The organism is Fibrobacter sp. UWB13 (assembly GCF_900177805.1).
In the GTDB taxonomy this organism is placed as follows: Bacteria; Fibrobacterota; Fibrobacteria; order Fibrobacterales; family Fibrobacteraceae; genus Fibrobacter.
Map to the genome: position 1 here is coordinate 57,268 of NZ_FXAX01000001.1, position 115,017 is coordinate 172,284.

The 115,017-nt window shown below is 49.1% G+C and carries 102 protein-coding genes, 2 tRNA genes and 1 pseudogene (2 of these 105 cut by a window edge); 54 read left to right on the top strand and 51 right to left on the bottom strand.

Features of this window, described 5'->3' with window-relative positions; all coding sequences use genetic code 11:
- A protein-coding gene (locus B9Y77_RS00255; RefSeq protein WP_085490034.1) for a PDDEXK nuclease domain-containing protein crosses the window boundary here: on the top strand, window positions 1-68 show its final stretch. Its footprint begins 1,018 nt before the window's first position; 68 of the gene's 1,086 nt are visible here — the last part of the coding sequence; its start codon lies beyond the left edge, outside the window; it ends in the stop codon at window positions 66-68.
- 4 nt (window positions 69-72) lie between these two features.
- Here B9Y77_RS00255 and B9Y77_RS00260 read toward each other — a convergent pair whose 3' ends face one another.
- On the bottom strand, window positions 73-642 hold the full coding sequence (locus B9Y77_RS00260) for a GNAT family N-acetyltransferase (RefSeq protein ID WP_085490035.1): 570 nt from the start codon (window positions 640-642) through the stop codon (window positions 73-75).
- An 81-nt stretch (window positions 643-723) separates the two neighbouring features.
- Here B9Y77_RS00260 and B9Y77_RS00265 point away from each other — a divergent pair, with 81 nt between their 5' ends.
- Window positions 724-1,650 (top strand): MBL fold metallo-hydrolase, encoded by a 927-nt coding sequence (locus B9Y77_RS00265; protein ID WP_085490036.1) that lies wholly within the window; start codon window positions 724-726, stop codon window positions 1,648-1,650.
- Between the two features lie 3 nt (window positions 1,651-1,653).
- Here the strand turns inward: B9Y77_RS00265 and B9Y77_RS00270 are convergent, their stop codons facing one another.
- Together B9Y77_RS00270 and B9Y77_RS00275 are read right to left on the bottom strand one after the other, a co-directional pair.
- Complete coding sequence (locus B9Y77_RS00270) at window positions 1,654-1,932, bottom strand: hypothetical protein (RefSeq protein ID WP_139829227.1); 279 nt, start codon at window positions 1,930-1,932, stop codon at window positions 1,654-1,656.
- Complete coding sequence (locus tag B9Y77_RS00275; RefSeq protein WP_085490038.1) at window positions 1,913-2,209, bottom strand: BrnT family toxin; 297 nt, start codon at window positions 2,207-2,209, stop codon at window positions 1,913-1,915. The genes B9Y77_RS00270 and B9Y77_RS00275 overlap by 20 nt, the downstream gene beginning before the upstream one ends.
- A gap of 276 nt (window positions 2,210-2,485) precedes the next feature.
- Here B9Y77_RS00275 and B9Y77_RS00280 point away from each other — a divergent pair, with 276 nt between their 5' ends.
- On the top strand, window positions 2,486-3,196 hold the full coding sequence (locus tag B9Y77_RS00280) for an SDR family oxidoreductase (protein WP_085490039.1): 711 nt from the start codon (window positions 2,486-2,488) through the stop codon (window positions 3,194-3,196).
- Between the two features lie 30 nt (window positions 3,197-3,226).
- Here the strand turns inward: B9Y77_RS00280 and B9Y77_RS00285 are convergent, their stop codons facing one another.
- Window positions 3,227-4,000 (bottom strand): ribonuclease domain-containing protein, encoded by a 774-nt coding sequence (locus B9Y77_RS00285; RefSeq protein ID WP_085490040.1) that lies wholly within the window; start codon window positions 3,998-4,000, stop codon window positions 3,227-3,229.
- Window positions 4,001-4,256: 256 nt separating this feature from the next.
- Between B9Y77_RS00285 and ilvC the strand changes: the two genes are divergently transcribed.
- On the top strand, window positions 4,257-5,735 hold the full coding sequence (gene ilvC, locus B9Y77_RS00290) for a ketol-acid reductoisomerase (RefSeq protein WP_012820155.1): 1,479 nt from the start codon (window positions 4,257-4,259) through the stop codon (window positions 5,733-5,735).
- Window positions 5,736-5,872: 137 nt separating this feature from the next.
- On the opposite strand, the gene B9Y77_RS00295 is transcribed toward ilvC, so the two are convergent.
- Window positions 5,873-6,160 (bottom strand): DUF4423 domain-containing protein, encoded by a 288-nt coding sequence (locus B9Y77_RS00295; RefSeq protein WP_254899865.1) that lies wholly within the window; start codon window positions 6,158-6,160, stop codon window positions 5,873-5,875.
- Window positions 6,161-6,272: 112 nt separating this feature from the next.
- Here B9Y77_RS00295 and B9Y77_RS00300 point away from each other — a divergent pair, with 112 nt between their 5' ends.
- Entirely contained in the window at window positions 6,273-6,926 is a 654-nt protein-coding gene (locus B9Y77_RS00300; protein WP_085490041.1) for an Ig-like domain-containing protein, read from the top strand.
- Window positions 6,927-7,191: 265 nt separating this feature from the next.
- Window positions 7,192-7,617, top strand: coding sequence for a hypothetical protein (locus B9Y77_RS15740; protein ID WP_139829229.1), 426 nt, complete (start codon window positions 7,192-7,194; stop codon window positions 7,615-7,617).
- A gap of 15 nt (window positions 7,618-7,632) precedes the next feature.
- Here B9Y77_RS15740 and B9Y77_RS00315 read toward each other — a convergent pair whose 3' ends face one another.
- The 7 genes from B9Y77_RS00315 to B9Y77_RS00350 all read right to left on the bottom strand — a co-directional run bounded on the left by B9Y77_RS00315 (window position 7,633) and on the right by B9Y77_RS00350 (window position 15,186).
- Entirely contained in the window at window positions 7,633-8,070 is a 438-nt protein-coding gene (locus B9Y77_RS00315; RefSeq protein WP_085490044.1) for a hypothetical protein, read from the bottom strand.
- 36 nt (window positions 8,071-8,106) lie between these two features.
- Complete coding sequence (locus B9Y77_RS00320) at window positions 8,107-9,009, bottom strand: BspA family leucine-rich repeat surface protein (protein ID WP_085490045.1); 903 nt, start codon at window positions 9,007-9,009, stop codon at window positions 8,107-8,109.
- 20 nt (window positions 9,010-9,029) lie between these two features.
- The gene (locus B9Y77_RS00325) at window positions 9,030-10,088 is read right to left on the bottom strand and encodes an FISUMP domain-containing protein (protein WP_085490046.1); all 1,059 of its coding nucleotides are present in this window, start codon (window positions 10,086-10,088) and stop codon (window positions 9,030-9,032) included.
- Window positions 10,089-10,138: 50 nt separating this feature from the next.
- The gene (locus B9Y77_RS00330) at window positions 10,139-10,468 is read right to left on the bottom strand and encodes a hypothetical protein (protein ID WP_085490047.1); all 330 of its coding nucleotides are present in this window, start codon (window positions 10,466-10,468) and stop codon (window positions 10,139-10,141) included.
- Between the two features lie 20 nt (window positions 10,469-10,488).
- Window positions 10,489-10,674: a hypothetical protein gene (locus B9Y77_RS00335; RefSeq protein ID WP_085490048.1), complete on the bottom strand. Its 186-nt coding sequence runs from the start codon at window positions 10,672-10,674 to the stop codon at window positions 10,489-10,491.
- 712 nt (window positions 10,675-11,386) lie between these two features.
- Window positions 11,387-13,993: a YfhO family protein gene (locus B9Y77_RS00345; protein WP_085490050.1), complete on the bottom strand. Its 2,607-nt coding sequence runs from the start codon at window positions 13,991-13,993 to the stop codon at window positions 11,387-11,389.
- Between the two features lie 239 nt (window positions 13,994-14,232).
- The gene (locus tag B9Y77_RS00350; RefSeq protein ID WP_235002810.1) at window positions 14,233-15,186 is read right to left on the bottom strand and encodes an ArsR/SmtB family transcription factor; all 954 of its coding nucleotides are present in this window, start codon (window positions 15,184-15,186) and stop codon (window positions 14,233-14,235) included.
- 85 nt (window positions 15,187-15,271) lie between these two features.
- Here B9Y77_RS00350 and B9Y77_RS00355 point away from each other — a divergent pair, with 85 nt between their 5' ends.
- Together B9Y77_RS00355 and B9Y77_RS00360 are read left to right on the top strand one after the other, a co-directional pair.
- Window positions 15,272-16,114 carry a phosphatase PAP2 family protein gene (locus tag B9Y77_RS00355; protein ID WP_176221692.1) on the top strand — a complete coding sequence of 281 codons (843 nt, stop codon included), beginning with the start codon at window positions 15,272-15,274 and terminating at the stop codon, window positions 16,112-16,114.
- 87 nt (window positions 16,115-16,201) lie between these two features.
- Window positions 16,202-17,209, top strand: a complete 1,008-nt coding sequence (locus B9Y77_RS00360) for an FISUMP domain-containing protein (protein ID WP_073424603.1) — start codon at window positions 16,202-16,204, stop codon at window positions 17,207-17,209.
- A gap of 244 nt (window positions 17,210-17,453) precedes the next feature.
- Here B9Y77_RS00360 and B9Y77_RS00365 read toward each other — a convergent pair whose 3' ends face one another.
- Complete coding sequence (locus B9Y77_RS00365; protein ID WP_073424602.1) at window positions 17,454-17,699, bottom strand: hypothetical protein; 246 nt, start codon at window positions 17,697-17,699, stop codon at window positions 17,454-17,456.
- Window positions 17,700-17,797: 98 nt separating this feature from the next.
- Between B9Y77_RS00365 and B9Y77_RS00370 the strand changes: the two genes are divergently transcribed.
- The gene (locus B9Y77_RS00370) at window positions 17,798-19,105 is read left to right on the top strand and encodes a tetratricopeptide repeat protein (RefSeq protein ID WP_254899866.1); all 1,308 of its coding nucleotides are present in this window, start codon (window positions 17,798-17,800) and stop codon (window positions 19,103-19,105) included.
- A 168-nt stretch (window positions 19,106-19,273) separates the two neighbouring features.
- On the opposite strand, the gene B9Y77_RS00375 is transcribed toward B9Y77_RS00370, so the two are convergent.
- Window positions 19,274-20,806, bottom strand: coding sequence for a xylulokinase (locus B9Y77_RS00375; RefSeq protein ID WP_085490052.1), 1,533 nt, complete (start codon window positions 20,804-20,806; stop codon window positions 19,274-19,276).
- Between the two features lie 115 nt (window positions 20,807-20,921).
- A complete protein-coding gene (locus B9Y77_RS00380) occupies window positions 20,922-22,124 on the bottom strand; it encodes a class I SAM-dependent rRNA methyltransferase (RefSeq protein WP_085490053.1) in 1,203 nt (400 codons plus the stop codon).
- Window positions 22,125-22,278: 154 nt separating this feature from the next.
- Between B9Y77_RS00380 and B9Y77_RS00385 the strand changes: the two genes are divergently transcribed.
- Both B9Y77_RS00385 and B9Y77_RS00390 read left to right on the top strand, forming a co-directional pair.
- Window positions 22,279-23,826 carry a FecR family protein gene (locus B9Y77_RS00385; RefSeq protein WP_254899867.1) on the top strand — a complete coding sequence of 516 codons (1,548 nt, stop codon included), beginning with the start codon at window positions 22,279-22,281 and terminating at the stop codon, window positions 23,824-23,826.
- Between the two features lie 26 nt (window positions 23,827-23,852).
- On the top strand, window positions 23,853-24,260 hold the full coding sequence (locus tag B9Y77_RS00390; RefSeq protein ID WP_085490055.1) for a VanZ family protein: 408 nt from the start codon (window positions 23,853-23,855) through the stop codon (window positions 24,258-24,260).
- 9 nt (window positions 24,261-24,269) lie between these two features.
- Here the strand turns inward: B9Y77_RS00390 and murB are convergent, their stop codons facing one another.
- On the bottom strand, window positions 24,270-25,235 hold the full coding sequence (gene murB, locus B9Y77_RS00395) for a UDP-N-acetylmuramate dehydrogenase (protein WP_085490056.1): 966 nt from the start codon (window positions 25,233-25,235) through the stop codon (window positions 24,270-24,272).
- Between the two features lie 27 nt (window positions 25,236-25,262).
- Between murB and B9Y77_RS00400 the strand changes: the two genes are divergently transcribed.
- On the top strand, window positions 25,263-26,435 hold the full coding sequence (locus B9Y77_RS00400; RefSeq protein ID WP_085490057.1) for a toprim domain-containing protein: 1,173 nt from the start codon (window positions 25,263-25,265) through the stop codon (window positions 26,433-26,435).
- On the opposite strand, the gene B9Y77_RS00405 is transcribed toward B9Y77_RS00400, so the two are convergent.
- From B9Y77_RS00405 to dnaX, 6 genes are all read right to left on the bottom strand, one after another.
- Complete coding sequence (locus B9Y77_RS00405) at window positions 26,407-27,717, bottom strand: GspE/PulE family protein (protein WP_085491405.1); 1,311 nt, start codon at window positions 27,715-27,717, stop codon at window positions 26,407-26,409. The genes B9Y77_RS00400 and B9Y77_RS00405 overlap by 29 nt on opposite strands.
- Window positions 27,718-27,950: 233 nt before the next feature.
- Window positions 27,951-31,115, bottom strand: coding sequence for an efflux RND transporter permease subunit (locus tag B9Y77_RS00410; protein ID WP_085490058.1), 3,165 nt, complete (start codon window positions 31,113-31,115; stop codon window positions 27,951-27,953).
- 20 nt (window positions 31,116-31,135) lie between these two features.
- Complete coding sequence (locus tag B9Y77_RS00415) at window positions 31,136-32,185, bottom strand: efflux RND transporter periplasmic adaptor subunit (RefSeq protein WP_073424593.1); 1,050 nt, start codon at window positions 32,183-32,185, stop codon at window positions 31,136-31,138.
- 20 nt (window positions 32,186-32,205) lie between these two features.
- Complete coding sequence (locus tag B9Y77_RS00420; RefSeq protein WP_073424592.1) at window positions 32,206-33,597, bottom strand: TolC family protein; 1,392 nt, start codon at window positions 33,595-33,597, stop codon at window positions 32,206-32,208.
- A 144-nt stretch (window positions 33,598-33,741) separates the two neighbouring features.
- Window positions 33,742-34,044, bottom strand: coding sequence for a YbaB/EbfC family nucleoid-associated protein (locus B9Y77_RS00425; protein ID WP_198953213.1), 303 nt, complete (start codon window positions 34,042-34,044; stop codon window positions 33,742-33,744).
- A gap of 200 nt (window positions 34,045-34,244) precedes the next feature.
- Complete coding sequence (gene dnaX / locus B9Y77_RS00430) at window positions 34,245-35,972, bottom strand: DNA polymerase III subunit gamma/tau (RefSeq protein ID WP_085490059.1); 1,728 nt, start codon at window positions 35,970-35,972, stop codon at window positions 34,245-34,247.
- Window positions 35,973-36,064: 92 nt separating this feature from the next.
- Here dnaX and B9Y77_RS00435 point away from each other — a divergent pair, with 92 nt between their 5' ends.
- Window positions 36,065-36,448 (top strand): hypothetical protein, encoded by a 384-nt coding sequence (locus B9Y77_RS00435; RefSeq protein ID WP_073424590.1) that lies wholly within the window; start codon window positions 36,065-36,067, stop codon window positions 36,446-36,448.
- A gap of 97 nt (window positions 36,449-36,545) precedes the next feature.
- Here B9Y77_RS00435 and pheT read toward each other — a convergent pair whose 3' ends face one another.
- The gene (pheT, locus tag B9Y77_RS00440; RefSeq protein WP_085490060.1) at window positions 36,546-38,981 is read right to left on the bottom strand and encodes a phenylalanine--tRNA ligase subunit beta; all 2,436 of its coding nucleotides are present in this window, start codon (window positions 38,979-38,981) and stop codon (window positions 36,546-36,548) included.
- Between the two features lie 47 nt (window positions 38,982-39,028).
- Window positions 39,029-39,763, bottom strand: coding sequence for a 2-C-methyl-D-erythritol 4-phosphate cytidylyltransferase (ispD, locus tag B9Y77_RS00445; protein WP_085490061.1), 735 nt, complete (start codon window positions 39,761-39,763; stop codon window positions 39,029-39,031).
- A gap of 70 nt (window positions 39,764-39,833) precedes the next feature.
- Between ispD and B9Y77_RS00450 the strand changes: the two genes are divergently transcribed.
- Window positions 39,834-40,220 carry a hypothetical protein gene (locus tag B9Y77_RS00450; RefSeq protein ID WP_254899868.1) on the top strand — a complete coding sequence of 129 codons (387 nt, stop codon included), beginning with the start codon at window positions 39,834-39,836 and terminating at the stop codon, window positions 40,218-40,220.
- Window positions 40,221-40,297: 77 nt separating this feature from the next.
- Here the strand turns inward: B9Y77_RS00450 and B9Y77_RS00455 are convergent, their stop codons facing one another.
- Window positions 40,298-41,284, bottom strand: a complete 987-nt coding sequence (locus tag B9Y77_RS00455) for a hypothetical protein (RefSeq protein ID WP_085490062.1) — start codon at window positions 41,282-41,284, stop codon at window positions 40,298-40,300.
- Window positions 41,285-41,487: 203 nt separating this feature from the next.
- On the opposite strand from B9Y77_RS00455, the gene B9Y77_RS00460 reads away from it, so the two are divergent.
- On the top strand, window positions 41,488-43,899 hold the full coding sequence (locus tag B9Y77_RS00460) for an ATP-dependent helicase (RefSeq protein WP_085490063.1): 2,412 nt from the start codon (window positions 41,488-41,490) through the stop codon (window positions 43,897-43,899).
- Window positions 43,900-43,949: 50 nt separating this feature from the next.
- Here B9Y77_RS00460 and B9Y77_RS00465 read toward each other — a convergent pair whose 3' ends face one another.
- Both B9Y77_RS00465 and B9Y77_RS00470 read right to left on the bottom strand, forming a co-directional pair.
- Entirely contained in the window at window positions 43,950-45,080 is a 1,131-nt protein-coding gene (locus B9Y77_RS00465) for an RluA family pseudouridine synthase (RefSeq protein WP_085490064.1), read from the bottom strand.
- Between the two features lie 21 nt (window positions 45,081-45,101).
- Window positions 45,102-46,754, bottom strand: a complete 1,653-nt coding sequence (locus tag B9Y77_RS00470; protein ID WP_085490065.1) for an NAD(P)/FAD-dependent oxidoreductase — start codon at window positions 46,752-46,754, stop codon at window positions 45,102-45,104.
- A gap of 105 nt (window positions 46,755-46,859) precedes the next feature.
- On the opposite strand from B9Y77_RS00470, the gene B9Y77_RS00475 reads away from it, so the two are divergent.
- From B9Y77_RS00475 to B9Y77_RS00495, 5 genes are all read left to right on the top strand, one after another.
- Window positions 46,860-48,344 carry a DUF1846 domain-containing protein gene (locus B9Y77_RS00475; protein WP_085490066.1) on the top strand — a complete coding sequence of 495 codons (1,485 nt, stop codon included), beginning with the start codon at window positions 46,860-46,862 and terminating at the stop codon, window positions 48,342-48,344.
- A gap of 121 nt (window positions 48,345-48,465) precedes the next feature.
- On the top strand, window positions 48,466-48,864 hold the full coding sequence (locus B9Y77_RS00480) for a YkvA family protein (protein WP_085490067.1): 399 nt from the start codon (window positions 48,466-48,468) through the stop codon (window positions 48,862-48,864).
- Window positions 48,865-49,062: 198 nt separating this feature from the next.
- A complete protein-coding gene (locus B9Y77_RS00485) occupies window positions 49,063-49,485 on the top strand; it encodes a T9SS type A sorting domain-containing protein (protein ID WP_073424582.1) in 423 nt (140 codons plus the stop codon).
- A 9-nt stretch (window positions 49,486-49,494) separates the two neighbouring features.
- Window positions 49,495-52,641 (top strand): thrombospondin type 3 repeat-containing protein, encoded by a 3,147-nt coding sequence (locus B9Y77_RS00490; RefSeq protein WP_073424581.1) that lies wholly within the window; start codon window positions 49,495-49,497, stop codon window positions 52,639-52,641.
- 63 nt (window positions 52,642-52,704) lie between these two features.
- Window positions 52,705-54,624: a C1 family peptidase gene (locus B9Y77_RS00495; RefSeq protein WP_085490068.1), complete on the top strand. Its 1,920-nt coding sequence runs from the start codon at window positions 52,705-52,707 to the stop codon at window positions 54,622-54,624.
- A gap of 50 nt (window positions 54,625-54,674) precedes the next feature.
- Here B9Y77_RS00495 and pdxT read toward each other — a convergent pair whose 3' ends face one another.
- Window positions 54,675-55,268, bottom strand: a complete 594-nt coding sequence (gene pdxT / locus B9Y77_RS00500; protein WP_170861530.1) for a pyridoxal 5'-phosphate synthase glutaminase subunit PdxT — start codon at window positions 55,266-55,268, stop codon at window positions 54,675-54,677.
- Between the two features lie 27 nt (window positions 55,269-55,295).
- A complete protein-coding gene (pdxS, locus tag B9Y77_RS00505) occupies window positions 55,296-56,174 on the bottom strand; it encodes a pyridoxal 5'-phosphate synthase lyase subunit PdxS (protein ID WP_073424578.1) in 879 nt (292 codons plus the stop codon).
- Between the two features lie 398 nt (window positions 56,175-56,572).
- Here pdxS and B9Y77_RS00515 point away from each other — a divergent pair, with 398 nt between their 5' ends.
- Together B9Y77_RS00515 and B9Y77_RS00520 are read left to right on the top strand one after the other, a co-directional pair.
- Entirely contained in the window at window positions 56,573-57,988 is a 1,416-nt protein-coding gene (locus B9Y77_RS00515; protein ID WP_085490069.1) for a MocR-like pyridoxine biosynthesis transcription factor PdxR, read from the top strand.
- A gap of 231 nt (window positions 57,989-58,219) precedes the next feature.
- Window positions 58,220-60,451 (top strand): fibrobacter succinogenes major paralogous domain-containing protein, encoded by a 2,232-nt coding sequence (locus tag B9Y77_RS00520; protein WP_085491406.1) that lies wholly within the window; start codon window positions 58,220-58,222, stop codon window positions 60,449-60,451.
- 199 nt (window positions 60,452-60,650) lie between these two features.
- Here B9Y77_RS00520 and htpG read toward each other — a convergent pair whose 3' ends face one another.
- Window positions 60,651-62,540, bottom strand: a complete 1,890-nt coding sequence (gene htpG, locus B9Y77_RS00525) for a molecular chaperone HtpG (RefSeq protein WP_085490070.1) — start codon at window positions 62,538-62,540, stop codon at window positions 60,651-60,653.
- A 1,022-nt stretch (window positions 62,541-63,562) separates the two neighbouring features.
- Between htpG and B9Y77_RS00535 the strand changes: the two genes are divergently transcribed.
- The gene (locus B9Y77_RS00535; RefSeq protein ID WP_254899869.1) at window positions 63,563-63,841 is read left to right on the top strand and encodes a hypothetical protein; all 279 of its coding nucleotides are present in this window, start codon (window positions 63,563-63,565) and stop codon (window positions 63,839-63,841) included.
- 95 nt (window positions 63,842-63,936) lie between these two features.
- On the opposite strand, the gene B9Y77_RS00540 is transcribed toward B9Y77_RS00535, so the two are convergent.
- On the bottom strand, window positions 63,937-64,785 hold the full coding sequence (locus B9Y77_RS00540; protein WP_073424574.1) for an undecaprenyl-diphosphate phosphatase: 849 nt from the start codon (window positions 64,783-64,785) through the stop codon (window positions 63,937-63,939).
- A gap of 53 nt (window positions 64,786-64,838) precedes the next feature.
- Between B9Y77_RS00540 and B9Y77_RS00545 the strand changes: the two genes are divergently transcribed.
- Window positions 64,839-65,564, top strand: coding sequence for a polysaccharide deacetylase family protein (locus tag B9Y77_RS00545; RefSeq protein WP_085490072.1), 726 nt, complete (start codon window positions 64,839-64,841; stop codon window positions 65,562-65,564).
- On the opposite strand, the gene B9Y77_RS00550 is transcribed toward B9Y77_RS00545, so the two are convergent.
- The 3 genes from B9Y77_RS00550 to B9Y77_RS00560 all read right to left on the bottom strand — a co-directional run bounded on the left by B9Y77_RS00550 (window position 65,561) and on the right by B9Y77_RS00560 (window position 68,451).
- Entirely contained in the window at window positions 65,561-67,573 is a 2,013-nt protein-coding gene (locus tag B9Y77_RS00550) for a M23 family metallopeptidase (RefSeq protein ID WP_085490073.1), read from the bottom strand. The genes B9Y77_RS00545 and B9Y77_RS00550 overlap by 4 nt on opposite strands.
- Before the next feature lie 160 nt (window positions 67,574-67,733).
- A tRNA-Ala gene (locus B9Y77_RS00555) sits at window positions 67,734-67,806 on the bottom strand.
- Window positions 67,807-67,902: 96 nt separating this feature from the next.
- Window positions 67,903-68,451: a peptidylprolyl isomerase gene (locus B9Y77_RS00560; RefSeq protein ID WP_073424571.1), complete on the bottom strand. Its 549-nt coding sequence runs from the start codon at window positions 68,449-68,451 to the stop codon at window positions 67,903-67,905.
- Window positions 68,452-68,614: 163 nt separating this feature from the next.
- Between B9Y77_RS00560 and pyrR the strand changes: the two genes are divergently transcribed.
- From pyrR to pilQ, 9 genes are all read left to right on the top strand, one after another.
- The gene (gene pyrR / locus B9Y77_RS00565; RefSeq protein WP_073424570.1) at window positions 68,615-69,172 is read left to right on the top strand and encodes a bifunctional pyr operon transcriptional regulator/uracil phosphoribosyltransferase PyrR; all 558 of its coding nucleotides are present in this window, start codon (window positions 68,615-68,617) and stop codon (window positions 69,170-69,172) included.
- Window position 69,173: 1 nt separating this feature from the next.
- Window positions 69,174-70,115 carry an aspartate carbamoyltransferase catalytic subunit gene (locus tag B9Y77_RS00570; RefSeq protein WP_085490074.1) on the top strand — a complete coding sequence of 314 codons (942 nt, stop codon included), beginning with the start codon at window positions 69,174-69,176 and terminating at the stop codon, window positions 70,113-70,115.
- Window positions 70,102-71,361, top strand: coding sequence for an amidohydrolase family protein (locus B9Y77_RS00575; RefSeq protein ID WP_085490075.1), 1,260 nt, complete (start codon window positions 70,102-70,104; stop codon window positions 71,359-71,361). Before B9Y77_RS00570 ends, B9Y77_RS00575 begins: the two co-directional genes overlap by 14 nt.
- A gap of 9 nt (window positions 71,362-71,370) precedes the next feature.
- The gene (locus B9Y77_RS00580; protein ID WP_073424568.1) at window positions 71,371-72,402 is read left to right on the top strand and encodes a PilZ domain-containing protein; all 1,032 of its coding nucleotides are present in this window, start codon (window positions 71,371-71,373) and stop codon (window positions 72,400-72,402) included.
- A gap of 90 nt (window positions 72,403-72,492) precedes the next feature.
- Window positions 72,493-73,641 carry a pilus assembly protein PilM gene (pilM, locus tag B9Y77_RS00585; RefSeq protein WP_073424567.1) on the top strand — a complete coding sequence of 383 codons (1,149 nt, stop codon included), beginning with the start codon at window positions 72,493-72,495 and terminating at the stop codon, window positions 73,639-73,641.
- Entirely contained in the window at window positions 73,641-74,252 is a 612-nt protein-coding gene (locus B9Y77_RS00590; protein WP_085490076.1) for a PilN domain-containing protein, read from the top strand. Before pilM ends, B9Y77_RS00590 begins: the two co-directional genes overlap by 1 nt.
- Before the next feature lies 1 nt (window position 74,253).
- Window positions 74,254-74,859 (top strand): type IV pilus inner membrane component PilO, encoded by a 606-nt coding sequence (locus tag B9Y77_RS00595; RefSeq protein ID WP_073424565.1) that lies wholly within the window; start codon window positions 74,254-74,256, stop codon window positions 74,857-74,859.
- Entirely contained in the window at window positions 74,859-76,604 is a 1,746-nt protein-coding gene (locus B9Y77_RS00600; protein ID WP_085490077.1) for a hypothetical protein, read from the top strand. Before B9Y77_RS00595 ends, B9Y77_RS00600 begins: the two co-directional genes overlap by 1 nt.
- On the top strand, window positions 76,601-78,064 hold the full coding sequence (gene pilQ, locus B9Y77_RS00605; protein ID WP_073424563.1) for a type IV pilus secretin PilQ: 1,464 nt from the start codon (window positions 76,601-76,603) through the stop codon (window positions 78,062-78,064). The genes B9Y77_RS00600 and pilQ overlap by 4 nt, the downstream gene beginning before the upstream one ends.
- A gap of 118 nt (window positions 78,065-78,182) precedes the next feature.
- Here pilQ and holA read toward each other — a convergent pair whose 3' ends face one another.
- Both holA and greA read right to left on the bottom strand, forming a co-directional pair.
- Window positions 78,183-79,151, bottom strand: coding sequence for a DNA polymerase III subunit delta (holA, locus tag B9Y77_RS00610; RefSeq protein ID WP_085490078.1), 969 nt, complete (start codon window positions 79,149-79,151; stop codon window positions 78,183-78,185).
- 3 nt (window positions 79,152-79,154) lie between these two features.
- Window positions 79,155-79,622 carry a transcription elongation factor GreA gene (gene greA / locus B9Y77_RS00615; RefSeq protein ID WP_072827204.1) on the bottom strand — a complete coding sequence of 156 codons (468 nt, stop codon included), beginning with the start codon at window positions 79,620-79,622 and terminating at the stop codon, window positions 79,155-79,157.
- Between the two features lie 74 nt (window positions 79,623-79,696).
- On the opposite strand from greA, the gene argJ reads away from it, so the two are divergent.
- The 3 genes from argJ to B9Y77_RS00630 all read left to right on the top strand — a co-directional run bounded on the left by argJ (window position 79,697) and on the right by B9Y77_RS00630 (window position 83,137).
- Window positions 79,697-80,914, top strand: coding sequence for a bifunctional glutamate N-acetyltransferase/amino-acid acetyltransferase ArgJ (gene argJ, locus B9Y77_RS00620; RefSeq protein WP_012820087.1), 1,218 nt, complete (start codon window positions 79,697-79,699; stop codon window positions 80,912-80,914).
- 208 nt (window positions 80,915-81,122) lie between these two features.
- Complete coding sequence (locus B9Y77_RS00625) at window positions 81,123-81,869, top strand: hypothetical protein (protein ID WP_085490079.1); 747 nt, start codon at window positions 81,123-81,125, stop codon at window positions 81,867-81,869.
- A 92-nt stretch (window positions 81,870-81,961) separates the two neighbouring features.
- Entirely contained in the window at window positions 81,962-83,137 is a 1,176-nt protein-coding gene (locus tag B9Y77_RS00630; RefSeq protein WP_085490080.1) for an iron-containing alcohol dehydrogenase, read from the top strand.
- Window positions 83,138-83,409: 272 nt separating this feature from the next.
- On the opposite strand, the gene B9Y77_RS00635 is transcribed toward B9Y77_RS00630, so the two are convergent.
- Window positions 83,410-84,324, bottom strand: a complete 915-nt coding sequence (locus B9Y77_RS00635; RefSeq protein ID WP_085490081.1) for an FISUMP domain-containing protein — start codon at window positions 84,322-84,324, stop codon at window positions 83,410-83,412.
- Window positions 84,325-84,334: 10 nt separating this feature from the next.
- Window positions 84,335-85,450 (bottom strand): glycosyl hydrolase family 8, encoded by a 1,116-nt coding sequence (locus tag B9Y77_RS00640; protein WP_085490082.1) that lies wholly within the window; start codon window positions 85,448-85,450, stop codon window positions 84,335-84,337.
- A 75-nt stretch (window positions 85,451-85,525) separates the two neighbouring features.
- Here B9Y77_RS00640 and B9Y77_RS00645 point away from each other — a divergent pair, with 75 nt between their 5' ends.
- Together B9Y77_RS00645 and B9Y77_RS00650 are read left to right on the top strand one after the other, a co-directional pair.
- A complete protein-coding gene (locus tag B9Y77_RS00645; protein ID WP_085490083.1) occupies window positions 85,526-86,392 on the top strand; it encodes an NAD(P)/FAD-dependent oxidoreductase in 867 nt (288 codons plus the stop codon).
- A 105-nt stretch (window positions 86,393-86,497) separates the two neighbouring features.
- Window positions 86,498-87,283 (top strand): radical SAM protein, encoded by a 786-nt coding sequence (locus B9Y77_RS00650; protein ID WP_139829230.1) that lies wholly within the window; start codon window positions 86,498-86,500, stop codon window positions 87,281-87,283.
- A gap of 193 nt (window positions 87,284-87,476) precedes the next feature.
- Here B9Y77_RS00650 and B9Y77_RS00655 read toward each other — a convergent pair.
- From B9Y77_RS00655 to mraY, 5 genes are all read right to left on the bottom strand, one after another.
- A tRNA-Pro gene (locus B9Y77_RS00655) sits at window positions 87,477-87,550 on the bottom strand.
- A 63-nt stretch (window positions 87,551-87,613) separates the two neighbouring features.
- Entirely contained in the window at window positions 87,614-88,108 is a 495-nt protein-coding gene (locus tag B9Y77_RS00660) for a Smr/MutS family protein (protein ID WP_085490085.1), read from the bottom strand.
- A 105-nt stretch (window positions 88,109-88,213) separates the two neighbouring features.
- Window positions 88,214-89,074 (bottom strand): LpxL/LpxP family acyltransferase, encoded by an 861-nt coding sequence (locus tag B9Y77_RS00665; RefSeq protein WP_254899870.1) that lies wholly within the window; start codon window positions 89,072-89,074, stop codon window positions 88,214-88,216.
- A 205-nt stretch (window positions 89,075-89,279) separates the two neighbouring features.
- A complete protein-coding gene (locus B9Y77_RS00670) occupies window positions 89,280-90,617 on the bottom strand; it encodes a UTP--glucose-1-phosphate uridylyltransferase (RefSeq protein WP_085490087.1) in 1,338 nt (445 codons plus the stop codon).
- A gap of 71 nt (window positions 90,618-90,688) precedes the next feature.
- On the bottom strand, window positions 90,689-91,837 hold the full coding sequence (mraY, locus tag B9Y77_RS00675; protein ID WP_073424552.1) for a phospho-N-acetylmuramoyl-pentapeptide-transferase: 1,149 nt from the start codon (window positions 91,835-91,837) through the stop codon (window positions 90,689-90,691).
- A gap of 135 nt (window positions 91,838-91,972) precedes the next feature.
- Here mraY and B9Y77_RS00680 point away from each other — a divergent pair, with 135 nt between their 5' ends.
- Both B9Y77_RS00680 and B9Y77_RS00685 read left to right on the top strand, forming a co-directional pair.
- Complete coding sequence (locus B9Y77_RS00680; protein WP_073424551.1) at window positions 91,973-92,353, top strand: zinc ribbon domain-containing protein; 381 nt, start codon at window positions 91,973-91,975, stop codon at window positions 92,351-92,353.
- Window positions 92,353-92,973: a LysE family translocator gene (locus B9Y77_RS00685; protein WP_085490088.1), complete on the top strand. Its 621-nt coding sequence runs from the start codon at window positions 92,353-92,355 to the stop codon at window positions 92,971-92,973. Before B9Y77_RS00680 ends, B9Y77_RS00685 begins: the two co-directional genes overlap by 1 nt.
- 29 nt (window positions 92,974-93,002) lie before the next feature.
- Here B9Y77_RS00685 and B9Y77_RS00690 read toward each other — a convergent pair whose 3' ends face one another.
- Complete coding sequence (locus tag B9Y77_RS00690) at window positions 93,003-93,953, bottom strand: DHH family phosphoesterase (protein WP_085490089.1); 951 nt, start codon at window positions 93,951-93,953, stop codon at window positions 93,003-93,005.
- Between the two features lie 76 nt (window positions 93,954-94,029).
- On the opposite strand from B9Y77_RS00690, the gene B9Y77_RS00695 reads away from it, so the two are divergent.
- Window positions 94,030-94,875 carry a Cof-type HAD-IIB family hydrolase gene (locus B9Y77_RS00695; RefSeq protein ID WP_073424548.1) on the top strand — a complete coding sequence of 282 codons (846 nt, stop codon included), beginning with the start codon at window positions 94,030-94,032 and terminating at the stop codon, window positions 94,873-94,875.
- A gap of 112 nt (window positions 94,876-94,987) precedes the next feature.
- On the opposite strand, the gene B9Y77_RS00700 is transcribed toward B9Y77_RS00695, so the two are convergent.
- A complete protein-coding gene (locus B9Y77_RS00700; RefSeq protein WP_085490090.1) occupies window positions 94,988-96,073 on the bottom strand; it encodes a DegT/DnrJ/EryC1/StrS family aminotransferase in 1,086 nt (361 codons plus the stop codon).
- Window positions 96,074-96,173: 100 nt separating this feature from the next.
- On the opposite strand from B9Y77_RS00700, the gene rpsT reads away from it, so the two are divergent.
- The 6 genes and pseudogenes from rpsT (at window position 96,174) to B9Y77_RS00730 (ending at window position 102,831) form a co-directional block, all read left to right on the top strand.
- Window positions 96,174-96,434 carry a 30S ribosomal protein S20 gene (gene rpsT, locus B9Y77_RS00705; RefSeq protein WP_012820070.1) on the top strand — a complete coding sequence of 87 codons (261 nt, stop codon included), beginning with the start codon at window positions 96,174-96,176 and terminating at the stop codon, window positions 96,432-96,434.
- A gap of 233 nt (window positions 96,435-96,667) precedes the next feature.
- A pseudogene (locus B9Y77_RS16310) lies at window positions 96,668-97,258 on the top strand (ATP/GTP-binding protein); the annotation flags it as partial.
- Between the two features lie 366 nt (window positions 97,259-97,624).
- Window positions 97,625-98,050, top strand: coding sequence for a roadblock/LC7 domain-containing protein (locus tag B9Y77_RS00715; protein ID WP_073424545.1), 426 nt, complete (start codon window positions 97,625-97,627; stop codon window positions 98,048-98,050).
- A gap of 9 nt (window positions 98,051-98,059) precedes the next feature.
- The gene (locus tag B9Y77_RS00720) at window positions 98,060-98,527 is read left to right on the top strand and encodes a hypothetical protein (protein WP_073424544.1); all 468 of its coding nucleotides are present in this window, start codon (window positions 98,060-98,062) and stop codon (window positions 98,525-98,527) included.
- Window positions 98,528-98,533: 6 nt separating this feature from the next.
- Window positions 98,534-101,431, top strand: coding sequence for a hypothetical protein (locus B9Y77_RS00725; RefSeq protein ID WP_085490091.1), 2,898 nt, complete (start codon window positions 98,534-98,536; stop codon window positions 101,429-101,431).
- The gene (locus tag B9Y77_RS00730) at window positions 101,431-102,831 is read left to right on the top strand and encodes a BamA/TamA family outer membrane protein (RefSeq protein ID WP_085490092.1); all 1,401 of its coding nucleotides are present in this window, start codon (window positions 101,431-101,433) and stop codon (window positions 102,829-102,831) included. The genes B9Y77_RS00725 and B9Y77_RS00730 overlap by 1 nt, the downstream gene beginning before the upstream one ends.
- A gap of 267 nt (window positions 102,832-103,098) precedes the next feature.
- On the opposite strand, the gene B9Y77_RS00735 is transcribed toward B9Y77_RS00730, so the two are convergent.
- A complete protein-coding gene (locus B9Y77_RS00735) occupies window positions 103,099-103,683 on the bottom strand; it encodes a hypothetical protein (RefSeq protein WP_085490093.1) in 585 nt (194 codons plus the stop codon).
- A gap of 98 nt (window positions 103,684-103,781) precedes the next feature.
- Between B9Y77_RS00735 and B9Y77_RS00740 the strand changes: the two genes are divergently transcribed.
- Together B9Y77_RS00740 and B9Y77_RS00745 are read left to right on the top strand one after the other, a co-directional pair.
- Entirely contained in the window at window positions 103,782-104,090 is a 309-nt protein-coding gene (locus tag B9Y77_RS00740) for a type B 50S ribosomal protein L31 (protein ID WP_073424540.1), read from the top strand.
- Window positions 104,091-104,157: 67 nt separating this feature from the next.
- Complete coding sequence (locus B9Y77_RS00745; RefSeq protein ID WP_085490094.1) at window positions 104,158-105,063, top strand: hypothetical protein; 906 nt, start codon at window positions 104,158-104,160, stop codon at window positions 105,061-105,063.
- 93 nt (window positions 105,064-105,156) lie between these two features.
- Here the strand turns inward: B9Y77_RS00745 and B9Y77_RS00750 are convergent, their stop codons facing one another.
- Genes B9Y77_RS00750 through B9Y77_RS00765 form a run of 4 tightly spaced genes read right to left on the bottom strand, consistent with a single transcriptional unit; the run spans window position 105,157 to window position 108,017 of the window.
- Window positions 105,157-106,233: a TIGR04133 family radical SAM/SPASM protein gene (locus B9Y77_RS00750; RefSeq protein WP_085490095.1), complete on the bottom strand. Its 1,077-nt coding sequence runs from the start codon at window positions 106,231-106,233 to the stop codon at window positions 105,157-105,159.
- Window positions 106,234-106,238: 5 nt separating this feature from the next.
- The gene (locus B9Y77_RS00755; RefSeq protein ID WP_085490096.1) at window positions 106,239-107,180 is read right to left on the bottom strand and encodes a hypothetical protein; all 942 of its coding nucleotides are present in this window, start codon (window positions 107,178-107,180) and stop codon (window positions 106,239-106,241) included.
- Window positions 107,177-107,542 carry a hypothetical protein gene (locus B9Y77_RS00760; protein ID WP_085490097.1) on the bottom strand — a complete coding sequence of 122 codons (366 nt, stop codon included), beginning with the start codon at window positions 107,540-107,542 and terminating at the stop codon, window positions 107,177-107,179. Before B9Y77_RS00760 ends, B9Y77_RS00755 begins: the two co-directional genes overlap by 4 nt.
- 4 nt (window positions 107,543-107,546) lie before the next feature.
- Window positions 107,547-108,017 (bottom strand): hypothetical protein, encoded by a 471-nt coding sequence (locus B9Y77_RS00765; protein WP_254899871.1) that lies wholly within the window; start codon window positions 108,015-108,017, stop codon window positions 107,547-107,549.
- Between the two features lie 205 nt (window positions 108,018-108,222).
- Between B9Y77_RS00765 and B9Y77_RS00770 the strand changes: the two genes are divergently transcribed.
- The 4 genes from B9Y77_RS00770 to B9Y77_RS00785 are packed head-to-tail and all read left to right on the top strand — an operon-like array spanning window position 108,223 to window position 113,520.
- Window positions 108,223-110,763 (top strand): NPCBM/NEW2 domain-containing protein, encoded by a 2,541-nt coding sequence (locus B9Y77_RS00770; RefSeq protein ID WP_085490098.1) that lies wholly within the window; start codon window positions 108,223-108,225, stop codon window positions 110,761-110,763.
- Entirely contained in the window at window positions 110,760-112,001 is a 1,242-nt protein-coding gene (locus B9Y77_RS00775; protein WP_085490099.1) for a glycosyltransferase, read from the top strand. The genes B9Y77_RS00770 and B9Y77_RS00775 overlap by 4 nt, the downstream gene beginning before the upstream one ends.
- Window positions 111,998-112,684, top strand: coding sequence for a hypothetical protein (locus B9Y77_RS00780; protein ID WP_085490100.1), 687 nt, complete (start codon window positions 111,998-112,000; stop codon window positions 112,682-112,684). The genes B9Y77_RS00775 and B9Y77_RS00780 overlap by 4 nt, the downstream gene beginning before the upstream one ends.
- 26 nt (window positions 112,685-112,710) lie before the next feature.
- On the top strand, window positions 112,711-113,520 hold the full coding sequence (locus B9Y77_RS00785) for a tyrosine-protein phosphatase (RefSeq protein ID WP_085490101.1): 810 nt from the start codon (window positions 112,711-112,713) through the stop codon (window positions 113,518-113,520).
- A 59-nt stretch (window positions 113,521-113,579) separates the two neighbouring features.
- Here B9Y77_RS00785 and B9Y77_RS00790 read toward each other — a convergent pair whose 3' ends face one another.
- Window positions 113,580-114,464 carry a phosphoribosylaminoimidazolesuccinocarboxamide synthase gene (locus tag B9Y77_RS00790; RefSeq protein WP_012820053.1) on the bottom strand — a complete coding sequence of 295 codons (885 nt, stop codon included), beginning with the start codon at window positions 114,462-114,464 and terminating at the stop codon, window positions 113,580-113,582.
- 226 nt (window positions 114,465-114,690) lie between these two features.
- Here B9Y77_RS00790 and B9Y77_RS00795 point away from each other — a divergent pair, with 226 nt between their 5' ends.
- Window positions 114,691-115,017 carry the 5' portion of a hypothetical protein gene (locus tag B9Y77_RS00795; RefSeq protein ID WP_085490102.1) on the top strand. The gene runs 717 nt beyond the window's last position, so 327 of the gene's 1,044 nt are visible here — the first part of the coding sequence; it begins with the start codon at window positions 114,691-114,693; its stop codon lies beyond the right edge, outside the window.

Consider the following 115,017-nt stretch of genomic DNA (forward strand, 5'->3'; position numbering starts at 1 on the left):
AAAAGGTTGAAGGCACAATGCCCTCTATTGAGGAAATTGAGAAAAGATTGTGCGAAGTGCCGCTGTAAAATCTTACGGGTACTTCGCTCCGGGAATATCCTTCAAAATTTCTTTCCAAAAATCGCGGAATTCCTTTTCGGTGACGGTGCCGCCTGCGGTGAGTAGGCGATAGTGCTCGCCTTGCCAGACGTAATCAAAGGGGGAGGAGTCAAAGCCGTTGCGCTGGTAAAAGTCGCGGCGGCGGTTCCTGCGTTCAAGTTCTTCGGCGTCCTTGGAATCTTCTTCGACTTCGATATCGACGACGATGCGTGTGTCGGGGTGTTGTTCGCGAATGACTTGCAGAATTTGTGAGCCGTATCCGCGACTGCGCAGTTCTGGCATAACCGCAAAATAGACGATGTTCGTGATGTCGCCGTGTGAAATGGAATTTGAGAACCCGCAGAACCTGGGAGCCGCGGTATTTTCGGCCGCGCCACCTTCGCCATCTTCCTTGTTAAAAAATGCCCAAAATTCTCGCTTGATTTTATCGTCGAGCAAATGCTTTATTGGAATGCGTTCGTTAGCCGGGAACGCTGATTCGTACAGCGCCTTGACCTGCGGAAACCAGGGGGCATCTCTTGTGACATCGAAAAACTGGAGCATTTGCAGAAAGAATAGGATAATGAGTCTTGTGTGTCAAGTTTGCGAATGTAATCCTGCGTCTTTTGGTATATATTTATTCTTATGAAACTGTTTGAAAATAAATTTATCCCTTTTGTCGCTGCTCTTGCTTTTGCTGTTGCTGGCTGCAATGAATCGAAAAATTCCACGAAAGAATCTGCGGAAAGTAAGTCTGCGGTAAATCTTGAAACTTCTGCAAAAGTGACGATGCCTTCTGCTACGGTGAACACGCCTGCTGTCGAGGGGACGAAAACCATTGCGCTTGCGAACGGAGCTTCGGTCACTTGGATTCAGGACAACGAGGGCAAAAAACTGATGCCTCGCGAACTTTTCAGCGATGCAAGCGATTCACTTTACGAAAGTTTGAATATGCCGGCAGGGCTCCCTGCTTCTGTCAGCACGTTCTTGGTAAAAACGGATGGTAAGTACATTTTGTTTGATGCTGGTCTTGGCGCGTGGGGCGGACAGCTTTTAAAGCGTCTTGATGCTTTGAAAGTGAATCCGGATTCCATTGGTCTTGTCTACTTGACGCATTTTCATGCAGACCACATTGCGGGCCTTGTGAAAAACGGTAGCGCCGGGAAGATGGAAAAGGTCTTTAAAAATGCCGCCGTTTATGCGGGCAAGGTGGAATATGATGCGTGGATGAACGATATCCCGAAAAATGACTTGCAAAAGAACATCATGTCGCTTTATAAAGATAGCCTTCATTTGTTTGCGTTCAGCGATAGCTTACCGCATGGAGTGCTTGCGATGGATGCCGTGGGACATACGCCGGGGCATACCGCCTTCCAGTTTTCAAATTTACTCGTGATTGGCGACTTGATGCATGGTTATGCTTTGCAAAAGTTCCATCCTGAAATCAATTCCAATTACGACATGGATAAGGAAAAATCCGCTGCAAGCCGCAAACGCATTATGCAATACGCTCGCGAAAACAAACTCCTAATGGCGGGAATGCATTTGCCGCCTCCGGGATTCGTGAAGTAAAGGCTAAAAAGATTCTTTGATGATTACACCTCCGTTGAGATAACGGTGTATAAGGCTGTTAATGAGTGTCTGGTAGCTTGTACCAAGACGTGCGGCCTTAGCCTTCATACCTTCGATATCGGCGTCTTTCATTCGGATGGTTATGTTGTGAGCCGACCCGCGGATTGATGCTTTAATGCGGTCCACTTCTTCTTTGGGAAGAGGTTCTGTATCGCCTCGTTCAATGGCTTCCATGAGGAGTCTTTCTTCTTCATCCATCGGATCAAATTCTGAGTTCGCCATTTTCGTACCTCCGCTGATAGACTCGGTTTGGAAAAGCCGTTTTTAGAAAGAATGTCCCGTCTTTTTCTTCCACAAACGGAACGCAGATGACGTAACCCTTGATAATGACAAGAAACATCCGCTGGCCTTCGTGGTCCCGCTGGTTTCTCACCAATTCGGGCTTAAAACGTTCGGCAAGAATTTCTTGCCTGACATCTTCCATGACGACTCCGTGTTTTTCGAGTACCTTTTGGGCTTTTTCCTCATCAAATCGTACTTTTATATCTGTAATATACATATATTATGTTGAAAAGTCAATATCTTGTCAAAGTCGTCTCTATCTACAGAAGCTCTTGATGTATTTAATGAGGGTGTTTTTCAAATTGATTAAATGAATGAGCGTTATGAACATTTAGGACCTCTTTTAGGGGGGGGAGGGAAAAGCTAAAAAGAAAATTCGCAAAAAACGATGAATCCCTAAATTTTGCAACCAACCGTTTGCAAAAAGCTCGATTTTGTCGCTTATGGTTGTCAGTCGTTCGCTTGAAAAGAACAGGAATGTATATTTATCCCTATGAAATTGTTTGAAAATAAAGTGGTCGTGGTGACGGGCGGGGCGCATGGTATTGGCGCTTCTATTGTGAGTGAATTTGAAAAAGAGGGAGCGAAAGTCGCGTATATCGATATCCGCGAAAATTCTTGTTTTGTTGGGGATCTTTCAAAGAAAGAGACTTTGGAAAAGTTTGCGCAGTTTGTTATCGAAAAATACGGGCATGTGGATGTGCTGGTAAATAACGCACTCCCGCTGATGAAGGGTATTGACGAATGTAGTTACGAAGAATTCTGCTATGCGCTTGCTGTCGGCGTGACCGCTCCGTTTTATCTTGCAAAACTTTTCGCGCCGCATTTTGCAAAGGGCGCTAGCATTATAAATATCTCATCGTCTCGCGACCGTATGAGCCAACCGCAAACCGAAAGCTATACGGCGGCAAAGGGCGGGATTGCTGCCCTCACGCATGCGCTTGCTGTGAGTTTTGCAGGCCGTGTGCGCGTGAATTCGATTTCACCGGGCTGGATTGATACGGATTTCAAGGTTTACGATGGTCCCGATGCCACTCAGCAACCCGCAGGTCGCGTCGGCAATCCGCTCGACATCGCGAATATGGTGCTTTACCTCGCGAGCGACAAAGCTGGCTTTATTACCGGCGAAAACATCTGCATTGACGGAGGTATGACTCGCCAGATGATTTACCACAACGACTGCGGCTGGAAATTGGAAGGGTAGCGGAATTTTCTAAAACGCACAAATTTTAATTCAAGGTTGTTTCTCAAACACTATTTTGCTGAATGTTTTGTAGTGGTCGGTGGTGTAATAGATGTTACAGCCGCTACTATAGACGAGGCGGTTTGTGCCGCGATTGTTTCCGAAGTAATCGACATCGGCTTCGTAGTAATACGCTGTCGGGAGCTTTCCTTCGCGGTTGTCGAAGTAGTCGCCGCCAATCATCACGCCGAGCGTTGTATGCGGATTGAAATTCCATTTCACAAATGTTTTGCCGGTCTTTTGTTCGTAAAGCTTTTTACCCTCGCTTTTGGTTACATAATAGGAGGGCAGGCGGTCGTTGTCGCAGATGTACTTTGCAACATGGAGTCTTGAGGTGTATTCCTTTTCGGCGGGATTTTCTTTTAGCAGGCAGACTTTTTTGTTGCGGGGAGCATCATCGGGGGTTGTGTAAACTACGTATATGTCGAATGCGAATGCCAACGCGATGCATATCGCGACTATCACAGCAATCTTGGATTTTTTCGCCTTGCGATAATTTTTGCGCACCGGGGAGGACGCGGCTTGTTCTTCTCGCGAGGCTACACCTTCAAGAATTCCTTTTTCGATTCTTGCACCTTTCTCGTTTTTGCCGAAACTGCAAATGATGATTGTATCACCGACTTTTGGCGGTCTCACGGGATGCCCTAAAGCAGAAATATGGACAAAGTACTTGGTCCCATTTGCTGTGGCGAAACCGAATCCTTTTTCTTCGTTCCATTGCGTGACGGTAGCTTTATTTGTAATGGGCATAGGGAAACCTTTCATTGTAGGTAATTGCTTGTTAAATGTAAAAAGAAACTCTTGTAGCTGAAGCCGGGGCGTTGCGGGGCGGCGACTGAGCGCCCGCAGTAGGGGTGATGGAAGACCCGGCGTGCCGGGGCTGCAATCAGGGGGAGGCTTCCCCCTCCAGTCCCGTTTTTTTACGTTTTCTAGTAATTAGTGGCTGGAAACTAGTAACTTTTTCCACTTTACTTTGCTATCTTTCCGCTTGGAACATTTTACTTAACAGAGGTTCAAAAAAATGAATTATTTCAACTCAATCCCTATGCGTCGCCAACTCGAAGAAATTGGCCACTGCCGTTTCATGGAACATTCTGAATTCAGCCGTGGTGTTGAAGCCCTCAAGGGTAAGAAGATTGTGTTCGTCGGTTGCGGTGCTCAGGGTCTCCATCAGGGTCTCGACCTTCGCGATAGCGGTTTGGATGTTTCCTACACGCTCCGCAAGGAAGCCATCGAACAGAAGCGCCAGTCCTGGAAGAACGCTACTGAAAACGGCTTCAAGGTCGGTACTTATGAAGAAATGATTCCGGATGCAGACCTCGTTTGCAACCTCACACCGGATAAGCAGCACCACAACGTGATCCCGGCTATCATGAAGCTCATGAAGAAGGGCGCAGCACTCTCTTACAGCCATGGCTTCAACATCGTCGAAGAAGGTCAGGAAATCCGCAAGGACATCACTGTGATCATGGTCGCTCCGAAGGGACCTGGTTCCGAAGTTCGTTCTGAATACCTCCGTGGTTTCGGCATGCCGTGCCTTATCGCTGTCCACCCGGAAAACGACCCTGAAGGCAAGGGCTGGGACTATGCTAAGGCTTACGCCGCTGGTCTCCACGCTGACCGTCCGGGCGTTCTCGAAAGCTCTTTTGTCGCCGAAGTGAAGTCCGACCTCATGGGCGAACAGACCATCCTTTGCGGTATGCTCCAGACCGGTACGATCCTTTGCTACGACAAGATGGTGAAGGAATTCGGTATCGACAAGGCTTACGCTGTGAAGCTCCTCCAGTACGGCTGGGAAACGATTTCCGAAGCCCTCAAGCATGGTGGCATCACGAACATGATGGACCGTCTCTCCAACCCGGCTAAGATCCGCGCAACGGAACTTGCTGAAAAGATGAAGAAGATCATGAAGCCGCTCTATCAGGAACATCAGGACAACATCATCTCTGGCAAGTTCTCCAGCACGATGATGGTCGACTGGGAAGCTGGCGACAAGGACCTCCTCAAGTGGCGAGGCGAAACCGGCGAACTCGAATTCGAAAAGGTTGCCGCAACTGACAAGCAGATCACCGAACAGGAATACTTCGACCGTGGCGTTCTCATGACCGCTATGATCAAGGCCGGTGTGGAACTCGCATTCGAAACCATGTGCTCTGTGGGCATCAAGCCGATGAGCGCTTACTACGAATCCCTCCACGAAACTCCGCTCATTGCAAACCTCATCGCTCGTAAGAAGCTGTTCGAAATGAACCGCGTCATCAGCGATACTGCAGAATACGGCTGCTACCTGTTTGCTAACAAGTGCGTTCCTCTCCTCGCAGACTTCATGAAGAACGAAGTCAAGAAGGGCGACATTGGCGATATCTTCAACGAAGGCAATACCAACGCTGTCGATAACGAAGAACTCATCAAGGTGAACAAGAACATCCGTCAGCATCCGGTGGAAGAAGTCGGGGCATGGCTCCGCGACCGCATGTCTGGCATGACCCGCGTCGTCTAAGCTTCGTTCTTTAGTGAACAACATCAAAGGCCCGCCGAAAGGCGGGCTTTGTGCGTTTTTACGGTATTGTGGCGGTTTGTCGTCGCGTTTGTGCCGGTCGTTCGCGGTCGCGATCGAACTGCGCCTGACTTGCGTTTTTACTTCCCGCCGACGGGGAACATTGCGAACTCTAGCTGAAAGACTTTGTCGCTGTTTCGGTCTTCTTCGGCGATGAGCGCGATTTCTTTGCGGAAGGCGTTGATGCGTTCCACGATGCGTTCGTAGCCTTCTTGGCTGATGCCGAGCGTGAGTCCCGAAATGTGGCGGCTGCCGGGCGGGTCGCGGTCGATGGAATCGGCGGCGAGCTTTAGGCAATGCTGGTGGTAGCCGCGGAGTGCGAGTTTCGACGTGCGGTCTCCCGTGGTGATGGAATTCTCCGTCAGCACATACTTTCCGCTTTTATCCTTTTAATCAGTTCGCATTCTTCGAGCAACTGCACTGACTTTTTCGCTTCTTCGACGGTGATGTGCGGGCGCACTCGTAAAAAGCGTTGCCGACATGGGCATCAAAACGAACAACGGCTGGGGCGAAGTGATTGCTGGGACTGCCGCGAAGGATTCCGATAAGGACGGCATGCCCGATTACTTTGAAGAAGCTATGGGCTACGATATCAATAAAGATGACGCAATGACCAAGGAAAGCGATGGTTATGTGCGTATCGAAAAGTACATCAACTGGCTCGGGGCTTCGCATATGCACATTACGGACGAATCTTCACGCAATTTTGACTTGCGTACTATTACGAGTGGATTCCAGTCGGTCAAACCGACTTACAGCGTATCAGCTGCAGAGAATGGAATGGTTGAATTGCTTGCAGATGGCTACACGGCTCGCTTTACGCCGAAGGAAAATTTTAAAGGTATGGCGTCATTCAAGTACATCGTCAAAGGCAACGATAAAACTGAATATACGGGCCGCGTTGAAGTGCTTGTGGAAAAAGCGGAAAGCGCTGTGGATTCGTCGGCTCAAGATTCAAGTACAACGCGGATTGTCGAAAAATTCCGCTTGCGTGGAAATTCTGAGACCGTGAAAATTTTCGATATGAATGGCAATTATATGGGAACTTCGACGTCTAATTTACCGCAGGGGCACTATATCGTTCGCCAAAATATTCAGGGCAGAGTCGTGAATTTCTTGTATAATAAAAATTGATTGTTATTTTTGGTGTAGTTTTATTATTGGAGTGTGTTGGAATGTTTTCTTTTAAAAGCTTTGCGACTGTAGCGGTCGCATGCGGTATGGGGCTTGCTTATGGCATTACCCCGAACAAGCTTGTTTCTGGCGGAATCCCGGCGCATACGGAATCTACAACGACGGATTACTTGACCGATGGCTATTTGACGAACTGGAAAAGTAGCAATGCCAAGGAAATTGCGTTGATGGTGGGCGAAGGCCCTAAAAAGCTCTTGACAATAAATTGCCGAAGGGCCCTGACTTTTATAGCTATTACCGCGAACATCAGGAACTCCTCGGAAGTGATGGTGTTCACCCTAATGCTGATGGCGGTGGCCAGGCGATGCATCACCTGTGGGCGGAGGCTTTGGCTCCGCTGTATGCGGCGGGCGATACGGCTAAACCGGGCGAATCTACAGAAAAATTACGCACGGGCTCTGTAAGCCGGTTTGCGTTACCGACCATCTCTATGCAGAACCGCCAAATCGTTGTGCAGGGCGTTCCCGTCAATGCAGAAGTCAGCCTTGTTTCTGCGATTGGAACCGTTGTCGAAAAAATCCATACAACATCAAATACGGTTCGCTTTTCAACAGGTGTCCATGCAGGGCATTACCTAGTTGTTGTGCGTAACGCGGGGCATTATGGCGTTGCGAACGTTGTCGTGAAATAGGTGTGCGACAAGGCGTTATTCGTCCGAATCGAAACCATATTGGAATTTTCCGTTTTTGACTTTGCCGGTTCCGCTTTCCCAACTTTCTCTTATAAAGTCTGTTTCGAACTTTAGGTCGTCTGCCGCCATTTTTTCGAGTACTTTGGCGGGTGGCGTGTCGCTGGTTTGAAAACTTGCTTTACCACTTAGAATTTCTCGCAAGTCAAGACCTTCATCCTTTATGCCTATCGCTTCGGTGACTGTTCCCCAGTTTTCTGTTCGCCACTTGGCTCGCATACAGGTGTTTTCGAGCCTGTCAGGACAGTCTCCGCTGAACATCTCGTTAGTCCATTCCTTTGGTTCGGGAATAACGAGCGACAGCGAGAATATGCCGTTGTCTTCGCCGTAGAGGTTGATGAATTTATGGACGTTCTCTTCGTTCATCCAGATGGTAGTGGTGACTGTGGTGGTCATGGGAAATAATTTTACCGATGCTTAAACAATGCTTTCTTATTCAAACAAGGCGTTGATTTCTTCGCTAGTGAATTTTGAGTCAACAAACATATCTGTGATATCGGTTCCGGATTTCCATTTTTTTGTGAAATTCCAATTTTTGAGATCTCCATGGAAGTTTGAATAGCGAAACATATCTTTCATGTTCGTTACTTTGGAAACATCCCATTTGCTTATATCCCCGTTGAATTGGCTGCGTGTATTGCCAAAAGGATTGTCGTTGTCACCTGAAAACATTCCTTCCATGTTTGTTACATTAGATACATCCCATTGATTGATGTCTCCGTTGAATAGAGATTCACGGAACATGCATTTCATATTTGTCACATTGGAGACATTCCATTTGCTGATATTCCCAGTAAATATGGAACCAAAAAACATATCTTTCATGTTCGTTACTTTGGAAACATTCCACTTGCTTATTTCTCCGTTGAATTTTGATAAATAGAACATGTTATGCATGTCGGTTACATTAGATACATTCCATTTACTGATATCTCCATTGAATTTAGACATTTCGAACATACTGTGCATATTAATTACATTAGACACATCCCAGCCGCTAATGTCTCCATTGAAATCGCTGATGTCTATGTTGTCGTTATCGAGGAATGGAGAACCAGAGAATAACTCATGCATATCTGTAATACAAGAAACATCAATGAAATTTAGATCGCAGTTTGGACCATTTTTCTCAATAGTTTCTTTGATTAGCTTCTGAAGTTCTGTTTTGTTTTTGGGCTGAATCCTAGAATTCTTTGTTTCTGTACTCGTGGGGGGGACAATTGGATTGCTCAAGACTTCCGGCTTCATCTCATTTTTTGGAGATGCTTTTGAAATGATTGAATCAAAATCATCTTCGTTAGTCTTGTTGTTGAATAATTTGCTAAAAAATGACATGATCGCATTCTCCCTGTGGTTTATTGCTTTTTATATTTTCTTTCTAGTTTAGCTTGCTTTTTTATAAAATCCCGTCCTATTGTGTTCTGACAACCATAACACATTCTTTTGATGATGTCCTTCTTTTGTATGGGGCTTCCGTCAATATACTCTTGTTCAAAGGTTTTTATGGGATTCTTACTTGCATTGAATGTTTTTTTGCAAAAATCGCATTGTATTTCTATCGGAGCGTCTTTGATGCAACGGATGGAACATGCGTAATATTGCCGAAACTGATTATCATTAAAAGTGTATTCTTCGTTATCATTTATGTACTGCACAATATCGTTTTGTGGTATATATACTCTTTCACTATCAATGCGTAGAACATTTATTTCAGCATTAATCCAAAATACGGCACTATTGCCTAGAAAAACAAATTTTCTATAATCTTCTCTAAATTCATCAACACTGGAATAAAGATCATCTTTCCATCCGCGAAATCCCGAAGGAATAGCATTAAAACCATATGAGTCTATACCATCGTCCCAATCTTCGGAGTGTAAAGCGTCTGATCCGTTATAATTTTTTTCGATAAACGCTATCATTTTCTTGGTTTCTTCTTCTGAAGGAAGGTGCCATCCCGGTGGAACCGCTTCCTTAACACATTCCCATTCGTATAATCGTCCGTATTTTTCAACATAATCTTTATTCTTATCATAAGGGTAAGAACCGCCTTTGGGTGGCCGGTATCTCAAGTTCTCAGCCATCCAAATCTGGTTGCCAATCTTGCAGGTTCTATAAACTTCGCCGTCGCGCGGGTCGGTGAACGTTTCTTCGGTGCTGCTAGATTTGTTTTTGCCAACAATGTTTTCTTCTGAATCACTGCTTTCGCCAGCATTATTCTTAGGCTCCGCTTTCTCTGCGATTGGCGTGGCTACATCCTGTGGTGCACCGCAGCTAAAACAGAACTTTGCGTTATTTGGTAGTTCTGCTCCGCATTTGACGCATTTTTTATTTTGCGAAACAGGAGTCCCGCATTCCATACAGAATTTTGCAGCCTCGTCAAGTTCGGCTCCGCATTTAGAACATACTGGCATATAAATATCCTTGAGAATATGGTTTGGTTTTTGTTGTGGATAACTGTTTTCTAAACAAAATCATTCTGCAAGTCCAAAAGCTCTCTTTCTTCTTGAAGTTTTTTATAGTCCGAAATTTTATCCAGAATCTCTTTTTTATGTTCGGCTTTGATGTAATCGAGATAACCGTTTAATAAAGTTGGAGGAATGCTGTAGTGACCCTTTGGTATATTGCAATCAGAATGTTGACCATTTTTGGTAAATCTGATTATGTATCCCGGTTCTTGCGTCACGTAGACATCGTCATCCGCAATGGACCTAAGATTGGCTAATGTGTATTCCATTGTCTTCATTTGTTCGTCAAATGAAGCCACACCTTTTCTAATATCATTCTGAGTCATAATATCTCTGTTTTACTAGTTTACTTAATGCTGTTGCAGGATTTCTGCGAGCCTTTTTCATCAAAGGTATAGGCGAAGTTCCCCCTTTTTACGGTAACTGTTGTCGATGTGTATCCCATAAGTTCGCCTGTGATGCAAGCTGTCTGGGAATTCTTTTCGTTCTTCACGTAAACGAAGTTGCCTTTTTGGATTGCGACTGAAATCATAATGGACCTCTTAAGGTTTATTGTTTTGCTCCGTTTTGTTGAATGTGCCGGATGGAACGTGTCTGGCACATTTTTGAAAATCTTACTTGTACCAAGATGGTCGGGTGTCACCCCAGCCAAAGTAATTGATGTATTTGATATTTGGGTATTTTGACCGCAAAATTTTTTCGGCTGCAGTTCGGTTAAGACCGCCCAGTTCAATGCAATCGAGTGCATATCCAGGAATGTGTTCGATACAAAAGTGAAACCAGTGCTTCAAGATACACTCCTTGTATGGTAAATGTTGAAAAAACACCCCATGCGAATACGGGCGTCAAACACGCCTTGGATGGCGTTGCCTTGTATAAATTTTGTGAGTAAACTAAAATTTACTGGGGGGGGTGACGGGTTTAACGGCTCCTTAAGGTCGGATGCCGTTTTGGAAAGTGTTTCCTTGTTACCAAAAACTTTCATACGGGAGAAATATAAATCATTTACTGGCTCAGTGGGGTTGAAAACTTTCGAAAATCTTTTTTTTGGAAAAAAAAGGTGGCCTTTCGACCGCTTTTGAGTATCTTGGAAATTTAGAATTTCAGACCGTTATTTCTGCGCCAGGGCGAACTGCGAATTTTCCGGAACCGGAACGGGACATAAAAAGAGACCGTTCGTAGAGAACGGTCTTTTGTGAATTTTTGAAATTTGAAAAATTGAATGCTTTAAGTTACGTTTAAGATTAAGTTGTTGCTTTCTTGTTCTTCACGAACACATACACGCCGAAGGCAATCAGCAAGATGGCGGCGAGCAGGCTAACCTTGATGCAGGCGTGGAACGGCTTAGAGCGATATTCCATGCGGACTTCGGATTTGCCCTTCGGAATTTCGACAGCGCGGAGATCGCCGAATGCCTTGTAAACCTTGGCTTCCTTGCCGTTGACCGTTGCTTTCCAGTAGGGGTGGTAGTTGCCTGCGACAACCATGAATCCTGCACGGTCGCTTTCGACTTGGAATACTTGCGTGTCCATCTTGGGGCTTGCGACAAGCTTTGCCTTGCCCTGTGCGACTCCGCCTTCGCCCTTGTTTTGCGGTTCTTCGGAGAGGATGACTTTTTCGCGGTATTCAAAGCCGTTCTTGAGCGCGTCAATGGCTTTGGCATCATCCATCGTGGTGGATTCCCCGTAGATGTAGGCTTCGCCCATGGCGGTTGTGATCGGCATGTAGCTTGTTCCGCGCTGCGTGTCGAAGATGATGGCGTTGATGTTCATCAAGTCAAGGAACGGGTGCGGTGCGCTTTGGTCGTTGATGTTCAAGAGGTAGTTCGCATTGCCCTGACCGCCACGGAATTCACGATAGCTCGAAAGCTCGTTGTCGTGGAAACCGTCGGCGTTGCGCATGTGGTACTGCGGGAAAATGTTTGCGCCGAAAGCCTTATTGCGGGAGAGCGAAAGTACGCGCGGCTGGTTGATCGGGTCGGCTTTGTATGGTGCCTTGAGGGCTGCAACAACGCCGTTATTCGGCTGCAAGTATTCGCTGGCGGGAACGTTTTGGATAAATGCGCCATTGATGGTCAAAAGCTCGATGCCAGCGACAAGGGCGAGGATTCCGACCTTGGCAGGCGTGCTCCCTTTCCATTTGAACACGGCGAGGCTTGTGCCAATGACGACGAGAATCAGGATGAAGCTCGGGATAATTTTCGAGGCAGTCATGTTCATCACGACTTCGTTCAGCGGCTTGAAGTACGGAGCTGTAACCGGATCGTTCAGGAGTTTTTGTCCGCTCATGAGGAAAATGCCGATGACTGCAAATCCGATAACGACGGCAGCCTGGACACCTCTCGATGTTCCCGGAAGTTTTGCCTTGAATGCGTCCATAAAATTCTTGACGTTAATTGCTTTGCCTTGATCGTCGAGGCTCATCACACCGAGGCATGCGACTGCGTAGGCGAGGCAAACGACGAATCCGAACGGGCTGATAAAGAGTGTCCAGTTGAAACGAGCAATCACGACGAGCAAAAGTAGAATGACGAACATCGTTGTTCCGTGCAACAGTGCGCGATGGTTCTTGGCGGCATCTTCGCTTTCATCAGAGATGGCCTTGAGTACAGGACCAGCCATCATCACGAGCAAGAGCGGGAGCCAGAAGAGAGCCATGCCCGGAGCGCGGAAGTTCTTGACGCCCGGCAGAATATTGTACCAGAGCTTGAAGAGCGGGGAATGGTCGCCCATGCCGTAGCTCAAAGCAACGACAGCACCGAGTCCCCAGAAACTTGCCCAACGGCGCTTGCCCGGGAGGAACAAGCAGAGGAATCCGAGGAACGTGAGGAGTGCGCCAGCGTTGTTGTGGTCGAGTTTGAAGCTGTTATGGCCCCAGTAGAACGGGCTGCCTTGACTGCCTGCTTCTGCCATCTTGCGGTATTCGTCCATCGTCACATCGACAAAGGAACTGCCCTTGAACGAATTGGACTTTTCATCTTGCTCGTAGACGTCGACACCGATAAATCCCGGAATGAGCATCTGTGCCATTTCTTCCTGGTGGAAGGACCAGCTCACGGCGTGACCGTAATTGGTGTGTTCTCCTTCACCGCGAACGGACTGTGTTGTAGTGTAGAGGTAAGGCGGGATAATCTGGAAGCAGCTGAGGGCAAGTCCAAAGGCGAGTGCTGCGGCTGCAAGCCCGACGCGTTTACCGCGTACAGCAAGCGTGTTGCAATGGAATGCGGCTTCGTAGAGCGTGTAAAGCCCTGCACCCCACAAGAAGAGATACGTGAGCTGCAAGTGGCTTCCGAGAATCATCCATGTGATGCTCAGTGCAAAGACGATGAGGTAGGGGAGGCTACCGTCGCGGACAATTTTGCGGATGGCAAGGAGAGCTAACGGAGCGATGGCGAAAACCATCATCTTTCCATCGTGGCCGCCGTAAATGTAAGTGAAGTATTCCGGCGAAAATGCGTAAAGGAACCCGAGGAGTGAACCCCACCACTTGTTGCCGGTTAAGTTCCAGGCGAGGAGCATGGCGCTCATGAAGGCAACCCACACGGTCAAGATGAACTTGAAACCGACGGCGCGTGCCGGATCCATGATGAACTGCGTCCACACGAGCGGGTGGTAAGCGTCGGCAAAGAGCGCGTCAATCGTCGGGACACCGCCAAGGCGGCTATCGTCCCATTCCGTGAGGATGACGTCGAACGTGCGCAAAATGCGGCTGCCAATGCCGTTCAGCTGGTCGCTGTTGAGCATGAGTTGACTGGAATCGAATGCGAAATCGCGGAAGACAAACAGCAAAATCGCAAAGAAAACTGTGGCCATTGCCACAAAGAATGCGGGTTTCTTATTGAGAAAATTCATGTCAGGAAATATAAAAATACCGCAGAGGTGTCCCACTACGGTTTGTTAAATTGTTTGCTTTTGAACGAATTTGCTATCGAGATTATTCGAGCGTGTTTTCGTCGGTCTTGGCGGTCTTGACGAGACTGTAGATGCCGAATGCAGAAATAATGCACACTGCGGCGATGACGACGTACTTAATCAATTTTCCCATAAGGTTTCTCCTTGGCTTATTTTTAATAAAGATATTAGTAATTTTTTTACTCTTTCGTGATGATCATGCAAATCACGGGGAGCTTTTTGTCGACTTCGTTTTCACTCGGGATGATTTCGCTCTCGACCACCTTGCAGTTGAGCTCCTTCACAAAGAATTCAAGCTGGCTGCGTTCAAAACCAAGCCAAATGTGGCCGTGTGTCGTGCGGAACGATTCTTCCTTGTGCTGGGCGAGGTCCAAAAGCGCGAGCATTCCACCCGGTTTCAAAATGCGGGTCGCTTCCTTGAGCGCGAGGCGCGGGTCGGTCGCGTGGTGCAGAACCTGGCTCATCAAGACGAGGTCTGCGTAGTTGGACGGGAGGCCCGTCTGCGTCATGTCGGCGACTTTCGGCGTCACGTTTTCGATGCCTTTCTGGCGCAAAATCTGCTGGAAACCGCTAATGATTTTTGGATCGTAGTCGAGTGCGGTCACGTTTTTGCAACGGCTTGCGAGCATAAGCGAGAGGTCTCCGCCTTCGCCGCAACCAATGTCCACGGCGTTTTCGAACGGTACCATGAGCTTGCTGAACAGGCTGATTTGAGCCTTGAGGCTACCGCCTGCCTGGTCGAGCTTGTGAATTTGTCCCTTGGTCTTGTCGGTGCGTTCTTCGAGCGCTTGTGCGGCGCGGCACTTGAGAATATCCTTGTCCTGCAGTTCGTCGTAGGCTTCACGGATAATCTGCAACAGGCGGCTGCTCATGTAAAGTTCTTCGCTTAGGCGGTAATAAGCCTTGATGCCATCGCGACGGTCTTTTACGAGCCCGCATTGCGAAAGCTTTGCCAAATGGCGGCTGGCGTTACTCTGGTGGATATCCAGAATGTCCTTGATTTCGTTGACTGTAAATTCGGACTGGTCCAGTAGGAGCAGTATCTTGAGGCGCATTTCGTCGGAAATGGCTCCAAAAAGTTCCATGTTCGGGATGATGGGTTCTCGGTTCTGGTTTAAATTCGAATTTGTCACGTGGTCCGCCAATACTTTTTTATGTTTGTCTTTGTGAATATAAATTTTTAATGGACTTTTGATGTTTTCTGGGCGATTTAAAAGCTTGTTTCGAGCGCTTTTTGCGGTGTTGTGTTCTGCAACGCTTGTCTTGGGTACGCCCGACGCATCTCGGAACATGTCCGGCGCATTCCCCGTAGAAAATCCCGCACCTCGCCATTACGAAGTTTCTGTCCGCTTAGATGTCCCACTTTCGCTTGGAATCGTTATGACTTCGGTGCTGGGCGTTTATCAGTATTACGGGATGTCGCGCATCTCTTCGAGCGACTTGAAACCAAAATCGGAGCTATTGCCGTGGGACCGACCGTTTGCGGGGCGTTACAGCGGGTGGGCGACTACAGTGAGTCATTATTCGGGAGTCTTGGCGGTTGCTCCTTTGGCTTTGGCGGGGTACTCCTGGTACAAGGGCGATGCTGACGGTCATGACTTTGGTGCCTTTACGCTCATGTTTGTGGAAGCGGTTGCCTTGCAGAATGCCTTGAATCAGCTTGTCCGTTCATCGCAGTTGTGGTCGCGTCCTTTCGTTTACTCCGAACGTGGTGAAGGCCGCAGAAAGGCGGAGTCCGCGCGTGGGGAGGCTTACGGCTCGTTCTATTCGGGGCATGCTTCGGCCGCGTTTACGGTGGCTGTGTTTACGGGCGAATGGTTCTCTGAAATTTACCCGAACTCCCAGTACAAAAGTCTCGTCTGGGCGTCGTCTTTGACTCTTGCAGCGGCTGTTGGTGCCTTGCGTGTTGTTGCTGGTAAACATTATCCTACTGATGTGGTAGTTGGATCGCTTATGGGGACGGGTGTGAGCTTGGGAATCCTCAAATTGCATGAGATTTGTAAAAAGAATATTGCTTTTTGGGCATTTCCGGGCAATATTGGCGCAATTTTTTACTTTTGACAATTTTTTATAGCATTTTTTGCGAAAAAGCGTATATATATTGTGTAGGCTTACTTCGTAAGTCGACTATGTTTGTGAGGTTTTTTGATGTTGGATGAGGTGTGGCATCGTTTGTGTGCCGTAGCAATTTTGACCGTGTCTGTGGTCAGCCATAATTACGCAGCAGAGTTTAAGGATTATAGAGATGGGCGCGTTTATCGCGGAATTCCATCAGGGTCGTTAAACTGGTTTAAGCAAAGTCTTAAGTACAGCAAGACCTCACATTTTACCGACGAAAACGGAATCCCTTTTTATCGTAGCGAAAGCTGGCAGGCGTCATGCCCGGAAGGTTCGCAAATCCCGGATGAAACGGATTGGGATGAACTCATCGAAGATAAGTTTTCTGGTTCCGACAAAATGCAGAATATGAGTGATTTTGTTGGGAATTCTTCACGTGGATTTTACAAGTTTGAAGAAGATGAAGTGGTAAATGCTAGAAAGGGCTTCGTCTATTTTGCAGTGCGTGGTCCGGCGAATCATGCTATAAGGCTTGAAACCAAACGTGGAACCACAAAGTACGTGGATATCGAAGAAGCTGATGCTGTCCAGATTCGTTGCGTTTTCCCTCGCGACCAGTTTGCCGAAAAGAATATCTCTCCGAAGGATATGATTTTTACAGATAAACGCGATAACAAAAAGTACAAGGTTGGCGTTCGCGGTGGTAAAATCTGGATGATGAAAAATCTTGCATTCAGTGTGACCTCTGCAAAGCAGTGTTATGTTGAAGATAAGTCTTTCTGCGAAAAATTCGGGCGCTATTACACTTACGAAGATGCGCTCAAGGCTTGCCCTCCGGGTTGGCATTTGCCAGATGACGGCGAATGGCGTGATTTCCAGAAAGACCGTGCGACGCTGGATTGGGATAATCTAGGGCAGGGTGGTTGCCAGGATTGGGACAATTTCTGCGATGGATTTAATTCCGGACATTACTGGTCCAAGAGCTCTGTCCAGGAAAATACCGCCCGTTCGTGGGAATTCAATCGCTCTGACAAGGATATCGAACGAACCGATGTCAGCGTTTACAAGGGACTTTATGTCCGCTGCGTTGCGGATTGATGCTTCGCTCGTCTATTAATCGGCAACAGCAAAAAAAGCGTACAGTATAGAAAATACGGTCGCAGAGACAAAACTCCCCGAGAGGTAAACGAAAAGCCCGAAGACGATTACGGTTAAGGAAAGAAGAAAAATTTTGCTCGGGCTAAGAGGATAGTGCGTATTGAACATGTGTGACCTTTAATGTTTATCTTTAACTGTCTAAAAATTAGATAAAGATTGTGTCATTAAATGTCACTTTGTAATTTTACAGTTCATCCTCGCTTTCGGACACGTCTCCGAAATGGCTCCCGTAATCATCAAAATTGACTTCTTCGGCAATGTCGTCGTTGTCTAGGTCTTCGTTGTCGAGCCCAAGTCCAAGTCGCGCACAGATGCGGTCAAGGAGGATGAGATCCACATCTTCGGTGTCGCCACCCTCACGTTCGTAGGCTTCGATGATGAGCTCCTGTTCATCGGCTTTATATTTATCGACGGCTTCAGTGATTTTCATTTTTTCTCCTTTGCTGATAATTAAAATTATCCGCGTCTCTGCTAGTAATATCGTCAATCTGTGTCGTAATGTCAATGCTTTTTACTAAATTTTTCGACATGAACAAGAAATTGTCTTTTATTGCGCTTGCGTTGTTGGTTGGTTTGTCTCAAGCTTGGGCTGTGGACCCCCGTATTGAACAGGGTGCCCGCTTTGAGGCCAAGGGTCAATATGATAAGGCTCTTGGTGAATACCGAGCCATGTTGGCTGAAAATAAGAAGAATACTGAAGCTTATATGGCGGCAGGCAAGGTTCGCATGAAGATGAAGGACTATAAGGGGGCTGTGGCTAACTTCCGCCTCGCTTATGGTTATGATCCGAGTTTGACGGAAGCGTACGAAGGTGCCGCTAAGGCTTACGAAGCTATGGGCCAGCAGGCAAAGGCTGATGCTGAACGTGCTAAGATGAAGGGCGGCAAGGCTGCTGCAAAGACAGAAACGGCAAAGGCAGAACCTGCAAAGACTGCTCAGCCTGCGCAAACAGCTCCTGTTGCAAAAACGGAACCGGCAAAGACGGCTGCCTCTGCAAAGGTCGAAACTCCGAAGGCTGCTCAAACGGCGCCTGCAACGGCTACCGCTTCTGAAGATCCGTTTGAAAAGGGCAAGGCTCTGCTTGCCGAAGGCCGCTATGCTGAAGCCGCTCCGCTTTGGAGAACAGTTCTTTCGAAGAAGCCTGGCGACGCCGGTGCGTACTTCTATGCGGGCTTAACCCGTTATGAGATGGGAGAATACGACAAGGCCGAGTTCAACTTGAAGAAGGGACTTTCGTACAAGGAACGCGGTAACGACGCTAACTACTATTTGGCAAAGATTAACCAGAAGAGCAAGCGTACCGATCAAGAAAAGAAGTACCTTGCTGCATACTTGAAGAAGGCTGCTCCGGACGCCAAGTTCCGCAAGTCTGCCGAAGACCGTTTGGCTGAAATTAACGCTGTCGCTAGTGCCGCTGCCGAAGAAAAGGCAATGCAAGAAGCCGAAGCCAAAGCTTTGAAGGAAGCCAAGAAGAGCGGGAACGACAAGTCGAAGTCTGTTGACGTTGCACCGCAGAGGGAAGACGTTGCTCCGACCGCTTCGAATTCCATTGCCAATGCCAATGCTCTTTATGCAGATGGCTATCACGAAGCTGCTCTCCAGATGTACAAGGCTTTGCTCGAAAACGAAATCACTCCGGATGAACGTTATTTTGCGATGCTCCAGATGGGTAACATCTACCGCGAAATGCGTGACTTCCACAGTGCTGTAACGCGCTATCGTGATGTTGTTCGTGAATTCCCGGATTCTGACTGGGCAACCGAAGCTGAACGCGCTCTCGAAGACGCTGTATGGCTTGAAAAGCATGCTAGCGAACTCCCGCGCAACAAACGCTAATTGACCATTAGTCAATGGTCTATAGTTTTTAGTTACAACTGAAAAATTTTGAACAATGTTATGCCGGGCTTGTCCCGGCTTCATTGTTTTTAAGATGTCATGCCCGCTCAGGTCCCTGAGTTTGTCGAAGGGCGGGCATCGCCTTTTTTGAAAAATTTTTGAGAAAAATTATCCTTTCACAAGCTTTCGATCGCTCTTGACTTTATCCAAGAATTTCTTGTAGAGCTTGTTGTAAATCTCGTGATTCTCAGGATTTGGCGTGTACGTGTTCGTGATTTCGATGTAGCTGTGGATGTCTTCGAACTTCATTTGTCCAAGCCCGATTGCAGCAACGGCTGCGGCGCCGAGCGCTCCCACGTACTGCGGATGCTTGACCGTTTCAATCGTATGCCCGGTCACATCGGCAAGAATCTGGTTCATGATGTTGATTCTCGCAAGCCCACCCGCAAAGCGGATCGTGTCCGAAATCTTGCACTTCTTGGCTTGACATTCCAAGAGCCAGCGGAAGTGGAAACATATGCCTTCGATAACAGCGCGGAGCAAATCGCCACGAGTAGTTTCTAAGCTAATGCCTGAAAGTGAACTGCGGATATCTCCGTCTTCAAACGGCGTCTTGCAACCGTTCATGAACGGCGTGAACATAAGTCCATGCGCGCCGGGTTTCGCTTTCGAAACGAGCGAAGCGCATTCTTCGTAGCTGTATTGCGAATTGTCGAGCTTGCCGATAAGTTCTCGAGCCCAGGCGAAGCACTTGCCTGCGGTTTCAAGTTCGCCGTACAAGTATTTTTGCTTGGGATCCGGTCCCTTGACCGCGATCATCATGATGTCTGCAAACTGGATAATTCTATCAACGACAGTACAGACAGAACCTGATGTTCCGCAGTAAATGCTAGTTTGGTTATTTTGAATATTGCCACAGCCAACAGCGACCATGGCGACATCTCCACCACCTGCAATGACTGGAGTTCCTTTTTCCAGACCCATCTGTTCGGCTGCGGTTGCTGTGATTCGACCAACGATGTCGGTACTCTGCACAATTTCGGGCAAGTGCTTTTCTTTGATGCCGTAAGCGTTCGCCATCGTATGGCTCCAGCCAGAATGCCCTTTACGGCAATCGTTGAGTGCGGTGCAGAATGCGGAGTCTTCTGTGCGGACGAATCTGCCTGTGGTCTTGTACAAGAGGTAATCGCCGACATCTAGAAATTTATCGACTCGTGCAAAATTCTCGGGCTCGTTGTTTTGTACCCACTTGTATTTCCAGATGGGGCTGTAAGCTCCGACTGGCACCATGCATGTGTGTCGCATCGCCTTGATGAGCTTCCATATGTTCAATCCGTGAATTTTCAATCCGTGATTGAAGTAGTCCTTAAATTCTTTGTCGGCGCGCCTGTCGAGGAACGTCATGGGCGGTCGGACTGTATTGCCGTTTTCATCAACGAGTACGGTGGCGTTCATCTGGGAGCAGAAACTGATGCCCTTGATCTGGTCGCTTGAAATCCCGTAATTTTTGAGGAGTTCTTTTGTGCTGCGGCAGATGGAATCCCACCATTGCTCGGTGCTCTGTTCGACACCTTTTCCGCCAAGCGTTGTTGTGCTGTGGGTATTGACTACCGTTGCTCCCACAAACTCAATTGAATTAGCAATTTTTGTGAGCGTTGCTTTTATAAAGGAGTTGCCGATGTCGTAAGTGACTAGATACATTTGTGACCTCTATAAAACCGTCCACATATACCTTTTTCTTCTGCTGAAATTATAAAAAAACTACACAGGCTTTGTCACCTGTGTAGTAAGTTTTTTGAAAGCTTTTATGTTCTTTTTACACGACCTGGACTAGGAGCCCCTTGAGGTACTGTCCTTCGGGGAAGGCTGTGTTCACGGGGTGGTCGGCGGGCTGTCCAAAACGCTCGATAATCTGCACGTGACGGTGGGCGTCGGCTGCGGCATCGGCGATAATCTTCTGGAACAAGTCCATTTCCATAAGGCCGGAGCAGCTGAACGTGGCGAGCATGCCGCCTTCGGCAAGGAGCTTCATTGCAAGTAAATTAATATCCTTGTAACCGCGGGCGCCTTTCTGCAAGTTGTCCTTGCTTTCGACGAACTTCGGTGGGTCAAGCACGATGAAGTCGAACGTCTCTGCCTTGTCACGGCACTTGCGCAAGTACTGGAACACATCGGCTTCAACATGGGTTGCATGAGCCGTGCTTAGTTTGTTGCGCATGATGCCTTCCTTGGCGAGCTTGAGCGCGTCCTTGGATACATCTACCTGGTAAACTTTTTCGCAACCGCCACGGAGGGCGTACAGACCAAAGCCGCCGGTGTAGCAGAAGCAGTTGAGCATCTTCTTGCCGCGAGCGAGTTCGCCCACGCGGCGTCTTGCATCGCGCTGGTCGAGGTAATAGCCCGTCTTGTGTCCGTTCTTCACGTCAATCGGGAACAAAATTCCGTTTTCGTTGATGATGACCGGCTCGTCCGGAACTTCGCCAAACACGACGCCCGTGCGGAGGGGGAGACCTTCCTTTTTGCGGACTTCGGAATCGCAGCGCTCGTAAATGCCACGGCAACCCGTCTTTTCGGCGAGCAATTCGTAAATGATCTGGCGGTTGACTTCGGCGCCTGCAGCGAGGATTTCGACGGAGTAAATGTCGGCGTACTTGTCGATGATGCAGCCTGGAATGCCGTCATTTTCTGCGTTCACAAGGCGGAATGCACATTCCTTGTCGTGGATGTCGAACCCACGGCTCTTGCGGGAGGCGATGGCGCGGTCCAAAATGTCGCTAAAGAATTCGCGATCAATTTTGATGTTCTTTCCTTCGTTCCCGAATGTCCAGAAACGGCCTCGGATCTGGGATTTCGGGGAGTAGGCTGCAAGGCCCAGAAAATCGCTATGGTAGCTATAAACTTCGACAACGTCACCAAGAGCGGGGTCGCCAACAACTTCATCAATGGCGCCGCTAAAAATCCACGGGTGGTAACGGAGGGCTGATTTATCACGCCCGGCTTTCAATGTAATTGCTTTCATAGGTGAAAATTTAGAATTTTTAGTTATATTTATTTTGTCACGCATTTGTGTGGTTCATAAAACGTGTGACGGTGCGCAAATTATTGTTTTTAATCGAGGGGGAAAAGTGATTGTAAATTTCTTTTTTGAAATTTTAATTACTAGATTAAAAAACATGGTAGGAAAGACTCAAGCAAAGATTTTTAGGGTTGGACTTTTGGGCTTGGCCCTCGTTTTTGCTGTATCTTTTTCTGCCTGTGGCGATTCTGAATCCTCCAAAAAAGAATCGTTAAATGCGGTTCCCGAAAAGCCTTTGTTTAATGGCGTTGTCCAGAGTGTTTTGGGTGATGCCCATGTGAAGACCGCTGATAGCCATGCTAAGTCGTTGAAGGTTGGCTTATCCGTTCATGAAAAATCATCGATTGTGACTGAGGCGGGTTCTTCGGTTGTTATTTCTGTTGATGACGGTTCTGCGCTCAAGACCGATGGCCGGTCTGAGATGGCTATTGAAGTCACTAAAGCGGATGAACTGAAAACAAGAATGACCGTTGCGCTTCGCCATGGAAAGTTGTTGTTTGATGTGCAGAAACAGGCGGTCAAGGACGAGTTTGAAATTCGTACAGAAAATGTTTCGTCTGTAGTTCGTGGAACGGCGGGCTTTATTGAAAATGTTGATGGGTTGGAAATCTCGTCGCTTAAGGAAGGTCGTCTTGACGTGTCGGTAAGTAACGATACGGCTCAGCCAATTAAGAGTGGACAGACTTTGATTGCCAATACGAATGGCGTGAAAATTTTATCGCTTGCAAGTTCGGGTACGCTTATTTTAGCTCGTGCTCTTGATTCTATTGCAACGGGAGCTGCTACTGAACTTGGTGTGCGCGCTGCAAGGTTGAATCTCGACAAACTCGAAACGATGCTGTTGGAATTTGATGAAGCCTACAAGAAAAAATCGGAAGCATTCATAAAGAGCTCGCAGATTGAGTTTAAGCCGAAGGTCTTGAATGAATACATTGGCAAGCCGAGTGTAGCGCTTGAAGCGTTGTTTATCCCAGGAAGCTTAGTTTCTGTGCTTGGAATTGTCGATACGATTCCTGAAAGCGGACTCTACAGGCGTACGTTTGAATGGGCTGATTCTACAGCGTTTGGTCCGAAGCATTTTGTTGTGAATTGCAGCAATGGCGAGGTGGAATACATTTGCCATACCTGGCATACGAACTTTGTTTCGGCGAAGATGGCGGAAGTCTTGACGAAGGCTAATGAACGCAAGTCTACGGCTGCTAAGGATACGGTCCAGCCAAAAAAACTCAAGCCTTCGATTGTCATAGAAGGTTCTGGTCGCGAACGCATCCACGTGTTGCCCGAAGAACGCGATATCCCGGCGACGCTTCGCTTTAGTGTTGCTGGACTGATGGGCTCGGACTTGAGTCAGATTAAGAAGATTATCGTGAAGCGCAAGGGCGTTGTGGTAAAAACTTTTGTAGACGATGAATTGACGACAAATTCATTTAGAGTGCCAATCCGCCTTAAGCAAAATCGAATTGCCCATTTCGAAATAGACGTCTTCTTTGTGAATGGCAAGAAGATTAAGGCAAGGAAAGTTTATGAGACGTACTGCTTCTTCGAAAATTACGAAGATGGCAAAAAGAGCAACCGAATCAACGACATGACGGCTGAAGAAGAATACAAAAACGTCGTCTCTAAGCGCCTGCTCAAGAATGAATAGCTTTTACAAAAGCTAAATTTGGGCGCATGTTTGAATCGCTCTTTGACAAGTACCCATTTTTCAGAAAAGTCCCTGCCATCCTCTGCATGGCTATCATTTTCAAGATTTCTTCGATGACATCCTATGAACTCGAAGGATTCCCGCATGTGTGGGATAAGCTTGCGCATACTTGTGAATATGCCACTTTGGCGGGATGCTTTTGCATGTGGTGGGCGCGCGGACAGTGGTCTATAAAGCCGTGGCTCAAGGTGCTGATTATTATGGCTGTTGCGCTTGCTTACGGTTGCACGGACGAATACCACCAGAGCTTTGTGGAAGGTCGTGACTGTAGCGGTTATGACTTGATTGCTGATGCACTCGGCGGTATGATCGGTGGACTTGTCTATTGGCTCATCGTTAAAATCTTGAACAAGTACGATCCGCTGTCAAAGTAGACTGTCTTTTTAGAATTCTCCGAGCAGAATCACTTCTCTGTGAAGCTGAATGCCAAACTTTTCGGCGACGACTTTTTGAACGTATTCGCTGAGTGTTTTGATGTCTGCTGCGGTGGCGTTGCCTGCGTTGACGATAAAGTTCGCGTGCACACGGCTCACTTCGGCGCCGCCTATGCGGTAGCCTTTTAAACCCGCCTGTTCGATGTAATAACCTGGTGCGATTTGTGTTGGCGTTTCGGCGGCACCTGCATCTAGACGCTTGAAGGTGCTACCCGCATTGGGCATGGAAAGCGGTTGCGAATTGCGACGCTTTGTCATGCATTCTTGCATTTCGCTTTCGAGATCCTTGGCTGTCTTGCCAAGTCCTGTTGCGGGCGTAAGCTGAAATGTGGCAGAAAGAATTGTTTCTGAAAGAAAATTGCTTAGCCCCCCTTCGGCAGGCTCAGGGACCTTGGGCTCGCATTTTGCAAGTTCTTGAAAAATGCTATGGCGGTAACCGAATTTGCAGTCTGCTGCGGTTCGCGTGTGCAAATTGCCGGCAGAATTGATGCTTTCGACTTCAACGCAAGTCTGCGAAACGTCTTGACCGTAAGCACCAGCGTTCATATAAATCGCCCCGCCGAGGCTTCCTGGAATGCCGGCGAGCTTGTGGATGCCCGCGAGTCCTTCGTTAATTGTGTAGCGGGCGAGGCGAGCAAGCGGCGTGGCGCCTTTGGCGCAAATCTTTCCATTGCCAAGATTTGAAATTTCCGAGAAAAATTTACCGAGCTGGATGATGACGCCGTTGTATCCGCTATCAGAAACGAGCAAGTTTGTGCCCTTGCCGAGAATGTAGCTCGGGAGTGCGTGCTCGTTTGCAAATGCGATAGCTTCCTTAATATCGCTTACGGATTCTGCCTTGACGAAATATCGTGCGGGACCGCCTACTTTAAAGGACGTGTGCTCGCTCATCGGTACATTTTCTTGAATAATCATGACGAAAATATATATATTCTTGGAGCAATGACAGAAGAGGAACTCAAACAATTTAAGGCTGCGCTCTCGATTACGACGGTTGCTATGGATTTAGGCCTCCCGGTGGTGCGTGGCCGTTGTCGTTGCTTTTTCCCGACACGCCATGCGCATGGCGATAGAACTCCGTCTGTATCATTCTCCGAAGAACGCGGAACATTCCGCTGCTGGGTCTGCGATGACGTTCGCGGCGATGTGATTTCGCTTGTGCAGTTTGTCAAGAATTGCTCGTTCCTGGAAGCTCTGAATTGGCTCAAGGAAACGTATGGATTCCTGTTGCGTGGGGCAAAGCCTCAGGCGCAAAATCGCGTATCAACGACGAATTTCGCCTCTGCATCAACGATGCCGAATCGAGCTCCTGCTTCGAATGTGTCGCCTGAACAAAGTGCCGCACTTGTTGCGAAAACGGCAGTCCGTGATGCCGCTCTTGAATATCGCTCTCCCGAGCCTGCAAAAGAGCTTGTGAGTGAAGATGAACGCAAGAAGATTATCCTCTCGTTCTTGAAAATGTTGAGTCCTGTCGACAAGACGCCCGCGGCTGCATACCTTGCTCGCCGTCGCATTTACAAGCCGATTTGGGACAAAATGCTTTTGCGCACGATTACGGATTATGGTGCGCTGAACAACAAGCTCAAGGAAACTTACGATTTGGAAGTCCTCAAGTACGTGGGGCTTTTCAGTGAAAAAGGGAACTTGAGGTATTACAAGCATCCGCTATTTTTCCCGTATCTCGATACCAAGCGTCGATCGTTTTATTTTCAGGCACGCGCAATCGATAGCACGGTTGTGCCGAAGGAACTGAACTTGCGCGGAACGGTGCCGTTCCCGTACAATGTTTCAGCGCTTGATGAAAGGCCAGGGTGGGTTTACCTTTGCGAAGGCGTGGTTGATACGCTCACGTTCTTGGGCCAACGCATTGCGGCAATTGGAATCCCGGGCGTGCGTTCTTTCAAGACAGAATGGCTTCCGCTCTTTAAAAATAAGAGCGTTGTGCTTTGTTTAGATAAGGACGAGGCGGGGCGTAGTGGCACGGAGTATTTGCAGACTGTCTTTGCTCAGGCGGGAATCCGCACGGTTGTGCTCGGTGATGGCGTGGATCAATTCGGCAAATTGTCGATGAAAGAAGGCGAAGACATCAACGATTGGTTTGGTGGGAAAAAGTAGTCCCTAACACTCTATCGACTTCTTCTTCGGTGGTGATTCCTTGTTGGATGAGGTGGGTGGCGTTTTCTTGCATGGTGCCGTCGGCGTAGGTGTTGTTGGGGAGTAGTAATTCACAGACAACGGTTCTGCCTTTGTATTGTGGTGTGGAATCGCAAGAAGTTGTTTTATCAAGTTTCCTTACGAGGCGTTGGGCAAAAACTCCAAGTAAAGCTTCGTCCAAGATACTCTTTTGAACGCCTAGATCGAGAAGTCTCATCGCCGCTGCTTTTGCGCTGTTTGTGTGCACTGTACTCAATACGAGATGTCCCGTCTGTGCTGCTTGCAATGCAATTTGTGCGGTCTCTGCATCGCGGATTTCTCCGATGAGAATCACGTCTGGATCCTGGCGCAAAATAGAACGCAATGCAACGGCGAACGTGAATCCGCATTTATCGTTGACGGGAACTTGATTCGCTCCGCGGAGTTCGTATTCCACTGGATCTTCAATGGTTGTGACATTGATTTTTCGCTGGATGATCTCTCGGAGGCCTGCATAAAGCGTTGTCGTCTTGCCGCTCCCGGTGGGGCCTGTAACGAGGAACAGCCCTTGCGGAGCGCTGAAAATTTTCCGAATTGCCTGGAGTGTCGTTTCGTTAAAATCAAGGCTGTCGAGCGTTTGTGCGGAGTCGTTAGCGGGGAGTAATCGCAGTACGCATTTCTCGCCGTTGTTGACGGGAATGGTACTGACGCGAACGTTCACTTTTTCGTGAAAATCCTCAAACGCAAAACTCCCGTCGTGCGGCAAACGGCGCTCCGTGATATCGACATTTGCCATGACCTTGAGGCGAATCAGTACAGGCTCGGCGAGCCATTGCGGGAATGTTCTGTATTCTGTTAAAAGCCCGTCGATGCGGAATCGCACGCGGAGTGAATCTGCCAACGGTTCGAGGTGAATGTCGGTCGCTTTTTTCTGTAACGCTTTGACGATAAGGCTATCGACGAGGTTTATAATCGGTTCTGATTCCCAAGAAGAATTTCGCGAAATCTCGAGATGATTGAGATGCTGGAGTAAATCTTCGTCATCGATTGATTCGGCATGGCTGTGCATGAGCCTGATTTCGGCTGGGGAGTGCTGTTCAGGTATAATGCGTTGCTGTGTGACAAAGCGGATTTTTTCGAGAAGGAATTCATCGTTTGCGTTCTGCACGGCGACTTTCATGGGCTCGGCGCATTCCTCTGTGCTTTCAACAACCGCAATCCCGTTTTTCTGACACCATTTTTTGGACAAGTTTTTTGTATTCATCCCCGTAAAATACAAACAAAAATCACGAAAAAACATATCCATGCAAATTTTGCAACCAACTGTTTGCAAAGTAGTTAATGGTCGATGGTCATTAGTTGTTTGTTAAAGTTTGGCGGCGAAGCCGCGATTATAAAAAACAATGGCTAAATACTATTGACTAATAGCCAATGGCTATAAATGCAAAAAAGTCCCCCGGAGTGGGGGACTTTGCGGAGTTGTCTAATGAAACTCGATTAAGCCTTGCTCATTTTTGCCTTGACTTTGCGAGCGCCTTTCTTTGCCTTGCCAAAGAGGGCGTTCGGGAGCCAGAAGAATGTCGGCACAAGGAACATGGTAAGCACTGCGGACACAATCAAACCACCCACAGAAGCAATACCCATCGGCTGCGTCATGGCAGCGACGTTACCACCGAGAGCGAATGCAAGCGGGAGCTGTGCAATCACGGAGGCAAGCGTAGCAAGCATAATCGGCTGGAATTTGGCTTTTGCGGCCGTAAGCACTGCCGAGCGGCGGCCCATGCTTCCACTACGCAACAAGCGGTTTGCTTCGTCGAGCAAAAGAATAGCGTTATTCACCACCACTCCAATCAACATAACGATAGCCATGAGAGCGATCATGGAGAGTGCCTTGCCGGTAAAGATAAGGGCGAGGAGCACGCCGATTGCACCCATCGGGATGGTCGTCATGATAATGAACGGCTGGGCAAAGCTTTCGAGAAGAGCGACGAGCAAAATGTAGGTGAGGATAATAGCCATCACGATTGCCGTCATGAATTCCTTCTGCATGTCGTTCTGCATGTCGGCGTTACCACCGAAGCTGAACGTGATGCCTTCTGGGAGTTCGTCCTTCATGCTGTTTGTAAGTTCCGTGAGTTTGCCCATGATTTCACCGGTCGTGTGGCCAGGGAGCAAGTTCATCGAAACGTCAACACGTCTCATCTTGCGCTTACGGTCAATACGTGTCGGACCAGCACCATCTTCGATGTGGAAGAGTTCGCTAGCACTTACGTAGCCCTTCGGTGTCTTGACAGGCAGGTCTTCGATGTCGGCATGGCTCTGCCTATCCTTTTCCATCAAGCGTACGTAAACGTCGTATTCTTCACCGTCTTCGGTGTACTGGCCTGCTTCGAAACCGTTCACTGCAATGTAGTTGTAGTTTGCGACTGTTTCAAGCGTTACGCCATAGTCGGCCATGGCGGCGCGGTTCGGGATCAAACGGATTTCAGGCTTACCGGCTTCATAGCTCGTCTTGATATCCACGATGCCGTCAATCTTTTGCTGGACTCGGTCAAGGACGATTTGTGATGCCTTGATGACGGAGTCTGCATGGAGACCGCTCACTTCGAGCACCACATCGCCAGCGGAGTTGTTCTGCATTTCAGAGGCGGAGGTGGACTTTACGGAAATGTAGGCGTCTGGAATATTGGCGAGGTACGGACGGATGGAGTCGACGATTTCGTCCGTACTGCGATGTCTGCCCTTCCAGTTGGGATTGTTCTTCTTTTCCCAGTCCTTCAAGAGTCTAACACGCATGGTGGCCTGGTTTACGGTCGTAAAGCCGTTGGAACCACCCACGTTCATACTGTAGTGAACAATTTCAGGAATATCCTTGACGCGGGATTCAATAATACGAGCCACGCTATCGGTTGTCTCGATGTTTGTACCCACAGGCATTTCGAGCTTGATGCTCATCATGCCCTGGTCCTGTCTCGGGGTAAGTTCAACAGTCAAGTTGTTCTTGGCGAGGGTTCCGACAAAATAAAGTGTTGCAGCGAGAGCGAGAACCTGGAAAATCACACCTGGGATAGAGAGGCAGAAACCGAGAGCCTTCAAGTAAACGAAGCGGAATCCGTTCAAAATCTTCGGGAAAATTCCAAGAGCGGATTCGATAATGCCCGGCTTTTCTTCGATGATATTGCCGTTTTCATCTTTCTTCTTGCCCTTGAACAAGTAGGCTGCCATGAGCGGTGTGAGCGTGAATGTCACGAGGAGTGACACGAACGTTGCAAACACCATGGTCATACCGAATGTTCTAAAGAAGATACCGACGATGGACTTCATGAATGCGATCGGCACGAACACGGCAACGTTTGTAAGCGTTGATGCCATGATGGCGATCATGATTTCTGAGGTGCCTTTGTATGCAGCTTCCTTCGGATCAAGACCTTGCAAAAGCTTGTTGTTGATGTTTTCGAGCACCACGATGGAGTTCGTCACCAACAGACCCACGGAACTTGAAAGAGCCATGAGGGACATCATGTTGATGCCAAAGCCTGCAAAGTACATGAGCGTAAATGCGCCAATCACGGAAATCGGCATCGTGAGAGCCGCGATAATCATCGTCGAGAACTTGCCGAGGAACAGGAGCAGGAGGCCTGCGGTAAGCGCAATTGCGATAATGATGTTCTGGATAACGTTATCGATAGATTCGTTCACGGCTTCGGACTTGTCGTAAATGAGCGTGAGCTTGAAGCCTTCCGGGAGAGTCTTGTTGACTTCTGCCATGCGCTTGAGCACGCCTCTGGAAACTTCCACGACGTTTGCATCGGAGCGTTTCTTGATATCGAGAGCGACTGAGTTGATGCCGTTAAAGCGGGAAGTCGATGTAATTGTTTCGATGGTATCTTTCACGACGGCAATTTCAGAGAGCTTGACGACTCCCTTTTCCGTCGGAATTTCCATGTTGCGCATTTCATCGAGGTTCTTGAACTTACCTGCGGTACGCACAGACGTGTTCTTGTGCTTGCCGATAACTTCACCAATCGGGAGGTTAACGTTGGACATGCCGTAAAGGCCCATCATGGTGCCGATATCGACACCGCGGTCCATCATTTTTTCCTTGTCGACTTCGATGGCGATCTGGCGGGTTGTACCACCGAAAATGTCGACGCTAGCAACACCGGAAACAGAAGTGAAGAGCGGTTCGATTTCGTCTTCGACTTTCTGGCGGAGTTCTGTAGAGTTTAGAGGACCGGTGAACGAGATTGCCATGATGGCAGCACCGTTAATATCGACCTTCGAAATAATCGGCGCCTGTACTGCATCCGGAAAGTCCGCAGAGGCGAGGTCCACCTTGGAACGCACGTCATTTGCGGCAACGTCCACGTTCACGCCCATGTTGAACATGGCGACGATAATGCCGTAGTTTTCCAAGCAGATGGACTGCACGTAATCGATACCGTCCACGAGTTCCACCTGTTCTTCAATCGGCTTGATAATTGTGGTTTCGATTTCTTCAGGGTTTGCGCCCTTGTAAATGATGGTGGCCGTAACCACGGGGACTTCGAATTTCGGCATCAAGTCCACCACCATCATGGAATAGGTATAAAGACCGAACACCACCACGGTCAAGATGACCATGAGCATGGTGATTGGTTTGTAAATACTGGCTTTAATCATTGACTATACTCCAGTGTCGATTATTCGACGATCAGCACCTTGTCGCCATCGTTCATGCGGTTCTGGCCTTCGACCATCACGACGTCGCCTTCGCTAAGGCCATCCTTGATTTGGATGTCGGTCTTGGTTTGCACTCCGAGTTGCACGATTTTGCGCTTGGCCTTGCCTTCGCTATCGACTGTCCAGACCGAGTTCACGCCGTTGCTATAGACAATGGCTTCGACAGGGACGGTAACGCCGGTGACTTCGCGGGCGTCAATCTTTGTGGTGAGGTACATGCCTGGGAGGAGCTTACGGTTCTTGTTCTTGAAGGTCACTTCGACCGGGAAGAAGCGGGTTATCGGGTTTGCTGCAAGCGGGATGAGGCTTACTTCGCCCTGAAGCTTTTCGCCGTTGAGTTCGATTGTTGCCTTGGCGCCCTTCTTGAAGAAACCGATTTCGGAACTTGTGACGTTGAGCTTGAGAATCACCTTGTCGAGGTTTGCGATGGTGAACATGGCACCACCGACACCCGGAACTTCGCCAGCCTTAAACTTGACTTCGGTGATTGTTCCCGAAGACGGGGCGAGCACGAGCGTTGCACGACGGGCTGCTTCCAATTGCATCTTGGATATGCTAATCTGGGTTTCGAGCTGGTCAACGGTGCTCTGAGTGACACCGCCCTTTGCCTGCACTTCCTTGGTGCGGGCGAGGGTCTTTTCGTTCAGTTCCATGGCTGCTTTTGCTTGCTGGTAAGCCGTGTTGTCGCCCGTAAAGACGAATTCCGCGAGAACCTGGTCTTTCTTGACCTTGGAACCAACGCGGACGTTGATCTTGGCAATCGGGTCACCGAGCTTGGCGGTTGCGGTCGTCTGCTGGCTACCTTCGATGGTGCCGCTGAAGGCGCGGACGTCTGTGAGCTTGACTGTTGCAGCCTTCACGACGCGGGCTGGCTTGCCATTGACCTTCTGGATTTCTTCGATGGTCGAAACTTTTTTCTCGGACTTGGCGTCTTTCTTAGCGTCGCCGCATCCAGCGAGGAGGAGCGACAGGGCAGAAATAGTAATGATTGATTTTGTAATGGTCTTCATGATTGTCTTCCTCTTAAATCTTAGTATTCACCTGTGGCTTGGAGCAGTGCGTTATAAGCGGTGTTCCAGTTGAGAATTCCCTGCAAGTAGTTGAGTTTTGCCTTGCGGAGGTCCATGTTGGCGGTAAGCAGGTTGAGCTGCGTTTCCATGCCGTTTCTGAAAGCCGCGTCGGTCATGTCGTAGATGCGTTGGGCCAGGTCAATGTTATTTTTCAAAACTTCAAGATTGCGTTCTGCGGAGGCGAGTGTCTGTGCGCAGCTTTCGATTTGCACGCGGAAGCCGCGTTCTGCGGTTTCTTTCTGGATCTGGGTGCTGCGGAGGCTGGATTTAGCTTGGACCACTGCTTCCTTGGTCTGCATGCCATTGAAAAGGTTCATCGACAAGTTCAAAGAAACGTATTTATTGAGCTTGTCCCATTTCGGTGCGTCCCATTCGGTAATCTTGTTTTGGTTGTTTGCGTACTTGAGACCACCAACCAATGCGATTGTCGGCTTGTAGCCACCTTCTTCGATTTCGATGTTCTTTTCTTTCATCGTTTCGGTAGCTTGGAGCATCACCAATTCTCTACGACGCTGTTTGACGCTTGCCATGGAGGTGTCCGGGTACGGGAGGTTGGATTCCGGGCTACGGAGTTCTCCGTTGAATTGAACGTCGTTGTCCCAGTCAAGACCCATGGTGTTGAGGAGTGCGTTCTTGGCAAGGAGGCGCTTGTCTTCGAGTGTCTTTCTGTCTACCTTGAGGGCTTCCATGGCGAGCTGGACTCTAGCGAAATCAAGTTCTGTGGCAAGTCCGCTCTTGACGCCTTGTTCCACAAAGTCAATGTTGTCTTGTGTAATCTTCATGCTTTCGTCAACAATGGCGATGGAGGAATCCAAGTAAATGAGCTGGTCAAAAGCGTTATCGACTTCGTAGCGGACATTCGACTTCGTATTTTCGAGGTTGACCTCTTGCAAGTGCTTATAAGCCTTGGCGATATCGATAGCGGTACCAACCTTGCCTGCGGCGTAGAGCACCTGGGTTAGCGTGAGGCCCACGCTGGACTGCCAGCGGTAACCTTGTGTGCTCATACCATTGATCATCTTGTCTAGAGCAGGAGCGACACGTTCTTTATCGAACTTGTTGGCGCCCAAAGTGGAATCCTTGGCGGCGTCGGCCATGGGGGTGCCAAGCTTGACGTCATCAAGCCCGAAAATACGGGTTACATTGGCGCTAAGGTCAATGGACGGGTAGGCGTTACCATACCCAGCGTCTACTTGGGAATTTGCAGAAACGAGATCTTCTTCGGCGCTCTTGATGTCCGAAGAATTTTCCATGGCGGTCTTGATCGCCTCATCTCGAGTGTAGACTTTTGCCGAGGCCGGTACCATCAGCCCTAAAGCGAGGGCAGAAAGGACTAAAAATTTCCTTGACATTCGTTCTCCTAATATATTAAGCTAGCCAAATGTAAAAAAAAAGCACCCTTTTCATAAGGGGGCTTTTTTCTGTTTTTGATGAAACGCAAATATTGGGGATGAAGTGCATCCGAATTTGCGAATTTTTGCGAAATTTGGCGAAAATTACATCAAACCGGGGATTTTCATGCCGCCAGTGATGTCCGAAATGCTTGCCTGCTGGGCGTCGTCTTTCTTCTTGACGGCTGAGTTCACGGCAGCCATAATGAGGTCTTCGAGAGCTTCTACATCGTCCTTGTCGACGGCATCCGGATTGATCTTCACCATCGTGAGTACGCCCTTTCCGTTCATGGCGACCTTCACCATTCCGCCGCCGGCTTCGGCGTCAAAGCTCTGTGCCTTGAGGTCGTTTTGTGCCTTAAGCATCTTGCTCTGCATTTTCTGAAGGTCCTTAAGCATCTTGCTCATGTCCATGAATATATCCTCGCTTTTTGAGTGTATTAAAGGTTATTGGATCCTTCCACTTGCGTGTCAGGATGACTGTTTTCCATTCGTAATTATAGAATTTTTATTTGGTTGGATCCTATCACTACACTACGTTTCGTTCCAGGATGACGTTTTAATTGTCACCCTGGAGGGAGCTTGCGACCGATAGGGTCCATGATAATCTATGCGTCGCAATCCTCGTCGTCGCATTGTGAAACGATGGCCGCTTTCTTGAGTTTCTTGGTGAAAACGAGTTCCGTTGCAAACATCTGCTGGAGTTTTGAAAGTCCCGGTTCCTTTTCCAGGTCGAGTTCATACGGGCTCATCTTGGCGGCGCGCTGCTCGGCAAGTTCGCTCTCGGTGAAGGCGCGCGTGCGGATGGAAAGCGCAATCTTTGTTTGTAGGCGGTCTTCCAAAATGCGTGTCACGCGTTCGACGTATTCGGGATGCTCCGTCATCTGGCGGTAGCCCCAGTTTTCGGCATTCTCAGTCGTGCCCGCGTAGGTGAGCGCAATCGGGAACGGGTTCTGTTCGGGGTCGCCTGTTTCAAGCGTTGTGCCTGCAATGGCGGCGGAGAACACGTAGTCGCCGTCGTTAGCGATGTTGGAGAGGATGGATGGCCATGCGGCGGCAATCTCGTAACGTGAAAATGCCTGCACGCCACCTTGATCGTAGCCTGCAAATGGGTCATCATAAGACGCCTGGACTTCTTCCTGGGCGTCTATCATGGCGCTGACTTCAGTTACTTTTTTTTTTACCGCGTCGTTTTCGGCGCTTTTAGGATCGTTAATCGCTGCAAGAGCTTTTCGCAAATCGACCAGTCGGTCGAGCCAAGCCATTCGGGCGAACGTCGTTTCGACGAGGAGGCGCGGGTTCGTGCTGTAGCGGAGCGTACCCTGCAAGTCGATAAGCATCTTGCTTATGCGGAGAATGTCGCCGTTCGTAAGACTTTGTGCGCAGCTCTTGTACTTGGTGTAAAGTTCTTCGGTGATGTTGAGTGCATCCGGCGTGAAGGCGTCGAGGCGGGCGTAGAGCAAATTGCGGAGGAACTTGCCAAAGCCGTCGAGCAGCGGGATGAACTCGATACCGATTTTCACAGCGTCATCCACCATGCGGAAGCAACCCTTGATGTCGTGGTTTTCGATGGACTGGATGAGCGAGAAGAAAAGTTCTACAGGTGGGATGCCGAGGACGGAGCGGACGGATTCCGCGGTCATCTCGTTTCCGGTAAAGGCGTATGCCTGGTCAAAGTAGGTGAGACCGTCACGCATGGAACCGTCGGCCTTTTCGGCAAAGATGTCGAGGGCTTCGTCGGTAGCCTTGATGCCTTCCTGTTCGCAAATGTAGCGGAGGCGGCTGCGGATCTGGTCTACGGTCAGGCGCTTGAAGTCAAAACGCTGCACACGGCTCAAAATCGTTTGCGGAACCTTGTTGACTTCGGTCGTTGCAAAGATGAAAATCACGTGGGACGGCGGTTCTTCGAGCGTCTTGAGGAGAGCGTTGAAGGCGCCTGTCGAGAGCATGTGGACTTCGTCGATGATGAAGATCTTGTACTTGCCGATGACGGGCGGGTACTGCACACGTTCAATCACATCGCGGATGTTGTCGACGCTGGTGTTAGAGGCCGCATCTATTTCATAGACGTCCATCGGGTTTCCGCCGGCGATATCCTTGCAGCTGTCGCACTGCCCACACGGGTGCAGCGGGTCATTGCCCTTGCAGTTGAGCGTGCGGGCGAGGATGCGAGCGCTAGTAGTCTTGCCCACACCACGGGTGCCGGTAAAAAGGAATGCATGATGGAGACGACCGCCCTGAATGGCGTTCTCAAGAGTCTTTGCGATATGTTCCTGACCGACCATATCGCTGAATGATTGCGGGCGCCACTTACGCGCCATTGCGATGTATGCCATGACTAAAGTATAGTAAAGTGGTTCGTGGTTGGTGATTCGTGGTTTGGATTTTTCGTATCTTTATAAATGTAATTAGTCAAATAGAGGTACTTATGAATTTTGATATGGCGCTTTTGATTTTGTGCTGGCAGACAGCCTGCCTTTCGCATAACCACGAAAATGAACAGCTTTTGCCGGGTGCTGCCTCGGCTACGGAAGCGGAAAGTGCAGAACTCGACAAGATTCATGACGAAGTGACTCCTAACGCCAGTTGGGACGAATTCAACAACCTTTATGCAAGCTTCAAGTCGGCAAGCGACCGTACTAAGGCTTGCGTCAAGGCGCTTCAGTCGCAGTCCCGTGATTCAAAGGTTCTCGTGATAAACTGCATGGTCCGTATTGCGAATGCTTCGCACGAAGACTACAACAGGACTAATATATCGCCCGAAGAATATGAATTTATTAAGAATGTCCGTGAACAGCTTGGCTTGAATTAAACCCTTTGTCGGGTACAAAATTTTAGATAAAGTAATAAAAAGGAAACGCTCCCATCGGGAGCGTTTCTTGTAATTATTAGTTGTGGCGCAGTCGCTACTAGCGGAGAACGATGTCGCCGTTTGCGACGAGCTTGTCGCGAAGCTTGTTGTGAGCCTTGTTGACTTCTTCGTCCGTGAGCGTGCGGTCCATAGCCTGGTAGGTGAGGCTGTAAACCATGTTCTTCTTGCCGGCTTCAATCTTTTCACCTTCGTAGATGCTCTTGAGAGTAATCTTTGCGAGGTTCTTCGGGTTGAGAGCCTTGATGCGGGCGAGCACATCTTCGTGAGTCATCGACTTTGCAACTTCGATAGAGATGTCGCGGGTCGAAGGCACTTGGCGGCTGAACGGCTGGAACACAATCTTCTTGTGGCTTTCGTGTTCCATCTTGTCCATGTCGGCTTCCATCACGTAAGTCTCGTAGCTGATTTCGTTAGCCTTGAGGCAGTTCGGGTGGAGTTCGCCCATCGTTCCAAGAACCGTGCCGTTGCAGACGATTTCAGCCTGCTTGCCCGGGTGGAGGAAGAGTTCCGGCTTTGCGGCGGCGCGGAATTCCACGACGAGACCGAGACGCTTGAAGAAGCTCTGGACAAAGCCCTTGAAGGCGGCAAAGTCAATCTGCTTCGGCTTGTCGTTGAGCGGATCGGTATCAAAGTTTCCAGCGATGGTAAGGGCGACGAGGTTGGATTCGTCAAAGCCCGGATCGCGTTCGTCCTTGCGAGCGCGCTTGAACTGTCCCTTGGCAACTTCGAACAGACGAACAGAACCCGGACGGTTCTTTTCGTTTTCGGCAACAGCCTTGAGCAAATTCGGGAGGAGGCTTGTCGGCACAGCACCGAGTTCTTCGGAAAGCGGATTCAAGAGGAGAGCCGGCTTGCTGCGACGGTCGTCACTTTCAGGGCCAAAGAGGGCTTCGGTGCGTGCCTTGCTTGTGAAGCGGAGGCTCAAGCATTCGTGGAGACCCATGGCAGAAAGCGTCTTGCGGATCTTGCGGTTCAAAACTTCGATAGCCGGGAGTTCGTTCGGCTGCATCGTGAACTTCGGCAAGCTGTACGGAATGTTGTCAAAGCCGATGAGGCGAGCGATTTCTTCGATGAGGTCGACTTCGCGTTCGAGGTCCGGGCGGAAGCTCGGAATCTTGAACGTGAGAGATTCGGCGTCCTTCTTCACGACTTCGAGAGCGATACCCGTGAGGAACTTTTCAATCTGTTCGGCGGAAACTTCCATGCCGATGACCTTGGCGGCGCGAGCGACGCGGAGCGTGACCTGGTTGTTTTCCTTCTTGTGGTCTTCGCCGGTGTATTCGACGGAACCCTTGAGGATGCGGCCACCAGCGACTTCCTGGATCATGGCGCAAGCGTACTTGCTGTATTCGTCCTGCGTTGCAAAGTCAATTTCGCGTTCGAAGCGGTAGCTGGAGTCCGTAGAAATGCAGAGGCGCTTGGCCTGCTTGCGGATAACGGTCGGGTTGAACCATGCGCTTTCGAGGAACACGTTCTTAGTAGCGTCGACGATTTCGGATTCGACACCGCCCATCACGCCAGCGACGCAAGCCGGACGGTCACCATCGCAAATCACGAGGTCGTTTTCGATGAGTTCGTGTGCGGTGTGGTCGATCGTTTCAATATGCTCGCCCTTGACGGCGCGGCGGACCTTGATCTTGTTGCCGTGGAGCTGGTCCATGTCAAAGCTGTGGAGCGGCTGACCGACGTCCATCAAGATGAAGTTCGTGATATCGACGACGTTGTTGATGCTGTTCATGCCGACAGCGTGCAAAAGCTTAGCAAGCCATGCCGGGGACTTTTCAACCTTCACGTCCTTGATGACGCGACCCACATAGCGGGAGCAACCGCAGCCCGGAACGACTTCGAGGCTGATAGCAGCGCTTGCGTCTTCGGAATCTTCCTTGAAGTTGTAAGCGAGCGGCTTGAGCGGACGGTTAAACTTGGCGGCGAGTTCGCGTGCGACACCGCGGTGGCTGAGCGCATCCGGGCGGTTCGGCGTGACGTTCAGTTCGAAGCAGACATCGTACATGCCGAGGCTTACGAACGGCGTACCAGCCGGGATGGAATCGTCGAGAACCATGATTCCACCGTGGTCGTCAGAAAGACCGATTTCGTCTTCGGCGCAAATCATGCCGAAGCTTTCGACACCGCGAATCTTAGATTTCTTCATCTTGAGCTTGGTGCCATCAGGGAGCGGGAGTTCTGCGCCAATCGGGGCGAGCACAACCGTCTGACCTGCTGCGACGTTCGGGGCTCCGCAAACAACCTGGATGGTGTTCGTGCCGTCGTTCACGGTAGTGATGTGCAAGTGATCGCTATCCGGGTGCGGATCGCAAGTGAGAACCTTTGCAACGAGCAACTTGTCATAGACCTTGCCCGGTTCTTCCATGCCTTCAACTTCGAGACCGATGGAGGTGAGCGCCTTTGCGACATCTTCCGCAGATTCCGGAAGGTCAACGTGACGTCTAAGCCAATTCAAAGAAACTTTCATTTTAATACCCTTTAAATTTTTCGGCGGTAAATATAGAAAAAACGACTCTATTTGCTCGCGCGGTTCACGAAGATTTCGAAGTCTTCGGGGGTGGTGAGCTTGTCGTTTGCAGATTCGCCTTTCACGATATAGACGGGCTCGCCAAAGAATTCGAGGATGCTTGCTTCGTCGGTCGGCGTGAAGTTCAGCGGTTCCTTTTCGATGCGGGCGTAGAGGCTCTTGAGCAAATCGATGCGGGCCGCTTGTGGAGTCTGTGCGAGCCAGACCTTATTGCGGTCGATTGTGCTTTCGACGCGGCCATCGCTTGCAATCTTGATGGTATCGATGGCGGGTTTGGCTACAAGGCAACTGCCTTTGTTGATAAGTGTTTCGCAGACATCGCGGATGATCTTTTCGCTGATGAACGGGCGTGCGACATCGTGGACTAGGACGTATTCAGCGCCGCTAGTGAGCGCGTTCACTCCGTTTTGCACGGATTGCCAGCGTTCTTTCCCACCAACGACAATCCTTAGTTTGTTTAAAATATTCCCATATCCGGTTCCAAATGCGGGACTCAAGCGGCTAAAAATATCTTTTTCAAAGTAGTCTTTCCAATCGGCAGGAACCGCAATAACGACTTCTGCGATTTCATCCATGTTGAGGAAAGTCTCAAGGCTGTATTGGTAAACAGGCTTATTGCCGAGATTCATCAATTGCTTGGGAATTGTCCCGCCCATGCGCTTGCCAAGACCGCCTGCGGGGAGAACGGCAGCAAATTTTCCAAAAAGTAATGAATTAGACATATTTATAAAATAGAAATATTTGTGATGTAAGTCACCGTGTTTAAAAAGTAAGAAGTAAAAAGTTTTTTGAATGATGAGAAAGTTTTTACCTTTGGCATCGAGTGTGTATATGGGAGACAAAATGGACTTTAGTGAATTGAAACCTCGCAACCGAACTCAAATGGCAATCGTTGCTTGCTTGGGCGGATTTGTCGGGGCGCATAACTTCTTGCTTGCTAATAGTGTTTCGGGAAGCATTAAAATTTATTTGACCCTTGTTGCTATTATTGCTCCGCATCATGTAGGCTTGAGCTTGGCTGCTGTAAACCTTGCGTGGGTTTTGTTTGATTTATGGCAAATCTGTTTTGTAAGTACGCTACCTGAAATCCGTTTGGAAGGTAGCCGTAAAAAGGCAGCCCTTTTTGTATTTACCTATATGGCTTTTGCGGCAACGCTTGCTGTTATCTGCCTCAGATAGATCCTTGTAAAACGTAAAACCCCTGCACTTTCTTTCAAGTGCAGGGGAGGGGTCTTTTTGAGGAGATGTTTTATGAATTAGAAAGCGAAGAAAATTCCGATATGAGGGGTGAGATTAATTCCCGAGAATATGTATTTCATCTGGGTGACTTTTGATGTCTTGGAAATCTCTCTAGAATAGCCGCCTATACCAAAAGCGTTCGTGGTAACATCAATGCCCGCAAGAATTCCTGCCGATTCAAAAAATTGATACCCGAGGGTAAAATCACCACCAATTATTGCATCTACGAATACGGTAAAGGGGTTGATTTTCTTATCGTCTACAGTGATTCTACCGTTGAGCATTTTTAAGTTAACTCCACCAATGAGGTAGAATGCTACGATAAAATCGTTTGATATAGGCGCAAAACCTAAGCCAGACTTCATATTGAGATCGATACCGTTAAATCTGATTTTCCCATCAAAATATTTGTCGTTTAGTTTGCCTGTAACAAACCCGGCGCCAAGGTCGAGTAATGTCGAAAAGCCGTTTTCCTGCATTTTATAGCGAGTCCAGTGGAACTGGAAACTTAAAGAATTCCATTCATGCTTTTGGGATTTGATTTCCCATTTCTCAGATTCGATAGGAAGATAGAAGTTGTAGCTTTGGAGAGTTTTGTTTGTACGGAATTTGCTCTTCGAGGCTGGAGAACTTGCGTTCGTCGAATCTTTTGTGGCAACGTCCACTTTTTCTTCCTGTGTCGCCTGTCTTTCGGTAACTTGGACTTTGGAAGAGTCAGCCACGTTTATGATTTCGGCTTTTGGTTCTTCAATAGGTGCCTTAATTTCAACAGAATCCTTAATAATAGGTTCCTTAATAGAATCCTTAACGGATTCCTTAATGCTTGAGACCGTGTCCACTTTGGGTGTAACTATGTAACTGGATGCGTTGTCATCGAAATCTGGGACTATTGGGAGCAACTGGGGATGGATCGTTGCTGAGTCTTTAACAGCGCTATTTTGTGCAAACAACGCCGTACTACACACAATAGCGACCCCCACTATTTTGGAAAGCGTAGTAAACATGTTTCTCCCCTTTGCTGAAAACGAGGTTTATCATTGCTCCGTCTCTAAATATATTTCGATACTTACGAAAAACTTAAGAAAAGTTTATAGCTATATTCCAAGATAGAATGATTGAACCAAAATTATGTAAAACTTGACGGATTTCTATAAATAGATTACTTTTTGTGCAGTAAAACAGATGTTCACTACAAGGCGGTGCGCGTATGGAAAAAAGCCCGAAAAGCGAAAATGTTGAAAACTCCCTCGAATGGGAGCGTTCCCGCCTGGACAAGGAGCAGCTTGAGGCGGTTGAGACAACTGAGGGCTACGTGCGCGTGGTGGCTGGGGCGGGGTCGGGTAAAACTCGGACGCTCACGCACCGCTATCTGTATCTCGTGAAGGAAATGGGCATTTCGCCTGCGAATATTCTCTGCGTGACGTTCACGAACAAGGCTGCTGCCGAAATGAAAAAGCGCATCCGCTCGATTCTGGGCGGTGACGATAGCGGCTACATTTCGACGTTCCACGGCTTTTGCGTGCAGTTCTTGCGCGAAGAAATCCACGTGCTGAATTACCCGAAGGAATTCATGATTCTGGACGAGGACGACCAGAAGTCGCTTTTGCGCAAGGCGTATGCGGATTTGGGGTTCTCGCTCAAGGATTTGAAAATTAGCAGTGTCCTTGATTTTGTGGGTGGCCGCAAGGCGAATGATATTAATTATGTGTCGCTGTTTGCTGAACACTTGGCGGATGAGGAGAATGTATCGGCTGCCGGGAATGCGCCGGCGGTTGAAAACGAGAAGCGCGAGCATCTGGTAGAGCTTGCGGACGAGGCTCCGGACAAGTGGATGGCGGTTTATTACCGCTATCTGTACGAGCAAAAGAAAAATTACGCGCTCGATTTTGACGATTTGATTCTGGTGACGCTATATATTTTGGAGAATTTTCCGGAAAAGCTCGACAAGTGGCGCAAGCGCATGATGTACGTGATGGTCGATGAATACCAAGATATTGACGGACAACAGTACCGCTTGGCGGATTTGCTTTCGAGTTACCACAAGAACCTGTTTGTGGTGGGCGATCCGGACCAGACGATTTATGGCTGGCGCGGTGCCGATATCAATCGAATTTTGGAATTTGACCAGTTCCATAAAGGCACGAAGACGATTCTGTTGCAGAACAATTACCGCTCGACGCCGAGCATTTTGAAGGTGCCGGATGCGGTCATCAAGAACAACAAGTACCGAATCGAGAAAGTCTTGAGACCGGTCCGTGCGGGTGGCAAGACGCCTGTGTTTTACCATGCAAAAAATACTCGCGAAGAAGCGAAATGGATTGTAGAACGCATCCAGAATGCGGTACAGAATTCTGTGAAAAATGGCGCGGGTGGTGTGCATTACAAGGATATTGCGGTTTTGTACCGTATGCATTCGCAGTCGCGCTCTGTCGAAGAGGCTCTGATGTCGGAGTCTATCCCTTACAAGGTCTATAGCGGGGTTGGCTTTTACCAGCGCAAGGAAATCAAGGATATCATTTGCTATTTGCGAATGCTCGTGTATGCCGACGACTTGTCGTTTATCCGGACGGTGAATACGCCCAAGCGCCAGTTCGGGCCGAAGAAAATGGCAATTTTGCAGGCTTTTGCTGATACGCGCAAGGTCGGGCTTTACGAGGCTCTGCTTGAAATTGTGTATGAGGCGGGGCGCTTGAACGATGTGGCGCCTGATGTTACGACGCAGGCGGAACTTTCGTCGGTTGGCAATGACCATCGGAAAATTGATTTTGACTGCAAGGAATTCTTGTCGAGAAGCAACGTCGTTGAATACGTGAAGTTGATTGAAAAGTACCGTTCGCGTTATAAGGATATGCGCGTCTCGGAATTGCTTTCGAAGATGCTTCGCGAGACGAAGTACGAGGAAATGCTTCGCCTAGATGGTGATGAAGACCGCTTGGACAATCTCGCAGAACTCAAGCAGGGAATTCTCGAATTTGAGAATTACTACGAAGAAGATGCTTCGCTGGATGAGTATTTGCAAAACATCGTGCTGTTCACGAATGCCGATGAAGATTCGCAGGAAAAGGACCGTGTGCAGCTCATGACGATCCACAATGCGAAGGGCTTGGAATTTCCGTACGTTTTTGTGTGCGGCTTGAATGAAGGCTTTTTCCCGGTGAAGCGTGTGCAGAACAAGATTCAGCTCGAAGAAGAGCGCAGGCTTGCGTATGTGGCGTTCACGCGTGCTGAAAATGTGCTTTGCCTGAGCGATGCCGAGGATGGCGTGGCGGGCGAGAGCGGGTCACGCTATCCGTCGAGATTCTTGCTCGAGATGGACATGGGCGAGCTTGATGTGGCGCGTGGATTCTCGGACGATTTGCTTTTGGCGGCACGGGCTTTTATTGCAGAAGCGGACCGCAATCGCGATTTGATGGGCGATTTTGATGAAGACGAGAGTCTTGGCGCGGTAAAGAAAGCGCCTACGGCAGAATTTGCGGTAGGCGATCGTGTGGTACACAAGATTTTTGGAATCGGGACCGTCAGCGGTGTCGATAAAAAGAATTTCTGCTACGAAATTACTTTTGACAAGTTCGCGACTCCGCGCTCGATTCAGTTCGATTTCCCGCTATCGAAAGTGTAGAGGATAAATGTCGGCCCCGTAACAAGTACGGGGTGACAGGCATCGCCATTTTATCGTCTGCTTCTTTGGAAGTTGTTTTCAGGACGCTCGTAACGCATCGGCTTGAGCTGCTTGATGACATCGCGGAGTTCCTTGGGGAGTGGGCAATCGAAAACTTTGTGTTCTCCTTGCCAATCGAATTCCAGGCGGCAGCTGTGCAAGAATAAGCGGTTCAGTCCGAACTGCTTTTTGACTTCGCGGTTGAGCGCGAAGTCGCCGTAACGCGTATCGCCGAGAAGCGGATGCCCGATGCTTGCGAAGTGGGCGCGAATCTGGTGCATGCGGCCTGTTTCGAGCTTGATTTTCACAAGATCGTAGCCTTCGTAATGCTGCTTGACGCGGTAATGCGTGATGGCTTTCTGCGCGTTTTCGTCATCTTGGCCGACGAGCATTTTGCTGCCCTTAGCGCTGTCTGTGCGCAGGAGCGATTCGCTGATGGTGCCGCGGTCTTTCTTGAGGTTGCCTTTGACGAGTGCAAAGTAGAACTTGTCTACGACATGTTCGCGAATCATGCGGGTGAAGTCGCGGAGCGTGTCGCCGTGGAGAGCTGCAATGATGAGGCCGGAAGTTTCTTGGTCGAGGCGGTGGGCGATGGTCGGCTTGAAATCGAGACCTTCGTTACGTCCCCATTCCCAGAGGTATTCCACGAGGCTTTCGCCTGGGCGTGTGCCGCTGCCCGGCTGGCTGGCGAGTCCCGAGGGCTTGTTCACAATCACGTAATCTTCGGTTTGCACGACGAGGTCGAGCTCGTGAGCGCCCCAGTGCGCCTGCTTTTCGGCACCTGTGAGGTGGCGGCCCCAGGTGGACTTGTTCTTGGCGAAACCTGTTGCGCTTTTGGCATCGGGGCGTTGCGGGGTGTCCCCGCTCGAAGGGGTAGCGGGAGCCGCTTCGGCGGCGGAAGCGAGGGGAAGGCTTTCCCCCTTTTTGTCGTCTTCGCTTACGGATTTGAAGTTCTCGTAAATGTTGACCACGTCGCCTTCGACGAGCATCTGGTTAGCCTTGCCGACAACGCCGTTTACACGGACTTTCTTTTTGCGGATGACAGCGAAGAACACCGAGAGCGATTCTTCGGGGAATGCCTTGCGGAGGAAACGGTCAAGGCGCATGTTTGCAAAATTGCGATCGATAGTACGTGTAATCATTTTTAGTTACTAGTTAATGGTTTACTTGCATTTTTTGGCGTAGTGTGCAAGTCGTACGCCGTCTGCAGCACTGGTGACGATTCCGCCTGCGTAGCCGGCTCCTTCGCCGAGGACGAAGAGCCCTTGGGTGTTTACGCTTTCGAGCGTTTCGTTGTTGCGCGTGATGCGGAGCGGCGAACTGGTGCGCGTTTCGGGGGCGACAATCAGGCCTTCGTTGATGAATCCCGGAATTTTGCGGTCAAAATTTTGGAAGCCTTCGGCGAGACTTTGGCAAATAGTTTTGTCCATCCAATCCCATAGATTGCTTGGCACGAGCCCGCAAGGGTAGGTGGTTTTGGGGAGCGTTTTGTCTTCGCGGTGGGCGAGGAAGTTCTTGATCGTTTGCGCGGGAGCGGCGTAAACTTTTCCGCCGACGTTGTAGGCGTCGGTTTCGATTTTTCGTTGCAAGTCGAGACCGCCAAAAAGCGAACCGCTTGAAGGAATGTCAAAGCCTTCGGCGCCTGCAGTAATCGGGACGGCGATAGCGCCGTTGGCGAACGCTCCATTGCGGCGGCTATAGCTCATGCCGTTTGTCGCAAGTGTTCCCGGTTCTGAGGCACATGGCACAAGGACTCCGCCGGGGCACATGCAAAAGCTGTAGGCGCTCGAAGTCTTGTTGATGGTCGGCGTGGCGAGGAAATATTCGGCGGCTCCGGTGAGTCTTGTATCGACGTTAAGCCCGAGCTGTCGCATGTTGATGAGCGATTGTGGGTGTTCGACGCGGACGCCCATGGCGAACGCTTTGCTTTCGAGAGTCACGCCGCGAGCGTGGAGCATCTCGTAAACGCTACGAGCGGAATGCCCAACTGCAAGAACTAGCGCTTCGCATGGTTGCCAATGAGAAATCGCGGCGCTTGTATTGAATTGCTTCGCTTCGCTCGCAATGACGTTCTTTAGCTTGATCGCGCAGATTCGACCATCCTTAATTTCAATATCTTCAAGGCTCGTGTTGAAATGGATATGCCCGCCGAGGCGGACAATCTCGGCGCGGACTTGACGCAACATGAGTACGAGTTTGTCTGTGCCGATGTGCGGCTTTGCAAACGTGACGACGCTTTCGTCAACGCCGAAGTCCACCATGTCCTTGAGTACGGTTTCGCTGAACAGGTTGCGGCTACGGGTGTTGAGCTTGCCATCGCTGAATGCACCAGCTCCACCTTCGCCAAATAGCACGTTGCTGTAGGCGTTGAACTTGCGGTCTACAAAGAATTTGCGGATGTCGCGAAAACGTTCTTCGACTTGCTTACCTTGTTCGTAAATGTCGACGGCGAACCCTTTGCGCAAAAGATGTAGCGCAGCCCAAAGACCGCTAGGCCCTGCTCCAATGACATCCACGTGGCTAGCCATCGCTACAGTGTCTTTTAACGGTTCAGCATCGAGGCTGCGAATCTCGCGTTTAGATTCGATGAGCCCACGGGCGTTGTTCCCCGAGGCTCGGACTTTGCGCTTTAGGTCGAAAACGACATTGTAGGACCAGTGCAAGTCGCCTTTGCGTCGGGAGTCCAGCGAAAAACGTTCGACTTCGAGATTGAAGATTTCTTCGGGGTTCACTCGGAGCGTCTTGGCGAGCGCAAGACGGACTTCGCCTTTTTTTTCAAGGGCGACAGCGAGTTCTCTGTAGCGATATGTAAACATGTATGCCACAAATTTAGAAATATGGCAAAAAAATAGTTTTTTGGACTTGAGATAGTGGTTTACATTTTTTTATAATTGTGAAAACCCTAAAAATGGTAGTGATATATGTTTAAAGTTGGTTTTGATAACGATGCTTATCTAAAAACTCAATCTGAAAAAATTCAAGAACGTATCTCTAAATTTGGTGGAAAACTTTATCTTGAATTTGGTGGAAAACTTTTTGATGACCATCATGCAAGCCGCGTTTTGCCGGGCTTTGCTCCTGACTCCAAAATTCGCATGCTCGAAAAGCTCAAGGATAAGGCCGAAGTCATCATCGCCATCAATGCTGGCGACATCGAAAAGAACAAGGTTCGTGGCGACCTCGGGATTACTTACGATCAAGACGTTCTTCGCCTGATTGACGCTTTCCGCGGTTATGGCCTTTATGTGAGCAGTGTGGTGTTGACTCGCTGGCAAGAACAGCCGAGCGCAGTCGCTTACCAGAAAAAGCTCGAAAGCCTCGGACTCAAGGTCTATCGCCATTATCCGATTGCCGGTTATCCGAGCAACATCCCGCTCGTGGTGAGCGATGATGGTTATGGCAAGAATGAATTTGTTGAAACTTCTCGCGAACTTGTGGTGGTGACCGCTCCGGGTCCGGGTAGTGGAAAGATGGCCGTTTGCCTCTCGCAAATTTATCATGAAAACAAGCGCGGTGTCAAGGCTGGCTATGCCAAGTTTGAAACGTTCCCGATTTGGAACATCCCGCTCAAGCACCCGGTCAACCTCGCTTACGAAGCTGCAACGGCTGACTTGAACGACGTGAACATGATTGACCCGTTCCACTTGGAAGCTTACGGCAAGACGACGATTAACTACAACCGCGACGTCGAAATTTTCCCGGTGTTGAACGCTCTCTTTACGCGCATCCTCGGTGAATCTCCGTACAAGAGCCCGACGGACATGGGCGTGAACATGGCTGGCAACTGCATTGTTGACGACGCTGCTGTTTGTGAAGCCGCCAATGCCGAAATCATCCGCCGCTACTACAATACTTTGTGCCAAGTCCGCAAGGGCAATGCCGAAAAGGATCAAGTCTACAAGCTTGAACTTGTGATGGAACAGGCTCACATCAGCGCTAAGGACCGCAAGGTTGCTGTCGCCGCTGTGGCAAAGGCTGAAGAAACGAACGGTCCGGCAGTCGCTATTGAACTGAACGACGGTACGATTATTACGGGCAAGACTTCTTCGCTTCTCGGTGCATCTTCTGCTATGTTGCTCGATTCTCTCAAGCACTTGGCTGGCATTCCGGACGAAGTCCGCCTGCTCTCTCCGATGGTGATTGAACCGATTCAGAACCTCAAGACGAAACAGCTCGGCCACAAGAACCCGCGCTTGCACATGGACGAAGTTCTCGTGGCTCTCTCCGTTTGCGCTCTGACGGATTACAATGCAAAGATTGCGCTCGAAAAACTCCCGGAACTCCGCCATTGCGAAGTCCACTCCAGCGTGATTCTGTCGCAGGTTGACGTTGGTGTGTTCCGCCGCCTCGGTGTGAACCTCACGTCTGAACCGAATTACCAGACAAGTAAATTATATCATGGCTAGGAACGTCCGCTAATCGGCGCAAATAGCAGATACTTTTAGAAAAAGATTATCGAGAAATCGGTAGTCTTTTTCTTTTTGTTTGTATATTTAAAAAGTAATTTGATTAGAAGGATGGGTTTGAATGGCTAATGGTAAAGTTTACGATGATGTTGAAGTTCACGATATGAACGATGGATTTAAAAGCTCAAATCGCGCAAATGTAAGTATGGGAGATGAACAGAATGGCGCTCCCGTTGTCTGGAAAGCGCTTTCTGTAATTATCGCTATGCTTGCGGTGGTTTACGATTTATCTCCGATTGATGCGGTCCCGGATACGATTCCGCTGTTTGGCTGGCTTGATGATGTGGGCTTTACTGTAATGGCCGCTCTCAACGCTTATCAGCAATTTGCCAAAGATCAGAATTCCATGGTCGTTCGTCTGGCGAAGTATGTCAAATGGATGATGGTTGCCTTTATTGTGCTTGCTGGTGTCGCGGTGGGAGGCCTTATAACTGCGATTGTAGCCCTTGTAATGCACTAAATCTTTCTGCATCTGCGCTAAAAAATCTCCAAAAAATTATCCTCGTTGCTGACGGGGATGATTTTTTTTCGCCTTTTTAAGTTTTTTTGGGGCGAAAATAACCCCTAAAATAACCCTAGGATTAGCCCATTTGGGCTATTTTTTTTTGTTTGATTTTTTTTTACCTTGCTCCGCCGAACATTAAAAATGGAGACAAAAATGAAAAAACTAGTGCTTCTAGCAATCGTTTTGACAGCCTTCGCCTTGGCTGAAAAAACGCATCTTATCAAAGTCACTAAGGCCGACGGTACCACCGAGCGATTCTGGGTGGAAACAGTGTCGAAAATAACGTTTGTGGCCGACAAGAACGATTCGGCTAAGACCGTTTCGATTCCTCTGTCGATTCAGAAGCTTGATGCGTCGGTTTCATGGAATCGTCAAACCTCAAGCTTGTCCGTGGTCGTTCCTGAAGCTCGTTCGTCAGTTCAGATTTTTGATGTCTTGGGTAATTGCGTTTACCGTAACGCAAGTCTCGTGAAGGGCGCAAACGAAGTTCGTCCCGGTCTTAAGGCTGGCTTCTATGCCGTGCGCGTTCAATCGGGTGTCCGTCAGACAATTCTCAACATCAACGTGAAGGAGTAAGGGAAAATTATGAAAACGATTCAAACAGTTTCCGCCCTTCTTGCTGCATCGGCAACGCTTAGCATGGCTGGTGTCCTCAATGTTTATACAGAAGATGCCAAGAAAGCCTCGACAAGTCTTAACCTCACGACTATTGATAGCTTGACTTTCTCTGGAAAAGCCGAAAAGAAAGAGATGGAATTCTCGGGAAAGGCAAAGCAGAGCGCTATCAAGCTTTCGGATATGGATCACATTGATTTCACGCTCAAGGACAAGAGCAAGGAAACGATGACTGTCGTGGTGGGTGATGGTATCTTTGCGGGTAAGCATACATTCAAGCTTTCCGAAATCAAGAACATCGAAATTGTCGAAGTGGATTCCGATGAGGACAAGGATGGCGACGGCCTTACCGACCTTAGCGAGATTTACAAATACGACACGAACCCGAATTCTGCCGATACGGATGGTGACGGCTGGAGCGACGGTGAAGAACTTGCTGACGGCATGTATTCGCCCACGAACCCGACCAAGTTCAACCCGCGTATTGCTGATGTGCCGGGACTTAGGGTAACGCTCAAAAAATCGCCCCGCATTAACCTCAATGTTTCGGTTTCGGAAGGTGTAACAGAAAGCGTTTCTGTCACGGAAGGCAAGGAAATTACCAAGACGAATTCTGTGAGCTATGAACAGACACGCAGTGCAGACCTCATGAATTCTTGGGAACTTTCAACGACTCAAGGTTGGGAACTCGGCGGGAGTGTTGCAGATGGCTTTGAAGGTAAATATACGGGAAGTGTGACTGTAGGTTATAACGGCAGCTACACAACTTCCACAGGTATGAGCTGGAGTAGCACCGAAGAAAAAAGCGTTGCTGAAAACTACGAAAAAGCCGTTTCCAATGAAAAGTCTAAAGGCCGTGAAGTGAACGGAGCGACTCTCTGCATGCAGGTGGAACTCAAAAACACATCGGATATTGCGTTTACCATTGAGGCGTTAAAACTGTCTGCCTCTACTTACGACATTAAGGATACGAGTTCCTTGAAAATCTTGGCCGAATTGACCCGAGAAGGCGAATGGAGCGATGTCACTCTCAAGCCGGCGGAATCGGTTGATGCGAATTTCTGCAACGACAATGTGAAGGTTGAACTCATTGAAAATATGATTTACAATACGAGTTCCATCGTTCTTGGAGCTTCATCGCAAAAGGTAACTTTTGATGGTGGCTCCTCCGATTTTACTGTCGCTTACACGAAGGTTGCCGCCAAGACTGCCGATATCACCATTGATTACGGTCCCGGTTCTGCAGGTAACCCGTCGGCACGTTATCAGGTTGCAACAAATTACCGCTACAATGTCGACCACAAGGGTTCCGACGATATGTATGCGCAGACGACTCTTGCAGAACTTTTGCGCAATGCCCATGTAGATTTCGAACAGGATTCTGTTGTAGGCCCTTCAAAGAAGAAGCTTTATGGGCTGGCTTCTATTGAAGGATTCAAGTTTAGCTTGGCCGATAGCGCCATGTGGTATGTCACCATCCAGCGTGCAGCAAACCTCAAAAAAGGTATCAACACGATGGATTTGTACTCGTTCGCCTGTGCCTCCTACGATATGGAAAAGATTTTCATAGGTGCGGGTGATGCCGTGCATATCTTCTACAGCAAGGACCAAGACCACGATGGTGTGCCTCTCCCGACAGAACACCTGTTTGGAACGGATGACACCAAGGTGGATACGGATGGCGATGGTATTTCGGATTACGATGAAATCTCTGGTTGGACCAAGGGGGAATCGACTGTCAAGATTTATACAAGTCCAGTCGAAGCTGATACGGATGGCGATGGTATGAATGACAAGGAAGACCCGGAACCGACCAAGCGCCCGTTGTTTACGGATGCAAGCCTTTCCTTGCTCCAGGTGTTTCCTTCGCTAGAAGTGATCTCCTCGTCGCCGGCGAAAGATTCCGTTAAGTTGGATTTGGATTCCGCGGCTCTCGCTAAAGACAGCAATTTCTCTGTTTCTATTCAAGCGCCGATTGCTTTTATCAAGGTTGTGCCAAATGCAAAAAAGGTTACTTATGTGAAGTTTATAACGGATAGTAACGAGCAATGTGTACAAGGGAATGAAGTAAATGGCAAGAAAGTTTACACATTCAACACCCCGACACTTACGGTATTGAAGCCGACAAGTGTCAAGATTGAAGTGAATTCTGAAGATGAAAAAACGGTCAAAACATACACTTTGTCGATTTCTTCGTCTTTGAAACCTCCGACCAATTTGAAACTCAAAAAAAGCGAAAATCGAGATAATATTATAGTGACCTTTGATCGTTCTAAGGATTCTCGTGTAAATGGATATGTCGTTTTGCGAGCCCTCAAAGGAACCAATATACCGGATAGTATTTTGAACAAAACAAAAATCTTACATAAAGGTACTTATCAAAATATCAACACCTATGTAGATGATGACGGCGATGGAAGCTATACCGATGATGTTGGCGGTGGTTCTCCTTATTATTCTTATCGAGTTTTCGCCTATGCCAAGGAAGGAAACGACATGGTGTTCTCTAAAGGTACAGATCTGCATTCACGTAGTGTAGGCCGAATTCAGGTAACCTATAAGATGACTGACTTTGGTGGTGAACACTATATGTATGGCCTTAAGGGGCGAGCATTTATTGAAGCAAATGTTACTCTCTATGCAGGTGATGGTACCGGTGGAAGAAAGCTTTCTCATTGGTATGGGTATGATTGGAAGGCTGGAGACAATGATAATAAGGATGCTGTGTTTTTCTTGTCTAAATCAAAAGATACAAAAGACGTCATGCCTAGTACCGCTGAGCATACTGATACCATTGGCTCTGAGGGATTATATTTGGACTTCGATGTTTTGTCTAAGTCTTGCGAAGATGCTGCTGAAAAATGTAATGCTACTACTACCGCAAAACAGTCTATCACTTGGTCGTATGCTGAGATGGCAAAAGTTCTGAAGAATGATATAAAGGGGGATGGTAAAGTCGCTCCTTACAAGGGCTCGTTTAAATACCTTATGGGTTCGAGTGGATTCGATTTTAATCCAACAACAGATATATGCACTTCAGCTTGTGGTAATGAACCTCATACGGGTTATAAGTTCAAATTCGACTATGAATGGGTGGACGACAAGGACACTTATTAATCCATCCTAATAAATTCACAAAGCTCTCCTTATGCTCTGGGGGAGCTTTTTTTTGAGGTCATAATGAACCATTTTCGTTTAATTTTGGGATTGTCTTTGGGGCTGCTTAACGGCTTCGCATTAGCGTCTGATTTGCCTTCGTCAGTTGACAATTCGCAAACTCCATATTTTTTCCGCGGTTACGACCAGAGTGAATCGGGTGCGTGTGCCTCTGTTTCACGCATTACGATGTCGCTAGGCTATGAACGTAACGCCTATTACAGGGTTCCTGCGGATTCTTCGAACCTTTTGCCTGCGTTTTTCACATGGCAGGTCGTGGCATCCGGACATGCGTCCGAAGCTTTGCTTGCTCAAAAGGTGGGCATTCCCGATGCCGCCACTTACGGAGGAATTCTCTATTCTAACACTTACGGAAAACTCTCCGGCAATGTGGAAGAGGACTACGGCTGGATGCAGGGGTACTCGCGTTGGCATGATGCTATGCACAACAGAATCGACAGCGTGACTTTTGTTTCACTTGCAACTCCCGAAGGTAGGGATTCGCTCAAGGGTTGGCTCTACAATCATTGGGGCGATACGACTTTTGCCGCAGGTGGAGTAGCCGCCGCCAGTTTTGATATTGATTCCTGGACGCTGGATACCATTAAAGTCAAGGATGAATCCTGGGTTGTTGCAACATCGCTCCCGGGGGCGACAAATCATTCGATAACGATTGCGGGTTACAACGATAGCATTTGCATCGGTGAAGATTGCGGCGTGTGGATTGTGCAGAACAGCTGGGGTCTTTCCTTCGGAAATGAAGGCCGATTCCTTGTGCCCTACAGCGTCTATGCGGAGAGCCGTTCTCCTGTCGTTGAAGTCTTCCATTTGCGCAAGGATTATGCCCCCAAGCGCACCGTGAAAGTCCGCATGTCGTATGGAAATCGCTCAAAGATTCGGTTATCTGTAGGTGTTTCGCAGGATACGTCTTCGGAGGTTCCATCGAAAACGGAATATCTTTACCATTTCCGCAATGACGGCTTCAAGGGCCCAATGCTAGGCAAGTGGAAAGACGGCGTGCATACGGAGGAGATGGAATTCGGTTACGACCTTACGGATATTTCGTCGGGTTTCGATTTGAGAAAGCCGTTGAAGTATTTCTTTACCATTCAGCGAGATGATTACGAGGATGAAGGAACGCTCTCGTTTCTGAGCATCAAGGACTATGTCCGCGATAGCTTGGTGCAAGAGCTTGTCGTCAACGACGATACCGTAAAACTTTCGGATCAGGGGCGTTATGAATGGGCTTTTGTCATGCCTGGTAATCCGAATGCCGTTGTAGATTACGTCTTGAGTGGTAAATACACTTTCGAAAATATTCCAACTACAGATTCCAAGAGTTCTGTGCAAAACCTTCGAGACTGGAATCCTTCTACGGTTTGGAAATCTGCAAACTTGAACAAATTCCCTGTTGAATTTGCGATATCGACCGAAAAGGAAACTTTGGGGCTCATGTACCAAGGTGACGAAATGTCGGAAGGTTACTTGCGTAGCTTTACCATTTCGGGAACTACCGATGGTGAAGAATATCAAGTGCTTGCCACTGGAACGTTCAAGGAAGATGAAAACCCTCAGTATGTATTTTGGAAAAAGGGAAAATACACCCAAATCAAAATGGAAATCGATGACTTGTGGCCTTCAGAAGACAATTCAGCACATATTGCAGAACTGATGTTGATCGTGCCGCCGGATTCCGCAACATTTGAAACGGTTGAAGTGGAAGGGCTTGTTGCAGGCGGCCTCCCGGATGCGGATTATCCGCTGTTACCTTTTGGAAGCGACAGCTCCGATTCAACGGAAGAGAATAGTTTGCCCATTGCTGATTTTGGGGGATATCGCAACGGTCAAAGCGCAAGGCATGCACCTGCAAAAGTGCTTATTCGTAACCATGAAGTCCTGATTCTCAAGAATGGCGAGGTTTTCCGCATCAACGGTGCGCGGTAAGTAAAAGCGGAAATGCAAAAAAGACCACGAGTGGATCGTGGTCTTTCTGTTTATGCACTGATAGAATACTGAGTCCTTGCCTGAACGATTGATTCCAGGAAGTACCTGTGGATTCTCAGGTCGTTGTTCAGTTCCGGATGGAACGAAATGGCGAGTTGATTCTTGTACCGCACGGCGACGATTTGGTTTTGGACGGTCGCTAGAACTTGTACGTCTTTGCTTGCGCGCTGTATGAGCGGGGCTCGGATGAACGTCATCGGGATTTTTCCGATTCCTTCGAAAATTTCTTCAGTGTAGAAACTTCCGAGCTGCCTGCCGTAAGCGTTGCGTTCTACAGTAACGGGCGTTGTCGCAAAGTACGTGTGACCGTCGTTGCTCAATTTTTCGGCGAGCAATATGAGTCCTGCGCAAGTTCCAAAAGTCGGGAGTCCGCTTTCGATGCGTTCGCGTAAAGGCTCGAAAAGTCCGAGGTCGTGCAAAAGTTTTCCTTGCACGGTGCTTTCGCCGCCGGGTAAAATGAGTCCGTCGAAATCTTGTTCCAAGTCGCGCAACTGGCGGATTTCAAACGTCTCGACCCCAAGCTTTTCAAGCATCGTTCGGTGTTCTGCAAACGCTCCCTGTACGGCGAGTACGCCGATTTTGATGTGGTTGTTTGTTTTGTTTTCGCTCATTTACTTGCCTCGTTCAGCCATTAAAAGTGCAATTTCGTTTTCGTTGATGCCGACCATCGCTTCGCCCAAATCTTCGGAGAGCTTGGCGATGAGCTTGGCGTCCGTGTAGTTTGTGACTGCTTGTACAATGGCGGCGGCACGCTTGGCTGGATTGCCGGACTTGAAAATGCCCGAACCGACGAACACGCCTTCGGCGCCGAGTTGCATCATGAGTGCTGCGTCGGCGGGTGTGGCAACGCCTCCTGCGGCAAAGTTCACGACGGGGAGTCGCTTGTGGTCGTGAACGTACTTTACGAGTTCGTACGAGACTTGCAATTCCTTGGCGCGGTTGAAAAGCTCATCTTCGCGCATGGACGAGATGCGTGCGATTTCCTGATTCATGAGGCGAATGTGACGGACTGCCTGTACGATGTCGCCGGTTCCTGGTTCGCCTTTGGTGCGGATCATGGAAGCGCCTTCTTCGATGCGGCGGAGGGCTTCGCCGAGGTCGCGGGCACCGCAGACGAACGGCACTTTGAATTCGTGCTTGTTGATATGGAATACGTCATCGGCGGGGGAGAGTACTTCGCTTTCGTCGATATAGTCAATTTCGATGGCTTCGAGGAGTTGTGCTTCGACAAAGTGACCGATACGGCACTTGGCCATCACGGGGATGGAAACGGCATCTTGAATTCCCTTGATCATCTTGGGATCGCTCATGCGTGAGACTCCGCCTGCGGCGCGGATATCGGCGGGGATGCGTTCGAGGGCCATGACGGCGGCTGCACCGGCTGCTTCTGCTATTTTTGCCTGTTCCGGGGTAGTCACATCCATAATGACTCCGCCTTTAAGCATTTGGGCGAGATTCTTGTTGAGTTCGTAGCGATTTTCTGTAGACATTTGGGGGCTCCTTGTTTTGCGTGTCATCCTGAGCGTGGTTCGACAGGCTTACCAACCTTAAAAGATCCCTGAGCTTGCCGAAGGGCTGCGTTAATGACTCTAGTGTTTTCTTGTTTTCGAGGCATAATTTAGGCTTTTTGTTGACTTTATCAAATGTTCAAATTTCTATTATTTTAATAGGTTCAGTTTAATGCCAGTTTGTGGTCAGTTTTTTCAAATGGAATGCTTGATAATGCAAGAACTTCGCATTGTAAAAACACTCGAAACGGTCCTCGCTCGCTTCACTCGCTGCGAATTGTTTCTCGCACGTTTTTACGACGCTCGTTTACGAGAATTTCAGTATTTCTTAATGAAAAAACTTGAGTTTGTTCCCGTTTTGCTAGAAGGAGTTCGCACAAATGCTTTCATATGATATCTCAAAGGCGGGGGATGATACTCTTTATCATTTCTTGTATCGTTCTATCAAGGACGATATTCTGTCGGGGCGTCTTGAAGCGGATGCGAAGCTTCCGTCGAAGCGTCCGTTTGCAAATGCGCTGGGCGTGAGCGTCGTGACCGTTGAAAATGCGTACGAGCAGCTTTTAGCCGAAGGCTTTATTTACTCGCTTCCGCGCAAGGGCTTTTTCGTTGCGGTGATTCAATCAAAAAATCCGCAGATTCTTCCCAAGCCTGTTCCGACCAAGCAATCCCGTGAGTCGCAACGCGTTGAAACGCCTAAGGCTCTACATTACATTGCAGACTTTGTCAATAATCAAGTAGATGCTTCGACATTCCCGTTCTCGACGTGGGCGAAGATTACGCGAAAAGTCCTTTGTGAACAGCAAAATGAACTGCTGACTCGTTCGCCAAATTCAGGAGTCCTTGCTCTCCGAAAAGCGATTGCTAAAATGCTTCTGGATTTTCGCGGAATGCGTGTGGATCCGGAACAGATTGTCGTTGGCGCTGGGACGGATTGCCTTTACACTTGGCTTGTGCAACTATTGGGCTTTGATAAAAAGTACGGCGTCGAAGACCCCGGCTACAGCAAGATTTCTAAAATTTACCAAAAGCTAAATGTTGTTTGCAATTTTATCCCGCTTGATGAGCATGGCATTCGCATAGACCAGCTTGAAGAAACTTGCACGGACGTTGTCCATCTTTCGCCATCGCACCATTTCCCGACAGGGAAGGTAATGCCCGTGAGCCGTCGCTATGAACTCTTGAGTTGGGCTTCAAAATCGAGCAACCGCTACATTGTCGAAGATGAATACGATAGCGAATTCCGCATGGTGGGCCGCCCGATACCTGCGTTGCAAAACATTGACGTGCAAGACAAGACGGTTTATATAAATTCATTTTCTAAAACGCTTGCTTCTACGGTGCGCGTGGGCTACATGATTCTCCCGAAACCGCTTGCGCAAAAATTTCACAAAGAATTTTCATTTTACACTTGCACTGTATCGAACCTTGAACAGTACGTACTCGCAAAATTCATCAGCGGCGGTCATTACGAAAAGCACATCAACCGTATGCGCAATTTTTACCGTCACCGTCGCGATACTCTGCTTGATATCATCCGTCGCAGCTCGCTTCACGACCGCGTTGAAATCGCTGAACAAGATGCCGGCTTGCACTTTATTCTAAAAGTGAAGACCACGCTTTCCGACGAAGAATTTTGCAATCGGGCTCTCGAAAAAGGCGTACGCATCGGAGCACTTTCGGATTATTACACGATGGACGAACCTTCGCAACACGAATTTGTCATCAACTATTCATCTGTACCCGAAAAACAGATGAAAAAGGCTATTTCGCTGCTTGAAAAAATTGTGGAGTGAGATTTTCTTGCTTTGTCACCCCGGATTTATTCTCTTTGACCACTTAGAACTTTGACGCTTTGCGTCAGCATCTTCGGCTCAATCATGACAGTCTGCAAGCAGCCTGTCGCGACACTCGCCTTGAATGCAACTAGCACTTATGTGGTCATGATCCGCGAATGGGGACGGGGTCGCCTTTTTCAATCCCCAAATTTCTTATATTTCCTTCAAATGTATGGGGAGGAGATGTTTATGAAAATGTTTGCAAAGTTTGTGCCGTTTATGCTTGTGACAGCTATGTCTGTCTTTACCGCCTGTGGTGGCGATTCTGGCAGCAATGCTGATTCCGAAGAACCTGTGTCTAGCAGTGCTGTGAAAAAATCCAGCAGCAGCAAGGCGAAGTCAAGCTCTTCAACAAAAAATTCCTCCTCAAGCACAAAATCTTCTTCGTCTTCGAAAACGCCCTCAAGTGCGAGCAGTGCTAAGGCTATATACGACGAAAAAAACAACACCATGAAGGACCCTCGCGACAACAAGACCTACAAGACCGTGAAAATCGGCGATCAGGTTTGGATGGCGGAAAACTTGAATTATAATTCGTGCTTTAGCTATTGCTATGGTGAAGAACCTTCATACATGCAAAATAGTAACCCTGGCTTATGCAATAAGTACGGTCGTCTTTACAAGTGGGAAGCTGCAACGGAGGCTTGCCCTGGCGGTTGGCACTTGCCCTCTAAGGATGAATTTGAAACCTTGATCCAAACAGTCGGCGGAAGCGATAATGCGGGGATAAAGCTCAAGTCTGTTGACGGCTGGAAATTTGAGAAAAAAGAAACGGTCGGAACGGATGAGTATGGCTTTTCTGCCCTCCCTGGAGGCTACAGAATGGAATATGATTTTAGTGGTTATGTCTCTCAGAATGTTAAATCGTACGATTTTATTGGTGACAAGACTGCGGCGTATTTCTGGAGTTCTACGGAAGATATTGAATCGTCGACTAGGCTGGATGGCAATAGGATTCTGGTTGATCACGCGATCAGCATGTCTTTGGATAATCGTTACGCATCGGCTGATATTGGGGGCGAGCCGATGGATAATGCATTGTCCGTCCGCTGCGTTTTGGATTCCAGAACTTCGTCTAATGAAAAGTCTAGCAGTAGCAAGGCAAAGTCTTCGTCTAGTGCAAAGTCTTCTTCATCTGCGAAGTCCTCTTCATCTGCGAAATCGGAGAGCTCTGTGGCTGTGCCAAAAGGCTGCAAAACTTCAACCGAAGATAATTGCGAGTATGGCGAGCTGGTGGATGACCGCGACGGACAAACTTACAAGACTGTGAAAATCGGTGACCAGTGGTGGATGGCCCAGAATCTGAATTACAGAAGAGAGGCAAAATACAAAAACGATTATTGCTATTGTTACAATAATTCAAAAGATAATTGCGATAAGTTTGGGCGCTTATATGTATGGGATGCAGCTGCGGACGCTTGTCCCAAGGGATGGCATCTGCCTTCCACAGCGGAATGGAAAACCTTGATTGACTCAGTGGGGGGCGAAAAAGTCGCTGGCATAACACTCAAGACGAGTGACTGGATCTCCAGTGGCGAGGCGACGGATGCTTTCGGTTTTTCCGTGCTTCCTGCAGGTTTCAGGGACTGGGTCTCAAACTATTATTGGGAGGTGGGTTATCAAGCGTTCTTTTGGACCTCTGATGAATATGAAAACAGTAGTGGATGCGTGTATTTTCAGGGTCAGTATGATAACGCGGATATCCGCTCCAGAGACGCAGACTACGGTTATTCTGTCCGTTGCGTGATGGATGTCGAGCCAAAGCCTTCGGTTACAGAGCCTACGGCGAAAGCCTGCAAAACTGAAACTAAAGATGAATGTGAATATGGCACGCTAACGGACTCCCGCGACAAACAAACTTACAAGACCGTGAAAATTGATAAGCAATGGTGGATGGCTGAAAATCTGAACTTTGATGCGGAAGGCAGTCTTTGCTTTAATAACGATCCTAGCAAGTGTGCAAAACATGGCCGCTTCTACTTTTGGTCTGCTGCTATGGATAGTGTAGGCGAGTGGAGCTCGAATGGCAAGGATTGCGGCATGGGCAATATATGTACGCCGACTTACCCTGTACGTGGGGTATGCCCCGAAGGGTGGCATTTGCCGACCAGTGAAGAATATGAAATTTTATTTGCGGCAGTCGGAGGCGAGTTGATGGGTGGCAAGGTGCTGAAATCAACAAGTGGCTGGTATGATAATGATTATGATGCAAAACCGGGAACGGATGACTACGCGTTCTCGGTTTTGCCCACCGAATCTAGATATGACACGGAAGATGATTTGTGGACATACATTTGGACATCTACAGGGCTTTATGAATCTGCTGCGACGACCATAATATTCGTATATGATAGAGATGATGTGTTAATGACCGACATGGTCAAGGACTTTGCGTATCCAGTCCGTTGCGTAAAAAATTAGCGAGCCGAGTGTCGCAGAAATGCAAAAAAGACCGCGTGCAATCGCGGTCTTTTTGTATGAAAAGTGTTACTGGATCCTTCGCCTTCGCTCAGGATGACGCCGAAGGCGTCACTTCACGCTTGCAGTCAGCAACTTGGTTGTGAGTTGCAAGCGCCCGGTATTAACCGGGCGTGGCAACGAGAGCGAGGCCCGGTAGGATTTACTTACCAGCAGCTTGGCCGAGCAGTCGTGTGACCGCAGCGACATATTCTGCCGGGTTCGGAAGCGGAGAACCTTCGGCAAGCAAAGCCTGACCGTAGAGGGCCTTCGGCCAATCGCCAAGATCTTCGTTCGCTTCGGCTTTCTTCTTGAGCATTTCGCAAATCGGGTGCGTCGGGTTGATTTCCAGAATACGCTTGCTCTTAGGCAAGTTCTTCTGGCCCATCGCCTTCATCATGCGTTCCATCTGAGCGCTCATCGCATCTTCGCTTGTCACGAGGCAGCAAGGGCTGTCTTTGAGGCGGCTAGACACGCGGACTTCTTTGATGTTTTCGTCCAAGACCTTCTGCAAGTTTTCGCAGAGACCCTTGAAAATGCCCTTGTTCTCTTCTTCGGCCTTCTTTTCTTCTTCGGTCTTTTCGAAGTCCACATCGCCACGGGAAATGTCGTGGAACTTCTTGTCGCCGAATTCCGTGAGGCTAGACATCATGAATTCATCAATGCCGTCGCTCATGAGCAACACTTCGTAGCCCTTGGCCTTGAAGGCTTCGAGCATCGGGTTCGACTTGATGGCGTTCTTGTCGCCCACGAGGTAGTAGATTTCCTTCTGACCTTCCGGCATGCGCTTTACGTATTCGTCGAGGCTAACGAGAGCGTCGCCTTCGGTCTTGGTGCTTTCGAAACGGAGCAACTTCTTGAGTTCATCAAGATGTTCCCAGTTCATGTAGAAGCCTTCCTTCAAGACCATGCCGAGTTCACGCCACCAGGCGTTGTACTTAGCGACATCCTTGTCAGCCATGTTCTGCAAGGCGTCGAGCACCTTCTTAATCACATGCTTGCGGATGTTCGTGATAATCTTGTTGTTCTGCAAGATTTCACGGGACACGTTCAACGGCAAGTCTTCGCTATCCACCACACCGCGCACAAAGCGGAGCCACGGCGGCAGCAGGTCCTTGCAGTCGTCCATGATAAAGACTTTTTTCACGTAGAGCTTGAGGCCGTGCAGAGCGTCGTTGTGCCAAATGTTGAACGGAGCCTTTGACGGAATGTACACAAGGCTCCAGAATTCCTGGGAACCTTCGGCGTGGCTGTGGCTCCAAGCGGCCGGTTCGTCGGCTTCGTGGCTGATGACGTTGTAGAAATCCTTGTACTGTTCTTCGGTGACTTCCTTTTCGCTCTGGCGCCACAAAGCGGTCTTGTCGTTCAAACGTTCTTCGGGCTTTTCTTCAAGTTCGCCCTTGTCGTTCTTCGTTGCTTCCGGATGGAAGTAAATGCCGTAGCTCACGAAACCGCTATACTTTTGGACGATGTCCTTGATCTTCCATTCGCTCGCGAAATCTTCGGCGTCTTCGTCGTCCTTGAGGTAAAGCGTAATCTTGGTGCCCACCTTGTCGAGCGGTGCTTCAGAAATTTCGAAATCGCCCGTGCCTTCGGAGCTCCACAGGTAACCCTGCGTTTCGCCAGCCTTGAGCGTCAAGACTTCGACCTTCTTGGCGACCATGAACACGGAGTAGAAACCCACACCGAACTGACCGATGAGATCGACGCTGCCCTTGTCGGCATCTTTCAAGTTCTTGATGAAGTTCTTGGTGCCGCTACGTGCAATCGTGCCCAAGCAGTTGATCAAGTCTTCCTTGTTCATGCCGATACCGTTGTCTTCGACAACGAGGCGCTTGCCTTCCTTGTTCACCGAAATATCGATGCGCAACTGCGTGCCCACCGGGAGGAGGCTGGAGTTCGAAAGCGAGAGGAAACGACGCTTGTCGAGTGCATCTGCTGCGTTAGAAACCAATTCGCGGAGGAAAATTTCCTTGTTGCTGTAAAGAGAATTGATCATCAAGTTCAGCATGTCGCGAACTTCGGTCTGGAACTCCATCTTTTCTGTTGCCATTTTAATCTCCTGTTAAATTTTTAAGCAATCCCGCAATTTTAATGTTTCAAATTGAAACCAAAGGGCGGTTTTGTTTTGTTTCCGCGCTAGTATATGCAAGAACCGTGCCAATGATTTGAAAAGTTCCCATGAAAAAAGAGGGGGAACTCCCCTCGGAAAAAGATTAATTATTTATATGAATCAGAAAGGAAGGTATTATGCAGTAAACATCGACATTATCATATATAATGCAGTATTTTCAACTTTAACCAATATGTACCAACAAAAGATGAAAAGCAATGTTTTCGTGAACCAATGTTTGCAATTTGATGCTTTTATTACTTTTTTACATATTGCAATGTTGGCTATGATTGCAATGATGATAAGCGGTATCCAAAGAATATTCATATATTAATCTCTTGCTTATGTTTGGTTTTCACTTCGCTCAAAAAGAGCCTCTATAAGACCTACTTTTGAATATACCTTATTTTATGAGTCTTTGTAAGCTCATGTAATTCAATAGTTGACAAAATAAACGATTTTGCTAATGGTTGATTGCAGAACAACCAATCGCCTCGGTCATGACAACTTTTGCGAGCAAAGTTGTCGCGACTCTCGGCTTAAAGTTGTTTGCAAAATTTGCAAAGTTTCACTTTTTGAGAAATCGCTGTTGTAGATTAGAACCTCCAAACTTAATGGAGGTATATATATGAACATAAAGGCGTCCGTTATGATGTCTATGCTCGTGAGACAAATGAAAATGGAGAAGCAATCCGTTCTTTTGATTTGGAATAGCATCCAAGGCGAATGTCGCGGCAGACCGCTTGCGGGCTGACATGACTGAGCCGCAGATGCAGACACCGAGGGCGTCAAATGCAGATAGTCAATCCACTAAGTAATCGTACTTTCAAAAATTTTTGAGCTTCGCTCCAAATCCGCTGCGGCTCGGAAATGCCCAACAAGTTGGTCACTTCTCTCGCCTTGCAAGATTTATTATTTTTAATAAGTACGAGGAGTTCTCTAATCCCGTCGTGAAGGCTTACATGAAGTATTTTGCGACTAGGAACGCAGATTCTTGTGAAACAGAAACAATCAACGACCAAGTGTCTTTTTACAAAGCCGACACTCTCATAAGGAACAAGTATATGACTTACGAATTTGACCTTCATGAAAGCAAGGATGAAGGAAGGGCTGAAGGCATTGCTCAGGCAAAACTCGAAATGGTCGACGCGATGCTGGCTAATGATATTCCTATTGAAAAGATTGCAATTATTTCTGGTATTCCACAAGAAGAAATTCTAAAGCGTAGCGCTCAGCACTGATGTCACTAAAAGAATGACGATTATCTAAAAACTTTCTAAAAAAGAAAAACGCCCGTTCACTATCCTGTGAACGGGCGCTTTGCGTATAAAGTCTATTACAGCAAAATCAATCCGAGAATGCCGACCGCCCAGACGTACCAGGCGAAGTGCTGGAACTTGCCCTTTTGGACAAAGTTCATGAGCCACTTGAGGGCGATGACGCCGAAGATGAATGCGACGATCATGCCGACCAAAAGTTCTGGGGTGAAATTACCTGCTTCGGCGCACTTGGCTGCTTTTTCGGGATTTTCCAAAGCCATCTGGGCGACCTTTTCAACGTTCTGGCACTTGAACCACTTGATGCAATCGAGGAGTGCTGCACCGCCAACGGCCGGAATGCTCATGAGGAAGCTGAATTCACCGGCGTACTTGCGGTTCACGCCCATGAACATCATGGCGCTGATGGTTGAGCCGCTACGGCTGATGCCCGGGATGCAGGCGATGCCCTGTACGGTGCCGGTCACGAGTGCGCGCCACCAGTTCATCTTGACGCCTTCGTTATCCGGGTGCTTGGCGCCGGTCGGGCCCCACTGCGATGTGAAAAGCAAAAGACCGGTGAAAAGTTCTGCAACGCAGACGGCGCGCGGGTTTTCGAACAGGCTTTCAAGCGCATCCTTGAAGCCGAGGCCGATCATTGCAGTCGGGATGCTCGCGAGAATGATGTAGCCCGCTTCGCGGAGCTGGTCGCGATCGCGACGGAGGCAACCGACGATGATATCTGTAATCTTCTTGTGGAACACCACGAAGATCGAAAGCAGCGTGCCTGCGTGGAGCATGATGTCAAAGAACATGCCCGCTTCGTTCATGTTTAAAAGTTCGTGCCCGAGCACTAAATGGCCGGAGCTGGAGATGGGGAGGAATTCGGCGAGGCCCTGCAAAAGGCCGAGAATGATAGATTCGAACATAGTAAGCTAAATGTAGTAAATTAGTTGGCGGAACTATTACTATCTTCATTGCCATGAGCAAGCGTTTTCTCCTTTGTTTTCACGATTTTAGCGTCTGGAACTACCAGAAAGTGACCCCGATTCTTGATGAACTCAAGGAATTAGTCGGTGGGCCTTTTAGCTTACTCGTGATTCCCGATACGGAGAACGCAACGCCTGAAGCCGTTGAAAATTTCCGCACAACTCTCGCCAAGCTCAAGTCCGAAGGATTTGAACTTGCACTGCATGGCTTTAAGCACAAAGCAGAATTCAGCCAGGGCCGCAGTTATGCGGGGCTTGTGGGTATGAACCTCACGGGTGGCGAGGCTGAATTTGCGGGGCTTTCCGAGTACGAATCGAGCCGCCTTTTGCAAGCGGCTCTAGATTCTTGGAAAAAGTTATTTGCCGATGAAAACGGAAATGCTGAAGCTCCTGTTGCGTTTGTCCCGCCGACGTGGTTTAGCAACAAGTTCTTGCCAGGGCAAGTCCGTGCAGAAAAAATGTTGTACGAAGACCGCTTTTCTTTGACTACCACTGAAGGTGTCCGCTATGCATCGCCGGTGGCGAGTTTTGCGGGCATTCCAAAATCAACGGAAAAGGCTGCTTTTGTCTATGCCGAAGGAATCTTAAAAATCCCGTTCGGCGTTCCTCGTATTGCCGTCCATCCTGTGGATTTCCCGCGTCTGAACGACAAGATTCGTGACCTTATTCGATTAGCGCTTGGCAGAAAGCGCTGCCTCACGCTTTATCGCGATCTTTAAAATCCAGGAATCGTAATTTCCTTTTTGGTCTTGCGCTTAGAATCGTCGGTGATTTCGATAGAGATTGTTTCACCTGCATCGGGGAGTGCATCGCCGAGGAGGATGATTTCGCGCGGTTCTGAATCGTATTCCGCTGCAATCCACTTGTTGCCGTACTTGACCGTAATGGCGTTTCCGTCTGGAATTCCTGCATATCTAGCATAAAGCGGAATCTTGAGTGCCGATTGGTACATCCCTCCGACGAGCGTTTCTGCCCAGTAGGGGAATCCGAGCGAGAATCCGTCTTCGTCAGAAATGTTGGCGAGGTCTCTAAGTTCATTTGTTGATGCGCAACGGTTCTTGGAGCCGGTTTGCTTTTCGAAATAGAACCAACGGCGGGTTGTTTCGCCAAGCCAGTAAAGCGGTGCCGGATTGTCTTCGTTTTCAATGCAGACATTCCACTTGCCATAGAATTGCAATCCCTTCGGATGGAATTCATAGAAGTCTACGCTGTCGGTCTGGTTGCGCGTAACGGCGAGAACGCGCTGCGAAGTATCGCCAACAACCGGAATCCCCGAAATCTTCTGCGAAATTTTAACGTTGCCTACTTTAGTATACCAGTTGATGCTTGTCTTGTATTTGCCATATGGGTAAATCGAAATGAGTTCGTTCACTCCGCGACCGGTGCCCGTGGCTGCGGCATCAGCGCTGTATTGAATGAATCTTGTTTCTGGGAACGTCTCGACGATTTTTCCAATCGGGAGCGGCTTGTTGTGGTCAAATATTTTGCAGAGGTCGTTGTTGATCACTTGCTCATCTTTATTCAGGGCTGTGAATTTGTATCCAGATTCGCAACGATAAATGTCAAGCATGCTCTTGCTCAAGAAAGTGTATAGCGGAGTGTTCTGGTATTGCGTGAGGATGATTTTCCCGTTATCCTTGCAGGACTGATGGAAGTTGAATTCGCGCTTGATGATGTGTCCGCTAAAGTCTTCGATTTCGAGCCTGTATGTGGAGATGGGACCAAGCTTTGCGTTGATGTAATGCCAGTCGCCTGCGGTGTCCGCTTCTTCAGCCCAAAGGAGCTCGTTGCGGATGTCGAGCATCTTTTTGTAGCTGAGCGTGTCCATGACTTTGCTGTAGATTTTGTCGTCGTAACGCCACAATTCAAGACGGCGGATTGCCATCGGATTTTCTTTGGGTTCGCGGCTGTAATCTGCAATCTTTATTGCCATGGACAAGTTAAATTCGTTCTTGACGGGGGTTTCTGCACAACCGTTGCGGAGCGCTTCGTCAGTTGTAAGGGCGAGTTCGTTCCCTTGCCATACGGCGATTCCAAAAATCTGCGGTGCTATGGTGTCGAGGCATTTGACGCCGAGTTGACAAGGCGATGTGACGTCGTCCTTGTTCAAACGGACTTCAAGATGCAAATGCGGATTGCCGATTCCGGTACTCCCGGCGAATGTGAGTGTGTCACCCTTGCGGAATCGAATGTTAGGCTTGATGGAAATGTCGTTACTCTTGGTGGCGTACTGCTTTTGCTTGATCAGATCTTCTACGGCTGGAGTGAAGCTGCTCTGGTGTGCGAAAACCCAGGTCTTTCCGCTGTTGCCTTCATAGAACATGACTTTGCCGTAGCCGAACGGGGACGTCTTGATTTCTTTGATGAATCCGTTTTCTGGGGCGTAGATGGGCCAACCTTCTTCCATTTGAGTGGAGTAGTCTATGCCAGCGTGGTAGCGGGTGCCACGGTTTTCGCCGAATGAAGATGTAAGGTAGGCGTCGCGGTTGAACGGATCGTATTTAAAAGGCTCAACGTACGATTCCGAAATCAATTCGGCTGGTGGGGCGTTTCTTTCGGAAAAGTCCGTGTTGTCGAGCTTGGCGCCTCTTTGTGTGGCGATGCAGTCTTCGTATGCAAAGGCATCCATCTTGGATGCGTCGCAGACAATGTTTGGATTTGTGCCGGCAAAGCTTAATGCGCATCCGGCGGAGAGTAAGAGTGACGAAATTTTTGTAAGCCTGACCATAGTGTTGAATAAAATACAAAAATATTATTTTATAATAACGACGTTGTTGGAAAAGTAGTGCCTTTTTCCCTATAATTATCGTGGGAGTTGTTTATTTTGTAAACAGGACAATAAATTGTTGCAAAAAAGAAAAGACCCGCTTTTTAGCGAGTCTTTCTAGTGGAGCTAAGGAGAGTCGAACTCCTGACCTCCTGCATGCCATGCAGGCGCTCTACCAACTGAGCTATAACCCCGAGGACGCGCACAAATATAGAATGAATAGATGTACGTGTCAAGGGTGGATGTCGAAAAAAATGAAATTTTTTTCGACACTGCCTACTGTTTACTTCTTAAGCCTTTTCGATTGTGACGGATTCAATGATCACGTCGTCGTACGGGCGGTCCATACGGTCGGTATCGACACCGGCGATCTTGTCGAGCACTTCGAAACCTTCATAGAGCTGACCGAATACGGAGTAGCCGTCAGCCGGACCCGGACCGCACTGTTCGTGGTCGAGGAAGTGGACGTTGTTGCCGTGAACGATGAAGAACTGGCTGCCGATGCTGTGCGGCATGGAAGTCTTTGCCCAGCTGAGAGCGCCGCGGACGTGGGTGAGACGGCTGTCGTACTTGTCGCCGATGGTAGAGCCTGGACCCTTGGCGGCGTGGCCACCGGTGCCGTTTCTACGGGTGAAGTCGCCACCCTGGATCATGAAGTCCTTGATGATGCGGTGGAACGGAGCGCCATCGTACTTGCCTTGCTTTGCAAGTTCAATGAAGTTTGTGGCACATTCGCCGACGATTTCTTCGAAAAGGCGGAGTTTCATGGTGCCGTGGTTGGTTTTCATGATGGCGATGGTTTCGCCTGCCTGCGGTTTGTCTAACTGATTAAATGCCATTTGGGGCTCCTGTAACTAGTGTTTTTTTGCCTATATATATAAAATTAAGGGGGTGTTTTACAACTGGCTGAGGCAAATAGCCCCTAAAAAAACTACATTCACTTAAAAATATGGTCAGGAAATTATAGACTGAAGATTAACGATTAATAACTAAGACTGTTTTATGAACGATAACTGCAAAAAAGTAAGCGAGCTTCTGACAGCGCAGACGATGGAATTTGCGTTGGACGAGATGGCGGCGAAGATTGCGAAGATGCATCCGTCCGCAGACAACATGATTGTGCTCGGCATGGCTAGCCGCGGTATTCCGCTGGCAAAAAAGCTCACCGAGCGTCTTTCTCAGAAATTTGGCAAGCCTATCGAAATGGGTAGCCTCGATGCCACGTACTACCGTGACGACTTCCACTACCGCAAGAAGGTGGCGACTGAAATGCGCTTTACCGAAATGCCTGCTTCTGTGGAAGGCAAGACGGTTATCCTCGTGGATGACGTGCTCTACACGGGTCGTTCGGCTTTGGCTGCCATGCGTTCCATCTTGGACCTTGGTCGTCCGGCGGCTATCCGCCTTTGCGTGCTCGTGGACCGCGGACATCGTGAACTTCCGATTGCTCCGGATTGTGTGGGTCTTACGGTCGAAACGGCAAGGAACCAGGAAGTCCGCGTGGCGATTGAACCTATTGATAAAGAAAATTCCGTTTATCTCGTAGAAGTGGAGGCGTAAAGTGAGCGCTTTGGAAATTAAACACCTGTTTGGACTTCGTGGAGTGTCCAAGCATGATATCCGTCTGATTCTGGACCATGCAAAACAGTTCCGCGAAATTCTCGAACGCCCGGTCAAAAAGGTGCCGAGCCTCCGGGGCATGACGGTCGTGAACTTGTTCTTCGAGAACAGCACCCGTACGCGCACCAGCTTTGAACTTGCCGAAAAGCGCCTCTCTGCCGATACGGTGAACTTCGCAAGCTCGAATTCCAGCGTCAAGAAGGGCGAAACGCTCGTCGATACGCTTCGCAATATCGAAGCCATGAAGATTGACATCGTGGTCGTCCGTCATAAGGGGACGGGTGTGCCGAAGTTCCTTGCCGATAACAGCAAGGCAATCATCGTGAACGCTGGCGACGGTGCCCATGAACACCCGACGCAGGCACTCCTCGACATGCTGACAATCGAAGAAAAGCTCGGAACGCTCGAAGGCAAGAACGTCACGATTATTGGCGATATCCGCCATAGCCGTGTCGCTCGCAGTAACCTCTGGGGCATGTCCACGATGGGCGCTCACGTGACGCTTTGCGGACCTTCGACGCTTGTGCCGCGCAATACGGACCTCATGAACCACGTGACGTGGGAACCTGACGTGAAGAAGGCGGTTGCCAATGCCGACGCTATCATCGCTCTCCGTTTGCAGAAAGAACGCATGGACGACGCCCTCCTCCCGAGCATGCGCGAATACCGCAATACGTTCGGCATCACGGAAGAACTCCTTGAATGCGCTAAGGACAAGGTCATCATCATGCACCCGGGTCCAATCAACCGCGGCGTGGAACTCGATTCCGACATCGCCGATGGCGAACATTCTGTTATTCTTGATCAGGTGACCAACGGTGTCGCCGTCCGTATGGCCGTTCTCTTCCTTTTGGCTGGAGGTCGCAACAATGAAAATGCGTAAACCTTGTAAAGGTCGTCTTGTGAATGTCGTTCTGAAAAATGCAAAGTTCTGGAACGGCAAGTCTTTTGAACTTCAGAACGAAGTTCGCCTGAACGCTTGCGAAACGTCCGAAACGGTTGAATTTGACTGCAATGGCGCGCTTGTGATGCCGGCCCTCTTTGGCCTTGGCATTGACTTTATGGAACCGCTTCGCGATGACGTCTATACGTTTGCCGATGGCTTTGATGCCTTGCGCAAGGGTGGTTTCTACGGTGGCCTTTACGAAAGTGCCGCAAACCCGATTGACGATGCCGACAAGTTCACGGCGATGGTGAACCGCTTCAAGTCCGAAGAACGCGGCGAAGATGCTTTCGATATCAAGTTCCTCGGCGCTTACAGCAAGGGCTTTGGCACGGACAGCTTGGCCGAAATGGTCGAACTTGCCGAAGCCGGTGTCGCTGGCTTTGGCGATGGTAATGGCGTAATCCCGCACTCTCGATTCCTCCGCTTGGCGATGGAATACGGCAAGATGACGGGCAAGCGCTTCTTCTTCCAGCCGATGGACAAGACGCTCCGCCACAGCGGTTGCGTTCACGAAGGCGCCTACTCCGACATGCTCGGCATGAAGGGCATTCCTCGCATTGCCGAAACGATTGCCGCCTATACAGTTCTTGAAACGGCTCGATTCCTCCAGGTGCCGGTGCACTTCAAGCAGGTCACTTGCGGTGAAACTCTTGAACTCGTCCGTAACGCCCGCAAGAACGGTATCGATGTCACTTGCGATGTGAACTTGTACCACTTGCTGCTCGACGATTCTTGCCTCGAAACGCTTGACTCCGCATACCATATCCTCCCGCCGATCCGCTCGGCTGCAGACCGCGAGGCCTTGTGGCAGGGAATTGTCGATGGAACGGTCAATGCCATCAGCGTGAACCACACGCCGGTGCTCCGTCAGGATACGGTTGTGAACTTCGAAGATTCTGTGCCGGGCGCACTTTCCCTGGAAGTTGCTCTCCCTGCTATTTGGAACAAACTTGTGGCCAGTGTCGGCGAAGCTCGTGCTATCGAACTCCTTTCGACTGCTCCTGCTCGTTTGGCGGGTGCTGAATCCGCCGGCGATAGTGTGGTGGTGCTCGCTCCGGAAAAGACGCACAAGGTTCTCGAAAGCGACTTCGCAGGCCACGTCTGCAATTCTCCGCTCACGGGCAAAGAGCTCCCATCCTCCATCCTCGCTAGCTACATCAACGGTGTTTGGACGGAGCTGTAGTGAGGTCTGATGACTAGCGAGCTTCAAGAAGTCTGGAAATTTTTCCAGTCCTACATTCTTCCGGTTCTTCCGTTTGTAGCGCTTGTGCTGATTGAAATGCAGCTCATGTACAAACGTCGCGAAAATGAAGTGATGTTTGGTACAGAAGCGTTCGACGAGAAGATTAAGGCGTTTGATTTTACGCCAAAGGAAATAGAGACTCTGGATGAGTTGGTGCGTTCCTCCAAGTTCGAAAACAAGGATGCCGTGCTGAATTCTTCAGGACTCTTTGAAGCCGCTGTCTCGGAATTTTATCGCATTCGTAATGTATTTTCTGTTCCAGAAGAAACGCTCGATGCGATTGCCGGCCTCAGGCGCAAGATGGAATTTTCTGGCTCCAATCCTTTGTCCATGGTCTGTTCGACAAGGCAGTTCAATGTCGGCGATAAAGTGGACTTGGAATTGGAAAACGGACAAATTTTCAGACGAGTGCCTATTCTGGAACGTTCGGAAAAAACATGGAGCGTTCAGATTGAAGGTTCACATTCTTTAGCCAAGATGATACAAGGTTCTCATGCGCTCATCCGCTGGACTCGAATGAACGATGCCGTTTATTCTAAAAGAATGATTGTGTTTTCGGCGACTCCCGAAAAAGTTGTTTTTACCCACTGCGACCAGCTCGACAAGGAGCAGTTGCGTAAGTGGGTCCGTGAAGTTGTCGATTTCCCTGTGAAGGCGATGTTCCCGAACGGCGAGGTGCACATGGGGCGCCTTTACGACCTTTCTGCTGGTGGTATTCTTCTGGGACTGGAAGAAGACTGCAAACCAAATCAGCAAATTTCTATTTCGTTTAACTTGCCGACGTTTGGAGTTCAGAACGTGGATGTCAAGATTTTGAACAATCTTGGTCATCGGAACCCGGCTTATCCACAGTACAATTCCATCTCGGCGGTATTCACAGGTGCCTATGCCTGGACGCAAGAACGAGTCCTTCAGTACATTTTTGAGGTCACTCGTAAAACAAAGTCGAAGAAAAACGGGGGAAATAGCGAAATAACTTAGATTTATGTGTTTTTGTGATGATTTTTCGCTTGACATTCGATGTTTATGAAAGTAAAATTTACATAGTATTGTTTCCTATCGGAGTTTATTTTGGCTTTAGGGTTGATTGCTAGAATTCGTGGAGAGCGCGAAACTGTTGGCATAGATGTTGGCCACTACAGCATCAAGTACGTTAAGGTCTATCATGATGCTAACGGTAAAAGAATTGTGCGCGAAGTGGATTTGGAACCTGTACCTGCAGGCTCCATCATCAATGGTCTTATCCAAAGACGTGATTCCGACGATTTGACTACAGATAAAGGGGCGAAGAAAGAGAAGGACGGCTTCGACAAGTTGGGCGAAGCTTTCTCCAAGCTTATGCTTCGTCACCCGATTGATGAGACTGTGGATGTCGTTGCTTCCGTGAACTGCGGAGCCGGTGAAGGTGGTGTTCTTGTGGACCGCCTCTCGATCAAGGTTCCGAAGAACGGAAACGAAGAAGCCATTATCGTTCAGACCGCCCAGTCCCGTCCGCCGTTTGATGACCAGGACAACGTTCTGGACTACGAGGTTGTTTCTCGTGAAGGCGACGATGTCAAGGTCAATGTGGTCGCTGCAAAAAGCTCCATGCTCGATTCCTGGGCTCAGTTCTTTACCCGCAAGGGTATTCGACTGTCTGCGCTGGATGTCGATATCTTTGGCTTGTTGAATTCATTTGTCATGACAGCTTCTGATGAAGAACGCAAGAAGACAACCGCTATCTTCAATATCGGCGATAACAAGATGAGCGTGGGCTTCATTCAGGATGGCGCTTTCCACTCTGTGCGATCCATGAATGGCGGTTCGTTGAATGTTATTATAAACAAACTTTCTTCAAGTCTTGACATTACTGCCGAAAAGTGTCATGAGATGTTCGAAAAGAACGACTTGAAGGTTATCGACAATGTGGCTATATCCGTTCTTGAAGACGCCATGAAGGTTGCTTTCGAAGAACTGATGTCTCAGATTACATTTGGTATCCGCTATCATTCTTCCGCAGAAGACTCCCGTCCGCTCGAAAGAATTTTGATCGGTGGCGGTGGGGCCGCAGTTCCTGGGCTTTTGCAGTATATCGCTGAAAAGACTGGGATCGAAACGGCGACGGTCAACCCCTTCCGCTCTGTGGAATGCGACTCCAGCGTGGTCGACAAGGATGGCATGTCTATCGCCCTCTCTAACATTTACGCCCCGGCTTTGGGACTTGCAATGAGGAAGTTCTAATGGCTACGAAAAAGAATAAGGGTGCCAACAAGGCGCTTGCAATTAATATCAACCTTTTGCCGGGTGAACACCGCAAAAAGCAAAAGGACTTGACATGGCTTACCGACCGCCGTGTTGTTTGGCCGACTGTTATTTTCATTGTTTCCATTTTTGCGGCTCTGTTCGTTTATGCCTACACGCTGGAATCTATTTCTAGCCTGGAAGCTGAACTCCAGTCTGTGCGTGCTGCCGTTGAACGCGAACGCCCGCTGCTCAAGAAGATAAGCGAACTTGAAAAGAACCAGTCCATTATCAATACAAAGATCAATGCGCTCAAGTCTATCCAGATCAGCAAAAAGCGCTGGGTGGTGCTGTTTGAAAACATATCTTCTGTATTGCCGCCTAACATGTGGCTCTTGAGTCTTTCCCAGGTCAGCGAGTTCAATCTCGAAATGAAGGGAACGACGTTTGACTTTTCCGAGGTTGCCGAATACATGGTCAAGCTCGAAAAGCAGATGAGTGTAGAGAAAGTCTCGCTTGTCTCTATCTCCACGACAAAGGTTGATGGCGACGAAGCCTACAGCTTTACACTCAAGGTCGAACTCAAGAAAGACCTTGGAGAGGAGGGGTGATATGGGCAACCTTAATATAGACTTTAAGGACAAAAAGAATATATACTGCATTGTGATGATTGTAATCATCCTTTTGGCAGGGTATTCTGTCTATACGTATATTTGGGATCCGTTCGTTCTCGAAGAAGAAAATCTTCAGAGCCAGTTGCAATCGGCTCAGAAAGAATTGGACAAGATTAATTCCAAGAAACACCGTGTGGCAGAACTCGAAATGCAGCTCGCGCAGGCAGAAAAGGACTTCCAAAAGCTGAAGGAGATGTTCCCGGAAGAAGAAAAGGTGCCGCTCCGTTTGCAGGACCTTTACTCCGTGCTTCGCAGCTCTGGTGTGCAAATCCAGAAGTTCAATCCGGAAGGACGTTCCGAAAGGGAACACTACGTCGAGAACCGTTATTCCATTGCGGTTAACTCCGGTTACCACATGCTCGGTTACCTGTTTGCTGAAATTGCAAACTTCAATTACCCGACAGCTATTACGAACTTGAGACTTTCTCGCTATTCAGGTATTGCAGCTGAAGTGCAGAAAGCTGAAACTCACGGTTGGACTCCGATTACCATGTCGGTGAACTTCAACTTGACCACTTATACATCCAAGAAGGTTGGCAAATAATGAAATGCAAGTTCCTTCTTATGCTTTTGTCTAGTGCCGTTGCTTTGCAGGCGGCACTGATTAAGGATGTCCGCTTTGATTGTTCAAAGAATTGCCAGATGGTATTCCAGTTTGCCTCTGACAAGAATTTGCCGACATTCTTCCAGAAATACGATAATACCTCCAAGACTTTGACGGTTGGTTTTTCTGAATCGGACTTTGCTCTTGGTTCAGGTGATTACGATGTCGATGGTTCTTCGCCGTTTATTCGTTCCATGAGCGTTTCTAAGGAACTGTATCGCGGCATGAACTTCTTGATGATCCGTATGCCGGTGGGCGCGTCCGTCAATTCGGACAAGAACGCCATTGCTCTCGACAAGTCTCGTTTCCTTTTGAAGTTTGCTGGCAAGAACGGCAAATCCTGGACGCTTTCGAAGCTTTATGCAAGCAAGAAGGCTGCTGCCGAAAAGGCTGCCCGCGAAGAGGAAAAGCGCCTTGCTGCAGAACGTAAGGCTGCTGAAAAACAGGCTCTCTTAGACCGCAAGGCTGCCGAAAAGCAGGCTGCTCTTGACCGTAAGGCCGCCCGTGAAGAAGAAAAACGTTTGGCTGCAGAACGTAAGGCTGCCGAAAAGGCCGCCCGTGAAAATCTCGCTCAGGCAGCAGCTGCTCCGGCTGTAGGTGCATCCGCCTTGCTTCCGGGACTTAAGGAAATGACGGTGCTTATCGGCTCTGGCATGGAACAGTTCCGACTGGTTGCCGATTCCCATCTCAAGATTAGCCAGGTTTCTGCACCGAATGCTTCCTTTGTGATTAAGGTGGCAATTGATGGTCCTGAACGCTCTCCGGTGTTCAAGGTAAGCGCAGGTTCTCTCGTGAAGTCCGTGTTCTGGGATATGGACGGTCTCAATATCCAGCTTTCCGCTGAAGCTCGCCCTGCCGTCTTGGTGCAGGAGGGTGCCTTGATTTTGCAGACTTCCGAAAATGCGGTTCGCCGTGATGGCTTTGTTTTCTGGAGCGCTCGTCCGAATGGTATTTATGTCCGTGATTGGATGAAGTCTCCGGATGCCGTTCCTGAATTCTCGGACTTTGTCAAGGCTTACGAAAAGGATAGCAAGAAGGTTGTCTCTAGTACGCAGACGTTCCATTTGCGCCCTGTCCTGCGCGAATTGATTGTCGTTGCTGACGAAACGGAATTCTATGCGGCTCCGAGCGAAAAGGCTCAAGTCATGCAGCGTGTGGTCTTTGGCGACCGCCTTGTGAATATGGACTTGAACGGACTCTATCGCAAGGTTCAGGTGGGCAATAAGATTGGTTACGTGAACCGCCGTGCGGTAAGCTTTACGGATGAACTTTCTGCCGTGCAGATGGAACGCTTGAAGAAGGTGGATCAGGAACGCGGCGATATGCTGACGCAGGGCATGAAACCTGCTGGAAGCGCTCTTGATGAACTTTACGAAGATCGCGTGACTTACAGCTCTTTCGGTCGTCGTGACCCGTTTGTTGAAATCAAGGGCTTGGTCGAAGAAGGTATCAACATCGACCAGGTTGAATTGGTGGGTATCATTTGGGAAGCCGAGGAGCCGGTGGCTATCCTCGTCGAATCCAAAAATCCGAGTGTATCTTACACGCTTAAGGAAGGCGATAAGATCATGAACGGAAAAGTTCTTAAAATTACACAAACTGATGTGCTCTTCTTGATTCAAGAATTCGGGGTGAGCCGTCGCTACTCTATGGGTCTTCCCGATAAATTTGGGGGTCAAAAGTGAAAAAGCTGACTAAAATTCTGACGATTCTTATCATGGTGGCAAGCTTTGCTACTGCGTGGGCTGCTCCTGCCGAAGGCTCTGTTGCCCCGAATAAGAAACTATATGACTTTAACTTCGTCAACATGGACTACGAAGCTATTTTCCGCTCCGTATCGGTCATTGCTGGCGTGGACATCTTGATTGCTCCGGATGTCAAGGGCAAAATCAGCTTACGCGTGACCAAGAAGACCTGGCAAGAAACGTTGGACATTATTTGTAACATGAATGACCTCACGTGGGTGATTCAGGACAAGTATATTTCCATCCAGCGCTTGAGCACTTACCAGGCAAAGCAGAAAAAGCTTGCTGACGAAGAAAATCAGGCTGAACAGAATGCTCCTCTTGTTCGTAAGAACTTCCAGGTGCATCATGCCAAGGCTGATGAACTTGTCAAGGTGCTTGAAAGCATGAAGTCCAACCGCGGCAAGATTTCTGTCGTGGAACGCACGAACTCCATCATCGTTTACGATACCGAAAGCAAGATCGAGCAGATGGGCAATGCGCTTACGGAACTTGACGTCGAAACGCTTCAGATCATGATTACGGCTAAGCTTGTGGTCGTGAACAGCGAACTTGCCCGTGAACTTGGTGTTGACTGGACCGCAGCAGTTGGTTCTGCAACGCTTACTCCGGGGACCGCTTCTCTCGCCAGTGGGGCTACGGCTGGTTCTAGCCGAATCAGTGGCGCCATCCAGTCTTTCCCGAACGGAACTTCTCCGGCTGTGTCCAAGGCTAATACCGCCATTACGGCAAGCCTCCTCGACAACAACCTCCAGATTGCTATTTCGAACTTGATGGGTGACGCTTCTACGGAAGTGCTTGCTTCTCCGCAGGTTTCTACGCTCGACAACACCGAAGCTCAGGTGTTCATGGGTGACAAGGTCTCCATCCGCGTGATTGACGATAGCGGTGAATCTTCGACCAAGATGGTGGAAACGGGTATCAAGCTCACGGTAACGCCGCATGTTTCTGGCGACAACCGCATTTTGCTCGACCTCCATCCGGAAAACAACTCCTATGGCTATGACGAAAAGGGCGAAGTCGTGATTTCGACTCAGGAAGCAAAGACCAAGGTGGTTGTGGCTGACGGTGAAACGGTCGTGATTGGTGGTCTTACCCGTAACGAAAACACCGAAAGCGAAAGCGGTATCCCGTTCCTCAAGGACATTCCGCTCTTGGGCAACCTCTTCAAGTATAGCCGTAAATCTATTACGAAGAAGGACCTCGTGATTTTCGTGACGCCGCGTATTATCCGCAATTACATCGGCAATGTCGAAATCTCTGAACCGTCCGAAGAAACTTCTGGTTCTGCTCCGGAACTCAAGCCGGTGGACCCGGCGATTGCGAACTCTCCAATCGCCACGGGCGAAACTCCGGAAGCTCCGGTTCCAGAAAACTCTCACGACGATAGCTGGAATTAGTAATTAGCATGTGCCGGACTTAGGTCCGGCTTTTTGCTTTATAAAAGCGAAAACCCTGGCTCAGCCAGGGCTTTTTAGTCTTTGTTCTAGAGTCGCGTTGCGACGTTCTGTATTCTAATTACCGCACGACGAGTGCGGCGAGGGCGAGTTCCTGGCTCATGCGAGTTGGGCACTTGCCACTCTTGATTTCGTAATTGAGGTCGGCGAGGCGGCGCAACACACGCACGAGGAGCGGCTTACGCCAACGGCGGCAGCATTCGGCGGCTTGGCCTTTTTTCACGAACATGTAGTAGTTCTTGCCGATCTTTTTGGCGGCTTCTTCGGGCGAGATTCCCTTTGCGGTAAGCGAGCCGTAGTTCAAAAGCGAGAGCGCGTAGTTGTACAGCGTGTTCGAAATGCGGATAGCGTCGACGCCGCTGTTCAATAGTTCGTTCAGCTTCTGGACGTAAGCCTGGGCATTCTGCATGCCGAAGAATCCTTCAATCTCGTAGGTCGGGATGTCGCGCTGCGAGACGACCATCGTTTTCACGAGGTCGAGCGTAATCTTTTTGCAGTCCGGAGCGTAGAGGAGGATTTTTTCGACTTCTTCGCTCACGAGCTTGGTGTCGTTGCCGAGCGCTTCGGCGAGGTACTGCGATGCCGTAGGCTCAATCGCTTTGTTGAAGTGCGTCGGGACGATGGCTGAAATCCATTCGGCCATTTCGTATTGCTTCGGGACGTCGAACTTTTCGACCTTGCCAACCTTTGCAAGCGCCTTGTAGAGCTCGCTGGAGGCGAGGAGCGTTTCAAAATCGAAGAGCAGCTTGCCGCTTGCCGCGTGGGGGAGCCACTTGGCGAGCGCCTTCATGTCGTCGGTCTTGAGGGCTTCCGCCTTGCGTACGACGATGACCTGTTCAGGCGAGAACATCGACACGGAATCGCACGCTTCGATGATGACATCGGAGATGGAGGCGATGTTTGTGTCGGTGGCGTATAGCACCTGCTTAGCCATCGGATCTGAAATCCGGTCGCCAAGAGTCTCGGACAGGAATTTTTCAATCCGCTTGTCCTTGCTGAACTGGTCTTTGCCGATGAGCGTTACGAACATGGATTACTTGAAATCGATGATTTCGAACTGGTTCTTGCCCTTGGGCGTTACGACTTCGACCGTATCGCCGCGCTTTTTGCCCATGAGGGCTGCACCAATCGGGCTCTTGAAGCTAATCTTACCGTTGAGGGCGTCGGCTTCTTCGGGGGAGACTAGCTGGTAGACGATTTCGCGCTTGGTCTTCAAGTTCTTGGCCGTGATGGTGGCGCCGAACTTGATGGTGTCGGAGTTCGCATCAAATGCAATCACCTGGGCGCGGGCGAGCTGGTCCTGGAGCTTCGGCATTTCGATGTTATCGATAGCGGCCAGGCGCTCCTTGGCGGCATGGTATTCAGCGTTTTCGCTCAAATCGCCTTGTGCACGGGCATCAACTAATTCTTGAAGTACGCGGGGACGTTCAACATTTTTTAAATTTTCAAGGTCCTTAACGAGCTTGTCGTAAGCCTCTTGTGTAAACATGATCTTTTCCATGCTCCATAAGGTAAAAATTTTAACGGGCTTTGCGAGCCCAGAATCGCAAAGAAAGCTTCTTTTTAGGAGATACTATGTACACTGTGTTGGAAAAAGGCGGCGTTTGCTCCCCCAAGGGCTTTACCGCATCTGGAATTTGCGCCGGAATCAAGGCCAGCGGCAATGCCGATATGGCTCTTCTCAAGAGCGAAAAGGCTGCCCGCTGCTTCGCCGTTTTTACCACCAATAAGGTGAAGGCTGCCCCGGTCCTTTATGACAAGGCCGCTTTGGAACATGCCCACTTTGCATCTGCTGTGATCGTGAACAGCGGTAACGCTAACGCTTGCACGGGCGAAAAGGGTTATGCCGATGCTGAACGCATGGCTGTGCTTACCGAAGAAGCTCTCAAGCTCACGCCGAAGAGCGTGCTTGTTTGCAGCACGGGCGTGATTGGCCACCTGATGCCGATGGACAAGATCGAAGCTGGTATCCCGAAGCTTGTGGAAAAGCTCCATGAAGATGCTTCCGAAGAATTCGGCCGCGCTATCCTCACGACGGACCTTGCTCTCAAGAGCCACGCTGTGGAAATCAAGACCGAAAAGGGTGTGGTGACTATCGGTGGCGCCTGCAAGGGTTCTGGTATGATCCACCCGAACATGGCTACGATGCTCGCTTTCATCACGACTGACCTTGCTTTGCCGATTGACTTCTTTGCTGAATTCCGTGCCAACATCGCAGACTCCTTCAACGCAATTACGGTTGATGGTGACACCAGCACGAACGACACTTGCATCATGCTTGCTAACGGCATGAGCGGCATCAAGTACGAAGACCTCTCTCTCAGCGAACAGGGCGAATTCCGTGCTGCATTGACGCTCGTGATGCAGAGCCTCGCCAAGGACATTGTCCGCGACGGTGAAGGTGCAACGAAGCTCATCGAACTCCGCATTGAAAAGGCTGAAAGCCACGAAGAAGCTCTCCGAATGGCTCGCTTCATCGGTACGTCTAACCTCGCCAAGTGCGCCATGTTCGGTGAAGACCCGAACTGGGGCCGCATCCTCAGCAGTGCTGGTTCTAGCGGCTGCAACATGGTTGCCGAACACACGGACCTCTATTTCGGTGAAGTGAAGGTTCTCGAAGGTGGCCGTCCGGTACAGCTGGACGAAAAGCAGACGGCTGCACTGCATGCCGTGGTTCGTCAGCGTGAATACAAAGTAACACTCGTGTTGAACATTGGCCAGGCTTCTGCAAGCGCATTCACTTGCGACTTGAGCTATGGCTACGTGAAGATCAACGCAGAGTATACAACGTAGTAGTTATTAGTCAATAGTCATTGGTCATTGGAGTTGTCATCCTGAGCCCCAAAGGGGGGGAAGGATCCAGTGATTGTTTAAAACTTCTCGGGTATGCTCCGGGAAGTTTTTTTTCGTCATTCAGAGAATTTTTTGATTTTGAAGAATCCAAAGATGTTTTTGATTAAAATATATTTATCTTTTCGTATAAATTTTGATGGAGAATGGAATGTCCAAATTGGTAAAAATTGCGCTTGTTGCCGTGATGCTCTTGGCTTTAACGTCTTTTGCTCAGAGTGAAGGAATACAGAAGAAAAATATTGTTTTCCATATATTTAGTATTGCGCTTCCGATGGATTGGGGCGGAACGTGGGAACAGTCTAGCAATTTAAAATACGAAAATATATTTACTCGTGATCGTGATTTAAAAATGGATATGACCATGGGACTTCAATTGAAGTGGATGCGTGATCTGGTTTATCAAAGTGGTTTGTCTTTTGAGGTCGGCGCGGGAATAGGTTTTATTAATTTCCCTGTGAATGAATCCAAAAAATATTCTTATTTTGATCCGTATGACCATATGAATCAGATTGATTCTCGTTTTGATTTGAATGCAAAAGTTGGATTGGGCTATGCTCCGTTTGTAAATGATTTCATATTAGCGGTACATGCTATTTTGGGTGGTGACATGAAATACTTGGGGAAATCTTATCAGATGGAGGATTTCACTGAAGAATATTCAACGTTGCTGTTTAATTTTGTTGGTGGTGGCGATATTGTTTTGGGGTATCGAATTACAGAAAAGCTAGGAATTAATGCGGGTGTAGATGTGACTGTGAATTTGTTCGGTTTTGGAAATAGAACGAAAGAATTTAATTATCGCAACGATAATTTTGAAACAATTGATTATAAACTCAATCATGTCTTTTCTGGGTTTCAGATTGTTCCGTGTGTAGGTGTTTCGCTTAAATTTTAGTAGATGTTTCCTCTAGAGAACAGAAAATTTGGTAAAATCCTGCCGCTGGGTGGGATTTTCTTGTATTTTTAATTGAAACACAAGGATGGAATATGGACAATTTTAATTTCTACAGCCCCACGGAATTTGTATTTGGTAAGGACCGCGAAAACGAATGCGGTGAACTCGTCAAAAAGTATGGCGGCACGAAGGTGCTGATTCATTACGGTGGTGGCTCTGCGGTGCGCTCCGGCTTGATTGACCGCGTTAAGGCGTCGCTCAATGCTGCGGGCGTTTCATTTGTGGAGCTCGGTGGCGTGAAGCCGAATCCGCGTGATACCTTGATTTACAAGGGCATCGAAATGGTGCGTGCAAACGATGTTGATTTCATCCTTGCTGTGGGCGGTGGCTCCGTCATTGATAGCTCGAAGGGCATTGCCGTAGGAGCTCTTTACGATGGCGATTTTTGGGACTTTTATGCGAAAAAGTTGCCGGTCACGAAGGCACTCCCGATTGGCGTGGTGCAGACGATTGCTGCCGCTGGTTCCGAAGGCAGTGGCGATTCCGTCGTGACAAAGGAAGAGGGAATGCTTAAGCGCGATATTGGTGCTGATGTGATTCGCCCGAGATTTGCGGTGCAGAATCCGGCTTTGCTTTGCACGTTGCCTCCTTATCAGACGGCTTGCGGCATTACCGACATCATGGCTCATGTGTTTGAACGCTACTTCACGAATACTTTGGAAGTCGAAACGACCGACCGCCTTTGCGAAGCTTTGCTCATTACGATGCTTAAGGAAGGTCCGCGCGCCATGGCCGAACCCGCCAATTACGAGGTTCGTGCGAACATTATGTGGGCGGGTACGGTAGCCCACAATGGCCTTGTGGGCTGCGGGCGCAGTCAGGACTGGAATAGCCATGCAATTGAACATGAACTCTCAGGACTCTATGACTGCGCCCATGGCGCGGGGCTAGCAGTTATTATGCCGGCGTGGATGGAGTATGTAGTTGACCATAACGTGATGCGATTTGCGCAGATGGCAACACGCGTTTTTGGTTGCCAAATGAATTTCGAAAATCCGAAAGCTACTGCGCTCGAAGGTATCAAGGCTTTCCGAAGATTCTTGCTTTCCATCGGCATGCCGATTAACTTTGCCGAACTTGGCGCGAAAGAAGAAGATATCCCGACGCTTGTCGAAAAGCTGAATCCGGGTGATGGTTGGGGATTCGTGCCGCTCAAGGCAAAGGACGTGACTGCGATTTACAAGATCGCAGCACACGCGATGCTTTAGTTTTTTTCAAATTGATAACCCCCAAAAATCAAAAATATGCTACTAAATGTTGAAAAATCTCAATTTAGTAGCATGATTTTTGGATAAATTAGACGAAAATGGCTTAAAATATGAGTTTGTCTGTTCTTTTCGTGCTACTAAAACCGTTAAAATGCTAATTTTGTAGCACAAAAAAGAGACTCTTGCACGAAATGACTGCGGATAAAGTAAAAATATGCTACAAAAAAAACTAAAAATTGATTTTAGTAGCATAAAATCGCGAAAAAAGCTCTTTAGTCTTTCAAGCAGCGGAGGCTTGCACCGAATTCTGGATTGAACTTTTCGAACTTGGCGATATCCTTGTCGTGGAAGAATACGAGGACTTCGCCTTCGCTTGTCCAGAAGTATGCTTTTTTACCCGCTTCGTCAAACTTGCGGTCCTTTATAGCGACGTCGCTCTTGGCAAAGTGTGCGCCGCCAGCCTTTGCGCCAAATCCGAGTTCATCCTTGCCGTTTCCGAAGATCGGTGATTCCGGCTTGATCGGATCCCAACCGTAGCCGGCCTTGAGGGCGACACCCGGCTTTTTGCCGGCGACTTTCAGGAGCTTTTGCCATTCGGCCTTGCTCGGCATGTGGAAACCTTCGAGGCAAGCCTTTTGTGCGTTTTGGAAATCGTAGAGGCGTCCCCAGTGGTTACATTGTGAACAAATTGCACCGGAAGCGGTAGCGAAGTTCATGTTTTCTGCAGTCCAGAGCTGGTCGCCAATGACAATCCATTCATAGGAGATGCCGTCACGTGGGTCTTTGTAGCTTCCGCTTGTAGCGGGGCTTCCGTCTTCGTTATATGTTTCGCCGAAGGCAACTTGTTTATTTTGCTTGTATTCTGCCTTTGTCGCAACCTTGCCGTTCTTGTGGTAACGGATGACGGTTCCTTCGACGTAGCCGTTCACGTACGGGAGCTCCGTCTGGAGCGTGCCGTCCTTATAATATTCCTTGGTCACACCCTCGCGGCGGTCATTCACGTAATTGGATTCTCGCTTGAGCGTACCGTCATCGTAGTATTCCTTTTCGATGCCTTCCTTCTTGTCGTTGACATAGGTGGCTTCGAAGCGGACGTTCCCGTTTGGGTATTTTTCAACACGAACATCGTCGCAGGCGGTAAAAGCAATAGAGCTAGCCGCAATGAATAAGATGGCAGGTAGTTTCATACGATCCTCCTTAGAGTGTGATTTTTCCCGCGGTGGCGAGTAATCCGATTAAGTACAACATCCCGTCATAGTAGCGCCAAAAACGATAGGGCACGGAGAGCGCTGCAAGACGTCTGACAAACGGCGTAATGCGTGGGTCATCGAACGGGAGCACTTGCGTGGCGGCTGCGTTCATGGCGATAAGCCCTGGCGTCGCGTTTCTGCCTTGGTGTGGATACGGACCTCCGTCGACGGAGTAGTCAGAAAGGTACGGTGTGCAGTTCTGGAAGAAGTGCAAGATGCGTTCGCAGATTTCTTTTTCGCTTTCGTGTCCGTGGAAGATGGCGTAGTCGAGGCTCAAGTTGAGCGCAACGCGCCATGCGTCTCCGCTAAAGTTGTTGCTTTCGGGGAACCAGGGCATGGCCTTTGGAGTGCCGTCGTATTCGGCGTAGTCTGCGCAAAGTCCGGTGACCGGGTGGGCCGCCTTCTGCAAAAATTCAATGCTCGCCTGTGCGACTTCAAGCCAGGATTCGTCGTTCGTAGCTTCGGCGAACATGCGGTAGAATGCCATTGTGTGGTAGCTTGGGTCGGTAAAGTCGTTGCCGAGAACGGGGGAGAACTTGATGAGTTTGCGTTCCGGATCGATAATCGGGCCTACAAGCTCGTTTTGCGGTTTGTACTTGATATCATGGATGAGCTCTTTGGCATCGTTGAGGAGGTCTTCGCGGTTGAATCTCTTTGCGGCAATAAGGAGGGCTGCTGCAAAGTATTCTTCGCTATCAGGAGCTGCGCCTGGGTCCATCATGGAAAAGTCGGTCGTGTTGACTTGCCATGAAAAATATCCTTTGTGCGGACCATCGTTGTTGCGGACAAAACGCTTGGAAAAGTTCCAGAGCTTGTCGAACGTGACTTCGTGGTCGGTCAGCGCGGCAATGAACATGCCATAGCTCATGCCTTCAGAACGGATGTCGTCGTGCCCAATGTCGATGATGTATGCCATATCGTCGGACGCTTCAAAGTAGATGCGCTCGTCGATCGGATCGCCCTCAAAAAGTTTGCTATAGGCATTCTGAATAAGCTGGTCCGCAAAATTGGGACCATATCCAGCTTCAACAAATAAATCTCGCGTCGGGTAGCGTTGCAACATCGTCCTGGTATCCAAAATCATTAATTATTACGTGTTTTAAAATAAATAAAATCGTATATTAATGTTGAGGTTATTATGGCTGATATATTGATTTTGGGGCATGGACCGGCCGGTGTCTCGGCTGCCCTTTATGGTCTTCGTGCTGGACTTGAGGTTCAGCTTGTGGGTAAGGATGTAGGTGCGCTTGCAAAGGCCCACAAAATTGAAAATTATTTTGGTCTTGAAAAACCGCTCACGGGGGCTGAACTTGCCGAAGTCGGTAAGAAACAGGCGCTTGCTCTTGGTGCGCAAATCGTGGATGACGAGGTAACGGACCTCATGTTTGACGGTTTTGGTTTTGTGGCGACGGGCTTGAATGGTACGTATCGCGGAAAGGTTTGCGTGATGGCAACAGGCTCTGCCCGCAAGAAGACCCCGCTCCCAGGAATGGCGGAGATGGAAGGCCACGGCGTGAGTTATTGCGCTGTTTGCGATGCATTCTTTTATCGTAAAAAGGATGTGGCTGTGCTTGGCTCGGGCGAGTATGCGTTGCACGAAGCGACTGAACTTTTGTCTGTAGTCAACAGCGTAACACTCTTGACGAACGGTGCTGAGCTCACAGCGAAATTCCCCGAAAGCGTGAAGATTGAAACCCGCAAGATTACGGGGCTCAAGGGCGCTGGGCAATTTGAAGGCGTGAAGTTTGACGATGGCCTTGAAGCCAATTTTGACGGCATGTTTGTGGCTATGGGTAGTGCGAATGCAACGGATCTGGCTTTGAAAGCTGGCGCTGCGTTCGACGCTGGAAAGCTCGTGCTTGATAAGGATTTCCAGACAACTGTTCCAGGACTCTTTGCTGCAGGCGACTGCACGGGTGGCACTCTCCAGGTGGCTGTAGCCGTTGGCGAAGGCGCTATTGCTGGTCTCGCTGCAATTAAGTATCTGAGAGAACATAGAGAGTAAGGCGCGCTGAAAATGCGTCGCATTACGCTTCTCACAAATCCTGACGTTTGCAATTTGCATTGTCCGCTGTGTTTTTTGAACCAGCGGGCTTTGCTTAATTGTGACGTGGCTAATTGTAATAAGGAACGCCGCGCGCTTGGCATGGGCGAAATGCCTTTTGAAGTTGCACGAGCGGCGATTGAAAAGTATGCTGCGGATTGTGATGCTTCGGGTAAACGCTTGCTGCAAGAAGTAATTCCTTCGACGATGGGGGAACCTCTACTTTATTCGCATTTTGATGAGCTGCTGGAGTTTTGCCGGGCGCTTGAAATTCCGCTGAACCTCACGACGAATGGAACGTTCCCAGGAAAGTGGGTGAGTGACGCTGCGATGGAATTGCTGTTGCGTTCGTGTAGCGACATTAAGGTAAGCTATTTGGCATCGGAACAGTTTGATGGCTGGAAAGCGAACGTTGAAAAGCTAGTTCGGGTGCGCGATAGGCTGCGCGAGGATGCGAGAGTCGCGACGGTCTCGCTGCAAGTGACGCTGCATAAAAAGAATTTGCACGAAGTGCCGGAGATTGTGTCATGGGCTTCTGCGAATGGGATTGATCGAATCAAGTGGAATAAGGTGGTGTTTCTGAGCACAGCTTCGCAGTCGCTTCGCGAAATGTATGCGCTGGATGATGCTTCGTTAGAATCGTTGCGCAATGAGTTTCGAACGGGAGAGTTTTCTGCTTCGAATGTGAAGCATGAAGGAAGTTTGTTTTTTAAGAATTGTGCTGACCAGTGCGCTGTTGGCGGTAAGTGCGAATCTTGTCCTTTTGCAGACGAAGTGTGGGTATGGCCAGACGGTCATGAGGACCATTGCCCGAATCCGGAAAGACGGTGGGTAGGCGAGAGGTCGGAATAGCGAGATTAGACAAAAGTTTCACTTACGTTTCAACTTTTGCCCTTCGGGTTTTGGCTTGCGCCAAAATCTCAAATTTGTTCATTGTTCACTTCGTTCACGGAACAAATTTGTCGAACTCACTTCGTGAGTTCTTTATCTCGCAGAATTTCAGATATAAAAAGAAAAACCACCCTTGTGGGTGGTTCTCTTTTTATCGGAATAGCGAGATTCGAACTCACGACCTCTTGCTCCCGAAGCAAGCGCTCTACCAGGCTGAGCTATATTCCGTTTTGTTTTTGTCTTGACGCTTCGTCGTTGACGCGCACAATTATAGTTAATTTCGATTGACTTTTAAAGGGGTAAGGGCAAAAAAAGTGAAAATTTTTTCATTATTTTTTTCTTTTTTGCGATTTGAGGGCGCGGCTTGCCGATTTTCATGATGCTGGAACCGGCGTTGTCGGGTTCAACCTTATAAAAAACGACTCGATTTTTCCATTCGGAACGCACTTTGCGGTCGATGATGCGTTTGACGTTGCCGTATTCCGGGTTGCCGCCACCGTGAATCACGCGCAGAACGCTCAGACCTGCGATGAGGAGGTCGTCGATGCGGCGCTCGACGGCTTCGGCGGCTTCTTCGGAGGTAAGGCCGTGAAGGTCTATTTCATCTTCGGGGTTCGGCATTTCCCAGGCGGCGGGATTGCGGCGCATTTTCTTGCCGCGTGTGGCGCGTTGCGGTCTTGCTTCGGCTTCAGCCTCGGCCTGGATTTCGGCAAGTTCGTCCTTGTCTTCCATTTGGTGGTTTTTGATCCACTCTAACTGAAATTCTTCTTCTGCATTTAAAGGCATTGTAAATCTCTTTTTGAAGCTAAATATAAAAAAAGCTTTGCTTTCCTGTGTGTAAAGAGGTGACCCCGGAATAAATCCGGGGTGACATTGCGTTTGGCATTGTTTTTAGAGTGTTGCAATAAAATTCCCGTGGTAATTCCAGCTCCACTGTTCGGGGTGCTCGGCAATCCATGTTTCGACTTCGCGCGCAATACCTGTGACGAGCGCACTTTCTGATGGCGCGGCATTTATGGCGTTCCCGATGCTTTCATCGTATTTTGGCGGGTAATATTTTTCGAAGCGGATGACGATGTGATTTTTTTCGCTCCACGTACGGAACGTGACGATTCCTGCGCCCATTTCGTTTATTTTTTGTGGGAGGCGCAAGTAAAGCGTGCTTGGGCGGCCGAATAGCGAGATTGTGTTCCCTTTGGTATGCTTGCCTTGGTCAATGACCATTGCGAGAATGCCTTTGGTGCGGAATAGTTCACGGATAAGGCGGCCTGTTTCGTCGGGATGGTATTCGGTCAGGTGCGGATCACTGCGGAGGTCTTTGAGGACTTCGCGGAAAGCGATGTCGCCGACGGAATCAGTAATGAGGTGGACGTGTTCGCTGTAGCGGCAGAGTGCGCGGTGCATGAGTTCGAATGCACCCTGGTGTATGCTGATGCCAGCGATGGGGGCGTTTTGTTTGGCACAATCTGCGATGGCGTTGCGGATAATATGCTCGTTTTCGTAGACGATTCGTTTTTCAACGCTTTTGAAACGGGCGAGTCCGCGGTAGGATTCTAGCGCATTCCAAAAAATGCCTTTGAATGTGTCGCGAGCATTTATTGTCGCAAGCGCATCTGGGCTCGTGCTTTTAGCCAAGTATTCCTTTGCTACTGCCAAGTGCTTTTCGACGCGCCCGTAGGCGCGCTTCTTGTGCAAAGCCTTGTAAATTGGGAAAACGACTGCAAAAAGAACTGCGTAAAACGCATCCGGCAAACGCAGCAGAATGTTAATTAGGAATTTGTATGTGAAAACCTTAAATCGGCGCATTTCCCTCGGTGCTTTTGAAAAGTGACTGGATCCTGCTCCTTCGAACCTAACTCAACTAAGTCAATAAGTTGACTAGTTTCGTATATCGACTCCGTTACACTTCGCTTAGGATGACAATTTCAATATCCTACGGTTCACTGCGCCGAAGATGTTAATCCTCTTCGAATTCCAGGATGTTTCTTCCGAGTTCGCGGTCGAAGATGCTTTGCTTAAGACCTTCGCCGGCGTAGCTGATCGTCGGCGAGATTTCGTACAACTTCTTCTCGTCAATCTTGACGTGCGCCTTGCGGAGCCATTCGCGGTGGAGCTTGCCGATCATGGTGCGTGCAGTCTTCGGAGAATCGTTGCCTTCGGCATTCTTGACCGGGCTGAATTCTTCTTCGCGTACAACGCCGAACGGGAGCATGGAACCGAGCTGCGGGAATGCGTCAAAGAGGAACTGTTCGAACTTGAAGCACTTTTCGATGCCACAAACAGTTTTGCGTGCGGTATGCCACGGGAGCTTGCTTGTCTGTAACTTGCGGAGTCCGCTGATTTTAAACAAGTGAATCGCGATGTTGCCGCCATCGAACGTGAGACTGCCATCTGCATTCGTCATGTCGCGGAAGTTTTCCGGAAGGTCGCTGTATTCGACAACGCCCGGCTTCTTGTTCTGGAAGGCGAAAATGCCGACTTTTTCGTTCGGACCAGCCTTGTGGACGACCTTCGAGGCGCTGAGAATCGTGCCTTTTTCGGCAAGTGCGCCAATGAATGCCGGGTCGCAAATGCGGCAGAGGGCGTTATCGACGCTGTAGAGGAACACGTATTGCACGCCACGTTCCACAAGCCAAGCGAGCGTCCCGCTCTGGGCGAGGGCGCGGAAGCAACCGCCGTTTCCATCAGGCACGAGTGCCAAATGGTCTTCGCCATCGCGGACTGCCTTGCCGTCTGCGGTGAGGGCGCAAATCGTTCCCTGCTGGAAGAAGCGGATATCTTCGCGGTTTAAACCAAAGAAGTTATTTTCGCTGAAAAAGTTGACCGTTGCTTCGTGGTTCAAGGGGCTCGTCATGATGCACCACGGAATGGCGTGACCAACGCGTGCGCCCAAGTTGCGCAAACGTTCTGCCTGCAACTGGAACAGACTCTTGTGGCTCGGGAGACCGATATCGAACATGCCCTTCGGACCATCGAAACCGAGACGTGAACCTTGACCGCCTGCCACGAGGAAAGCGGCAACCTTGCCTTGACCAAGGAGAATTTCACCCGTTTCTTTCCAAAAATCATAACGGAGATCGTCGGTTGCGAGTTTCCATGGCATCGGAGTGAGGTCTGCAGAAACGTTATCGCTCAAGCTAGCAGCGGACTTTTCGGCGTGGAGAGCCTTGAGTTCTTGCCAGTCCTGGCTCAAAATATCGCGTTCCAAATTTGCGCGGGCATCGCCCGTCAAAGATTCCAAATGTTGGGCCAGTTCTTGCTGACCTGCGGCGTTCAATGTTTCGATAATATTCATGCGATGTAATATAATAAAAAGAAAAATGCCCGCTCAATGGCGGGCACGATAAGTCTTGTTGTTATGGTAAACTATCTAATACCGAAGAACACGACCATGCTGAAGATGAGGGCGAAAATGCTCACGAGGTGCATGCGCCACACAATCTTGGAGTTCATGAGCGGCTTGCTCGGGAAGCGTCCGTCCCACTTCTTTTGGTAGTGGTGGTGGAGCGGGGCGCAAAGGAAGATGCGCTTGCCGGTCCCGGTCGTTCTCTTGGTAATCTTGAACCATGTAATTTGCATCAAAACAGAGCAAGCTTCGGCGATGATGATAATGCAAACGATGGGGAGGAAAAGCCCTGCCTGCACGAGAATGAACATGATGCCGATGGCTGCACCGAAGCCGACGGAACCTGCGTCACCCATGTAGATTTCTGCCGGAGGACTGTTGAACCACAGATAAGCGAGCAATGCGCCTGCGATGGCTGTTGCGAGCGGGAAAAGTTCGTCGCAACCGGGGAGGTACGGAACGCTCAAGTACTGGCTAAAGATGAAGTTGCCACTCACGTAAGCGACGAGCCCAACGAACACCATGCTGGTTAGAATCGGTACAGAAACGAGGCTGTCGAGACCGTCTGTGAAGTTCGTTCCGTTAGCAGAAGCTGCGATGACAAACGTCATGAACGCAACGAAAATCCAGTTGGGAAGATGGATTTGGAAAACGTCAATCGGGCAGAACGGAATGGTCAAATCGCCCTTGAGTTCGGGAATGAACTTGTAGCAGAAAACGGCAACGACAAAGCTAAACAAGAAGTAGAGGAAAAGTCTAAGAGAGCTGGAAATGCCGTCCGCCTTGTCCATGTATTCGGCGGCTTTGAGCTTACCCTGATTTACAAGGCGCTTCGCGCGGACCTTGGCCATATCGTCGGTGGCGCCCACGGCGCTGAACAGTGCCAAAATCACGAGAGTCGAGATGGTGTAGCCGTTCATCTGGCAAACGAGCAGTGAAACAATTTCAACGACAATCACGAGGAGAAGGCCGCCCATAATCGGAGGCGATTTTGTCTTGCCATCCTTGTCGAAATCGCTCGTGGCGTCCAACCTCTGCAAAAAGCGAATGTACTTCGGCATGAAGAAGAGCACCAGGATGATGGAAAGCATGGCGGCAACGCCCGCACGGAAGAGACGACCGTCAAAAAGGTCAATGTGAGTTGTTTGATATAGCCAATGGCAAAGCATAGTTTAGGTTTTAGGTAATAGGTTTTAGGTAATAGGGAAAAATATAGTGAGAGCACAAAACGAGATGGACGCCGTAAAGATAAAATATTGTAGTTATGTTGGCTAGGAATTGTAAAAAATTCTAGATTTTAGAATATGAGTGAAATGGATATCGAATGCCCGCATTGCGGAACAAAATTTAAGGTCCAGATAGACGGAGACTTCTCGAATATGATGGTGTTTCCGTGTGCTAGGTGCCAGACCCCCTTGATGTGCTATCATGGGGAAGTATCTGAGTTAGACCGCGAAGAGTTCTCGAAATTGCGTGAAAAACTTTCGAAGGTTTTGAACGTCGTGATGCGTCAGGAAGGCACTGTGGGCGAGGTTGCCAATGCGCTCAAAAAGCTTGTCGATGTCTCGAATGCACGTGCTGACGAACGTGATCAAAATCACACCGCTATTACGGACGATGAACTTGACGCATTGCAAAAAGACCTTGCGGATCTCGACGTGGACGCTTTCTTGAGTAAACTGTAATGCTTGAATTTTTTATCGCTGCGCTTGTTATTGGGATTGCTCCTGGACCAGATAACCTTTTTGTGCTTGCCCAGAGCGCAACTTATGGGGCGCGCCTTGGTTTTTGCATCATTCTTGGACTTTGCACAGGAATTGCCATACATACTTGCCTGCTTGTGGCGGGCGTTTCGGCGTTGATTGCGGCTAGTCCGACGGCGTTTTTTGTCATCCAGTGCCTTGGCGCGGCTTATCTGCTTTATCTCGCGTACAAGAGTTTCGGGGTGAAAGCCGGCGTTGTTAATATGAATGGAGATTCCCGGTCGGAGCCGGGAATGACAAGTGCGCGTAGCCTTTACATGCGGGGCATTATCATGAATCTCACGAACCCGAAGGTGATTCTTTTTGTGCTTTCGCTGATTCCGCCGGCCGTGCGCTTGGATCGTCCGATTCACCCGAGCTTGCAAATGGCTATTTTCGGCGGTGAATTTATCTTGGCGACAATGATTGTTTTTGGATGCATTGCGCTTTTAGCAGGGACCGTGAAGAAGTTCCTTTTGACATCGCCGAAGGCGAACCGCAATCTGAACTGGTTCAGCGGTGCGGTGTTCGTTTTCTTGGCTGTTGCCTTGTTTATGGTATAAAAAACGCGCGTTTTATCGCGCGTCCCTTTTTAAAGCTGTTCTTGGATGACTTTCAATAGCTTTGCAATTGTCTCTTCAGGCGAGTCCTTGGAACTTGCGCCTGCGGCACGAACGTGGCCGCCTCCGCCAAATGCTCCTGCAACTTTGTTGACATCGACAACGTAATTGCTGCGTAGGCTAATTTTGTATTCGCCGTTGACCGGGTAGAGGAATATGGCGACTTCAGTGCCGGTGACTTCGCGCAATGTATCGATGACGCTGCTGAGTTCAACCGGTGTCACGGAATAGCGTTCCATGTCCTCGGGCGTGATGTAGCTGTAGACAACTTTTCCGTCGAGAGCGAGTTTGCTGCTCATCATCACGTAGCCCGTTACGAGTGTCTGGGTGTACGTTCTCGTGTAGTACGTCTCGTTGATAATGCGTGTGAAGTCGATGCCTTTTTCAAGCAGGTCGCCGATGACAGTCATCGTCTTATGCCCGGTGCTGCTGAACTTGAAGGCGCCTGTGTCATGCACGATGCCGAGGTACAAACATTCTGCTGTTGCCTTGCTGACTTTGCTCGGGTCGAGTAAAAAGTAGAGGACTTCGCATGCGGAACTTGCCTTTGCATCTACGTAATTGACGTCGCAGAGGTTCAGCGGATTGCTGATGTGGTGGTCAATATTGCATGTCTTTTTGGCTGCCTTGATGCAGCTTTCGCCGTTTGCGCCGACGCGATCGAATGTGGATGAATCCAAAAGGAATGCCAAATCGAACGAGCCGAATTCATCGTTGTAAAATTCATTAATGGCGTTGGAATTGGAGAGAATCTTGTAGTTTTCCGGGAAGCGTTCCAAGAAAATGCGGACTTTCGTAGTCGGGTAGTTGTCGCAGATGTAGTTGTAAAGACCGAGCGTAGAACCCACGCAGTCTCCATCGGGGCGCACGTGTCCAAAAATGGCGACGCTTTTAGCTTCTTTCAGTAAATCATCAATTTGCATAAGGCTTTCCTTCTTTTTTGAAAAATGTAAATAAATATTTTTGGATTGAATTGATGGACTTTCTATATTTGCCGTGATGAAACTTTTATTTACTGATTTAGACGGCACGCTCCTCGACGACGAGAAGAATATTAGCCAGGCAGACATGGCTTCAATCCAGGCGATGATCGGGGCTGGTCACAAGTTCGTGATGACGACAGGGCGCCCGCTCACAAGCGTAAAGCACATTGCCGAAAAGTACGGCTTCTTGAAGCCGGGATATTTTCTGGTCAGCTTTAATGGCGGGCTCATCTACGACTGCGGAACCGAACAGCCGATTTTGACGCGTCGCATCGCAGTGGATCAGGTAAAGTTCATCATGGACGAGGCTCACAAGCGCGGGATGCATGCGCATACGTATGCGGGCGATTTGGTGGTCTCGGAATACGAGACGGAACAGCTCAAGACGTATTGTCGCTTGATGAAAATGGATTATGTTGTTGTAGATGATATCCGCAATTATTATGGTGGGGTTAATTGCAATGACGGTCCAATCAATGTTGTGGTCAAGCCACCGATCAAGGTAAACGTGATTACACCGTTTGAGCATTCGAGTCTCGTGGATTTCCGCGCCGAGATGCGGACGGTTACGGCGGGCAAGCTGTTCGACGTGTTTAGCAAGCCCGAAATGCTCGAGTTCTCGCACATGCTTTCGAACAAAGGCGCTGCTGTGCGCTACATGGCGGACTTCTATCACGAGCCGATTGAAAATACGATTGCCGTGGGCGATGAAGAAAACGATTGCCCGATGATTGAGGCGGCTGGCGTTGGGGTCGCGATGGCGAATGCGTCACCGGCGGCAAAGGCTGTCGCTAATTACGTGACCGAGCACGACAACAACCACTCCGGAATTACTGAAGTTATTGAGAAATTTGTGTTGTAGCCGTTAGTCAATGGTCGTTGGTCGCTAGTTGAAAAGGTCGCGACGAAGTCACCAGATTTAAACTAATAACTATTGACTAATAACTAATAACTAGTAACTAGCTATTTCGCTTTTACATTTCTTTCTTAAGTCTCGCAATAATTTCTTCCACGTCCGTGAAGGCGCACATGGGGAGGCTTACGACTTTTTGGCAGGCTTCAATGGCGTTGGCGTTTCCGCGCCCTTGATTGAGTTCCTTAAAACATGGCTGCGTGTGTAGCGGCTGCGGGTAGTGGATGCAATAGGGAATTTCGGCGCGTTCCAGTTGAGCGATAAAATCGTCGCGTTCGTCTGCCAGCACTGTGTATTGTGCGTAGGTGCTGGTGTTGCCGTCTGCGATTTTTTGCGGCGCGATTCCCGGAACAGCATTGAAAAATTCGTTGTATTTGCTTGCGTTCTCGCTGCGCTTCTTGAGCTCGTCCTTAAAATGCCGGAGTTTCACGCGGAGGACTGCCGCCTGGATGGCGTCTAGCCTGCTGTTCATGCCGCAAATCTCGTGAACGTAGCGCGTCTGGCTGCCGTGGTTTGCGATGAGGCGAATCTTTTGTGCGAGTTCGTCGTTGGCGGTGAAGAGCGCTCCGCCGTCGCCGTAGCAGCCGAGTGGCTTGGCGGGATAAAAGCTCGTGATGGAAATGTCGCCGAACGTGCAAGCGGGGACTCCGTTTTGCGTGGCCCCGAACGCCTGAGCGGAATCTTCGATCAGCCAAAGGTTGTTTGCGCGGGCGCATTTCCGGATTTCCGCATACGGGGCGCACTGCCCGAACAAGTTGACCGCGATAATCCCGCGCGTCTTTTCGCCAATCAACGATTCAATGCTTTCTGCGCTGACCTGGAGCGTTTCTGCGTCGATATCTGCAAATTTCGGGATGCCTCCGAGGCGCATCACGCATTCGGCGGGGGCGATAAAGGTAAAGTCTGGGACGATGACTTCGTCTCCCGGTTTGAGCCCGAGGGCGAGGAAGGCAATTGTCAATGCGTCCGTTCCGCTACCGCAGGTGATGGCGTGCTTTGCTCCTGTGAATTCCGCAAGTTCAGATTCCAGCGCTTGTACGACAGGTCCTCCGATAAAGCAACCGCTGTCGAGGACTTCTTGTTCGGCATGCTTAAATTCGGATAAATAGGCTTCGCGCTGCGCACGTACGTTGATAAACGGAATCATGGTGTGCAATTTAGCATTTTCCCGCCCCTTGACAACTTTTAAACTTTTACTATCTTTGTGCTAACATTTTTTAAGTAGGTTTTCACCCGGAGAATTTAAGGTGCCTCAACACAAGTCTTGCAAAAAGCGTTTGCTCCAGGCCGAAAAGGCCAACGCAATGAACCGTTCCACCCGTAGCGCTATCCGTGCTAGCCTCAAGGTTATCCGCACTGCTGCTACGAAAGCTGCTGCCCTCGAAGAAATGCCGAAGCTCTTCAGCATGCTCGATAAGGCTGCCGTTTCTCACCGCGCTGGTTTCTGCGCCAACCGTGCTGCCAACTACAAGGCCAAGGTTGCTAAGGTCATCAACGGCCTCGCTTAATTAGAATCCTAAAAGATTTTAAGCAAAATGAACCGATACGCGGATGTGTATCGGTTAGTTTTGTTATTTAAAACTTACGATAAAATTACGACAGAGTGGTTCTTGGGGGAGATTTCTTCTGTTTGTAGACGAAAAAGTTGTGATTTTGATTAAAAAAAGGCAAAAATCAAAAATTTCTTTTTGGTTTATTGAACTTTTTTACTAGATTAAGTACTGGGTTTCAAGGAATTATAATGTCGTCTATTAATTTTGCTACAAGAGAAATTAGTTGTAAGGTCGTTTATTATGGTCCTGGTTTAAGTGGTAAAACCACAAATCTCCAGGTAATCCATCAGAAAATGCCCCAAGACAAGCGCACGGACATGGTGTCGCTTGCAACTGAAGGTGATCGTACCTTGTTCTTTGACTTTTTGCCTTTGAACTTGGGCGACATTAAGGGCTTTAAGACTCGTTTCCAGCTTTATACTGTTCCTGGTCAGGTTTATTACAACAGCACTCGTAAGCTCGTGCTTCGTGGTGTCGATGGGATTGTTTTTGTAGCGGACTCCCAACGTTCACGTCAGGCTGAAAACTTGGAGAGCCTCCAGAATTTGCGTCAGAACTTGCAGGACTACGGCATGAACTTGGATGATATTCCGTTCGTGTTGCAGTACAACAAGCGCGATATGGAAAATGTCTTTACTCTGGATGAGATGAATGATATGCTCAATCCAGAAAAGAAGATCCAGTTCTTCCCGGCGACTGCCCATAATGGTAAGGGCGTTGTGACGACGCTTAAGACGATCGCCATGCTGGTGATTGAAAAGTTTAACGTGAAGCAGGGGTTCTTGCGTAAGGCTGCTGTTGCGGCCGCTCCTGCTGCGAGCGAAACTCCGGCTGAAAATGCCGAAGCGGGCAAACCGCAGAATGAGGCAGCCGCTCCGCAACAGCCGACTTCTCCGTTCCGCATGCCGTCGTTTGCCGCAAAGCCGCAGGCAAATGCAGGGAACTCTGGCGGTGCCGGTTCTGGTTTGTTCCAGAAGGGCGCGATGTCATCTCCGTTTGCTCGCCCGCGTGTGGCGACTGCAGTACCTAGAATGCCGACGTTTGGTCGTGCCGTGGAAAAACCGACACAGGCGGATGACGATGAAATTGTCTTGCGTCCGTACAAGCCAAAAGACCAGTAGTTTTATAAATGTTTGTGGTGTAATATGAGCGATTATACAATTTATTCTGATGATGCTAACAAAGTGCGTCGCTTGATGACTGCCTACCAGGCAAGCGTCAAGTGCGAATATGTTGTTCTTTGCCATCGTGATGGAAACATCATTGCCGAAGTCGGTTCTCTCGGTTCTGACTTGGATGCAACTCCCCTTGCGGTTTTGAGCATTGCTGCATTTGACTCTTCTCGTCAGATCGGGGTGATGCTTGGTGGCGAAAAATTCCAGTCCGTTTCATTTACGGGCGAAAACCGTTCCGTTTATATTTCCCCTGTAGACCAGTCGCTATTGCTTGTTCAGGTCTTTAAATCTGGTAGACTTCCGAACCGCATTGATGACTTTAATCGCTTGCTGGTCGAAAAGCTGGAGGACGCCGTTCCTGCATTTACGCAGAATACGAGCAGTCTTGTTCGCTAGGAGGTGCTTGTGGCAGGCAAGTTTCCGCCACTGAGAAATTTGCGTAAGACGACTGTTTTTGCGATAGTCGTCTTTCTTGCTTTTTTCGTTCACCGCTTTGTCATGTTCTTCATCGATGACGAAGTCAACTTTACGGACAATTCCGATATTGAACTTTCTCCCGCCAATAGTGTGGTTTGCCGTCATATTGTGAACGGGGAACCATTTGGTGCCGATAGCGTGTTCGAAGAGAATACGCGACTTTACGTTTTTTCGTCTATTACAAATTCTGCACGTTACCAAGAGGATACGCTTTTCCATATCTGGTTCTTGGGAATCGATACGATTTTTGTTGAAACTTGCAATCTTGCGGGTGATGTTTGCAGTTCGATGCTTGCTTCGGACTTGGTCGAACTTGGCGAATGGAGCGTCGATCTGGTGGCGGGGCGTAAGTTGCTTGCGAGCAGACAGTTCCGCGTGGTGACGCCTTCTCGGTAATTTTATATGCGGTCTATTCCTTGTCTGGGCCTGCTGCTTGCCAGTTTAGCCTTTGCTTTGGATGTGGATTCGCTCCCGGTTTGGGATCCTTCAATTCTTGCAAAAAATGGTTTGGAAAATGCGTCGGGCGCGACGAGTCTTGTCGTGACAAAGGATGCGCCGGAAGCATCGGATTCTTCGCATGCTGAAATCGAGACGCACGGCTACAAGACGATGCAAGTGACTGTGGGTGATGGAGGTACGCAGGTCGATCAGGAATTGCGACTTTCGATTCAAGGGCGCCTCACGGATAGCGTTTATATTGACGCTCTGTTGTCGGATGTGGACCGCAAGGCGGGCGACCAGACAACGGCAACTCTCCAGGATGTAGACCAAATTTATTTCCGCGTGGAATCTCCATATGCGATGTTGCATTTAGGCGATTTGACATGGACGGATAATTCCATGGGGCTCACGTCGTTTAGCCGTTCAACGCTTGGTGCAATGGCGACGTTGCGTTATCATGGTTCCGAAGTCAGTGGTGCGTGGGGAACGGACGAGGTAACGCGTTATTCGCGGTCGTTTAGCGGTGTGCAGGGGCAGCGCGAAGGTTACCATTTAGATGAGGCGGGCGGATTTATTTCGGTGGTGCCGAATTCTGAAAAAGTCTGGTTGAATGGTGTAGAGCTTGTGCGTAATCGCGATTACGAAGTGAATTATGCGGGCGGTCTTTTGGACTTCAAAAACGGGATTATTCCAGGGACAGATGATGATGTCCGCGTGGAATATGATGCGTACTTGAACGATGATATTTATACGATGTACGCGGCTCGTGGTAGCTTGCGCCTTGAAAATGTTTTCTTTGATGTGGCTGGATTCCATTTGGAAAATGATGTGGACCGCATGCGGAAAAGTTCATTGGACAGTACGGCGTATGAGCAGTTGAAAAATGATCGTGGCGGAGAATTGAAGGATTCGCTGGATCAGGATTTGCACCGCCCGAAAATGTCGGAACGCTTGGGAGCACGCCTCCGCCTACAGGCGGAACATCGGTTTTACGCCGATGTCGAACTCGGGCTCAATCGCATGGACTCGAATACAGTTTCTAAAAATGTTGGTGGCCCGAGTGGGCGTGCGTTCAGATGGTTTGTGACGACTGATTCGACGCAGAACATGAATGCGTTTCCGGTAGCGCTCTTGGTCCATGGAAATTACGTTCAAGAGGGCTTTGCCATATCTGAATTTAGCGGTACTGAACGGGACTGGGATGCGTATGCGCTCCGCAATGAATGGGATTTGGATAGTGCGCTTTTGAAAGGCGACTTGCGCTATGATGAACTTGCGCTCCGGATTCGTTTAGGCAAGGACTGGTTTGGAACGGCTAAATGGGGTTACCGTCGTGGCGATGATGAACGCTGGAATTCTTCACGGTCTCAATTCTCGCTTGTGCATCGCAACTTGAATGCAGCAAGTGAATTTACGGCAGCGTATGTATCGAGCTCGCAGGAAGTGGATCAGAAACGCTATCAGGGGTCATTCTCTTCGGAATTTTTGCGCGGATTCTTTAGGCCGTTTGGCAGTGGCGATGTGCGCTATTCCGTGCGTGATTCTCTTGGCTACAAGACGGAGCGCGGTTATGCGAAGACTGCTGTTGGTGCAACTTTGAACGAAGACTTGTGGAATGTAAAGGAATCGGTCGGGACGCTTACCGTGCGCAAGCATGATATCTCGGGGCGTTCCCGCGACGAAGACTGGCGCGATTCTGTGAGTTCTGTAACGTGGACGCAGTCGGCTGAAGCAAACTTTCGCAATTTCAACTTGTCACATTTGTTGCAGTATTCACATGCGGTGACGGATTCGCTTGGCGCCTCGGATTCTTGGGTGGGCGACTTGACGACGAATTTTGGCGATGACGATATGGGTGTGCAAGGTTCTGTCACGTATAGTTTCGGGATGACTTCGGAGCAGACTTACACTGCCATTTATAAAGCAGTGGCGAAGGGAACGGGCGATGTGCGCTATGATAGCCTTACGGGAACGTTTATCGAAGGTGTCGATAACGGTGACTTTGTCTATGAAGGCATGGGGCGTAACGATTCCGTGGGTGCTGTCCTTTCGTCAAATGCGACTTTTGAAGCTTCGCTGGAATGGAATCCGGGTGTTTCGCTGGGGATAACGCAAGGCTTGTTGCGTGATATTACGTTGAGTGCGTCTTTCCATTCAGAAGCGGAAGATACGACGGGCAAAAGGATTTATTTTCCGCCGATTTTGTCATCGAGCTTGCGGAGCGTAACGGCGGGAACTGTCTCGTGGGAAACGAGCCTTGCTTGGGATCATCCGTCGGGAGCTTCTGCCATGTACAGCCCGAGTGCAAGTTATGAAAAGAAGATGTCTTCTATTGGATATTATCAGGACATGTTCGATCACAAACTGACGGCTGGATTTAAAATAAATGAAGACCATTACGTTGGTGTTGAAAATGTTTTAGAAACGGTCCGTTTGACGGCTCTGCAAAAATTGGACTGGAACATTTGGGAAATTACCGGAAAATATATTTGGAAGTTGCCGGCTGGCTTTAGTTTGGAACCGCGTGTCCGTTATAGGGAAGGTTCGGGCGAAGATGATTTAAAATCAACGTTTGGAGCGCATCTCTGGGAAGAAGAACTTCGCGTTGGTTACGAGAGGGATGGTGTTGTCGACGGTCATATCTCATTTGCGTCCATACAAATGGATCGTCACGACGGTACGATTCCGTATCAGATGATGTCTGGCTTTGGCGATGGCGTGACCTACAGGCTTGAAACGATGGTTTCGGTGGAAGTCAATGATTTCCTGTCTCTTTCGCTCCGGTATATTTTGCGTTTTGGCGATGCCGAAGAAAATGTGTTCCAGAAACTTGCAAGCGAGGCGAAGGCGTTTTTCTAATGAAAAATGAAGAATTAAAAGTGAAGAATGGACGGTACGTCGCTTTTGTTGTGCTTCTGCTGGGAGCGGCTTTGAACCTGTGCTTTGCTTCGACGTGTCGTATAGAACGCGTGGAATGGAATGGCGACCATAGCGAATTTGAAGAGCTTTCGATGAGTGTTATTGTGGGCGCTCCGTGCGATTCTTGGCGGGGGGCGAAACATAAATTGTTGCGCTATTACGAAGACCGTGGTTTTGTTGGGGCTTCGTTACAGGTTCATGTAGATAGTGCGGGGGTGGCGCATTGCAAGTTTGAACGCGGTAGTGCGTGGGTGTGGGCGGAACCAGAAAATCTTGATTCTGGTGCGACGGAAATCGATGTCTTTAGGCGATTGACGGGACTTGAAATTGGCGAAAAAGTTTCACTTTCTGATTTGGAACGCTCGGAGCGTAGGCTCTTGCGATTGGGCTATTACGAGCAGACGGCGGGAGTGCGCTTGTTCCGCGATCCGGTGCGCAACCGCATTATCCCGGCGTATTCCATGAGGGCGACTCCGATTTCTGCGGCAGAAGGATTCCTCACGTATTCGAGCGATGAAAATGTCTGGGAAGGCAACATCAATCTTGCTTTGTACAATATCTTGGGCACGGGGCGCGATTTGCAATTGGAGGGCAATTCGCAGAATGATTCTCGGCGGTTGGAAGGCTCGTATCGCGAACGCTTTATCTTTGGGACCGCTTGGGATGTTGTTGTTCGCGGGTTCTTTGAGGATGATTCGCTGTCGCGCGATTCGCGTTTGGAACTTGGCGTGTCGCGAAATGTGGGCTTTAACTTTGATGTGGCGGTATTCGTGGGTATTGGCAATGACGAGAAAAGCTCGACGCTGGAGCTTTCGTACATTTCGTTTGACCGAAGCGTTTTGCCTCGAAGCGGAACGTCGTTTGATCTGTCGCTTGCGTGGATGATGGATCGCCCGGATTCACTCGATAGCTATTTGCGTCTGCAGTCGTCGCTTGTGTACTATTTGCCGTTGTGGAAGAACTTTATTGTGCGCTACTCGGCAGCGGCTGGCGCTATGCTCCCGTCGGGTGGTGCGTTTGCGCGTGAGGACTTGTTTAGCTTGGGCGGCATCAATTCGTTCAAGGGGATGATGTATGGCTTTATGCGGACGCGTGCGTACGGATTTTCGCAGGCGGCGCTTTTATGGCAAGATGGCTACGATTTGTCGATTGAGCTTTTCTACCAGCCGGGGCTTTATAGGCGGATGAAGCCGTTCCATGGGTGGGCGCGCGAGCACGATTATGGCATCGGGTTTACGCAGTACCGCAAGTCTTGGAGCTTTAGCATTTACTATGCGCTCCGCAATGGGTGCGATTATCTGGATGGTGTGCTGGGCTTTGGCGTGAAGACGCTGTTTTAGAAAAAAGCTTTTGAGAAAAGCAAAAAAAGTACGTCATGCGGGCGGGGCCCCAGCTCGGAGTTGCGAAGGCCGCACGGGCCCCTCCCTGCACCCTCCCCATCCTTGGCCGACGCTATGTTCTCACTCTGTTAATCATTCGGTTCTTTTTTATAGAACATCTCACTAACAGCAATAATAATTGCATCCAATATGTGCGATTATCTGGATGGTGTGCTGGGCTTTGGCGTGAAGACGCTGTTCTAGAAAAAGCGTCTTGAAAACGCAAAACTAGAGTCGCGGAACGCGGACTTTGTCGCCGGCGTTGAGGTGCTCGAGCATGACGCCCGGATTCACGGACTGGAGAGCCGAGAGCACGTAGAAGCGGGGGAGGTTTTGTGCGCCTGCACCATACGTTCTGCGGAGCAACTTGAACAGGTCTTCGCCATCGTTAGCGGAAACGACCTTGTAAAGGCTCTTGTTCGAAGGGTCGGACTGCAAGGCGGAGAGCGCATTCGAGAACTTGGCGACGAAATTTTCTGCGTTGTTGCTCGGCTTGGAGGCTTCTGCAGCTTGCTTGACCTGTTTCGGCGGTTTGCTCAGCCCGGATTTGCGGCTTGTGCTCTTTCCGGTGACGGACGGCGGGAGCTTGAATGTAGGTGCCTTGAACGCGTTCATCTTGAGGCTCACGTCGGCGGTATCTTTGCCCTTTTTGACCGGTTCGAGCTTCAAAATGGAGTCCAACGAGGCGATGTAGTTGCTGTCGGGCCATTCTTCGAGCACCATGCGTTTGTTCACCTCGACGATTTTGGCAGTCGGGTGGTCGTTTCCGCAGGCAATCAAAAGCAAAGAACTGAGCAACAATAAAGATTTCATGCTATAAAAAATACTAAAAATGAGGTTGCAACTTGCCAAAATCCTAAAAAACAACTAAATTTTAGGCTCTCAACAATTACTTCACAGGAAGTTTTATAATGAAAGAAGGTATCCACCCTAATTATCAACCGGTCGTGTTCGTCGATGCGAATACGGGTAAAGAATACATCACCCGCTCCACGAAGTCTTCCGCCGAAAAGAAGACTATCGATGGTGTTGAATATAGCGTAATTTCTTTGGAAATTACGGCTGATACCCATCCGTTCTGGACGGGCAAGCAGCATCGCGTGGATACGGCTGGCCGTATCGACAGCTTCAACAAGCGCTATGGCGGCGGTGCTAACATCACCTCTGCAAAGCGTAAGACTCGCAAGGCTGCTCCGGTCAAGGCTGAAGAAGAAGCTTAATCTTCTTAAATTTTGGGGCCTCCCTAACTAGGGAGGCTTTTCTCTTATTAACCCTAGAGGACGCAAAATGAAAAAGAAACTTAGCATTTGTGCCGCTGCCATCATCGCTCTCGCTATGACTGGTTGCGAAAACGGTAAGACTGGTACTATCGAAGGTGAAGTCCGTGATGCATTCACCAACAAGCCGTTGGAAATGCCGACTGTCGGTATGGACTCCACGATTTACACCACTCTTTCCAAGAAGTACGAATTTAATCAGGAACTCCGTAAGGGTAAGTTTAAGTTTGTCAAGGTTCCGGTTGGCGCCTATAGAGTTTATGCGGGTCGCTCCAAGTACGTGAAGACCCGTATGAAGATTGAAACGACGGAACAGAATCCGAACGCTTCTCTCGTTCTTTACATCTACAGCGCCCAGGTTGATCCGGGTCTGTACCAGGGTACTCCGGAAGGTCCGCTCAAGATTGATAACAAGTGGGTTGTCTACTCCACGAACTGCAACGAATCCATCGCTGGTTACCGCTTGACCATGCCGCAGCAGCAGGCTGGTGATGCAAAGGCAAGCCTTGCTGAAAAGATTGGCGCCAAGAAGAAAGGCAAGAAGGGCAAGAAGGCTAAGAAGGCCGCCGCTCCGGCAGCTGTTACTTCTGCCGTAACGAACCTCCCGGATCCGCGCGTCGTCGATGGCAAGCTCGAAGTGTTCTACCACAACTCTTCTTCCGTGTCTACCGCAATCACTGCTAAGACCTATCCGGCAGTTGTTGCTCCGATCGCATCTCACAAGGACTGCAAGGGCTTTGGCGAAGGCGAAACGAAGGGCGTGTTCCCGGTCAAGGACAAGGCAACCGATCTCAAGGTCGAATACGTTGCTGAAAACCTCTTCAAGATTACCGGCAACCTCCCGAAGGGCAAGCAGATTATTCAGCTCTCCCAGGACGGAAAGACTCTCCAGACCTACTATTTCGAAGCTAAGTAATTCGGAATACGTTTGAAATTAAAAGACGCTCGGTTCTTGGAACCGGGCGTTTTTTGTTTTTATTGGTTATGGGGACGGGGAGACATTGTAATATTATGCTCCAGCAGCCTCTAATCGCTGCACATGGCAGTAGGCGAGCTCTTTTGTTTTCTCGTCTCTGAGGTGCAGGCTGGAGCCTTCGCAGTATCGCCAGTACTTGCAGGTCTTGCAGTCGCCTATTTTAGCCCAACTGCGGTCGCGCATCACCTGATAGCGGTTTTGCCACACGTCCCAGAGGTCGTCTTTGTAGATGTTGCCTTGGATGTAGTCGCCGCGCAAGCTCGGGCATGCCGAGATGCTTCCGTCGCAAAGCACGGAAGAGACGTTTACGCCGGCGCGGCAGAAGAACGGGTAATTGCGAGCGTCTTTCTCGTAACTGCCGAGGAATCCTTCGCAGCCATAATTCACGTTGATCACGTTCATCGATTTTACTTCGCGGATGAAGTCGAACACTTGGCGGAATTCCTGGTTCGTAAGTTGGAACAGCGGATTGTCCTTGGCGCGACCCTTCGGGAACACGGTTGCAATGCGCCAGCGCTTCACGCCGATTTTCAAAAGCAAGTCGAGAATTTTCGGGAGTTCCTTCAGGTTTTCGCGGTTCACGCAGGTCATCACGTCGAAGGTGAGCCCTTGCGTGTGGGCGGCCATGTCGATGGCGCGCAGCGCGCGTTCAAAGCTATGCGGGTCGCCGCGGAAATGGTTGTGGTTTGCTTCGAGACCGTCAAGACTGATGGTAAGTGAGCGCAGCCCTGCGTTCAGGAGGCGCGAGTAGCGTTCGGGAGTCATCGCAAGACCGTTCGTGACCATGCCCCAGGGGTAGCCGCGTTTCTTGATTTCTTGGCCACATTCTTCGAGGTCCGGGCGCATCAACGGTTCGCCGCCGGTTATGACCACGATAAAGTGCTTCGGGTCGATGTGCGGGGCGAGCTTGTCGAGCACGTTCATAAAATCTTCGCGGGGCATGTCGGGGATGGCGTCCTTGACGCAGTCGCTACCGCAGTGCAAGCAATGCAAGTTGCAGCGGAGTGTGCATTCCCAGAAAAAGTACGTGAGCGGGTGCGCCTTGATTTCGTTGTGGCGGTAAAGACGATAAGCTTCGAGAGCGAGTTTCTTTTTAAGCGAAAGTTGCATAAATCCTAATAATTTTCTTTGGTGTAATATTTCTTGTTGAATTCGTTTCTGGTGTAGGTTGTTTTTTCGCCTTGCTTGTCGGTGCAAACCATATTGGTGTCGCCTTCGGTTCTGCGGCAAGTGACTCCGTCATTGCAGGTGTATTTATAAGTGCATTTTGAATCTACACCGTATTCGGGGCACATGGCGTCAAGATCGCAAACCGTCAGATCCGTGTTTGGGTTTGATGTTGCAAGGCATTCTTTGACGGTCTGCTCGATTTCTTTTAACTTGTCTTCGTAAATCTTTTGGCATTCCTCGTCAAGCGCGGGCTTGTTCTTTTCCCATTCATCTTTCATTTTCAGGTAATCGAGGTATTCCTGTGTGGGACGGGTAGTGCCGTCGCTGCAAACTTCGTCTTTGTGGAGTCTGACCGGAGCACCGTATAGCGCAACAAACATGTCGAGTTCCTGGCGCAAATTGGCAAGGCACTGCGGGACTGTTTGCAATGTATTTGAAATGCTGTCGATTTTGCTAACGCTTGCGTGCTTTGCTTTTTCTTCAGCGTTCATCTTGGCAATATCGGCTGAATAACTCGGCGGGTAATACGATACAGTCGAATCGCCGGGCGCGCAAGTTACTTCGCCGGCACTGGAGCTTGAATTTGCCAATTCGGAACTAGACGAAGATATGGCTTCGCTGGAACTTGACGAAACGCTTTCGCTGGAACTAGATTCGACGACGCTGCTGGAGCTTGGCACGTTAATCTCTGATGAACTGCTTGTTTCTGCTTCAGATGAGCTGTTTGCGAGTGCGTCAGAAGAACTGCTCTGTTCGAATTCGCCACAACCTTCTGGCGGGCAGTATACTCCATACAGGGGTTGTGCGTCGTCTACGTAGTGACACCCCGCCCAAAAGAAGGCGGTAGTCGTGAGTAAAAGATTTTTCCAATGCTTGCGAATGTTCATTCTGGTTCCTTTACATCATATTTTGTTTTAAATTCTGCTTCAGTGTAAGTCGTTTCGTGCTCTTGTTTGTCGTAGCAAGTAAAATCGGTTTGGTCTTCGTCCTTGTAACAAGATACGTCGTCATCGCACTTGTAATAAAATGTACACGGGTCGCGTCTGTAAAAGGTACACTTGGTCGAGTCTGGAGATTGGAAATCTTCAGGGTTTTCGCAAACATACATATCAACGCCATATTCTGGACATGCTCCACCCGAAAAGGTGCAGGTCCCTCTCACGTCGCTCGAAGAAACGTTGTCGCTACAGCCGTTCCAGAAGAATGCTGCGATGGCGAGAAAAATTTTTTTCCAGTGCTTGTAGAACATGATTTTACTTGGTTTGGTTGGATGTTGTATTCTTATAGATTTTTTTGAATTCTGTATCGTCGTAGGTGAAACCGTCGTTGCATTCGTATTTTTTTATAAAGACATCTGCGTCTACACCGTAATCGGGGCATATTGTTGTGCCGTTAAATGTTTCACATGCAGGGGCGGAAACATGGATTGTATCAGTTTTGGCTATGCAGGTGTATCCGTTTTCGCAAGTGACTGTAGAACCGTTTTCGGAGGTGACTTCGCAATACATTTGCGGTACACCGTAGGCGGGCATAGGTAAGGGTTCGGAACTGCTAGATATATTATCTTCGCTACTGGAGCTTGAACTCAGTGTTTCTGAACTACTGGAATACTGTGGAGGGACTCCGTATAGGGGAGGTTCCACTGTGGTGGAACTGTTGTCACAACTAGCCCAGAAAAAACCGGTAATTGCAAGTGAAATCTTTTTCCAGTGTTTGTAAAACATTTTTAACTCCTCGTGCCCACTAGGGTCCTCACTTCTACAAATATATACAAAATAAGGCTCGAAATGCTCCAAAAAGGCGATAAAACCCGTGTACCGAAAAGATTTTGTTGCATCTGTTGCATATAGGCAAGCTTGGAGTTGTTTTGGTCAAAAATTCGCCCTGCCTCGCTCGGATTTTGCGTATAAAAGTTATATTTAGGTCACTATGAAAAAAGAAACGTTAGGAAGGGACGGTGTAAAGTCTAAGTCTTTGCGTCAGTCCTTTATGGAATGGAAGAATTCTCTTCATTGGGAAAAACCTCAGAATATCATGTTGGCAGTTACGGCATTCGTGCTCGTAGCGGCTTTCCTTATCTTTAACAATTTATCCGTGTCGTATGCGCGTCATTGGGATATCCAATGGGGGTATTACTCGATTCTCGTCACGTTCCTGTTGCTCGTGGCGGGCGTTGTCGTCAATGCTCCGTTCGTGGCAAAACATGTGCGTGGGTTCTTGCCGAGCGGCAAGAGTTTTTGCGGGCTTGCGCTTTTGCTCATTGTGTTCTCGGTGTTCATTTTCGGGAACATCGGCAATACGCACCGTGTCTTGAGTGACGAGACGAGCTGGGAATCGATGGGCCTCCAGATGTATTTCCAGCACACGGGCGGTGTCTGTAACGAAGGCATCTGGACGGATGGCGTTCTCGATTGCAAGACCGAAGTGAACAACTTCAAGGGCAAGGCGCTTGGCTTTGTCTATTCGCTTGTGTTCAACTTCATGGAGCCGAATCGCGATACCGCGTTGATGGTAAACTACCCGTTCTACATCTTGAGCTTGATTGCGTTCTTCCTTGCGCTTAGCAAGTGGTTCAAGAGCGATAAGCTTGCGCTTGCGGCGACGGCGTTCTTGGGCGGCATGCCGATTTACCTGTTGCAGTCGCGCTCGGCATCGACGGAAGTCCTCTACATCCTCTTGCTTGCGGTACTTATGGCATGGTACGCGTTTGTGCCGACGAACAAGGTCACGTGGAAGCATTTCCTCTTGACGGTTCCGCTGCTTGGATTCTTTGCGCAGACACGCCAGGAAACCGTGTTTGCGTTTATTCCGTTTGCGCTTTACTATTATCGTTATTTCCTTGAAAAACCGTATCGCTTGCCTGCCTTCGTGGCATCGGTGATTGCGGTGAGCTGGCCTTCGATCAACACGATGGCAGCTTATCGCGGGTACGACTTCCAGGGCGGTACGCATGCGGCGCACTCGTTTGAAAACTTGTGGTACAACCTCAAGACGAATATCGAAGTCATGATGAATCTCAAGACGGATCCGTCTTTTGGCGGCATCATGGAAAATCCGTTCTACACGACGTTTACTGTGATTTTGCTTTTGGCGACGGTCTGGCTATTGTTCCGCATGATTTACTCTCGCCGTTACGTACGCGGATTCATCTTGGGCATCACGTTCTGCGTGCAGATTTTCGTGATCCTCCTGAACGTGTCTGGAACGTTTACGATTGACATCAACCAGCGTTATGTGCTTGTAGCGCTTCCGATGTTTGCTCTCTTGATGGCTCTTGGTCTTTATGATGCGCTTGTGTTTACGACGAAGATGAAGAGCGATGCTGCCGCTAAGATTGTGGCGGGGGTCGCTTGCCTTTTGTCTATCGGGCTTATGGTTTACCATGCTCCGAGTTACAAGGCTAACATGCTCTATTACAAGAACAAGCTCTTGGCTGAAGAAGACTTCTTGAATACGGAACTGGCAAAGTATCCGAAGAACTCCGTGTTTATTTACGCTAGACCATGGCAGATGCTTGCGTCTGGACACACTTCGTTTAGCGAAAGCTCCTTTAAGAGCTGGAGTACCGAACAGTTTGCTGAATGGATGCAAAAGTCGGGTGGCAATATTTATCTCGTGCGTGGTCAGGATGGCTATGGCAAGGTAAATCGCAATAGCCGTGTGGTGGGCTTCAAGACGACCGACCAGATTGACGATATTTTGGGTGCATACAAGAACGAACGTGTACTGATGGAAGCTCGTCTGTTTGGTTATGGACTTGCCATTTACAAGATTATCTCGAAGAAGGGCGTGTCGCATTACGCGCAGAATTTCATGGTAACCGAAGAATCGAATGGCATGATTGTCGTGAACAAGCGTTTCCCGGAATCAATTGCTTGCGATTACAAGGTGAATGACAAGGATCAAGGCGAAATGCTTGTGTCGAATAGCGCAGATACGCTGTTGCTTGACTCTGCCAAGATTCGTGCAGGTATGAATCGCGTGGTGCTGAGCTGCTCGATGCCGGATGAAGATACGCTTGTGACGTACCGCGACTTCTTTGTCGATGGCGAAAATGTGGCGCTCCTCTCGAAGCTCAAGATGGGCAAGTTCTTCCAGGAATGGGGTGAGCCGCAAATGAACGAGACGGTCGATCACCACAAGATTACGATTGATGGCGAACCGTTCCGCTATGGTATTGGTAGCCATGCAAACTCGGCGATTGAATTCCCGCTTGCACGCAGCTATGATTGGTTGAACGTGGTCATTGGTCTTGATGACGAAAGTGCTTGTGGCGATGGCGCCTACTTTGCTGTCGAAGCGGATGGTCGTGAAATTTATCGTTCCAAGAAACTTTATACGACGGACAAGGAACGTTTGAAGCTGGATATCAAGGGCGCCAAGTCGATTAACTTGCGCGTGTTGATGGGCAACGACAAGGACTGCGACCACGGCGACTGGGCTCATGCCTGGCTTGAGGCTGAAAAATGAAAGTCCTTGTAGCGCCGCTTGATTGGGGACTTGGGCATGCGACTCGTTGCGTGCCTGTTGTCCGCGAATTCTTGCGGGCGGGTGCCGAGGTGGAACTGGCGGTAGTCAAGGCGAACGCAAATTTTTTCCGTGAAGTATTCCCGGATTTGCGACAGCGCTTGGCTCCGAGCTACAACATTGTCTACCCGAAGCACGGCTACAACATGGCGCTTTGGCTGCTCAAAAACAGTGTGCACTTGAATGCCGTGATGCGTTACGAACACCACTTTGCCGAAGAGATGGTAAAACGCCACGGCTATGATGTGCTGTTTTCGGACAACAGATTTGCGTTTTATTCTAAGAACGCGCTTAGCATTTATATGACGCACCAGCGCAGGATTGCGTTCCCGCGGGCGTTTGCTGCGTTTGAGCGCATTGGCGTGATGTGGCATGCGAACATCATGCGCAAGTTCGATGAAGTCTGGGTGCCGGATTTGGAAATTTATCCGGGTTATGCGGGCTCGCTTTCGCATTCGGGCGCAACGCCAGGTGATAAGCCGATGCGTTTCGTCGGGACGCTTTCGAGATTCTCGGAGATGGGGAATGTTGGGAACGCGCTTGGGAATGCGCCGGCGCCGGTTGACCTCGAACGAGATGTGGACTTGATGAGCGTGTCGGAGTTTATGGCGCACTCGGCGAACGTGGAGTGGGACGCTGCTCCTGAAAAGCGTGTTGCTGGAATGAATTGTGCGGAAATGCGCGCGGCCTACAAGGTCGTGGCGGTTGTGTCGGGTGTGGAACCTGCAAGAACGCAGTTCGAACAGCAGTTGCGTGAAGCGTTGCAACAGATCCCTGGCCAACACATGATGATTCTCGGGAAGCCCTCGGCGGAGCAAAAAGCGTGGACTGAAGGAAATATCGAGTTCCACACGCACTTGGCGACGAACGATTTTGCAGAAGCTGTGAAACGAGCCGATTTTGTGGTAAGTCGAGGCGGTTACAGTACGGTGATGGACATGGCGGAACTTGGTGCAAAATGTATCTTTGTACCGACGCCAGGACAGTTTGAACAGATTGTCCTCGCTCACGATTTGTCGAAGGCGGGTTATGCCGTTGAAATTCCGGCAGATGAACTTTCTGCTGAAACGCTTACAAGCGCTTTCGAAATGTCCGTGAAAATGCCGAAAGTCGCAAAGCAAAATTTGCTTCACGATGCGGTTGAAGATGTTGTTCGAAAATTTAAAGAGAGGTCGATATGAACCAGTTCGTTTTAGCTTTCCCGATTCCCGTTGCGGTCAATGAACCGTTTGCCATTACCGAAACTGTTCAGGTGAAGGCCGATACCAAGACCTTGATGATTCCTGGTTGCAGCGTGCAGTTTAATGTGGTTCGCCAGGGCGCATCAGCCGACCTCTTGGAAATTTTCAAGGAACGTGATGAACTTTCCGCCGAAGAAGAAAAGGCGATTGTCGATCACAAGTCACTCTTGTTCTTGCTCGGGAACGTAAAGACGATGGACGATGTTGAAATGGTGAATTCCGCCATTTTGAAGGTCCTCAACGCAAAGGCCGCGGGCGTTTATATGCAACAGTCTGGCACGGCATGGACCGCGAAGGCTTTTGAAGAACAGTTTGGCGATTGCGATTATCCGATGGATCCGTGGATCAACATTCTCGATTCTGGCGATTCGCTTTACACGCTTGGTCTGGCTGTGTTTACGTTGCCGGACTTGTGCATCTCGAACACGATTGAAGACCCGGAAGAGGCTCTCTTGATGGCGGCTGATAGCTTGTTTGGCGATGGTATCCCGGCAAAGTCTGGAAGCGTCATTGACTGGGGCGAGGGCGAAAAATACGTGCTCCGTCAAGAAACGAAGACGCTCTTCTCCAAAGATGCCCCTGAGTACAACAAGCAGGGTGTTCTGAGAATCGTAAAGAAATAATTTTAGAGCGGTAAGAAGGGGAGCTTATGGCTAATGTTTTAAAGTTTGAATCGATTGATAACGCGCGACAGCTCGGCGGGATTCCGGCGGGCGGTTCCCATGTCAAGCACAATTTGCTCTTTCGCAGTAGCAATTTGTCCAAAGCGACGGAACATGATTTGCACCGTCTGCGTGATGATTTTGGCGTTCATCTGGTGATTGATTTGCGATCTGACTTTGAATACATGCAAAAGCCGGACAAGCTCCTCGATGGAATGAAATCCGCTTTGATTCCTGTTTTGGATGATTCCATGCATGGCGATGCATTCAACAAGGACCAGGTGGTGCCTGCGACGGGCGTGGACTTTATGGAATTCCTTTTTGGCATTGCGCGCCATCCGATTGCAAATACGTTAAAGGACAAACTCTATAATTACTTTGTGGATAGCGATTATGCGAGCTCGCAGTATGCGAAAGTCTTTGAAACTGTTGTTGCGCAAAAAGGGGCGCCTATTTTGTGGCATTGCACTTCGGGCAAGGACCGCTGTGGCTTTTGCTCTGCGCTGATGCTTGCTGCACTCGGTGCTGACGACAACTCTATTTTAGATGATTACGCCGAGTCCGAAAACTCGTACCGCAAGCCGCTTGCGGCGATGACTGCCAAAGGTCGTGAATCGGGAATGACGGAAGAACAGCTTGACATTCTACATTTCTTGGTGAGTGTCAAGCGCGAGTATCTTGAAATTCCGCTCAATCGCATCAATGCGGAATACGGTTCGCTACTGAACTTCATCACGCAGCGGATGCACGTGCCCACCTCGACCATTGACGCACTCCGGGAATACTACCTGGAGTAGTATTCCAAAAGAAAAACGCAGGCCCGAAGGTCTGCGCGTTTTGCAAATAGTTAAGACTATTACAATTCCGGCTGCTTGCCGGTGAGGCGCACGAAGATTTCTTCGTACTTGGCGAGCGTGTTCTTCACGACTTCAGGCGGAATTTCCGGACCCGGGTAGGTCTTGCCCCAGTCGAGCGTTTCGAGCCAGTCACGGACGTACTGCTTGTCGAAACTTTCCTGGTTCTTGCCAACCTGGTACTTGTCTGCCGGCCAGTAGCGGCTGGAGTCCGGAGTGAGCACTTCGTCGATGAGGATGGTTTCGCCATCGATTTCACCGAATTCGAACTTGGTGTCGGCGAGGATGATGCCCTTGGAGGCAGCGTAGTCGCGAGCCTTCGTGTAGATGTCGAGGGACATGTCACGGAGAGTCGTTGCAACCTTTTCGCCAACGATATCGAAGGTCTGTTCGAAGCTGATGTTTTCGTCGTGGCCTACGTCCGGCTTGGTGCTCGGCGTGTAGAGCGGCTTTTCGAGTTTCTGGCAGAGCTGGAGACCTTCCGGGAGAACGTGACCGCAAATCTTACCGGTCTTCTGATAGTCCTTCCAGCCAGAACCGACGATGTATCCGCGCACGATGCATTCCACGGAATGGCGGTTAGCCTTCTTCACGATCATGGAACGGCCGCGGAGGTAATCAGCGTGCTTCTTGAGCACTGCTGGATATTCATTCACGTCGGCGGTGATGAGGTGGTTCTTCATGCCAAGGTGCTTGAACCAGAAAAGGGAAAGCTGGTTCAGGATCTTGCCCTTGCCCGGAATCGGGGTCGGGAGAACCACGTCGAATGCGGAAAGACGGTCGCTAGCGACCATCAGGAAGCTGTCGCCGAGGTCGTACATGTCGCGTACTTTACCCTGGTGGAACAGCGGAACTTCGGTAATGGGGGTTTCGAATTTTAAGCTCATAGTATCCCAAATTTAGCAATTTAGTGGCGGGTGGCTAGGGGGTGGAGCCGTGTTTCGCTATATCAAACGCTTTGTTGCATATAGAAAATTATTTTGTGGAATTTTTTATAAAACGCTTAAAATATTAAAAATTTAAATATTTTGTTGCGTGAAATATTGACTTTGCAAAACAGAATGGCTATATTGTGAATGAGAAAACATGGTGGTTTCCTAAAAGGAGAAGATTATGAGAATGCTTTCGATTGTTGCTTGCTCTGCGTTTGCCGCACTGATGTTTGTTGCTTGTAGTGATGATTCGGTGACGGCTGCTGTTCCGCTTGCTGGTGGCGCTGGTCAAGGGGGTGGAGTCGCGTTGGATTCCACACGCAATATATCTGTCGCGTTTAAGGGTTGTTTTGACTATTCATATAATGACGCCCTGAAAAAAACGGCTGCGGAAAATCCCAAAGCCTATTTGGTTACCGACGATGCGGGATATCATGTGGTTATTCTGGACATGGCTGGAACTTGCGGTTATGAAAACATTGTATTCAATAACCAACGTGTACTTGAT

Excerpts from the sequence above, each read along its gene's own strand:
- B9Y77_RS00260 (WP_085490035.1), bottom strand. The coding sequence starts at position 642 with ATGCTCCAGTTTTTCGATGTCACAAGAGATGCCCCCTGGTTTCCGCAG.
- B9Y77_RS00265 (WP_085490036.1), top strand. The coding sequence starts at position 724 with ATGAAACTGTTTGAAAATAAATTTATCCCTTTTGTCGCTGCTCTTGCT.
- B9Y77_RS00270 (WP_139829227.1), bottom strand. The coding sequence starts at position 1,932 with ATGGCGAACTCAGAATTTGATCCGATGGATGAAGAAGAAAGACTCCTC.
- B9Y77_RS00275 (WP_085490038.1), bottom strand. The coding sequence starts at position 2,209 with ATGTATATTACAGATATAAAAGTACGATTTGATGAGGAAAAAGCCCAA.
- B9Y77_RS00280 (WP_085490039.1), top strand. The coding sequence starts at position 2,486 with ATGAAATTGTTTGAAAATAAAGTGGTCGTGGTGACGGGCGGGGCGCAT.
- B9Y77_RS00285 (WP_085490040.1), bottom strand. The coding sequence starts at position 4,000 with ATGAAAGGTTTCCCTATGCCCATTACAAATAAAGCTACCGTCACGCAA.
- ilvC (WP_012820155.1), top strand. The coding sequence starts at position 4,257 with ATGAATTATTTCAACTCAATCCCTATGCGTCGCCAACTCGAAGAAATT.
- B9Y77_RS00300 (WP_085490041.1), top strand. The coding sequence starts at position 6,273 with ATGGGCATCAAAACGAACAACGGCTGGGGCGAAGTGATTGCTGGGACT.
- B9Y77_RS00315 (WP_085490044.1), bottom strand. The coding sequence starts at position 8,070 with ATGACCACCACAGTCACCACTACCATCTGGATGAACGAAGAGAACGTC.
- B9Y77_RS00320 (WP_085490045.1), bottom strand. The coding sequence starts at position 9,009 with ATGTCATTTTTTAGCAAATTATTCAACAACAAGACTAACGAAGATGAT.
- B9Y77_RS00325 (WP_085490046.1), bottom strand. The coding sequence starts at position 10,088 with ATGCCAGTATGTTCTAAATGCGGAGCCGAACTTGACGAGGCTGCAAAA.
- B9Y77_RS00330 (WP_085490047.1), bottom strand. The coding sequence starts at position 10,468 with ATGACTCAGAATGATATTAGAAAAGGTGTGGCTTCATTTGACGAACAA.
- B9Y77_RS00335 (WP_085490048.1), bottom strand. The coding sequence starts at position 10,674 with ATGATTTCAGTCGCAATCCAAAAAGGCAACTTCGTTTACGTGAAGAAC.
- B9Y77_RS00345 (WP_085490050.1), bottom strand. The coding sequence starts at position 13,993 with ATGAATTTTCTCAATAAGAAACCCGCATTCTTTGTGGCAATGGCCACA.
- B9Y77_RS00360 (WP_073424603.1), top strand. The coding sequence starts at position 16,202 with ATGTTGGATGAGGTGTGGCATCGTTTGTGTGCCGTAGCAATTTTGACC.
- B9Y77_RS00365 (WP_073424602.1), bottom strand. The coding sequence starts at position 17,699 with ATGAAAATCACTGAAGCCGTCGATAAATATAAAGCCGATGAACAGGAG.
- B9Y77_RS00370 (WP_254899866.1), top strand. The coding sequence starts at position 17,798 with ATGAACAAGAAATTGTCTTTTATTGCGCTTGCGTTGTTGGTTGGTTTG.
- B9Y77_RS00375 (WP_085490052.1), bottom strand. The coding sequence starts at position 20,806 with ATGTATCTAGTCACTTACGACATCGGCAACTCCTTTATAAAAGCAACG.
- B9Y77_RS00380 (WP_085490053.1), bottom strand. The coding sequence starts at position 22,124 with ATGAAAGCAATTACATTGAAAGCCGGGCGTGATAAATCAGCCCTCCGT.
- B9Y77_RS00385 (WP_254899867.1), top strand. The coding sequence starts at position 22,279 with ATGGTAGGAAAGACTCAAGCAAAGATTTTTAGGGTTGGACTTTTGGGC.
- B9Y77_RS00390 (WP_085490055.1), top strand. The coding sequence starts at position 23,853 with ATGTTTGAATCGCTCTTTGACAAGTACCCATTTTTCAGAAAAGTCCCT.
- murB (WP_085490056.1), bottom strand. The coding sequence starts at position 25,235 with ATGATTATTCAAGAAAATGTACCGATGAGCGAGCACACGTCCTTTAAA.
- B9Y77_RS00400 (WP_085490057.1), top strand. The coding sequence starts at position 25,263 with ATGACAGAAGAGGAACTCAAACAATTTAAGGCTGCGCTCTCGATTACG.
- B9Y77_RS00405 (WP_085491405.1), bottom strand. The coding sequence starts at position 27,717 with ATGAATACAAAAAACTTGTCCAAAAAATGGTGTCAGAAAAACGGGATT.
- B9Y77_RS00410 (WP_085490058.1), bottom strand. The coding sequence starts at position 31,115 with ATGATTAAAGCCAGTATTTACAAACCAATCACCATGCTCATGGTCATC.
- B9Y77_RS00415 (WP_073424593.1), bottom strand. The coding sequence starts at position 32,185 with ATGAAGACCATTACAAAATCAATCATTACTATTTCTGCCCTGTCGCTC.
- B9Y77_RS00420 (WP_073424592.1), bottom strand. The coding sequence starts at position 33,597 with ATGTCAAGGAAATTTTTAGTCCTTTCTGCCCTCGCTTTAGGGCTGATG.
- B9Y77_RS00425 (WP_198953213.1), bottom strand. The coding sequence starts at position 34,044 with ATGAGCAAGATGCTTAAGGACCTTCAGAAAATGCAGAGCAAGATGCTT.
- dnaX (WP_085490059.1), bottom strand. The coding sequence starts at position 35,972 with ATGGCATACATCGCAATGGCGCGTAAGTGGCGCCCGCAATCATTCAGC.
- B9Y77_RS00435 (WP_073424590.1), top strand. The coding sequence starts at position 36,065 with ATGAATTTTGATATGGCGCTTTTGATTTTGTGCTGGCAGACAGCCTGC.
- pheT (WP_085490060.1), bottom strand. The coding sequence starts at position 38,981 with ATGAAAGTTTCTTTGAATTGGCTTAGACGTCACGTTGACCTTCCGGAA.
- ispD (WP_085490061.1), bottom strand. The coding sequence starts at position 39,763 with ATGTCTAATTCATTACTTTTTGGAAAATTTGCTGCCGTTCTCCCCGCA.
- B9Y77_RS00450 (WP_254899868.1), top strand. The coding sequence starts at position 39,834 with ATGATGAGAAAGTTTTTACCTTTGGCATCGAGTGTGTATATGGGAGAC.
- B9Y77_RS00455 (WP_085490062.1), bottom strand. The coding sequence starts at position 41,284 with ATGTTTACTACGCTTTCCAAAATAGTGGGGGTCGCTATTGTGTGTAGT.
- B9Y77_RS00460 (WP_085490063.1), top strand. The coding sequence starts at position 41,488 with ATGGAAAAAAGCCCGAAAAGCGAAAATGTTGAAAACTCCCTCGAATGG.
- B9Y77_RS00465 (WP_085490064.1), bottom strand. The coding sequence starts at position 45,080 with ATGATTACACGTACTATCGATCGCAATTTTGCAAACATGCGCCTTGAC.
- B9Y77_RS00470 (WP_085490065.1), bottom strand. The coding sequence starts at position 46,754 with ATGTTTACATATCGCTACAGAGAACTCGCTGTCGCCCTTGAAAAAAAA.
- B9Y77_RS00475 (WP_085490066.1), top strand. The coding sequence starts at position 46,860 with ATGTTTAAAGTTGGTTTTGATAACGATGCTTATCTAAAAACTCAATCT.
- B9Y77_RS00480 (WP_085490067.1), top strand. The coding sequence starts at position 48,466 with ATGGCTAATGGTAAAGTTTACGATGATGTTGAAGTTCACGATATGAAC.
- B9Y77_RS00485 (WP_073424582.1), top strand. The coding sequence starts at position 49,063 with ATGAAAAAACTAGTGCTTCTAGCAATCGTTTTGACAGCCTTCGCCTTG.
- B9Y77_RS00490 (WP_073424581.1), top strand. The coding sequence starts at position 49,495 with ATGAAAACGATTCAAACAGTTTCCGCCCTTCTTGCTGCATCGGCAACG.
- B9Y77_RS00495 (WP_085490068.1), top strand. The coding sequence starts at position 52,705 with ATGAACCATTTTCGTTTAATTTTGGGATTGTCTTTGGGGCTGCTTAAC.
- pdxS (WP_073424578.1), bottom strand. The coding sequence starts at position 56,174 with ATGTCTACAGAAAATCGCTACGAACTCAACAAGAATCTCGCCCAAATG.
- B9Y77_RS00515 (WP_085490069.1), top strand. The coding sequence starts at position 56,573 with ATGCTTTCATATGATATCTCAAAGGCGGGGGATGATACTCTTTATCAT.
- B9Y77_RS00520 (WP_085491406.1), top strand. The coding sequence starts at position 58,220 with ATGAAAATGTTTGCAAAGTTTGTGCCGTTTATGCTTGTGACAGCTATG.
- htpG (WP_085490070.1), bottom strand. The coding sequence starts at position 62,540 with ATGGCAACAGAAAAGATGGAGTTCCAGACCGAAGTTCGCGACATGCTG.
- B9Y77_RS00535 (WP_254899869.1), top strand. The coding sequence starts at position 63,563 with ATGAAGTATTTTGCGACTAGGAACGCAGATTCTTGTGAAACAGAAACA.
- B9Y77_RS00540 (WP_073424574.1), bottom strand. The coding sequence starts at position 64,785 with ATGTTCGAATCTATCATTCTCGGCCTTTTGCAGGGCCTCGCCGAATTC.
- B9Y77_RS00545 (WP_085490072.1), top strand. The coding sequence starts at position 64,839 with ATGAGCAAGCGTTTTCTCCTTTGTTTTCACGATTTTAGCGTCTGGAAC.
- B9Y77_RS00550 (WP_085490073.1), bottom strand. The coding sequence starts at position 67,573 with ATGGTCAGGCTTACAAAAATTTCGTCACTCTTACTCTCCGCCGGATGC.
- B9Y77_RS00560 (WP_073424571.1), bottom strand. The coding sequence starts at position 68,451 with ATGGCATTTAATCAGTTAGACAAACCGCAGGCAGGCGAAACCATCGCC.
- pyrR (WP_073424570.1), top strand. The coding sequence starts at position 68,615 with ATGAACGATAACTGCAAAAAAGTAAGCGAGCTTCTGACAGCGCAGACG.
- B9Y77_RS00575 (WP_085490075.1), top strand. The coding sequence starts at position 70,102 with ATGAAAATGCGTAAACCTTGTAAAGGTCGTCTTGTGAATGTCGTTCTG.
- B9Y77_RS00580 (WP_073424568.1), top strand. The coding sequence starts at position 71,371 with ATGACTAGCGAGCTTCAAGAAGTCTGGAAATTTTTCCAGTCCTACATT.
- B9Y77_RS00590 (WP_085490076.1), top strand. The coding sequence starts at position 73,641 with ATGGCTACGAAAAAGAATAAGGGTGCCAACAAGGCGCTTGCAATTAAT.
- B9Y77_RS00595 (WP_073424565.1), top strand. The coding sequence starts at position 74,254 with ATGGGCAACCTTAATATAGACTTTAAGGACAAAAAGAATATATACTGC.
- B9Y77_RS00600 (WP_085490077.1), top strand. The coding sequence starts at position 74,859 with ATGAAATGCAAGTTCCTTCTTATGCTTTTGTCTAGTGCCGTTGCTTTG.
- holA (WP_085490078.1), bottom strand. The coding sequence starts at position 79,151 with ATGTTCGTAACGCTCATCGGCAAAGACCAGTTCAGCAAGGACAAGCGG.
- greA (WP_072827204.1), bottom strand. The coding sequence starts at position 79,622 with ATGGAAAAGATCATGTTTACACAAGAGGCTTACGACAAGCTCGTTAAG.
- argJ (WP_012820087.1), top strand. The coding sequence starts at position 79,697 with ATGTACACTGTGTTGGAAAAAGGCGGCGTTTGCTCCCCCAAGGGCTTT.
- B9Y77_RS00625 (WP_085490079.1), top strand. The coding sequence starts at position 81,123 with ATGTCCAAATTGGTAAAAATTGCGCTTGTTGCCGTGATGCTCTTGGCT.
- B9Y77_RS00630 (WP_085490080.1), top strand. The coding sequence starts at position 81,962 with ATGGACAATTTTAATTTCTACAGCCCCACGGAATTTGTATTTGGTAAG.
- B9Y77_RS00635 (WP_085490081.1), bottom strand. The coding sequence starts at position 84,324 with ATGAAACTACCTGCCATCTTATTCATTGCGGCTAGCTCTATTGCTTTT.
- B9Y77_RS00640 (WP_085490082.1), bottom strand. The coding sequence starts at position 85,450 with ATGTTGCAACGCTACCCGACGCGAGATTTATTTGTTGAAGCTGGATAT.
- B9Y77_RS00645 (WP_085490083.1), top strand. The coding sequence starts at position 85,526 with ATGGCTGATATATTGATTTTGGGGCATGGACCGGCCGGTGTCTCGGCT.
- B9Y77_RS00660 (WP_085490085.1), bottom strand. The coding sequence starts at position 88,108 with ATGCCTTTAAATGCAGAAGAAGAATTTCAGTTAGAGTGGATCAAAAAC.
- B9Y77_RS00670 (WP_085490087.1), bottom strand. The coding sequence starts at position 90,617 with ATGAATATTATCGAAACATTGAACGCCGCAGGTCAGCAAGAACTGGCC.
- mraY (WP_073424552.1), bottom strand. The coding sequence starts at position 91,837 with ATGCTTTGCCATTGGCTATATCAAACAACTCACATTGACCTTTTTGAC.
- B9Y77_RS00680 (WP_073424551.1), top strand. The coding sequence starts at position 91,973 with ATGAGTGAAATGGATATCGAATGCCCGCATTGCGGAACAAAATTTAAG.
- B9Y77_RS00685 (WP_085490088.1), top strand. The coding sequence starts at position 92,353 with ATGCTTGAATTTTTTATCGCTGCGCTTGTTATTGGGATTGCTCCTGGA.
- B9Y77_RS00690 (WP_085490089.1), bottom strand. The coding sequence starts at position 93,953 with ATGCAAATTGATGATTTACTGAAAGAAGCTAAAAGCGTCGCCATTTTT.
- B9Y77_RS00695 (WP_073424548.1), top strand. The coding sequence starts at position 94,030 with ATGAAACTTTTATTTACTGATTTAGACGGCACGCTCCTCGACGACGAG.
- B9Y77_RS00700 (WP_085490090.1), bottom strand. The coding sequence starts at position 96,073 with ATGATTCCGTTTATCAACGTACGTGCGCAGCGCGAAGCCTATTTATCC.
- B9Y77_RS00715 (WP_073424545.1), top strand. The coding sequence starts at position 97,625 with ATGAGCGATTATACAATTTATTCTGATGATGCTAACAAAGTGCGTCGC.
- B9Y77_RS00725 (WP_085490091.1), top strand. The coding sequence starts at position 98,534 with ATGCGGTCTATTCCTTGTCTGGGCCTGCTGCTTGCCAGTTTAGCCTTT.
- B9Y77_RS00730 (WP_085490092.1), top strand. The coding sequence starts at position 101,431 with ATGAAAAATGAAGAATTAAAAGTGAAGAATGGACGGTACGTCGCTTTT.
- B9Y77_RS00735 (WP_085490093.1), bottom strand. The coding sequence starts at position 103,683 with ATGAAATCTTTATTGTTGCTCAGTTCTTTGCTTTTGATTGCCTGCGGA.
- B9Y77_RS00740 (WP_073424540.1), top strand. The coding sequence starts at position 103,782 with ATGAAAGAAGGTATCCACCCTAATTATCAACCGGTCGTGTTCGTCGAT.
- B9Y77_RS00745 (WP_085490094.1), top strand. The coding sequence starts at position 104,158 with ATGAAAAAGAAACTTAGCATTTGTGCCGCTGCCATCATCGCTCTCGCT.
- B9Y77_RS00750 (WP_085490095.1), bottom strand. The coding sequence starts at position 106,233 with ATGCAACTTTCGCTTAAAAAGAAACTCGCTCTCGAAGCTTATCGTCTT.
- B9Y77_RS00755 (WP_085490096.1), bottom strand. The coding sequence starts at position 107,180 with ATGAACATTCGCAAGCATTGGAAAAATCTTTTACTCACGACTACCGCC.
- B9Y77_RS00760 (WP_085490097.1), bottom strand. The coding sequence starts at position 107,542 with ATGTTCTACAAGCACTGGAAAAAAATTTTTCTCGCCATCGCAGCATTC.
- B9Y77_RS00765 (WP_254899871.1), bottom strand. The coding sequence starts at position 108,017 with ATGTTTTACAAACACTGGAAAAAGATTTCACTTGCAATTACCGGTTTT.
- B9Y77_RS00770 (WP_085490098.1), top strand. The coding sequence starts at position 108,223 with ATGAAAAAAGAAACGTTAGGAAGGGACGGTGTAAAGTCTAAGTCTTTG.
- B9Y77_RS00775 (WP_085490099.1), top strand. The coding sequence starts at position 110,760 with ATGAAAGTCCTTGTAGCGCCGCTTGATTGGGGACTTGGGCATGCGACT.
- B9Y77_RS00780 (WP_085490100.1), top strand. The coding sequence starts at position 111,998 with ATGAACCAGTTCGTTTTAGCTTTCCCGATTCCCGTTGCGGTCAATGAA.
- B9Y77_RS00785 (WP_085490101.1), top strand. The coding sequence starts at position 112,711 with ATGGCTAATGTTTTAAAGTTTGAATCGATTGATAACGCGCGACAGCTC.
- B9Y77_RS00790 (WP_012820053.1), bottom strand. The coding sequence starts at position 114,464 with ATGAGCTTAAAATTCGAAACCCCCATTACCGAAGTTCCGCTGTTCCAC.